The organism is Gordonibacter massiliensis (ex Traore et al. 2017) (assembly GCF_019731765.1).
Taxonomy (GTDB): domain Bacteria; phylum Actinomycetota; class Coriobacteriia; order Coriobacteriales; family Eggerthellaceae; genus Gordonibacter; species Gordonibacter massiliensis.
The window spans coordinates 56,705-172,047 of sequence record NZ_JAASIO010000003.1 but is presented as its reverse complement, the minus strand read 5'-3'; the positions used below and the strand labels follow the sequence as shown (position 1 = coordinate 172,047).

Annotated in this window: 82 protein-coding genes (1 of these 82 cut by a window edge); 57 read left to right on the top strand and 25 right to left on the bottom strand. The window is 64.9% G+C overall.

The window, feature by feature from the left end; all coding sequences use genetic code 11:
- The 5 genes from HCH03_RS05840 to HCH03_RS05820 all read left to right on the top strand — a co-directional run.
- Positions 1–17 carry the end of a sulfite exporter TauE/SafE family protein gene (locus tag HCH03_RS05840; protein WP_080143911.1) on the top strand. It extends 697 nt beyond the left edge of the window, so only the last 17 of its 714 coding nucleotides appear in the window; the start codon falls outside the window, past its left edge; it ends in the stop codon at positions 15–17.
- Between the two features lie 350 nt (positions 18–367).
- Entirely contained in the window at positions 368–838 is a 471-nt protein-coding gene (locus tag HCH03_RS05835) for a MarR family winged helix-turn-helix transcriptional regulator (protein ID WP_221688731.1), read from the top strand.
- Positions 839–1,034: 196 nt separating this feature from the next.
- A complete protein-coding gene (locus tag HCH03_RS05830) occupies positions 1,035–1,475 on the top strand; it encodes a universal stress protein (RefSeq protein ID WP_221688730.1) in 441 nt (146 codons plus the stop codon).
- Positions 1,476–1,634: 159 nt separating this feature from the next.
- Positions 1,635–3,401 (top strand): sensor domain-containing protein, encoded by a 1,767-nt coding sequence (locus HCH03_RS05825; RefSeq protein WP_221688729.1) that lies wholly within the window; start codon positions 1,635–1,637, stop codon positions 3,399–3,401.
- A gap of 207 nt (positions 3,402–3,608) precedes the next feature.
- Complete coding sequence (locus tag HCH03_RS05820) at positions 3,609–4,790, top strand: pyridoxal phosphate-dependent aminotransferase (RefSeq protein ID WP_221688728.1); 1,182 nt, start codon at positions 3,609–3,611, stop codon at positions 4,788–4,790.
- A 306-nt stretch (positions 4,791–5,096) separates the two neighbouring features.
- On the opposite strand, the gene HCH03_RS05815 is transcribed toward HCH03_RS05820, so the two are convergent.
- From HCH03_RS05815 to HCH03_RS05805, 3 genes are read right to left on the bottom strand one after another with little or no spacing between them, the layout of a single operon-like run.
- Positions 5,097–6,383, bottom strand: a complete 1,287-nt coding sequence (locus HCH03_RS05815; protein ID WP_221688727.1) for a 4Fe-4S binding protein — start codon at positions 6,381–6,383, stop codon at positions 5,097–5,099.
- A 25-nt stretch (positions 6,384–6,408) separates the two neighbouring features.
- Positions 6,409–7,446, bottom strand: a complete 1,038-nt coding sequence (locus tag HCH03_RS05810) for a threonine aldolase family protein (protein ID WP_221688726.1) — start codon at positions 7,444–7,446, stop codon at positions 6,409–6,411.
- Positions 7,447–7,460: 14 nt separating this feature from the next.
- The gene (locus HCH03_RS05805) at positions 7,461–9,011 is read right to left on the bottom strand and encodes a helix-turn-helix transcriptional regulator (RefSeq protein WP_221688725.1); all 1,551 of its coding nucleotides are present in this window, start codon (positions 9,009–9,011) and stop codon (positions 7,461–7,463) included.
- 147 nt (positions 9,012–9,158) lie between these two features.
- Here HCH03_RS05805 and HCH03_RS05800 point away from each other — a divergent pair, with 147 nt between their 5' ends.
- Together HCH03_RS05800 and HCH03_RS05795 are read left to right on the top strand one after the other, a co-directional pair.
- Complete coding sequence (locus HCH03_RS05800) at positions 9,159–10,187, top strand: hypothetical protein (RefSeq protein ID WP_221688724.1); 1,029 nt, start codon at positions 9,159–9,161, stop codon at positions 10,185–10,187.
- Between the two features lie 46 nt (positions 10,188–10,233).
- On the top strand, positions 10,234–10,827 hold the full coding sequence (locus HCH03_RS05795) for an iron-sulfur cluster assembly scaffold protein (protein WP_185904444.1): 594 nt from the start codon (positions 10,234–10,236) through the stop codon (positions 10,825–10,827).
- Between the two features lie 343 nt (positions 10,828–11,170).
- Here HCH03_RS05795 and HCH03_RS05790 read toward each other — a convergent pair whose 3' ends face one another.
- Positions 11,171–13,300: an aldehyde ferredoxin oxidoreductase gene (locus tag HCH03_RS05790; RefSeq protein WP_185904445.1), complete on the bottom strand. Its 2,130-nt coding sequence runs from the start codon at positions 13,298–13,300 to the stop codon at positions 11,171–11,173.
- Positions 13,301–13,696: 396 nt separating this feature from the next.
- Between HCH03_RS05790 and HCH03_RS05785 the strand changes: the two genes are divergently transcribed.
- The 6 genes from HCH03_RS05785 (at position 13,697) to HCH03_RS05760 (ending at position 20,477) form a co-directional block, all read left to right on the top strand.
- Positions 13,697–14,455, top strand: a complete 759-nt coding sequence (locus tag HCH03_RS05785) for a ferredoxin-like protein (RefSeq protein WP_080143896.1) — start codon at positions 13,697–13,699, stop codon at positions 14,453–14,455.
- A 73-nt stretch (positions 14,456–14,528) separates the two neighbouring features.
- A complete protein-coding gene (locus HCH03_RS05780; RefSeq protein ID WP_246599722.1) occupies positions 14,529–15,209 on the top strand; it encodes a molecular chaperone TorD family protein in 681 nt (226 codons plus the stop codon).
- 50 nt (positions 15,210–15,259) lie between these two features.
- The gene (locus HCH03_RS05775; RefSeq protein WP_221688723.1) at positions 15,260–17,461 is read left to right on the top strand and encodes a molybdopterin-containing oxidoreductase family protein; all 2,202 of its coding nucleotides are present in this window, start codon (positions 15,260–15,262) and stop codon (positions 17,459–17,461) included.
- The gene (locus HCH03_RS05770; RefSeq protein WP_185904447.1) at positions 17,461–18,003 is read left to right on the top strand and encodes a 4Fe-4S dicluster domain-containing protein; all 543 of its coding nucleotides are present in this window, start codon (positions 17,461–17,463) and stop codon (positions 18,001–18,003) included. The genes HCH03_RS05775 and HCH03_RS05770 overlap by 1 nt, the downstream gene beginning before the upstream one ends.
- A gap of 6 nt (positions 18,004–18,009) precedes the next feature.
- Positions 18,010–18,903, top strand: a complete 894-nt coding sequence (gene nrfD, locus HCH03_RS05765) for an NrfD/PsrC family molybdoenzyme membrane anchor subunit (RefSeq protein WP_185904448.1) — start codon at positions 18,010–18,012, stop codon at positions 18,901–18,903.
- Between the two features lie 611 nt (positions 18,904–19,514).
- The gene (locus HCH03_RS05760; protein ID WP_246599721.1) at positions 19,515–20,477 is read left to right on the top strand and encodes an endonuclease domain-containing protein; all 963 of its coding nucleotides are present in this window, start codon (positions 19,515–19,517) and stop codon (positions 20,475–20,477) included.
- A 278-nt stretch (positions 20,478–20,755) separates the two neighbouring features.
- Here HCH03_RS05760 and HCH03_RS05755 read toward each other — a convergent pair whose 3' ends face one another.
- Positions 20,756–25,894, bottom strand: coding sequence for an InlB B-repeat-containing protein (locus HCH03_RS05755; RefSeq protein WP_221688722.1), 5,139 nt, complete (start codon positions 25,892–25,894; stop codon positions 20,756–20,758).
- 188 nt (positions 25,895–26,082) lie between these two features.
- On the opposite strand from HCH03_RS05755, the gene HCH03_RS05750 reads away from it, so the two are divergent.
- The 3 genes from HCH03_RS05750 to HCH03_RS05740 all read left to right on the top strand — a co-directional run bounded on the left by HCH03_RS05750 (position 26,083) and on the right by HCH03_RS05740 (position 30,766).
- On the top strand, positions 26,083–28,689 hold the full coding sequence (locus HCH03_RS05750; RefSeq protein WP_221688721.1) for a LuxR C-terminal-related transcriptional regulator: 2,607 nt from the start codon (positions 26,083–26,085) through the stop codon (positions 28,687–28,689).
- Positions 28,690–28,769: 80 nt separating this feature from the next.
- A complete protein-coding gene (dapB, locus tag HCH03_RS05745) occupies positions 28,770–29,570 on the top strand; it encodes a 4-hydroxy-tetrahydrodipicolinate reductase (protein WP_221688720.1) in 801 nt (266 codons plus the stop codon).
- Between the two features lie 185 nt (positions 29,571–29,755).
- A complete protein-coding gene (locus tag HCH03_RS05740; RefSeq protein ID WP_221688719.1) occupies positions 29,756–30,766 on the top strand; it encodes a DmsC/YnfH family molybdoenzyme membrane anchor subunit in 1,011 nt (336 codons plus the stop codon).
- 40 nt (positions 30,767–30,806) lie between these two features.
- Here the strand turns inward: HCH03_RS05740 and HCH03_RS05735 are convergent, their stop codons facing one another.
- The gene (locus HCH03_RS05735; protein ID WP_438821623.1) at positions 30,807–32,483 is read right to left on the bottom strand and encodes a helix-turn-helix transcriptional regulator; all 1,677 of its coding nucleotides are present in this window, start codon (positions 32,481–32,483) and stop codon (positions 30,807–30,809) included.
- 277 nt (positions 32,484–32,760) lie between these two features.
- On the opposite strand from HCH03_RS05735, the gene HCH03_RS05730 reads away from it, so the two are divergent.
- From HCH03_RS05730 to HCH03_RS05705, 6 genes are all read left to right on the top strand, one after another.
- Positions 32,761–33,375 (top strand): 4Fe-4S dicluster domain-containing protein, encoded by a 615-nt coding sequence (locus HCH03_RS05730; protein WP_221688717.1) that lies wholly within the window; start codon positions 32,761–32,763, stop codon positions 33,373–33,375.
- Positions 33,376–33,677: 302 nt separating this feature from the next.
- Entirely contained in the window at positions 33,678–36,092 is a 2,415-nt protein-coding gene (locus HCH03_RS05725; RefSeq protein WP_221688716.1) for a DMSO/selenate family reductase complex A subunit, read from the top strand.
- 26 nt (positions 36,093–36,118) lie between these two features.
- Complete coding sequence (locus HCH03_RS05720) at positions 36,119–36,739, top strand: 4Fe-4S dicluster domain-containing protein (protein ID WP_221688715.1); 621 nt, start codon at positions 36,119–36,121, stop codon at positions 36,737–36,739.
- 1 nt (position 36,740) lies between these two features.
- A complete protein-coding gene (locus HCH03_RS05715; RefSeq protein WP_221688714.1) occupies positions 36,741–37,604 on the top strand; it encodes a dimethyl sulfoxide reductase anchor subunit family protein in 864 nt (287 codons plus the stop codon).
- Positions 37,605–37,702: 98 nt separating this feature from the next.
- The gene (gene dmsD / locus HCH03_RS05710; RefSeq protein ID WP_221688713.1) at positions 37,703–38,347 is read left to right on the top strand and encodes a Tat proofreading chaperone DmsD; all 645 of its coding nucleotides are present in this window, start codon (positions 37,703–37,705) and stop codon (positions 38,345–38,347) included.
- 7 nt (positions 38,348–38,354) lie between these two features.
- Positions 38,355–39,242 carry a dimethyl sulfoxide reductase anchor subunit family protein gene (locus tag HCH03_RS05705; protein ID WP_221688712.1) on the top strand — a complete coding sequence of 296 codons (888 nt, stop codon included), beginning with the start codon at positions 38,355–38,357 and terminating at the stop codon, positions 39,240–39,242.
- A gap of 50 nt (positions 39,243–39,292) precedes the next feature.
- Here the strand turns inward: HCH03_RS05705 and HCH03_RS05700 are convergent, their stop codons facing one another.
- Entirely contained in the window at positions 39,293–43,543 is a 4,251-nt protein-coding gene (locus HCH03_RS05700; RefSeq protein WP_221688711.1) for an EAL domain-containing protein, read from the bottom strand.
- Positions 43,544–43,581: 38 nt separating this feature from the next.
- Entirely contained in the window at positions 43,582–45,411 is a 1,830-nt protein-coding gene (locus HCH03_RS05695; RefSeq protein ID WP_221688710.1) for a putative bifunctional diguanylate cyclase/phosphodiesterase, read from the bottom strand.
- Between the two features lie 140 nt (positions 45,412–45,551).
- Between HCH03_RS05695 and HCH03_RS05690 the strand changes: the two genes are divergently transcribed.
- Complete coding sequence (locus tag HCH03_RS05690) at positions 45,552–46,841, top strand: L-cysteine desulfidase family protein (protein ID WP_221688709.1); 1,290 nt, start codon at positions 45,552–45,554, stop codon at positions 46,839–46,841.
- Between the two features lie 511 nt (positions 46,842–47,352).
- On the opposite strand, the gene HCH03_RS05685 is transcribed toward HCH03_RS05690, so the two are convergent.
- Both HCH03_RS05685 and HCH03_RS05680 read right to left on the bottom strand, forming a co-directional pair.
- Positions 47,353–48,606 (bottom strand): putative ABC transporter permease, encoded by a 1,254-nt coding sequence (locus tag HCH03_RS05685; RefSeq protein WP_221688708.1) that lies wholly within the window; start codon positions 48,604–48,606, stop codon positions 47,353–47,355.
- Positions 48,607–48,745: 139 nt separating this feature from the next.
- A complete protein-coding gene (locus HCH03_RS05680) occupies positions 48,746–48,940 on the bottom strand; it encodes a hypothetical protein (protein WP_185904463.1) in 195 nt (64 codons plus the stop codon).
- 316 nt (positions 48,941–49,256) lie between these two features.
- On the opposite strand from HCH03_RS05680, the gene HCH03_RS05675 reads away from it, so the two are divergent.
- Positions 49,257–50,276 carry a hypothetical protein gene (locus HCH03_RS05675; RefSeq protein WP_221688707.1) on the top strand — a complete coding sequence of 340 codons (1,020 nt, stop codon included), beginning with the start codon at positions 49,257–49,259 and terminating at the stop codon, positions 50,274–50,276.
- 307 nt (positions 50,277–50,583) lie between these two features.
- Here the strand turns inward: HCH03_RS05675 and HCH03_RS05670 are convergent, their stop codons facing one another.
- Positions 50,584–51,378: a 4Fe-4S dicluster domain-containing protein gene (locus HCH03_RS05670; RefSeq protein WP_185904465.1), complete on the bottom strand. Its 795-nt coding sequence runs from the start codon at positions 51,376–51,378 to the stop codon at positions 50,584–50,586.
- Between the two features lie 260 nt (positions 51,379–51,638).
- Between HCH03_RS05670 and HCH03_RS05665 the strand changes: the two genes are divergently transcribed.
- Together HCH03_RS05665 and HCH03_RS05660 are read left to right on the top strand one after the other, a co-directional pair.
- Positions 51,639–52,319: a DNA-3-methyladenine glycosylase family protein gene (locus tag HCH03_RS05665; RefSeq protein ID WP_221688706.1), complete on the top strand. Its 681-nt coding sequence runs from the start codon at positions 51,639–51,641 to the stop codon at positions 52,317–52,319.
- Between the two features lie 889 nt (positions 52,320–53,208).
- A complete protein-coding gene (locus HCH03_RS05660) occupies positions 53,209–54,003 on the top strand; it encodes a ZIP family metal transporter (protein ID WP_080143870.1) in 795 nt (264 codons plus the stop codon).
- A gap of 210 nt (positions 54,004–54,213) precedes the next feature.
- Here HCH03_RS05660 and HCH03_RS05655 read toward each other — a convergent pair whose 3' ends face one another.
- Complete coding sequence (locus HCH03_RS05655) at positions 54,214–54,378, bottom strand: hypothetical protein (protein ID WP_221688705.1); 165 nt, start codon at positions 54,376–54,378, stop codon at positions 54,214–54,216.
- 350 nt (positions 54,379–54,728) lie between these two features.
- On the opposite strand from HCH03_RS05655, the gene HCH03_RS05650 reads away from it, so the two are divergent.
- Positions 54,729–55,904 (top strand): iron-containing alcohol dehydrogenase, encoded by a 1,176-nt coding sequence (locus HCH03_RS05650; RefSeq protein ID WP_221688704.1) that lies wholly within the window; start codon positions 54,729–54,731, stop codon positions 55,902–55,904.
- Between the two features lie 361 nt (positions 55,905–56,265).
- Here HCH03_RS05650 and HCH03_RS05645 read toward each other — a convergent pair whose 3' ends face one another.
- From HCH03_RS05645 to HCH03_RS05620, 6 genes are all read right to left on the bottom strand, one after another.
- Positions 56,266–56,955, bottom strand: a complete 690-nt coding sequence (locus HCH03_RS05645; protein WP_080143868.1) for an LrgB family protein — start codon at positions 56,953–56,955, stop codon at positions 56,266–56,268.
- 3 nt (positions 56,956–56,958) lie between these two features.
- A complete protein-coding gene (locus HCH03_RS05640) occupies positions 56,959–57,462 on the bottom strand; it encodes a CidA/LrgA family protein (RefSeq protein ID WP_368041263.1) in 504 nt (167 codons plus the stop codon).
- A gap of 250 nt (positions 57,463–57,712) precedes the next feature.
- The gene (locus HCH03_RS05635) at positions 57,713–58,084 is read right to left on the bottom strand and encodes a phage holin family protein (protein ID WP_080143866.1); all 372 of its coding nucleotides are present in this window, start codon (positions 58,082–58,084) and stop codon (positions 57,713–57,715) included.
- Positions 58,085–58,158: 74 nt separating this feature from the next.
- On the bottom strand, positions 58,159–60,402 hold the full coding sequence (locus tag HCH03_RS05630) for a bifunctional metallophosphatase/5'-nucleotidase (protein ID WP_221688703.1): 2,244 nt from the start codon (positions 60,400–60,402) through the stop codon (positions 58,159–58,161).
- A gap of 179 nt (positions 60,403–60,581) precedes the next feature.
- Complete coding sequence (locus HCH03_RS05625) at positions 60,582–62,048, bottom strand: basic amino acid/polyamine antiporter (protein ID WP_246599719.1); 1,467 nt, start codon at positions 62,046–62,048, stop codon at positions 60,582–60,584.
- Between the two features lie 323 nt (positions 62,049–62,371).
- Positions 62,372–63,148 carry a dimethylarginine dimethylaminohydrolase family protein gene (locus tag HCH03_RS05620; protein ID WP_185904470.1) on the bottom strand — a complete coding sequence of 259 codons (777 nt, stop codon included), beginning with the start codon at positions 63,146–63,148 and terminating at the stop codon, positions 62,372–62,374.
- Between the two features lie 363 nt (positions 63,149–63,511).
- Here HCH03_RS05620 and HCH03_RS05615 point away from each other — a divergent pair, with 363 nt between their 5' ends.
- The 13 genes from HCH03_RS05615 (at position 63,512) to HCH03_RS05555 (ending at position 84,909) form a co-directional block, all read left to right on the top strand.
- On the top strand, positions 63,512–64,162 hold the full coding sequence (locus HCH03_RS05615; protein WP_080143862.1) for a GntR family transcriptional regulator: 651 nt from the start codon (positions 63,512–63,514) through the stop codon (positions 64,160–64,162).
- Positions 64,140–65,450 (top strand): 23S rRNA (uracil(1939)-C(5))-methyltransferase RlmD, encoded by a 1,311-nt coding sequence (gene rlmD, locus HCH03_RS05610; protein ID WP_221688702.1) that lies wholly within the window; start codon positions 64,140–64,142, stop codon positions 65,448–65,450. The genes HCH03_RS05615 and rlmD overlap by 23 nt, the downstream gene beginning before the upstream one ends.
- A 2-nt stretch (positions 65,451–65,452) precedes the next feature.
- Positions 65,453–68,059, top strand: a complete 2,607-nt coding sequence (locus tag HCH03_RS05605) for a bifunctional diguanylate cyclase/phosphodiesterase (RefSeq protein ID WP_221688701.1) — start codon at positions 65,453–65,455, stop codon at positions 68,057–68,059.
- Positions 68,060–68,139: 80 nt separating this feature from the next.
- Positions 68,140–69,078, top strand: coding sequence for a cysteine synthase A (gene cysK / locus HCH03_RS05600; RefSeq protein WP_246599715.1), 939 nt, complete (start codon positions 68,140–68,142; stop codon positions 69,076–69,078).
- Between the two features lie 757 nt (positions 69,079–69,835).
- Entirely contained in the window at positions 69,836–70,954 is a 1,119-nt protein-coding gene (gene tilS / locus HCH03_RS05595) for a tRNA lysidine(34) synthetase TilS (protein ID WP_221688700.1), read from the top strand.
- Between the two features lie 209 nt (positions 70,955–71,163).
- On the top strand, positions 71,164–71,856 hold the full coding sequence (locus HCH03_RS05590; RefSeq protein ID WP_221688699.1) for a Maf family protein: 693 nt from the start codon (positions 71,164–71,166) through the stop codon (positions 71,854–71,856).
- A 250-nt stretch (positions 71,857–72,106) separates the two neighbouring features.
- Positions 72,107–72,652, top strand: a complete 546-nt coding sequence (hpt, locus tag HCH03_RS05585; RefSeq protein WP_221688698.1) for a hypoxanthine phosphoribosyltransferase — start codon at positions 72,107–72,109, stop codon at positions 72,650–72,652.
- Positions 72,653–72,796: 144 nt separating this feature from the next.
- The gene (gene ftsH, locus HCH03_RS05580; RefSeq protein ID WP_221688697.1) at positions 72,797–75,145 is read left to right on the top strand and encodes an ATP-dependent zinc metalloprotease FtsH; all 2,349 of its coding nucleotides are present in this window, start codon (positions 72,797–72,799) and stop codon (positions 75,143–75,145) included.
- Positions 75,146–76,453, top strand: a complete 1,308-nt coding sequence (folP, locus tag HCH03_RS05575; protein WP_221688696.1) for a dihydropteroate synthase — start codon at positions 75,146–75,148, stop codon at positions 76,451–76,453.
- Entirely contained in the window at positions 76,450–77,265 is an 816-nt protein-coding gene (locus HCH03_RS05570) for a biotin--[acetyl-CoA-carboxylase] ligase (RefSeq protein WP_221688695.1), read from the top strand. Before folP ends, HCH03_RS05570 begins: the two co-directional genes overlap by 4 nt.
- A 575-nt stretch (positions 77,266–77,840) precedes the next feature.
- Positions 77,841–79,358: an MATE family efflux transporter gene (locus HCH03_RS05565; protein ID WP_185904480.1), complete on the top strand. Its 1,518-nt coding sequence runs from the start codon at positions 77,841–77,843 to the stop codon at positions 79,356–79,358.
- 171 nt (positions 79,359–79,529) lie between these two features.
- Complete coding sequence (locus HCH03_RS05560; RefSeq protein ID WP_221688694.1) at positions 79,530–80,162, top strand: biotin transporter BioY; 633 nt, start codon at positions 79,530–79,532, stop codon at positions 80,160–80,162.
- 163 nt (positions 80,163–80,325) lie between these two features.
- Positions 80,326–84,909 carry an Ig-like domain-containing protein gene (locus HCH03_RS05555; protein ID WP_221688693.1) on the top strand — a complete coding sequence of 1,528 codons (4,584 nt, stop codon included), beginning with the start codon at positions 80,326–80,328 and terminating at the stop codon, positions 84,907–84,909.
- Positions 84,910–85,008: 99 nt separating this feature from the next.
- Here the strand turns inward: HCH03_RS05555 and HCH03_RS05550 are convergent, their stop codons facing one another.
- The gene (locus tag HCH03_RS05550; RefSeq protein ID WP_221688692.1) at positions 85,009–86,118 is read right to left on the bottom strand and encodes a beta-ketoacyl-ACP synthase 3; all 1,110 of its coding nucleotides are present in this window, start codon (positions 86,116–86,118) and stop codon (positions 85,009–85,011) included.
- 712 nt (positions 86,119–86,830) lie between these two features.
- Positions 86,831–87,532 (bottom strand): Crp/Fnr family transcriptional regulator, encoded by a 702-nt coding sequence (locus HCH03_RS05545; RefSeq protein WP_221688691.1) that lies wholly within the window; start codon positions 87,530–87,532, stop codon positions 86,831–86,833.
- A 174-nt stretch (positions 87,533–87,706) separates the two neighbouring features.
- Between HCH03_RS05545 and HCH03_RS16770 the strand changes: the two genes are divergently transcribed.
- The 5 genes from HCH03_RS16770 (at position 87,707) to HCH03_RS05520 (ending at position 94,543) form a co-directional block, all read left to right on the top strand.
- Entirely contained in the window at positions 87,707–89,836 is a 2,130-nt protein-coding gene (locus tag HCH03_RS16770) for an AAA family ATPase (protein ID WP_221688690.1), read from the top strand.
- 72 nt (positions 89,837–89,908) lie between these two features.
- A complete protein-coding gene (locus HCH03_RS05535; RefSeq protein ID WP_221688689.1) occupies positions 89,909–90,784 on the top strand; it encodes a DUF7192 family protein in 876 nt (291 codons plus the stop codon).
- Positions 90,785–90,978: 194 nt separating this feature from the next.
- On the top strand, positions 90,979–93,219 hold the full coding sequence (locus HCH03_RS05530; protein ID WP_221688688.1) for a molybdopterin-dependent oxidoreductase: 2,241 nt from the start codon (positions 90,979–90,981) through the stop codon (positions 93,217–93,219).
- 2 nt (positions 93,220–93,221) lie between these two features.
- Positions 93,222–93,560: an oxidoreductase gene (locus HCH03_RS05525; RefSeq protein ID WP_221688687.1), complete on the top strand. Its 339-nt coding sequence runs from the start codon at positions 93,222–93,224 to the stop codon at positions 93,558–93,560.
- Positions 93,561–93,835: 275 nt separating this feature from the next.
- Positions 93,836–94,543, top strand: coding sequence for a hypothetical protein (locus HCH03_RS05520; RefSeq protein WP_221688686.1), 708 nt, complete (start codon positions 93,836–93,838; stop codon positions 94,541–94,543).
- Positions 94,544–94,892: 349 nt separating this feature from the next.
- On the opposite strand, the gene HCH03_RS05515 is transcribed toward HCH03_RS05520, so the two are convergent.
- Both HCH03_RS05515 and HCH03_RS05510 read right to left on the bottom strand, forming a co-directional pair.
- The gene (locus tag HCH03_RS05515; RefSeq protein ID WP_221688685.1) at positions 94,893–95,558 is read right to left on the bottom strand and encodes a haloacid dehalogenase type II; all 666 of its coding nucleotides are present in this window, start codon (positions 95,556–95,558) and stop codon (positions 94,893–94,895) included.
- Between the two features lie 159 nt (positions 95,559–95,717).
- Positions 95,718–97,148: an SLC13 family permease gene (locus HCH03_RS05510; protein ID WP_221688684.1), complete on the bottom strand. Its 1,431-nt coding sequence runs from the start codon at positions 97,146–97,148 to the stop codon at positions 95,718–95,720.
- A 388-nt stretch (positions 97,149–97,536) separates the two neighbouring features.
- On the opposite strand from HCH03_RS05510, the gene HCH03_RS05505 reads away from it, so the two are divergent.
- Together HCH03_RS05505 and HCH03_RS05500 are read left to right on the top strand one after the other, a co-directional pair.
- Positions 97,537–99,003 carry an SLC13 family permease gene (locus HCH03_RS05505; RefSeq protein WP_221688683.1) on the top strand — a complete coding sequence of 489 codons (1,467 nt, stop codon included), beginning with the start codon at positions 97,537–97,539 and terminating at the stop codon, positions 99,001–99,003.
- A 125-nt stretch (positions 99,004–99,128) separates the two neighbouring features.
- Positions 99,129–99,647 carry a hypothetical protein gene (locus HCH03_RS05500; protein ID WP_221688682.1) on the top strand — a complete coding sequence of 173 codons (519 nt, stop codon included), beginning with the start codon at positions 99,129–99,131 and terminating at the stop codon, positions 99,645–99,647.
- Positions 99,648–99,654: 7 nt separating this feature from the next.
- On the opposite strand, the gene HCH03_RS05495 is transcribed toward HCH03_RS05500, so the two are convergent.
- The 3 genes from HCH03_RS05495 to HCH03_RS05485 all read right to left on the bottom strand — a co-directional run bounded on the left by HCH03_RS05495 (position 99,655) and on the right by HCH03_RS05485 (position 102,868).
- Positions 99,655–101,055 (bottom strand): helix-turn-helix transcriptional regulator, encoded by a 1,401-nt coding sequence (locus HCH03_RS05495; protein WP_221688681.1) that lies wholly within the window; start codon positions 101,053–101,055, stop codon positions 99,655–99,657.
- An 89-nt stretch (positions 101,056–101,144) separates the two neighbouring features.
- Positions 101,145–102,062: a sensor histidine kinase gene (locus HCH03_RS05490; RefSeq protein WP_185904705.1), complete on the bottom strand. Its 918-nt coding sequence runs from the start codon at positions 102,060–102,062 to the stop codon at positions 101,145–101,147.
- Positions 102,063–102,172: 110 nt separating this feature from the next.
- On the bottom strand, positions 102,173–102,868 hold the full coding sequence (locus HCH03_RS05485; RefSeq protein WP_080143833.1) for a response regulator transcription factor: 696 nt from the start codon (positions 102,866–102,868) through the stop codon (positions 102,173–102,175).
- Between the two features lie 125 nt (positions 102,869–102,993).
- Here HCH03_RS05485 and HCH03_RS05480 point away from each other — a divergent pair, with 125 nt between their 5' ends.
- The 10 genes from HCH03_RS05480 to HCH03_RS05435 all read left to right on the top strand — a co-directional run bounded on the left by HCH03_RS05480 (position 102,994) and on the right by HCH03_RS05435 (position 115,258).
- On the top strand, positions 102,994–103,773 hold the full coding sequence (locus HCH03_RS05480; RefSeq protein ID WP_221688680.1) for a type III pantothenate kinase: 780 nt from the start codon (positions 102,994–102,996) through the stop codon (positions 103,771–103,773).
- A 500-nt stretch (positions 103,774–104,273) separates the two neighbouring features.
- Positions 104,274–105,962 (top strand): formate--tetrahydrofolate ligase, encoded by a 1,689-nt coding sequence (locus tag HCH03_RS05475; RefSeq protein WP_221688679.1) that lies wholly within the window; start codon positions 104,274–104,276, stop codon positions 105,960–105,962.
- A gap of 359 nt (positions 105,963–106,321) precedes the next feature.
- On the top strand, positions 106,322–106,933 hold the full coding sequence (locus tag HCH03_RS05470) for a cyclodeaminase/cyclohydrolase family protein (protein WP_080143828.1): 612 nt from the start codon (positions 106,322–106,324) through the stop codon (positions 106,931–106,933).
- 217 nt (positions 106,934–107,150) lie between these two features.
- The gene (locus tag HCH03_RS05465) at positions 107,151–108,023 is read left to right on the top strand and encodes a bifunctional 5,10-methylenetetrahydrofolate dehydrogenase/5,10-methenyltetrahydrofolate cyclohydrolase (protein ID WP_221688678.1); all 873 of its coding nucleotides are present in this window, start codon (positions 107,151–107,153) and stop codon (positions 108,021–108,023) included.
- 1 nt (position 108,024) lies between these two features.
- Positions 108,025–108,678 (top strand): 4Fe-4S dicluster domain-containing protein, encoded by a 654-nt coding sequence (locus HCH03_RS05460; protein WP_221688677.1) that lies wholly within the window; start codon positions 108,025–108,027, stop codon positions 108,676–108,678.
- A 4-nt stretch (positions 108,679–108,682) separates the two neighbouring features.
- Entirely contained in the window at positions 108,683–111,163 is a 2,481-nt protein-coding gene (fdhF, locus tag HCH03_RS05455) for a formate dehydrogenase subunit alpha (protein ID WP_221688676.1), read from the top strand.
- Entirely contained in the window at positions 111,160–111,876 is a 717-nt protein-coding gene (locus tag HCH03_RS05450) for a 4Fe-4S dicluster domain-containing protein (protein ID WP_221688675.1), read from the top strand. The genes fdhF and HCH03_RS05450 overlap by 4 nt, the downstream gene beginning before the upstream one ends.
- On the top strand, positions 111,873–112,439 hold the full coding sequence (locus HCH03_RS05445) for a 4Fe-4S dicluster domain-containing protein (protein WP_221688674.1): 567 nt from the start codon (positions 111,873–111,875) through the stop codon (positions 112,437–112,439). Before HCH03_RS05450 ends, HCH03_RS05445 begins: the two co-directional genes overlap by 4 nt.
- Before the next feature lie 158 nt (positions 112,440–112,597).
- On the top strand, positions 112,598–114,907 hold the full coding sequence (locus tag HCH03_RS05440) for a molybdopterin-containing oxidoreductase family protein (RefSeq protein ID WP_246599712.1): 2,310 nt from the start codon (positions 112,598–112,600) through the stop codon (positions 114,905–114,907).
- 12 nt (positions 114,908–114,919) lie between these two features.
- Positions 114,920–115,258 (top strand): 4Fe-4S dicluster domain-containing protein, encoded by a 339-nt coding sequence (locus tag HCH03_RS05435; RefSeq protein WP_221688673.1) that lies wholly within the window; start codon positions 114,920–114,922, stop codon positions 115,256–115,258.
- The last annotated feature ends 85 nt before the right edge of the window (positions 115,259–115,343 follow it).

The window sequence follows — 115,343 nt, the reverse complement described above, 5'->3', positions numbered from 1 at the left end:
TGTTGGTCACCAGTTGATCGCTTCGTGGGGCCCGGGGGAGGGGCGGCAGGCGGGGCCTGCTGCTCGGGCAGTCCTGAGCTCGCACGAACAGTCCACTGGACTGTTCGGCTTGTGCGGAACTCGCATCAGGCCCCGCCTGCCGCCCCTCCCCCGGGCGGCGAGCGCCACGTGGTTGGGGTGAGGGGGAAGGTCGAAGTGAGGATAATTCAAATTGGGAATTATCCATGGATAATATAGTTATGCATAATGATCTGGTTAAATGATTATCTTTGAACGTTTTGTGGATAATAGGTCACTTCGCATAAACAAGACTATAGTAGCAACGTCAACTATGAGAGAGATAGAGAAACGAAAGAAGGAACCCCTCATGACCGAAGCAACCAAGACCCTTGCGCAGCTGAAGAAGGCCAGCAAGCTCACCCGCCTCTCGTTCCACAAGAACGGCCCCAAGAGCTACAAGCGCGGCCAGGGCGCCCTGCTCAACGCCCTGCTGGAGAACGACGGCACCACGCAGCGCGAGCTCGTGAAGACCATGGGCATGGACCGCAGCGACCTCAAGGGCATCGTGAAGAAGGCCGAGCGCAACGGCTACGTGACCATCGAGGACCACGACGCGAAGCACACCTACGCCGTGAAGCTGACCGACGAGGGTCGCAAAGTGGCCGAGAAGCGCGTCAAGGCCAACGACAAGACGGCCGAGGACATCCTGGATTGCCTGTCCGTCGACGAGGTGGCCCAGCTGAACGCCCTCACCGAGAAGCTCATCCTGTCCTGCAAGGACAAGGGCATCAACGGCAAGAAAAAGGGTCGCAAGGCTCACAGCTGCCACTGCTGCTAGCTTCTGCTCGAGCGAAAGCGTGCGAAGGAGGTCGGTGCGAATCGCATCGGCCTCCTTTTCTATACCGGTACGGATGCGCCTGCGGCTGTTTGGGCGGCCTGCGGGCTGCTTCCGTGACCGAAACGATGGCGGCGCAAGTCGCGATTGCGCGAGAGAACCGCTACAATGGAGCGAAAGGCGAGGCAAGGAGCATCCCATGGCGCAGTACCAACGCATCTTCGCAGCACTCGACGGCGCGTCCACGCAGAAGGCGGTGGCCCAGCGGGCCGTCGCGCTTGCGGTCGACAACGGGGCGCAGCTCCTGTTCGGCCACGTGATCGACTCCGTTCCCAACGAGGCGAACGGCGCCGACTACGACGCGCTGTGCACAGAGGGCCTGGCGCGCATCGAGGAGGAACTCGCCGACGAGTTGCGGGAAGCGCGCAGCAGCGCCTCGATTCCGTCCGTGAACGTGCAGGTGCGCGCCGGCCGCGTGGCCGAAACGTTGGCCGAGCAGCTGGTGGAGCCGTTTTCTCCCGACTTGATCGTATGCGGAGAGCGGGGCCTCTCGAACATCAAATACGTGTTCGTGGGAAGCGTGTCCACGTACCTTATCAGGAACATGCGCTGCGACGTGCTCGTGGTGAAGCAAGGGTAAGGCTTCGGTTTCGCCGCCCGGCTCCATCTTTGTTGAAGGGTTTGCCGCGAGGTGGTTTCGCGAAGCGAAAAAGCGTAAAATGGCACGTTATCTCAGGCGACGCTTGCGCATGGGCACCGTGCAGCGAACGCAGAAACCCGCGTGAAAGAGAAGTCCTCAATGGCGAACACCTTCGATTCCCAGGAAACGCAATTCGTGAGCGAAGAGGATAGCGTGTTGGCCGACACGCTTCGCTTGAGCGTAAGCAAGCACAAGATCGACGACCATTTCACGCTCGTTTGGGCGAACAAATACTACTACCAGTTCATCGGCTATCCGAAAGAGGAGTACGAGGCCCGGTTTCACAACCGCCCCGACCTGTACTTCGAGGACAACCCCGAGGACTTCGCCGTCATCGTCGAACACGTGATGGAGGCGCTTGAGAAGAACACCGGAGGTTACGAGTGCATCGCCGGCTTGAACGCCAAAGGCGGCAAGCACAAGTGGGTCAAGTTCGCCTCGACGTTTCTGGACGAGTACGTGGACGGTTACCAGCTGTCGTACACGACGATGGTGGACGTGACCGACCTCATCGAGGCGCAGCAGCAGCTCGACGAGCAGAAGCGGGCTCTGCAGAAGGCCAACGAGGAGCTCGAACGGCTCGCGTTCGTCGATCCCGTGACGGAAGGGTACAATCAAACGCGCTTCGACATCACGGCGCGTCGCGTCATCGATTCCGCCGAGCCCGGCACGTACGCGCTCGTGTCCCTCGACCTTAAGAAGTTCAAGCTCTTGAACGAGATCCAAGGCAAGGAAAGCGGAGATCGGGTGCTGCGCTACGTCTACGAACGCCTGGGCGATCACCTCGACGGCGAGGAATGCGTGGCGCGCATCAGCGCCGATGCCTTCAACCTGCTCATGCGCGAAGGGAACAAGGATGACATGCTCGCGCGCATCGACAACATGGTGCAGGACATAAACGGGTTCAACGTCGATGCCGAACGACCCTATTACCTGTCGTTCACGGTGGGCGTGTACCCCATTGTGGACACGGACTTGTCTTTGACCATCATGCGCGATCGCGCGAACGTCGCCCGCAACTCCGGGAAGGAGGCGCCCAACACGCGCCACTTCACCTGCACTTTCTACAGCGACGTCGACCGACGGAACCTGCTCACAGAGCAGGATATGGAAAACCGCATGCACGGCGCCCTCGAACGTGGCGAATTCGTGGCGTACTTCCAACCCAAGCAGCGGCTTTCCGATGGGGCGATCGGCGGCGCCGAGGCGCTCGTGCGCTGGATCGATCCCGTGCGCGGTTTGGTGCCGCCCGACGATTTCGTGCCGTTCTTCGAACGCAACGGCTTCATCATCAATGTGGATTTGTGCGTGTTCGAGCAGGTGTGCGAGCTGTTGAAATCGTGGCTCGACCAGGGGAAGGAGCCGGTGCCCATCTCGGTGAACATGTCGCGAGCGCATTTGCGGGAGCACGACTTCCTCGCACCGTACGAGGAGATTCGCGAACGATACGGCGTGCCCGCCGCGCTCATCGAATTCGAGCTGACCGAGACGTTGGTGTTCGGCGACCCCGAGACGTTCATGGGAGTCATCGACTCGATGCATGCGCGCGGCTACCGCTGTTCGCTCGACGACTTCGGCAGCGGTTACTCGTCGCTCAACGTGCTGAAAGACGTGGACATCGACACGATGAAGCTCGACCGCGCGTTCTTCTCGGCGGGCGACGCTACCGGGCAGCGCGAATGGGACGTGGTCGAATCGGTGGTGGCCTTGGCGAAAAAGCTCGACTTGGACACGGTGGCCGAAGGCGTGGAGGTGTCCGGTCAAGCCGTTCGCCTGCGCGGCATGGATTGCGACATGCTGCAGGGATACGTGTTCTCGCGGCCCGTCCCCGTGGCCGAATTCGAGAAGATGCTGTTCGGCGAATAGGTTCTACGGTTCGCAGCTCGTCTGCTCGCGGCGGTGAGGCAGCGCGTTTTGCGGTCCTCTCGCGTCGCCATGTGGTATAGGCGCTTGAGCGGACCAGCGGAAACGCCTCCTCGGCCGTCTTTTGCAACCGCAAGCCTTTCGAGGGCTTCGCGTTGTGCTACCCTGTTCCTCATCTAAATCAGGCGGCAAGACGAGGACGTGGTGTACATGGTGAACGAGAGGATGTACGGGCTGGGAGCCGAGCCGAGCGCGATTCGCGAGCTGTTCGCGTACGGCATGGCGCGCAAGGCGGAGATCGGCGACGAGAACGTGTTCGACTTCAGCATCGGCAACCCCAGCGTGCCTGCACCCGAGGCCGTGAAGCAGGCCGTGCTCGAGCTTATGGAGGAGCCTCCCTGCGACCTGCACGGCTACACGCCGGCCGCCGGTGCGCCCAGCGTGCGCCAAACCGTGGCCGATCATATCCGCCACCGCTTCGGCGTGCCGGCGTCGCCCGATCAGGTGTACTTGACGGCGGGTGCCGCGGCGGGCCTGGCTATTTCCATTTCGGCCATCACGAAGCCGGGGGACGAGGTTATCGTCATCGCACCGTACTTCCCTGAATACAAGGTGTGGATCGACACGGCCGCGTGCGCGTGCGTGGAGGTGCCGGCCCACGTGCCCGACTTCCAGCTGGATATCGACGCGTTAGACGCCGCCATCGGCCCGAAGACGAGCGCCGTCATCATCAACTCGCCGAACAATCCGGTGGGTGCCGTGTACGCACGCGAGAACCTTGGGGCGTTCGCCGCCCTGCTCGAGCGCAAGGAGGCCGAGCTCGGTCGCAAGATCTACGTCATCAGCGACGAGCCGTACCGCGAGATCACCTACGGCGCCGAAGTGCCCTACGTGCCGTGCGTGTGGCCGCGCACCATCGTGTGCTACTCGTATTCGAAGTCGCTTTCCCTGCCGGGCGAGCGCATCGGCTACATCTACGTGTCCGACCTGATGGACGACGCGCGCGAGGTGTCCACGGCAGTGGCCGGCGCAGGCCGCGCGCTCGGGTTCATCTGCGCGCCGGTGCTGTTCCAACGCGTGATCGAGCGCTGCATCGACGAGCCGTCCGACGTGGCGTCCTACGCCGCCAACCGCACGCTGCTCACCGAGGGCCTGGGGACGCTCGGCTACGAGTTCGTAGAGCCCGATGGCGCGTTCTACCTGTGGGTGCGCGCACTGGAGGACGACGCCCAGGCGTTCAGCGACCGCGCGAAGGCGCACGAGCTGCTGCTCGTGCCGTCCGACAGCTTCGGCGTGGGCGGCTGGGTGCGCGTGAGCTACTGCATTTCCCGCGAAACCATCGAGCGGTCGATGCCCGCGTTCAAAGCGCTTATGGAGGAGTACCGGGGATAAGCGCGCCTGGTCCGGTCGTCTTTTGCAGGACACGACCACTCCCGTAGGGGCGATCTCCAGATCGCCCGGCGCGATGCATCCGAAGAAGAGATACGAAGCGGCGAGCGCACCGTGCGCTCGCCGCTTCGAATTCACTCCGCTGTTTATGCAAATCCTAAAGTCAATGTTATGAAATACATAAACTGTATAAGATGCTGATCGAGAAAGCATGGAGCAGACGAAGACGTTTGCCAAGGGTTTCCTTATGTCTAGCCCGCCCATCAGACAACGTCCTCATGGGATGCGCGGACGGGTCCTGCCCCGCCCCTACGGTGCAACGGTGGTTTGCCGGCGTTCGGGAAGCACGCGGCGCTTGGGGATGGCTATCTCGATGGGGTCGAGGGCGAACAGTTCGCCGACGGTGAGCGTTTCATCGCGGACGAGGGCGCCGTAGCGGCACGTGTCCTCGCACACGCCGCAGTCGCGGCAACGGGAAGGGTCGAACTCCAGCAGCGTGCGGCCGCCGGGGAGGCGCCCGGCCTTGCGCAGTGCCTCGGTGGGGCAGAACAGGGCGCATTGGGCGCAGCCGGAGCAGTGGTCGACGTCGACGCTCACGCGCGGCGCGAGCGCTCGGGGAACCACGGTGCCGTCGTCGGGCAGGCCGGCGGCGTGCAGGTCGTCGAGCAGCTGCCAGCGTCGCGCATCTGGTTCGGGCGAGGTGTCGGCGTGCGCCGACGCGCCGGCCAACGACTCCAGCTGCTTGGCAGCTTCGGCTTTGGCGGCGTCGACGAGCGAGGTGCCCGCCTGGGCGATCAGGTTGCGGCGTGACAGTTCGCCGGCGGCGTCGGCGTCGGGGTTTGCCTCCAACGGTGCGAGGGCGTCTTCGCCCGTTGCCTCGATAACGATGTCGAGCCCCCAGTTGCCGCAGATGCGTTGCGCTTGGGCAGCCGCCTCGGGCACGCGTGCGGCGGCGGTTGTCAACGCGCACGCCGCGCAGGCTTCCAAGGGGAGGACGATGCGCTCGGCGCCGTTGCACGCCATATGCACCAGAAGGGGCGCGTCGACCCATCCGAGGCAGGGGAGCACGACGGTTCGATCCCTGTCGAGGCGACGCGTTTGCGCCCAACGCTCGCAGACGAGGCCCGCCGTCGCGGGAGCGGGGCCTTCGACGACGGGTGCGTTTTCACCTGCTGCGCCGTCTTCGCGGTTTTGCCACGTTGCCGTGTCCTGAGGCGCGTTATCGAGAGCCTGTTCGGCCGCCCGCTCCGCTGCATGTGCGGCCGTCGAGGCCGCGCGCGCGAACAGCGCCTCGTCATCGAGCGGAGGCAGGGGCAGCAGCGCGTTCGTGGGGCAGGCGGTCACACAGGCGCCGCAGCGCACGCAGGCTTCGTTGTCGATGCGCGGCCCGGCCTCACCGGTCGGGTTCACCGACTCGTACGGCTGCGCGCCTTCGGCGACGAGCGGCGTCACGGCCAGCGCATCGACGGGGCATGCGTCGGCGCAGGCCGTGCAGCGCGCCGAGGCGTCGCGCGCCGTCAGGCACCGTGGAGCGTGCAGCAGGGCGACGGGCGGTCGCTCGGCTGCACGCAGGGCTCTGTCGATAAGGTCGGGCATCGCGGCCGCCTTCGGTTCGGGGCGCTTACAGCAGCGCCAGCAGCTCGTCCACGGTTTCCGGCCGGGTGGCCCAGCTGGTGGCGAAGCGCACCACGGTGCGGCCGTCGGGCGTGCGCTCCCAGAAGCCGAACGACGCATGCCGCGCCAGGCGCTCCTTGGTGGCGTCGTCCAGCACCACGAACTGCTGGTTCGTGGGCGAGTCGATATGCAGGTCGTAGCCCTTCGCGCGGAAGCCCTCGGCGATGCGCTGCGCCAGGTCGACGGCATGACGGCCGACACGCTCGTAGCGCAGATGGCCGTTCTCCTGCTCGAACAGCACGTCGAACTGCAGGCCCAGGAAGCGCCCCTTCGCCAGCAGCGCCCCGCGTTTCTTCATGAGCGTGAAGAAGTGGTCGTCCAGCCCCGGCTTCGTGAACACCACGGCCTCGCCGCAGAACGCGCCCACCTTCGTGCCGCCGATGTAGAACGCGTCGCACAAGCGCGCGATGTCGGGCAGCGTGACGTCGGTTCCCACGGCGGCCAGGCCGTAGCCCAGGCGCGCGCCGTCCATGAACAGGCGCATGCCGAAGTCGCGGCACACCTGCGAGAGCGCTTCCAGCTCGGCCAGCGAGTACACGGTGCCGTACTCGGTGGGATGCGAGATGTACACCGCGCCCGGCGCCACGATGTGCTCGCGGTTCTCGTCGCCCCAGTACGCCTCGCACAGTTCCCGCACCTCGTCGGCGTCCAGCTTGCCGTCGTGCTGCGGCAGCGGCAGGGTCTTGCGCCCGCACGCCTCCACGGCGCCGGCCTCGTGCGCGGTGATGTGGCCGGTCGTGGCCGACACGATGCCCTCCCACGGTCGCAGGATCTGGTCGGCCACGGCGGCGTTGGCCTGCGTGCCGCCCACGAGGAAGTACACGGCGGCCTCAGGGCAGGCGCATGTCGCGCGGATGCGGTCGCGCGCGGCCTCGCACACCTCGTCGGTGCCGTAGCCGCTCGTCTGGTCGAGGTTCGTGGCCGCCAGCCGCTCGATGATGGCCGGATGCGCGCCCTCCATATAGTCGGAATCGAAGTGAAGCACGTTGGTTCCCCGTTCTACGATGTGTACTGCTGCATATAGTCTAGGATTTCCTGGCGGGAGTGCAAGCCGGTCTTCGCGTAGATGCGCTTGATGTGCGCATGGGCGGTGCCCGGGGTGATGTAGAGCTCCTCGGCCACGCGCTTCTGCGTGTATCCCAGCGCGTAAAGCGCCAGCACCTCCATCTCGCGCTCCGACAGCAGGAACTGCTTGCCCATCTCCTCGGCGTTGTGCTGCATGGACGCTTGCCGCATGTCGGCCAGGCTCTCGTGCTCGTCGAGGCCCATGATCTTCACCAGCACGCTTTCCTGCCGCGCCGCCTGGTCTTCGTGCTCTCGGGCCTCGCGCCGCGCGATGTTGAGGAATTGCACGAGAACGACCTGGGTCGACACGACGATGAGGGCGCCCATCATCGCGTTCATGAGCACGTCGTTCGCCGACACGTTGTAGAACTCCATGAGCGCCACGCGCGCGACGGCGCGGCAGCCCAGCCACACGAGCCAGCCGGCGATGGCGTAGTAGTACGGATCGCGCCACCCGTAGCTCATGAACGCGATGATGATGTACCAGGTGAACGCCACCATGAGAGCGTTGAGGGTCGTGGTGAACACGGCGCCGATGTCCAGCATGTCGGGGAAGGCGGCGTAGGCGATGAGCGCGAGACAGGCCAAAAGCTCCATGACGATGAAGATGCCCACGGTGAGGACGCGCTGGCGCTTGCCCAGCACGAGCGCGATGATGGCTCCGCTGATGCCCACCGTGAGCAAGCCGTAAGCCGCGCGCGTGACGGGGGCGAACGCGATGGCCTGCCCGTCGGGGTAGCCGCGCAAAAGGCCGATGACGATGGACAAGAAGCCTATGCCGATGGCCGTGGCCGCCAAGAACTGCTTGCTTTGGATCATGGTTTTCGTGAAACCGAAGTAGTCGCTCGACTGGGACGCGGAGACGATGTCGTGCGGCTGCGTGCGATGGCGCGCCCACAGCATGCACGGATACTGGACCAGCACGAGCGCCGCCGCCACGAAGTTGCCTGCGGCGCAGGGCAGCAGCGAGCACAGGTATATCTCCACCTCGCTGAGGATAAGCGCGGAAAACACGAACACGGCCGCCACGATGGTCCCTGTTCCGCGGGCGCGGCGCAGCCAATAGTATATGGTGACGGAGGACACGAGCGTGCACAGCGAGCTCAAGGCGAACTGCAGAGCGGGGTCGCCGTTGCCCGTCAGGTCGAGCGCTGCCAAGCCGGCTAACGTCAAAGCTTCCAGGGCTATTCCGACGCGCATGATGAGGTTCGTGGCGCGCTTCTTGATGGTCACCTTGCCCACGGTGATGATGACGAAGAACACGGCGAGCACGCAGAGGGCCACCAGCATGGCACCGTCCGTGAAGATGCCCTCGTCGGTGCTGTTGTAGCTGCCGTAGCTGGCGACGATGAGGCCGGCTCTGCCGAACCCAAGGCCCACCACGAGCGGCCAGAGCAGGCGGAAGCTGCTTGAAACCGTGGTCGGGGCGAGCTGCTCGTCGCGGTCGTTGCCCTCCGGCTGGTTGCCCGTGGCTTGTGCGCTCAAGCGCCCTCCCTTTCCCTGATAGACATCGACGTCGCGATGGGGCGCGGCTCCGCTTTCGCCTCGATTTATCCTGAAAGAGGGGATGCCGGGCGCGCTCCGAGGGCCATCATACCATATGGACTCAACGGCTCGATAAAGGAGCAAAACATGGCTGATGAAGAAGCTCAGCGAATTCGCGAAGAGGTTATTCGCGCGCTCGCCGAGGAAGAGGCGAAGGGGAGCGGATGCGCCGATTCGTCCGACGACGCCGAGCCCGTTCGGGCGTCTGCAGGGCAGGGCTCCGGAGCGTCGCTTCCCGACGATGCCGACAAGGCGGACGAAGTTCAGGGCGATCGCGAAGCCGCTTTCGATGCGGGCTCCCTTGAACCTGCGCCCGGCACCGATGAGCTCACCGAACAAGAGTTGCTTGCCGTGATCTTCGAAGACGTGCGCGCGCAGTCCGCCGCAGGGCGGTTGGTGGAACCGTCGAGATGGGCGGAAGCCGGCCTGGTGCCCGAAGGCCAGACGGCCGAGGAATGGGAGATGTTCGTGTACGAGTACCTCGAGGAGCGCGCGGCCGAGCGGGCGGGGCGGGAGGCCCTTGAGACGGCGCCCGTCGTGCGCACCGCCACGCGGGCGGTGGGCGTGCCCCGCATGCTTCGACCCGAAGAACCCGAGGAGGTCGCAGCGCTCGAAGAGCCGGCGGTGCCCGACGCGTTCGTCGAGGCCGAAGCGCCCGGCGAGCCGAGGCTTGCCGAGGCCGGGTCGACGGACGACTCTGCCGTGCCGGACGCCGCGCCTGCGGAGCCGCCGTGCGACGACATCGTGGCGCTGGTGGGCAGGCACAGCTACTACCTGTACTCGTCCGAGCGCATGACGGACGCCTACGCGCGCTGGTCGTTTTTGGCGAGCGAAGACGATCGGGTGCTCACGTTCGTCGAGTGCGTGCGCGACGAATCGAAGAAATATCCTCGTCCGATGGAGGCCGCCTCGCTTTCCAACGAGCCCTTCGGCCTGTCGCGCGAGGAGATCGACGAGCTGTGGCAAACGGTTCGAGAAAGCGGGGCGTACCCCGACCTCGACACCGTCACGGCCTCGAATGGCGACGTGTACTATTTCTCGACCGAGTACCTGACACCCGCGTACGCGGCATCGCTCGCGGAGTGGAACTCCGTCGAGCGCGGCATGTTCCTGTAGCGAAACTGGCGTAGTCGAAGTAATTCTTTTAGAGGGAGGATTTTTCGTGGAAGACGAGGCGCGCAACGTATACCGCGAGGTGAAGGACCGCCATGTGCTGCGCACGGCGGACGTGTACCAAACCGAGATAGAAGACGGCGTCGCGGGGTACTCCGACACGCTGCTGGCCGTGGTGGCGAACTTCCGCAACGGCGGGGCACCCGAAGGGTTCAACGCCCAGAGCATGGTGGGCAAGTCGAAGCGCGGCGAGGTGGCGCTGCGCCTGTTCGCCGTGGTCGATCCCGACACCGAGACGTTCGTGCGTGCGGGATTCAAAACGCGCGGATGCCTGGCCGTGACCGGCTGCGCGAGCGTGGTGTGCTCGCTGCTCGAGGGCAGAACGTTCGAGGAGGCGCTGGCCATCACCACCGACGACGTGAAGCGCGCCCTAGACGGCGTGCCGGCCGACAAGTCGTACACGCTCCACTTCGCCGTCGAGGCCGTCCGCGCCCTCGTGGGAGATTATCTCGTGCACCAGGGTGCCACGCTCCAAGAGCTCGACGCCCGAGTGCCCTGCGACGCGATGAGCGTGCCCTGCGCCCTGTGCGAGCACTGCTCCCTCCGCTCCACCCGCATCGACCTGAGACTGGCTGAAGCGTAGGGCCGCCTTGCCGCTCCGAGCGCCGGTCGCAGCGTAGGATCGTCCTGTCATCTGTGCGCAGCGCTACAGCGCAAGGTCGCCCCTTGTCATCCTGGGCGGAGCGCCGCAGGCGCGCAGTCGAAGGATCTTCGGTAACGGGAACTTCCTTTGTCGAAGATCCTTCGACTCCGGCGCTACGCGCCTGCGCTCAGGATGACAAGTAGGAGCAACCATGGGAAAGCCCCCGGTATCGGGGGCTTTCCCATGCGGGCGGCCTCGTAAGGAGAGGGGAAGGTGGGCCGTCCGCGTTCGATGGAGGAGCGGTGCCGCAGAGGGGGACGGCGGCACCGCGGGGTCGATGGTGCTACGGCAGCAGGCCCAAGCCGTCGAGCTCTTCCTTGACGTCGGCCATGCCGTACTGATCGAGGCAGGCGGCCGTGGGGCAGCCCTTCTCGTGATCCCAGCCGAACGTGTCGTAGAGCATGCCGAGCGCGGTTTGGAAGTCGTTGCGCTCCATTTTGATGGTGCCCTCCGTGAACGGCTGCTTGTCGGGATCGGCGTTGAACGTCCAGGCGCACATGGTGTCGTGGACATTGCGCATGTCGTTCTCGCCCATGGTGCCGTCGGCCTTCGTCATGCCGCGCACGGTGTTGGCGCGCTGCAGCGTCATGATCTTGGCGCCGGCCTGGTACAGGTCGTCGGTGGTCACGTCCTCGCCGGTGACGGCCTTGAAGAACTTGGCCTCCAGGTCGAGGTCGCCGCGGTAGTTGCGGGCCTTCGTGGGGCTCATGGTCATCGGCCACGTCCAGTTGCACAGTGTGAGGGAGTCGTGCAGCACGTCGGTGACGATGCTCCACCAGGCGAAGTTCGCTTTGTGCTCGTTCATGGGCGTGTAGTTCTTGTCCGGGTCGATGGCGTCCTCGCCGCCCCACACCTCGGCGGCGATTTCCTTCTTAAGCTCGATGGGAAGGCCGCAGCCCTGGAAGTTCACGGCGGAGTGGATCATGTCGTCGCGGTTGAACATCATGTTGTACAGGCCGCCCACCTGCCCGAAGCACTCGATGGAGTGGTGCACGGGCCAGCCGCGGTAGTTGATCAGCTGGCTGGGCTGCTGATCGAACCACTCCTTGTCGTCCCAGCGCTCGGTCCAGTGGTAGGGGCCGTAGGCCAGGTGCGCGATCTCGGAGTCGTTGCGGGCGATGTCGTGCAGCAGCTCCACCATGATGGTGGGGTCGTCGTTGTAGATGCGGTTCCAGTCGTACTTGGCCTTCTCCTCTTCGGGCAGCACGCGGTCGAACACGCCCGCCTTGATGCAGTGGGCCAGATCGCGCCACAGCTGCGCGTAGTTGCACCACAGGCCCAGCTCGTCGATGGTCGTGCCGATGAGCGTGTTCCACACGATGCCCGACTCGCTGTCTTCCTTGATGTCGGTTTTCAGGATGCCGTTCATGTACTTGAACGGGAAGTTGGCCGCGCAGGTGTTGCCCGACGTGGTCTTGCCGCCCAGCTCGCCCGTGCGCTCGGTGCGCAGGTCGGAGTAGCAGTGGATGGGGCAGCCGTGGCAACCGTCCATCTTGATGGTGTACTTCTCGGCCACCTCGCCCAGGTCGTACACCGACTTCATGCAGCGGTAGCCCACCGTGTTCAGCTCGCCGGGCTTCGGCTCGCCCACGTCGATGGGGCCGTCTTCGGCCATGCCCCACGTCAGGCCGCTGCGGGCGGACCAACGCGAGCCCTTGTCGTAGAACTCGGCCCATTCCTGCTGCGTCTGCGGCACCACGTGGTTGTTGTTGGAGCCGATGACCTCGCGCAGCATGTAGTCGGACAGGTCGGCCACGGCCTGCGGGTCCTTCACGTGCACGCTGCCGTTGCCCTGCACCACGATGGCCTTGACCTTCTTCGAGCCCATGACCGAGCCCGTGCCGGCGCCGGCGGAGTGGTTGCGCGCGTTGATGATGCACGCGTAGGGAAGCAGGTTCTCGCCGGCGGGGCCGATGGTGGCCACGCACGCCTCGTTGCCTTCCTTGCGGTTGAGTATCTCGGTGGCTTCGCGGGTGCCCAGGCCCCACACGAAACCGGCGTCCTTGATCTCCACCTTGTCGTCGACGATGTTCAGGTACACCGGCTTGCTGGACGCGCCCTCCAGCACGATGGCGTCCCAGCCGGCGAGCTTGATCTTGGCGCCGATCATGCCGCCGCAGTGCGCGTCGACGACCAGATGGTCTTTCGTGAACGTGGACAGCGAGCAGATGGTGGTGCGTCCCGCCAAGGGCACGCCCGAAGCCGTCAGCGGACCGACGGCGAAGATGACCTTGTTCTCCGGGGAGAACGGGTCGGTGCCGGCGGGCACTTCGTCGTACATGATCTTGTTCGCGAGGCCCATGCCGCCGATGTATTCTTTGTAGGGGTCGGTCGGTTGCGTCGTGATCGAGCCCGTGCTCAGATTGACGCGGAGGATCTTACCGGCCCATCCGTACGATGTTTCGTCAGCCATGTTGCATCTCCAAATCTAGGGGAAAAGGATTCGTGGTTCGTGTTGTGTGGGAACCGACGGACGCGATGCGAGCGCTGACAACAATCGTCAAGCGGCAGTATGCACGACCTGGGAGACAGGGGCATACCCTCTTTGGGGGTAATTCCGCAAAATCGCCGATCAGGTTACAGAACTCCCTCAAAGAGGGTAGGGCGGGCGCGGGCGGGCGCGCATACTTCGAGGCGTTGTGTGGCACCGCGAAATCGGAGGCGAGTCCGAGCGCAGCCACCCCGCGGCGAGCAACCGCCCGCGCGAAGCGCAGGCGGGGCAGACGAGAGAAGCCAGGCACGTCGGCGCGGGGTCGGCATCAGGGAAACGACACTCACGAAATGCAAGTGAGGGAGGGAGCACCAGGCTATGTCAGATTCCAATCTGCACCAGAACACCTCCGAGAACCAGGACGTTCAGGAGAGCGCGCCTGCGACGACCGGAACCACGGGCGCCGAAGGCGTTACGGGCGAGGGGGAGCACAAGAGCAAAACGTTCACGCGGCGCAGCGTGCTGGCCATGGCGGGCTGCGGCGTTGCCGGCCTCGTGGTCGGCGGCGTGCTGGCGTCGTGGGGCGTGACGTCGAAGTCCATCGCCTCGGGACGCATCGAGATCCGCACCACGCCCACGAAGATGATCGTGACCGACCGCGCCCGCTGCTCGGGCTGCCAGCGCTGCGAGATGATGTGCACGCTGAAGAACGACGGCCGCGTGAGCCAGCATATCGCCCGCGTGCGCGTGTGGCCGAACTACAACTTCGGCGCGGGTGCCGACACCAAGGACGGCATCTACGACAACTGCGAGTTCACCGTCGAGCACTGCAAGCAGTGCGAGGATCCGGCCTGCATGAACTACTGCCCGGTCCATGCCATCTACGCCGACGAGAAGTCCGGCGCGCGCAAGGTGGACGCCGAGCGCTGCATCGGCTGCGGCATGTGCAGCCAGGCGTGCCCGTGGAACATGCCGCGCGTGGACAGCGAGACCGGCGTCTCCACGAAGTGCATCTCGTGCGGCCGCTGCGCCGAGCAGTGCCCGAACGGCGCCATCAAGTTCATCGACTGGGAGGACATCGCGCAGAAAGTCATCGACCAGGGCGTCGTGAGGACGACGACCCTCGTGCAGGCGTGATAGTTCCGGATACGATCCCGACGCCCGGCGCTTGCCGCGCCGGGGCGATAAGAAACGGGAAGGAGGGAGAGCGATGATGGAAGACGAGGCCGTGTTCTCGGTGCTCGCGCAGTGCTTCGGCCCGGTCGACGAGGCCGCATGGAGCCAGCTGACGAAGGGCCCGCTGTGGTCGGACTTCCTCGACGGAGCCCGCCGCGTCATGCAGGCGGACGAGCTGGGAGCGCAGGAGGCTCCGCTCGCACGGGCGCGCAGGCGCTGCCCGCTGCAGGAGTTCCTCTCGTCGGGCGAGGTGAACGCCCTGTTCACGCCGCCGACGTATGCCGAGAAGCAGGCTTTCGCCGCCCGCCACTTCGCAGGCGGCCTCCCCGAGTCCGCCCTGCCGGTGGAGTCGCTCTATCGCACGTGGTCCACCGGGGCCGCGCCCGCACCGTTCTCGCAACAGCAGGGATTGTATCTGGGGGATTCGGCGCACTACCTGCGCGAGCTCGTGCAGCGATTCGGTATGGAGGTGCCGCCTGCGTTCGCGGCGTGCCCCGACCATCTGGCGCTCGAGCTCGATCTGGTGGCCGTGATGCTGCGATCCGGCATGCGGGAGGAGGCCCGGCAGTTCCTGGCGGAACGCTTCGCCTGGCTCACCGCGTACCGCATGCGGTTGCTGACGCTCGACGACGACGCCCGTTTCTACATCGGGCTCGTGGACGTGATCGTCGCCATCCGCGCGCAGCTGACCATGGCCGATGCGGCAATCGCATGAACGCCGACAACGAGAGATATCACGTGCATGCATATAGAGAGGAAACAGCTATGTCAGAAAACGCTATAACCAGGCGAAGCTTCCTGGCTGGCAGCGCTGGGGCGGTTGCGCTCACGGCGGCGGCCGGTTTCATGAGCTTCGACGCTTGGGAACAGGCGCATGCTGATGACGCGTCGGGAGGCGGCGAGACGAAGACCGTCCACACGCTGTGCAACGCCTGCTCGAGCAAGTGCGGCTTCACGGCCTACGTGGTCAACGGACGCTTGACGAAGCTCATCGGCGACGCCGACCACCCCTACGCCAAAGGCAAGATCTGCGCGCGCGGCTTCGGCTACTCGCAGATCGCCTATTCCGAGGATCGCCTGACCGATCCGCTGAAGAAGAACGACCAGGGCAAGTTCGAGGCCATCTCGTGGGATCAGGCCTGCCGCGAGATCGCCGAGAAGGTGAAGGCCATCATCGACGACAAGGGCCCGCAGGCGCTCGCCATGGTGCAGGATCCGCGCCCCAGCGGCAAGTACTACACGAAGCGTTTCATGAACGCGCTGGGCTCGGCGAACGTGTACACGCACGGCGCCGCCTGCAACCTGTCCAAGGAAAGCGGCATGACGCAGGCCATCGGCACGGGCAGCTACTCGTCCGACGTGGCGAACGCGAAAATGACCATGTTCATCGGGCGCAGCTACGCCGACGCCATCCGCCCCAGCTCCGTGGCCGCCTTGCAGAAGGCGCACGAGAAGGGCTCGCACATCGTGCTGGTGGACCCGCGCTGCAACAACAGCCGCGTGTTCGCCGACGAGTGGGTGCCCATCAACCCCGGCACCGACCTGGCGCTTGTGCTGGCCATGAGCAACGTGCTGGTGACGCGCGGCCTGTACGACAAGGAGTTCGTGGCCGCCAACGCCGTGGGCTTCGACGAGTGGGCCGCCGCGTTGCCGGAATACACACCCGAATGGGCCGAGAAGATCACGGGCATCCCCGCCGCCACCATCAGCCGCCTGGCCGTCGAGTTCGCCGACGCCGCCCCTGCAGCATCCATCGAGCCCAGCTGGCGCGGCGCGTTCGGCTGCTCGTACGCGAACTCGGGCGAGACGGCGCGCGCCATCTGCCTGTTCAACACGCTGCTGGGCTGCTGGAACCAGAAGGGCGGCGCCCTGTTCACGCCGAGCGTGTCGGCCGGCAAGCTGGCCGACGAGCGCTTCGTCGACCCGAAGAAGCCCGAAGGCAAGCTGCTGGGCTCGGCCGAGTACCCGCTGGCGCTGTCCAGCATGGGCACGAACCTGTTCGCGGCCGAGCAAGCCAAGGAAGGCAACGTCAAGGGCATGTTCTTCTACAACTCGAACATGGCCGCCGGCTACTCCAACACGGCGTATCTGGCCGACGCGCTGTCCAACCTGGACCTGTGTGTCGTCGTGGACGTGCAGATGTCCGAAACCGCCATGCTCGCCGACTACGTGCTGCCTGACACGAGCTACCTGGAGCGCTTGGAGCTGCCCGAGTTCATCGGCGGCAAGGTGCCGTGCGTGGCGCTGCGCGACCAGGTGCTCGAGAAGATCCACCCCAACACGAAACCGGTCGACGAGATCTTCGCCGAGCTGGCGGAGGCGTGCGGCGTGGGCGAGCACTTCCGCTTCTCGGTGGACGAGCTGGCCGACGCGCAGCTGCAGACGGTGGGCCTGTCGCTCGACACGCTCAAGCAGACGGGCACGGCGCACTTCCCCGAAAAGGAGTTCGCCTACGGCACGGCGCCCAAGTTCAAGACGCCCACCGAGAAAGTGCAGTTCACGAGCGAGGCGTGCGAGAAGGCGGGGCTGTCGCCCTATCCGGTGTGGGTGGAGCCTTCCACCATGCCCATGGGCGACGAGCTGCGCCTCATCGGCGGCAAGCAAGCCATCCACAGCCACACGCAGACCGCGAACATCGAAGACCTCATGCAGATAACGAAGGACTACGACCTCACCCGCGTGTGGCTCAACGCCGACGTGGCGAAGCGCTTGGGGATCGAGGACGGCGACGAGGTGGAGGTGTCGAACCCTCAGCACACCGGCCGCGTGCGCGCGAAGGTGACGCAGCGCATGAACCCCACGGCGCTGTACATGCCGAGCCACTACGGCTGCTCCTCGCCCGACCAGCACACCGCCTACGAGGTGGGCTTGCGCCAGATGGACTTCGTGCCGTTCCACATGGAGCCGGCCTACGGAGGCGCGTGCACGCAGGAAGCGGTCGTGACCGTTAAGAAGGTAGGTGCGTAATGGCTCGCTACGGAATGCTCATCAACACCAAGAAATGCATCGGCTGCTATGCGTGCCGCGTGGCCTGCCAGCGCCAGAACGACCTTTTGCCCGAGCAGGACTTCATCCGCTACGAGGAGCACGAGACGGGCACGTACCCGAACGTGTCCATCGAAACGGTGCCGCTGCAGTGCATGCACTGCGAGGACGCCCCCTGCGTGGCCGTGTGCCCCACGGGCGCGGCTTACATCGGCGCCGACGGCATCGTGGGCGTGGACGAGGGGCGCTGCATTGGCTGCAAGTACTGCATGGCCGCCTGCCCCTACCAGGTGCGCGTGCACAACGAGAAGACGGGCACGGTGGACAAGTGCCGCTTCTGCACCGTGTCGGCCGAGACGAGCGGCACGAAGATGTGCTCGTGCGTGGAGGCGTGCCTGACCAACGCCCGCATCTTCGGCGACCTGGACGACCCTGAAAGCGACATCTCGAAGGAGATCGCGGCGACGAACGCCCAGCCCATCGCGGGCGACCTGACCAAATCCAAAGTATTCTACGTGAGGTGATGAGCGATGTCATTCGAACCTATCTGGGGCGCCATCATCGCATGGTACCTGTTCCTCGCCGGCTTGGGCGGCGGCGCGTTCATCACGTCCGCTTTCTTGGGCTGGCGCCATCCCGAGGCCGTGAACATGCGCAAGGTGGGGCACCTCATCGCGCCCATCGTGGTCATCATCGGCCTGTGCCTGCTCATGTTCGACGCCGAGGGCGGCCTGCACAACCCGCTGCGCTTCGCGTTGTTGCTGACGAACTTCGGTTCCGTCATGACGTGGGGCGTCGTGTTCCTGGGCGGCTTCACCATCGTGGCCATCGTCGTGGTCGTTCTGGACTTCCTGAAGAAGTCCGTGCCGGTGTGGCTTGACATCGTGGGCGTGCTGTTCGCGGTGTGCGTAGCCGTGTACACCGGTGCGCTGTTGGGCGTGTGCAAGACGTTCCCGCTGTGGAACAACGCGCTGCTGCCCATCCTGTTTCTGGTGTCGGCCGTGTCGGCCGGCATGGCCAGCGTGCTGCTGGTGGCCGTGGTGCGCCACGCGGACGAATTCAACCGCGTGGGCGTGCTGAAGAAGTTCCACTTCTGCCTGCCCATCATCGAGCTCGTGCTGGTGGCCTCGCTCATGTTCATCACCAGCTTCAACTCCGTGGCGGGCTGGAACTCGGTCATGAGCCTGCTGGTGGGCCAGTACGCCCCGCTGTTCTGGATCGGGCTGGTGGCCATCGGCCTGGTGCTGCCCACGGCGCTGGAGACGTGGCTTTTGTTCTTCAGCCCGAAGGAGTTCGAGGAGAGCCGCAAGGCCCACTGGATCAGCTTCGGCTCCGACGCCGGCGTGCTGGTGGGCGGCTTCCTGCTGCGCTTCCTGGTGGTCGTGGCCGCGCTGCCCGTGACCATCACGGTGCCCATGATGTAGGGGCCGGCAAGCAGGGTTCGGCTTTTACGAGGCGGCGTCCTGCGGGGTGCCGCCTCGAGGCGGTGCTTGCGCAGAGGCGCTGCTTTCGCAGGGCGCTGCCCTTCTGCAGGCGCATGCGAGCGGGCTCTGCTTCTTGAGAGGGCCCGCATGCAAAGGGGACCTCGCTTTGAAGAGCCTCCCATTTCTTGGACAACAGGAAATGGGAGGTTTTTTGCATGGTTGGAGATTTTGGGCTCAGATGCGACTCTTCTGTGTGGGCCAGGGCGACGGAGATATTCGCTGGCGGTCCCCGTGCTCACTGGCGATCGCCGCGAGTTTTCCTTCGAGAAAGGGGTCGCTTCTCCTTATCCGGCAAAAATCTTGCGGGTTCAGGTGTTTCTGCTGCGAAAAGGCGTTTGTGAACGATTCGTCGGCTCTTTTTATATATGATCAATAGTATAATTAAATAAAAGCCCAGGTGAGTAACCTGCGTTTTTGACTATTCTTCAAATAGATCATTCACAAACGCCTTTTCGAAGCAGAAAAGGAGCTATGCGCGAGTTTTTTTCAGTTAGGCGCGCTATTCTGAGCGCTATGCAGGGTGGATGCGTCGATGCGGCAAGGGGGTTCGTGTGGAACCGGTGCTGAGTCATGAATCTGCATTGGAATACTGGCGGTCGGTTCGGGTAGGGTCGCGGCATTTCCGTCAAGTTGCGCATGCTCGAAAACTGCTCGCGGTGCCGCCGAAGGCCGATGAGCTGGCAGAACCCGGCCCCTGGTGGCTCACGCGGCCCTTGCACGTAATGGTGGCGGATGCCGCTGTTCGCAGGACATCCGAAGATGTGACGAGCCATGTTTGGTCGGGTCCTTTGCCGAAAGGCTCGGTGCTCGACACGGAGAACGGATTCTACGTCAGCTCGCCGGAGCTTTGCTTTCTGCAGATGGCGGAAAGGGCGAGCTTGATCGAGCTGATCGAAGATGGTTTCGAACTTTGCGGAACGTACGACGTTTCGACGGGGGAGCTGCGCTCTTGTGCGCCGTTGACCACGGTTGCGAGGCTGGAGTCTTTCGCGTCGAAGGCTGCGGGCGCCCATGGGCGGAGCAAGGCGCTGCGGGCGCTGCGCTATGTCGTTGACGGTTCGGCCTCGCCTCGGGAGACCGTTCTGACCACGTTGCTGTGCCTGCCGTACCGGCTTGGCGGCTACGGGTTCGCGCCGCCCTGTCTCAACTACCGCATCGACGTGGGAGCCCATGCGCGGAAGATGGCCTCCAAGCAATTCTACCGCTGTGACTTGTACTGGCCCGAAGCGAAACTCGCTATCGAGTACGACAGCGATGCGGAGCATCTGGGATCTCGCAACGCGGCGAACGACTCTTCGCGCCGCAACGCCTTGGACGCGCTGGGCGTCGACGTGCTCTCGGTGACCACGCTGCAGATTGCGAGCCGCGTCGAAGTGGAGAAGATCGCGAACCATATAGGCAAGCGCCTTGGTAAAAGGGTGCAGTACAAGGAGCCGTCGTTTTCCGTGGCCAACCTCAAGTTAAGAACGGAGCTGCTGCGCCGCCTTGAGCCAGGGGTGAAGGTTTCGGCGTGAGGCCCGAGAGCGGGGGGCGGAGCTCGCAAGCGTCATGAGCATCGAACTCGCGACATTGCGTCAGCGTGGATATGGTGCCGAGGCTGAGGACTGTCGGAACAGGTGACAGGGGAGATACAGCTTCTAAAAATATCTAAGAAGATACGGTGCAAACTTCTAAAAAAATTTTGAAGTTGTATGCGGCGCACCCAAACCCGTCGGGCCCCGCTACGCAGGGCCCGACAGGCGGGGCGGCGATTTTCATGCGGCCTTGCCGGGTTGGTGCGAATCGGCGCGTTCTACGAGCGCCGACGGTGGGCGGCGGTGCCGGCGGCGACGAGGGCTAACAGCAGCAGAGACGCCAAGGTAACGATGACGGGCAACGTCGCGTCTCCCGTGGACACCAGGGCGGTCCCGTTGCCGTTGCCGCCGGTAGGCGTCGTGGGGTTGACTTCCGGTCCCGGTCCCGGTTCCGGCTGGGGGTTCGGGTTCGGGTAGTCGGCCCGTCCGTACAGCACCACGCTGCCGGTGCTGCCTTTGGGTATGGTGGCTGCGGCCTTGGTGGAGAACAACGAGTCGGCGTACCAGGCGCTCGTGCCCGCTATGGCGCCCTCGAACAGGGGCGCTTGGATGGTCACCTCGTCCTCTACGGTGTAGGAGTGCGGGTTGTCCTTCGGGTTGGTGCCTTCAAAGGCGGAATAATAGATGGGGTATTCGATGATTGACCACTTCGCGTGCAGTTCGAGGTCGTGGGTGAGACCGCGGGGGATATAGGTGGTGGGTTCGGTGGCCACCGTGCCGCTATCATCCACCTCATACCAGCCTTCGAACGCATAGCCAAGCCTCGTCGGGTCTTTGAGCGTGACGGTGGCGCTATCGTTGGTGAGCACTGCGGGGTTGCCGGGGTCGGTACCGCCGTCCAAGTCGTAGGTAATGTTGTATTCGTCTTGGAGCCACTTGCCGTGCAGCGTGGTGGTTTCGCCCGGCGTGAGCGGCGCGAAGGGGAAGGACAGCGGCGTGGTGAAGTCGGCGTCGAGGTACCAGCCGTCGAACCGGGCCCCCACCATCTGCGGCGTGAGGTCGGGCAGCTTCGTGTTCTTCGTTACCGCCACCTTGTATGCACCGTCGTTGGACGTTGCATCCTGTTCGTCTAGACCGGGCAGCACGCCGTCCGTGTCGAGGGCGAGATAGTGGGCCTTGCGGTCGAGTTCGACCGTGCCGTAGTTGATGATGAACCGCGCGCTTGCTCCTGTCCAGAACTGTTCGCCTTGCTGGTCGGGCCCGAAGGATAGCTCAATCTGATAGACCGTCGGCCCAACGCCGCCCCAGTGCTCGGCGTCTGCCGCGTCAAATTTCCACGTTGCCGTAGACTTATTCTTATCATAAACAACCCCATAGCCAAGATGCTTTTGTGCCCTAGTCAACTCGGTGTCATCAGGGTGGGCTTTGTAGTAGACCCAAGCGGTTAAAGTGCCATTGGGATACGGAAGATCCCTGCCGGCGGAACCCGTCACCCGGATTTTCAGCTCGCCCGTCGTCCCGTCCTTCAAGAAGATTTCGTCGCCATGTATGGATGCGGGCGTGCCATCGTCTTGCTCGAACGAGAGAAGCTCGATGTTCGGCACGACGAGATCTGCGGCGCTTGTATTGGCGTTCGATGGCGTGACGTTTGCGTCGTTACTTGATGGTGAAGCGTTGGCGCCATCGTCCGATGGTGCAGCGTTCGTGTCGTTGTTCGACGGAGTGGCATTTGCGTTTGCGTCATCGTTCGATGATAGAGCGTTTGGTGCGTCGGCACCCGATGGCGCGGCGGTTGCATTGTCGTCCGATGATGGAGCGCTTGCATCATCGGACGATGGTGCCGCGTTAGCGTCGTCATTCGACAGGGCAGTTGTCTGGGTGTCCAGTATGATCTGGGCCGGCGTGGAACTGGTTGAGGGCACGTCAACACCCTCGGGCGTCTGGTCGGATACTTCGACGTAGTACAAGGTGTTGATGTCGTCTTGCGTTACGTTGGAAATGGTGAGCGTGGACTTGGTTGCTTTCGGTATAGGTTTCCACTCGTCATAATAGAGGCTATCGGCCATATTGAGACGATACCACTGATAGTCGAGCTTTGAGCCGCGCTGTGATTCGGCTTCCACGCTGAACGTGGCCGTGCCGCCTAGGGGAACTGAGACGCCCTTGGGCTGCGTGGTGATTTTAGGAGCATTGGCACTGAGGGTAGACCCGGTCAACTCCCGGCCAAACGCGCTCGGATTAGTTTTATTCATATCGTCGTACGCCTGGAAGCGGATACTCTGCGATTGTCCCGCCGATAGACCGCTGGTGCTGAACATGTTCGTTTGACCGCCCACCACGTTGTCGCTGGGTACCGTCCAACCGGTTCCGTTCGATTTAGGCAGGGCGATGCCGTAAGCGCCGTTCTTGCCGACGGGGCGCGTGGTGTCGTTGCTCCACGCCCACACGATCTCGTCCTCCGACGTGCTGTAGGCAACCGGGTAGCGCGGCAGGCTCTTGGGGGCTTTGTTCGCATCGATGCCGTCTACCAGGTAGCCCACCACGTAGGGCTGGTTCGCTTGTTTGGTGCGCCATACGGCCATCTGCACGCGGTGCTCGTAGTTCTTGTAGGCATCGTCGTTGGGTAGCTGCGGCAGCTGGGTGCTGAACGTCTGCCCCTTGGTCTTGGAGTCGATATGGTTCGCACTCCTCCCCACCGAGAAATCGAGACCACCTTGTAGGTTGGCGTTCATCTTCACGACGAGCGAGGTTTCAGCATTTATACCGAGCGAAAAACCGCCGTTCATCGCGATGTCGAACCCGGTTTCCTTATCGGATTTGTCGTTGATGGTGACCGATGCTCCTATGGACGCGTCGCCTGTCGTCTGTACGGGGACAAAGTCGCTCGTTTCCATGAGGTCGTCCTGCACGACGTTCGGTATCTGTTCTTTCGTCTGGTCGTAGGTGGTTGGGTCGCCGGAAACATGGCTGAACAGCTGATCCTTGTCGAGGGGCTGAATGTCGTTGCTGGCATGACGGGTGGCTGCCTTGTTGTACTCGTCAAGCGGCATGATGTTCATAACGGAATCGTAGGTGTTGACAATTTTTTGGGTGCTGGTGCAGCCGCCCATCGTGTCGCCGACGTGTATGATTTTACCGCCATTCGGCACATTTGCGTTATACAGGTCGCAGTACTCCTGATTTGCCGTGAATTCAGGTATCCACACCTCGTACTCGTATACCACCGTCGGCGTCGCAGAGCACACCACCATATCGCGCCCTGCGTTTTCTGAGTAGTTGAGTTCCTGCGTCACCTCATGCTCGTTGTAGAAGTTTTGCATCAATTCACCCGCAAGGCCGAAATCAAAGCCTCCTCCCGCCGTGATTCCAGACCCTAAGAACCCTACGCCGAACATCGCCTCGACCGAAAGACTAAAGTTGGCTCCCACTCTCCAGTTCACGCCCTCGCCCGATGCGGTGCCCATGGACATGCCGAACGAGGTGGTTCCCACGTTGTAACCGTCCGTACCCACCAACTCTCCCCAGTAGGGCACGCTTCCCAGCACGGCGATGGGCTCTGGCGCGCTCCACCCATACGATTTGGATTTCAGCTTGAACTTGTACGCGTTGTTGGTGTTGGCCTCCACGCCGCACAGGGCAAGGAAGGTGCCGTCGTCGTGGCTTGTCCGGTTATGGAGAAACTCAAGGTCGGTGTCGAATTGCTTCAACTTGGTTCCTACCTGCTTGCCCTCCTGGTACACCCAGCGCACGTCGTACGAGACGGTTTCGTTATGCCCCGAACCCTCGGTGCCAGCCTGCACGATAAGCTGTTCTGTGCCGGCGGCATTCTTTGCGAAGTTGCCGCTGACGGCCTTTTTGATGAAGATATTGGACCCGCTTAAGTCTGTCATATGGAACTGCTCGCTGAAGTCGCCTCCTTTGAAGAGGTCCGCTTCGCCGCCCGCTGCCGTTGAACTGGATGAGAGCAGGAATACGTAGCCTTCCAAAAACAGCGCGTTGTTCTGTTCCCGCAGGTACTTTCCCGATGCCAGTGCGGCAGGTTCGCACATGATGTTGTTCACGTCGATGTCGCTTATGGCATCGACCTTTTTGGGGGAATCCCAGACGTTCTGGTACTTGTAATCCCCTTTGTCATTCTTGTCGTACGTGATCATCTGCACGAGGTTCGTGCTGGAATCCATGGTGCCCAAGGGGTCGTTTTTGCTGTATGAATTGTAATGGCCGGCCATGACGAGTTCGTGCACGCCGTTGTCGTTGAGGTCGGTGGCAAGGGCGGAAACGAAGCGCATCCGGTACGAACCGAAATGGGGATCGTATTTGAACACTTCGCGCATGGCGTCCGTTTGGCCGTTGGAGAACTTCGAGAATATGCGCATGACCGAGCTTTGGTCGGCATTGCCGATGCCGTTGCTTTTGGTGCGGGGCAGGCACGCGTTGATGACTAAGTCGTCGTACCCATCGTGGGGAAACGTGGTCAGATTGAGGATGGGCATGCGCCAGTCTTCGAAGTCCGGGCGGCCGAACGCGGACCAGTTGAGGTCCTTCAATTGGATTTCCTGGGTCTTCTTGAGCTCGGATGTGCCGTCGTACTTGTAGATGGTGATGCGCGGGAACAACAACTCGGGCACGTAGACCGCCAGCTGGGCGTCTCCCGAGCCGTCGAAGTTGCCGCTGGCCATGGCCGTCAGGCCGAGCGAGCCGTGTTGATCGATGCCATCCATCGGCTGGAAGTGATCCCAATAGCCCAAGGTGGAATAGGCTTTTGCCAGCAACTCGGTTTTGCCGTCGGTGAAGCGCTCGAGCCGGATCTCCTGCGAGCTGACGCGCTCGTCCGTATTGAACTGCCGCATGTAGGTTCCCGTGTAGAGGTTGTCGATGGCCACCAGGTTCTCGTCGCCGTAGGGCACCGCGCACGCGTCGCTGGTGTCGTATTGGAAGAACCTCCAGTCGGAAGCGTCTATGTCCGACGTGCCTCCATAGGTGTTGCTCAGCATGCCGTCGAGTGACAGGTCGGATGTTTCCAAGCTGTCCACGCTGTCGGCGACGGCAAACAGCCCCTTGTTCTTGTGTTTGTCATCGCGATTCATATAGCTAACGTAGAGGTTCTGGGGCTCGTAGCTTTCGAAGCCTGCCAGGGGGTCGTCGCTCGTGTCGCTATTGAAGTCCGTCGGCGTCTGGGAGATGTCCAGGCCGAAGTCTTGGTAGGCGGCATCGTCGAAGTAGTTCAGCGCCTCCGAAGTGTCGTTGGCGGTGGGCGCAGCGGCCGCATCGGTATCGGCGCCCTGCGCTGCGGTGTCGTCATCGGCCCAGGCGCGCGCCGTGGAGGCCAGGCCTCCCGTGAGGCCGAGCGACACCGCCAGCACCAAGGCCATGACCAAGTTGAACGAGGTGCGCGCTGCGTGCTGTATCGTGCTCATATAAACCTCCTCGCGTAAGCTTCCGACGGCCTCGCCGCTGGGGCCTGGCGGCCTTGGGCAACAACGCACCGACGGAAAGCATATCCGCTTGCTTAAGTATAGGGTCATCGGACGAAAAGAAACATCATCCAGTATGAGGTTTTCGCGCTATACTTCCCGATAAACGAATTGCAGAAAGGGCAGGTGGCATGGCGAAGATGCGCGGCAAGGCGCACGGCGAGCCGGAGGGTGCGAAGGAGCCGGACGTTTCGGCCGACCTGCTGCTGAGCGAGAAGTTCGCGCCGGCGTCGCTGCCCGACGTGTGCGCTCCGCGGCTGCGCGTGGTGGACGCCATCAACCGCGCTGCGCGAATCCGGTTCGTCTACATCGGAGCGCCGGCGGGCAGCGGCAAGACGGTGTCGGCGCTGCTGTGGCTTCGCAAGGTGAGGCAGCCCGCCGTGTGGATCGGCCTCGACCGCTACGACGACGTGCCCTCGGTGTTTTACAAGCAGCTGGCAACCGGCCTGTACTCGGTGCAGCCCGGCAACGAGGCCATGCGCGCCGTGCTGGAGGATCCGGCGTTCTCGTCGTCCCCGGTCGAGCACGCCATCAGCCTCGTGTCCGAAATGTGGCCGTTGGACAAACGGCATGTGCTGGTGTTCGACGATATGCACTTCATCAACAATCGCGAGATAGCGAAGTCGCTTTCCGACGTGCTCAGGCGCCTGCCCGGCGCGTTCACGGTGCTGTTGCTCTCACGAGCCGATCTGACGGAAGAGTGGCGCGCTGTGAGCGCGGCCGGCAAGCTTGCGGCGCTGGGCGCGGAGGATCTGCGGTTCGGCGAGGACGAGATTCGCGAGTACTTCAAGGAGCTGGGCCTGTCCCTCGCGCCCGACGAGGTGCGGCTCGTGCACGTGGCTACGGACGGCTGGGCCATCGGCGTGGCGGCGCTGTCGAAGTCGGGCCAGGTGAAGGCAGGCAGCAGCCGCTTTTTGTTCGAGAGCTACTTCGACGAGCAGGTGTGGAGCACGTGGGACGACGACCTGCGCGCGTTCTGCTTGGCCACGAGCGTGGCCGGCGAGTTCGACCCCGAGCTGGCGGCCGTGCTGAGCGGACGCGGCGACGCGGGCGAGGTAATGGACCAGCTCGCGCGCACCAACACGTTCCTCACCCGGTTGCACGGGGACACGTTCCGCTACCACCACCTGTTCCGCGACTATCTGGTGCGCAAGTCCGAGGACGCGGGTGTCGACCGCACGGCGCTGTGCAAGCGGGCGGCGGAGCACTTCCGCAAGAAGCGCGACTACATGCGGGCGTTGCGGTTCTGGTTGGAAAGCGGCGACTTCAGCGGCATGGACACCTACCTGCTGTTGTTCCTGTTCGAGAGCAACCCCGGTTCGGTGGCCGATTACGCCGATTTCCTGCGCACGCTCGACATCGAGAAGATTCCCGACGACGCGTACCGGGTGTGCCCTCCGCTGCACATCCTGGCGCTGTGGTACGCCTACCTCACCGGTCGCTGCGAGATGTTCGAGCGCCATATGGACGAACTGTACCGAGCCCTGCCGCGCATCGCGCTGTTCGACTCGCGTTTCGTGGAGTCGTCCATCCTGTCGTACAGCATCGACCACCGCACGAGCGTTTTGGATAAGGCGCGCAAGTTCTCGAAGTTCAGCCGCTTCGTCAAGCACTTCACGCCGAAGGGCCTGGCCACCACCCTCACGTCGTTCACGCATAACCTGCCGTACCCGCACCGCAGCAACCTGGACTACTCGTGCATCGCACTTGAGGAAGGCGGCATGGATCTGCTCGGTCGCACGTTCTCGGTGCTGCTGGGGGCGGAATGGGGGTACATCTACCCACTCATCCCGGCATGCTTCGCCTACGAGCGCGACGACATGGAAACCGCGTTGGCCGGCTTCGAGGACGCCTGGCGTGCGGTGGTGCCCGAGAACCGCGACGACGGACGCATCTGCATCGCCGTGATGCACCATGCGACGCTGTGGCAGCAGAACCGCGACGCCGAGGCCGCCGCCGAGCTTGCCGCGTTCCGTGCATTCGTGGAAGTGCAGGCGCCGTACTTCCTGCCGAACCTGAAGGCCTACGAGACGAAGCTCGCGCTGTTCGACGCCGATGCGAAGGCGGCACGCTCCTGGCTGGACGAGTACTTCGTCACCGAGGTGGACCGCATCGAGCTGGTGCGCGTGTTCCAGCATTTCACCACGGTGCGGGCCCGCCTCGCGCTCGGCCAGACGGATGATGCCGAGCGCTTGCTCGACGACCTGCTAGAGTTCGGGCGCGCGTTCAACCGGCCGCTCGACCGCGGCGAGGCGGGCGCGCTCAAGGCTGCGCTTCTGTGGGCGACGGGCCGGAGGGGCGAGGCGGTGGACGTGCTCGCGACCGCGCTCGAAGAGCTTGCGCCCTACGGGTTCTACCGCGTGGTGGCCGACGAGGGCGCTTCGGTGGAGCCGGTGCTGAAAAGCCTGGCTGCCCGCATGGTGCGCGCCGATTACGAAGGCCCGCTCGAACGCGCTTTCGTGCAGGAGGCGCTGCTGGCCGCGCACGATCGCGCGGGACGTTTCCGCGGCGTGACGGCGAACCTCGGTGCGAGCGACAAGCCCGTGAAGCTGTCCCGGCAGCAAAAGCTCGTGCTCGAGCTGCTGGCCCAGGGCCTGCGCGCCCCCGAGATAGCCGAGCGAGCCGGGCTCACGGTTCCCACGGTGAAAAGCCACCTGTCCGCCGCCTACCGCAAGCTCGACGCGCACACCGCCGAAGACGCCGTGTTGCGCGCCCGCAAGTTGGGGCTGATAGGGTAGGGCCGTCCCGGCGTATACTGGCTGGGAAAGGCGGTCCGCTTCCCTGGGAGACAGGGGGAGCTTCGAGACGGGAGCGAGCTATGAAGATCGTCGTTGTGGGATGCCACGGTCAGATGGGCAAGCCCATCAGCCGGTTCGTCGACGCGCGCCCCGGCATGGAGCTGGTGGGCGGCGTGGGTCCCGCCGGGCGCGACTATATCGGCAAAGACCTCGGGCAGGTCGTCGGTTTGGGGCGCGACCTCGGCGTCCCCGTCGTCGACGACCTCGAGTCCGTTATCGACGAGTGCGACGCGCTCATCGACGTGTCCAGCGTGGAACAGTGCCTCGAGACGCTCGATCTCGCCGTTGCGCACGGGAAGGCCCTCGTCACGGCCAGCACCGGGTTCACGCCCGAACAGTTCGCGCGCTTCGAGGAGGCGGGGAACCATATCCCCGTCATCTTCAAATGCAACACGTCGAAGATGGTCAACGTGATGCTGAAGCTGGTGGAAACGGCGGCGCGGGCGCTTGCGGACGAGTGCGATATCGAGATCATCGACCAACACGATCGCGACAAGCTGGACGCGCCCAGCGGCACGGCCGTCATCATCGGCAACATGATCGCCGAGCTGAAAGGCACGACCCTCGACGAGCTGGCCGAGTACGGGCGCGTCGGGCACGGTTCGCGCAAACCGGGCGGCGTGGGCTTCCATTCGCTGCGCGCCGGCGACATCACCAGCGACCATAAAGTGTATTTCGGGGGCATGGGCGAGCGCTTGGAGATAACCCACTACGCGTACAGCGACGATTGCTTCGCGCGCGGGGCTGTGGACTGCGCCGCGTTCCTCGAAGGCAAGCCCGCCGGCGTGTACCGCATCCAAGAGGTGTTCGGGCTCGCGTAGCCGGCCGCCCCGCCGCATCGTTGCATCGGCGCCCGCGTCGCACGCGTCGGCTCCGCATCGGGGCGGCAACGCTTTATCGAACACGGAACCAACCTCGAAGGCAACGGTCGGGGAGCGCCTAAGATAGCCGCGAATCTAAAACGGTGTTCGAAGGAGCCCTCGCGCTTCAAGGAGGTTGATGTCCCATGGATCTCGCGTACCTGCAACTGCCGCTCGTGTTCTTCACGGCGGCCGCGCCCATGTCATCGGGCGCTTTCATCGGGTTGGCCATCGCGTTCGCCACGACGCGCTTCTCGGCCGAGGAGTTGGGCCGCATCGATCGATGGACGCTGCTGCCGCTCGCCATTTTGGCGGCGAGCTTCGTAGCGGTGCTCGCGTTCTCCTTCGCGCCGCAGAGCGCCCTGCTGGCTATCCAAGGCGTCGGGCTGGGCTCCTTGGGGTTCGTCGCCGTCATGGCGGTGCTCTTCGCGGTGGCCGCGCTCGTGTACTGGGTGGTGGCGATGGTCGGCAAGCTGGCCGACGGCGTGCGCAAGGTGTACGTGGGCTTCCTGGGCGTGCTGGCGGTGGTGCTCTCCGTGGCGATAGGGGTGGCGTACTCCCTGTCCGACGTTTCCACGTGGGCCTCGCCCGTCGTTCCGCTCGGATTCGCCGGATACTGCGTGGTGGGCGGCGTGCCGCTGGGCATGTTCGTCGTCGCGGCGGCCCGCGCGTTGCCGACGGCGCGCGCCACGCGCTTCGGCTCGATCGCGCTCATCTCGGCGTTCGTCGGTGCGGTGGTGTCCATCTTCGCGGTGACGGTGCTGATGATGAACGCGCAGGCGACGGCCGCGGCCGTGCTTCCGGGCGTCGATTTCCTGCCGGGCGCATGGGTGTACCTGGTGGTTTCCATCGTCGGTTTCGTGGCCGTGCTCGCCTGCATGCGCGGCTCGCTGGGCGGCGGGCGCTCGAGCGCGCCGCTGGGCAGCACCGCAGGGGCTTCGGCCATGCCGTGGAACAGCTTCGACGACGCGCCGGTCGGCGACCCTGCCCGCACCGACACCGTGCGCACCGACGCCGCGCACGTCCGGGATACGGCCAGCGCCGGCGAGTCGACCGCCGCGACCGCTTCGTCCGTGGGCCTGCTCGCCCTGGGCAACGTGGCCGTGCTCGTGGCCTTGGTGGCTGCGCGCGTGCTGTTCTACGCGCTGCAGATATAACCGCCCGCGCCCTGGTGCGCGGTAGCGCCGAAGGAGCTGCTCAGTCTTCCAAATCGCTCGGGTCGAACGAGTCTATGAGATCGAGCAGCTCTTGCTTTTTGTGGATGTCGAGCTTCGCGTAGATGCGCTTGGAGTGGGTGCGGATGGTGTTCTCGGACACCACGAGATCCTCGGCTATGCGGGCCACGGTGTTGCCGCGGGCGATAAGCTCCATGACCTCGGTCTCGCGTGCGCTCAAGCGGTAGTGCTGGCGCAGCAGCTCGGCTTGCTTCGATATGCGGTCTTGGTACACGGGCGCGCCCGCGCCCGCGCGTCCTCGCGCGTCGACGTACGTCGGCCGCTTCGCTGCGGCGCCGTCGGCAGGCGCGGCGGGCGCGTGGCCTTGCGGTGCGCTCTTGCGGCTTTGCGCGACGCGCGCGTTCTCGTCCGCAGCCGCCCCGCCCGACGGGGGCTGCGCCTGCGCGGCGCCTTTCGCCTTGACGTCGCGGCCCACGGGTCGCAGCGCCACGAGCTCGATGCTCTCGGCGTCGCTGGCGCGCCCGAGCACTTTGCGGAAGCCTCCCTGGCCCACGAAGTACATGAGGCCCAGCAGGTACACGGCCACCAGCGCCACCACGGCCAGCGGCTCGATGCCCGTGATCATGATCTGCTCGGCGAACGAGCCGCCGATGAACCCCACGTCGTGCAACGCGTACACCACGCCGCCGAAGAACCCGTAGATGAACACGGGGTTGATGCCGCGGTCGCGCGACGCCTGCGCGCACTGCATCATCATGAGCATGATGGCAACGCTGTACACGGCGTACAGGATGGCCGCCAGCCATTGGGCGTACGCGGTCACCAGAAACGGCAGCAGCAGAAACGACGTGATGACGAACGGGAACACCACGCGGTAGGCGCCCGCCACGTTCAGGCGCAGGTTCTTGTACTGCCACAGCACCAGCACCGTTATGGCCGCCACGAGCGCGCCGGCCATGGACATCACGTTCACCAGCGCGCCCACCTGGGGCTCGCCAATGGCCAGCGACCTCATGACGCCGGTGCAGAAACCCAGGGCGCCCACGCAGAACGCGCTGCGCCAGTAGTCGCGGATGACGTTGCGGTACACGTGCGGGTGGTCGCGCGGCACGTCTTCGAACATGGGCTGGTCGCGGTCGATCTCCCGACTTTTCAACACGATGGCCAAACCGAACAGCGGAAGGAACACGGCGGGGATCAAATACGCCGTCACCGCTTGCGGAATGAGGTACAGCGCGAAGTACATGACGGCGCCCCAAGCCGTTCCCACGATAAGGTCGCGGCTGCCGCGATCGGCGTCGAAGCTGGAGAACAGGCGCTGCCACAGCATGAAGAACCCGGCCGACCCCAGCCCCAGCAGGCCGCCTCCCGCTACGACGAGCGGCAGCGAGAACGCGTCGAAGTAGATGGCGGCTATGAGGCAGCACCAGCCCAGGAAGTACGGCGCGCTGGCAAGCATGACCATGAAGCGCCGCGTGGGGCCGGGAAAGAAGTACACGCCGAGGGCGCTGGCGAAGTAGCTGAGCGAGAACACGAGCGACTGGGCGAGGAAGAACCAGAACACGATCTCGGGCGTTTGGAATTCCAACGGCAGGAACGGGAACACGCCTCCCCACACGCCGGCGGCGTTGATGGCCAGAAACAGCGCGTAGCCGAGCGACGCCACGTTCGGTTTCAGGATATGTAGGAGGCTTGCGATGGTCACGGATGGTCCTTGATCGCCTACGGCCGGTGCAAGCGTGAAGTATAACCCAGTTGCCCGCCCTCCAGGCGCGCGGGGGCGAACGGTAACGAAGAGCGATCGAGTTTCCGCGCCGTTGCGTCGAAAACGGCGTCGTTTCTCGTTGTGGAAGCGCTTTTGCGGCTCAACGACGCGGCAACGACGCGGCCACAGAATACCGCGAATATACTTGACCTCGTTTGTTGTCGTTGCGTTTGACGATACCATGTTGCAAGGCTGGCGAAAGGACAAGAGCGTGCAGTACGGTTTCTACTTCGACGCACTCAAGTGCACCGGTTGCGAGGCGTGCGTCGACGCATGCTGCCAACGGTGCGGAACTTCGCGAAGCGAAGCGTGCCGCACGGTCACGCGCTACGAGGGCGGCGTGTGGGAGGAGGCCGCCGACGGCACCTGCTCGACCACGTTGTTCACCTATTTCCTCTCGCTCAGCTGCCACCACTGCAGCGCGCCGCCGTGCGTGGACGCGTGCCCCTCCCACGCCAAGCTCAAAAACGCGGCCACGGGCATCGTGACCGCGGACGCCTCGAAGTGCATCGGATGCGGGGCGTGCGCCTCGGCCTGTCCCTACGAGGCGCCGAAGCACGATCCCGTCCGTCGCCGGACGCACGTGTGCGACGCCTGCGCCGACGCGTTCGGGTCGCATCCCGAACCGGCGTGCGTGTCGGCCTGCTCCGAGCACGCGCTCGCTTTCGACGACATCGACCGGCTGCGCGCCGCGCATGGAAGCCTGGCTTCCGTCCCGCCGCTTCCCGCGCCCGATCTGACGCAGCCCAATCTGGTGCTCAACATGGCTCCCGTTATGCTGAGCTCGTTCATGAAAAGAGCGGCCGTGTCGGGTGCCGCGCGCTGACGATGCACGGCCGGCAAACCGCTTGAGGCAAGGGGGAGGCTCGTTCCGATCGCGGGCGGACGGGCGGCCTCGATGGGGCATCGAGGGTGGATCCTTCGCTTCGCAGGGTGAGTAACCCTCTGATGATCTGCTGAAACTCAAAGTTACCACATTTTATGTGACACGCGGCTTCGCGGTTAACGGTAAGGTGGGCCTCGTTATCGAACCTTCGCCGTCTCGGTGCGAACCGATGAGGGGGCGAGGCGAGGCGCTCGGCGCGGGAGGCGCGGGGCGTGCGAGAAGACGAAAGAAGGGGGAGTGTCATGTCAGACATCATGCCGAGTCTGAGCCGCCGAACGTTCGTGAAAACGACCGGTGCGCTCGGTGCGCTGGCAGCCGTCGGCGGCAGCGTGGCCGCTGCGGACTCGCTCTTCGGAGCCGGTGTGCCCGAAGCGCATGCCGCGTCCGAAGAGAAGATCACCTGGGGCCACTGCGCCATCAACTGCCCGGGACGCTGCAGCCTGAAGTTCCATGTGCAGGATGACGAGGTGGTGTGGGTGGACACCTACACCAGCAAGGACGCGGGCTTCGACGACCCGCAGCCGCGCGCCTGCCTGCGCGGCCGCAGCTATCGCCGCTGGCTCGCCAGCCCCGACCGCATCAACTACCCCATGAAGCGCGTGGGCAAGCGCGGCGAGGGCAAGTACGAGCAGATCAGCTGGGACGAGGCCATCGACTTGGCGACCACGAAGCTGAAAGAGGTCATCGACCAGTACGGCAACGAGGCCGTGTACATTCCGTACGCAACCGGCGTTTCCGCCTCGACGGCCCGCCCGTTCAACCGTTTGCTGAGCTTGGTGGGCGGCTATCTGAACTTCTACAACAGCTATTCCACGGCGCAGATCTCCTGCATCACGCCGTACATGTACGGCTCCAAGCAGTCGAGCGGCTCCACGCTGTCCGCCGCCGAAGACGCCGAGCTCATCCTCATCTTCGGATCGAGCCCGATCGAGACGCGTCAGGGCGGTGCCGTGTCCCACTACGACTGGGCGCATCTTCGCGAGAAGACGAAGGGCAAGATCTACGTCATCGACTACCGCATGAACGACTCCATTTTGGGCCACTCCGAGCAGTGGCTGCCCATCAACCCGGGCACCGACGCCGCCCTGGTGGCCGGCATCGCCCACTACCTCATCAAGCACGACATGGTGGACCTGGACTTCCTGCACACCTATTGCGTGGGCTACGACGAGGAGAGCATGCCCGAGGCTTATAGGGGTAAGAACATGTCCTACCGCGCCTACATCATGGGCGAAGGCTACGACAAGGTGGAGAAAACGCCGGAATGGGCCGCCAAGATCACCGGCATCCCGGCCGAGCGCATCGAGAGCCTGGCCGAGGAGATCGGCACGACGAAGCCCCTCTACGTGAACCAGGGCTGGGGCCCGCAGCGTCGCAGCAACGGCGAGTGGACGGCATGGGCCATCATGGCGCTGCCCTGCCTCGTTGGGCAGATCGGCCTGCCCGGCACGAACAACGGCACGCGCGAAGGCTCGAACTCCATCTCGTTGGAGAGCATGCCGAAGGGCACGAACCCGGTGAAGGCCTCCATCCCGTGCTTCCTTTTCACCGATGCGATCGATCACGGCCCCGAAATGACTTCCAAGAACGCTGGCGTCAAGGGCGTCGATAAGCTCAGCGTGGGCATCAAGTACATGATCAACTACGCCGGCAACTGCCTGACGAACCAGCACTCCGAGATCAACAAGGCGCACGACGTCCTGGCCGACGAGAGCAAGTGCGAGTTCATTTTGGGCATCGACACGGTTATGTGCGATTCCATGAAGTACTCCGACGTCATCCTGCCCGACCTGTTCCGTTTCGAGCAGTTGTCGCAAATCGGCACAGGCGGCGACAACGCCTACATGATCAGCGGCCAGCCGTGCACGACGCCCAAGTTCGAGCGCAAGACCGCGTACGAGATGGCGAGCCTCATGGCCGAAAAGCTAGGCGTAGCCGACGAGTTCACCGAGGGCAAGACCGAGGAAGAGTGGATCAAGGAGCTCTACGAGAAGTCGCGTGAGAAGGACGAGAAGCTTCCTGCTTACGAGGAGGCTATGGAGCAGGGCGTCTACGTGCGTCCCGGCAAGGCCAAGATATCCATGGAGAAGTTCCGCAAGGATCCTGTGGGAAGCGCACTTGACACCCCGTCCGGCAAGATCGAGATATTCTCCGAGAAGGTGCTGAAGTTCACGGAGGGCTGGGAGCTTGCCGAGGACGATACCATTTCTGGTTTGGATACGATTCCGCCAATTCCCGTCTACCTGCCCGAGTGGTACGGCGTGGAGAACACGACCGATGAGTATCCGCTGGCGCTGTCCGGCTTCCACTATCGCGGCCGCACGCACTCCTCCTGGGGCGGTGTCGAGTTGCTCAAGGAAGTCAACCCGCAGGAGGCCTGGATCAACCCGGTCGACGCGGAGCCGCGCAAGATCGCCCAGGGCGACAAGGTGCGCGTGAAGAACGAGTTCGGCGAGATCGAGCTCTTGGCAAAGGTCACGCCCCGCGTCGTTCCCGGCACGGTGGCGGTGTCCCAGGGCGCGTGGCACGACGCCGATATGGCGGGCGACCGCGTGGACAAGGGCGGCAGCATCAACACGCTCACCACCCAGCGTCCCTCGCCCCTGTCGAAGGGCAACCCGCAGCATACGAACATCTGCGAAGTCGTGAAGGCTTAAGCGGCGAGGAAAGGAGAGGATAGATCATGACGCACTATGCATTTTCTTTCGACGGCACTCGCTGCACCGGTTGCAAAACCTGCGAGATGGCCTGCAAAGACTACAAGGATCTTGATCTGGGCGTGGCGTATCGCAAAGTGTACGAGGTGACGAGCGGCGAGTCGAAGAAGGACGCCAACGGCTGCTTCACCAGCACGTGCACGAGCTACCCGCTGTCCATGTCGTGCAACCACTGCGACGACCCGGCGTGCACGAAGGTGTGCCCGACCGGCGCCATGCACAAGGATGCCGAGACGGGGCTGGTCTCCGTCGACGCCGACAAGTGCGTGGGCTGCGGCTACTGCCACATGGCCTGCCCGTACAACGCGCCGAAGGTCGACCGCGAGAAAGGCCACTCCGTGAAGTGCGACGGCTGCGCCGAGCGCGTGGCGGCCGGTGAGAAGCCGGTGTGCGTGGAGGCCTGCCCGGCCCGTGCACTCGATTTCGGCCCGGTCGAGGAGATGTCCAAGATGGGCGAGCGCGGCAACATCGCGCCCTTGCCCGAACCCACCTACACGAACCCGAACCTGTACATCAAGCCCTCGGCCGACGCGAAGCCCGCGGGCAGCGCCGATGGCAAGGTCGTCAACCCCCTGGAGGTGATGTAGCATGGAGGCCGCATTCGCCGAACTGCCTCTGGCGCTGTTCACGACTCTGGCCCCGATGGGCGCCGGCGCGTTCGTCGCGCTCGCCCTGGCCTTCCTCACCACGAAGTTCTCCGACGAGCAGGTGAAGAAGATCGACCGCATGACCATCATCCCGCTCGTCGTGGTGCTGGTGGGCTTCGTCGCCTCGTTCTTCCACCTGGCCTCTCCGATGCACGCTCCGTTCGTGTTCGCCGGCATCGGGTCTTCGCCGCTGTCGAACGAGATCCTCGTGGGCTCCATCTTCGTGGTTCTGGCCTTGGTGTACGTCATCGTGGCGCTGACCGGCAAGCTGAACGGCGGGGCGCGCAAGGGCTTCGTCTCCGTCGTGGCGCTGGCGGCCGTGGTGTTCGCCTGCTTCACCGGCATGGCGTACATGATGGATACCATCGCCTCCTGGAACTCGCCGCTCACCATCGTGCAGCTGCTGGGCTTCGCCCTCGTGGGCGGCATGCCGCTCGGCACGCTGGTGCTGGGCTTGGCCGGGTCGCTGACCGACGCGCTCAAGGGCTCTTACAAGATGGCCGCCCTCGTGGTCGTCGTGGTGGGCGCGCTCCTGGCCATCGTGGGCTTCTGCGTGCAGGTGATGGGCGTGGGCTCTTTGGAGAACGCGCTCGTGTCCGGTGCCGACCTCGTGGCGGACGTCACCATCTACCTCGCGGTCGCCGTGGCCTGCTTCGTGCTGGCGGCGGCGGGCACCGTGGCGGCGCTCATGGGCAAAAGCCCGGTGGGAATGGCCGGCTTCGGCGCGGTCATGGCCGTCATCGGCATCTTCGTGGCACGTCTCGTGTTCTATGCCGTGCAGCTGTCGGTGGGCCTGAGCTTCTAGCTTCGAGCTCCTGACAGATCGACCGTGAAGCAGCAGGGTACGCTACAATGGCAGCGTACCCTGCTTTGTTTGAAGCGCGCGAAAAGAGAGGGAATGATATGGACGACAACAAGGACGCGGTGCTCGAAGGCGTCGTGTTCGTGGGCGAGACGCTCGGGCCGCTGTTCCTGAACGATCCGAAGACGGGCGACGCGGGCGCGGCGTTTCAGGCGCTGGCGGAACTCGACGTGGACGCGGCCGCAGTGGAGTGGCCGTTCGTGGACGACGAGGAGGCCGCGCGCGATCTGGGGCTCATGAAGGAGGGTCTGGCGAAGGGCGCCGAGGACGACGACCTGGTATGGGAGTACCGCCGCCTGTTCATCGGGCCCGCGCCGAAGCCGGCGCCGCCGTGGGGCTCGGTGTACACCGACCGCGAGTGCGTCGTGTTCGGCCAGACCACGCTCGAGCTGCGCGCTTGGATGCGCGAGCAGGGCATCGAGCGGCTCGTGGACGACAAGACGCCCGAGGACCACATCGGCCTCATGCTCGTGCTCATGGCGTGGATTGCCGGCAACCGCCCCGAAGCGTTGGACGAGTACCTGAGCCTGCACCTGCTCACGTGGTCGTCTCATTTCCTGGACCAGCTGGCCGGTGTCGCGGACCAACCGTTCTACGAGGGGCTCGCGCGCTTGGCGCAGGCCAGCTTGGAGGGCATCCAGGCACAGCTTGCGCTCGACGTGACCTACCCGCGGTTCTACCGCTAGGCTGCCCGTGCTGTCGGGGGTGAACACCGCATTCGGCGAGATCACGCTCGTCTTGTTCACGACGCTCGCGCCGTCGGGCGTCGTCGCGTTCATCCTCATGGGCCTGCCGCTTCTGCGCGGCAACCTGCCTGCCGACGTCAGGCGGCGCATCAACCAGTTCCTCAGCATTCCGCTCGTCACGTCCATGGTGGGGCTGGTGGCCTCGGCCACTCACCTGGGCAATCCGGCGAACGCCCTGTACGTGTTCTTGGGCGTGGGCCGCAGCCCGCTGTCCACCGAGGTGTTCTGCGCCGTGGTGTTCCTGGCGCTGGCGGGGGTGTACTGGCTCTACTCGTTCTCGCAGCAACCGCGCACAGGCTTGCAGCGCGGGTGGATGGCGTTGGCCATGGTGGCGGGCGTCGTGTTCATCACGTCGGTGGCGTTCGCGTACGCGGCCGAGACCATCGTGTCGTGGTACACGGTGTACGTGCCGCTGAACCTGTGGCTCAACGCGCTGGTGGGCGGGCCCTTGCTCGCCGTGGTGGGTTTGCGCGCGGCGCGCTACCGGCCGGTGGAGGGACGGTTCGGGCGCGTGCTCGTGGCGCTGTCCGCGGCGGCGCTGGCGGCGAACCTCGTGTCGTTCGGGCTGCAGAGCGCCGCCCTGCCCCGCATCGAGAACTCGTTCGTGTCGGCGGCCGACCTCGTGCCGTACTACGGCCTGATGATCGCGGTGTTCGGTGCGCTCGCGCTCGCGGGCGTCGGCGTGGACGCCCAGGTTCTCTGCGCGCGCGGCGAGAAAGCCCGCTCGCTGACGGTCGGCCGTGCCGTGACGGCCGGTGCGCTCGCGCTGGCTGGGATCTTCGTCATGCGCTTCGCCTTCTACATGATGCACATGACGGTGGGTTTGGGCGTGTAGCCGCCGCAGACGCCGCCGGTTTGACGTTCGGGTCGACCCCCCTGCTCGCCTTAGCTGCCCTCGTAGAAGCGGAAGTGCGCTTTGCCGTCCGACTTCGCGCAGTACAGGGCCTCGTCGGCGCGCTCGTACACCTCGGTGAACCGGGAGCCGTGGCCCGGCACCAGCGCGATGCCGGCCGACGCGGACAGCTCGATGGACGTGCCGCACTGCACCTGCGTCCGCCACGGCGTGTCGCAGAGCGTGCCCACCCGGCGCGAAAGGCTGCTGCGGCTGATATCGTCGCAGTACACGATGAACTCGTCGCCGCCCCAGCGGCAGACCAGGTCGTTCTTGCGGAAGGCGCCTTTCAGATGCCGTCCGATGCCCGACAGCACCACGTCGCCCGCCAAATGCCCGTACTCGTCGTTCACCTGCTTGAAGTCGTCCAGATCGACGATGATGAGCGCTCCCGACGTGCCCTTGCGCAGGGTCTCCTCCAGGGCGCTCGGCAGCAATGTGGAAGCGGTTTGCCGGTTCATGAGTCCGGTGAGCGCATCGTGCGCGGCCTTGTCCTCCAGCTCCAGCTCGCGGCGCTTGCGCTCGTCGATGTCGGACACCGAGATATGGGCGAACACGCTTCCGCCGTCCTCGAGGCGTATCAGACGGTAGCTCAGCTCCATCCACCGCTCGCCCTGTTCGCTCGACTGGCGGTATTCGAGGGAGCCGAACCGGTTGCCCTTTTCGAACTGCGCGAGCATGGCGCCGAAGCTCAGGAAGGAGGCGACGGCGGACGCGTCCTTCTGCGAGCGGACGATCTCGCCGATGCGGTCTTCGGGCGTTATGCCCGACCAGTCTTCCAAGACGATGCCCGTTGCCTTGCGCCATGCCTTGCGATCGGCCTCGCTGAGGAAGCTTTTCGTGCTCAGGTTGACGTACCAGTGCTCCACCGCCTTGCCTTTCAGCATCTCGAGCAGCCTGCTGCTGGTGGCGGAGGGGTGGGAGGCGGGCTGGTCGAGCCTCGACTCCTCCATGTAGCCTATGACGCGCGCGGGCTTGCCGCTGGGATCGAGCACGGCTTCGCAGGTGACGCGCAGCTTCATGAGCTCGTCATCGTCGGTTTGCACCTCGATGTCGCGCACGACGTTGCGGCCCCACTGCACCTCGCGCGCCATGCGCTTGAGGATGCGCCCCACGTCGTCGGGCAGCGCCTCGGCGCCGGCGGCGTCCTTCGACGCGGCGCTCGGAGCGTCGGCCTGGGCCAGCAGCGACGCGATCCCGTTCGACGAAAGGTTCTGGAACGTGATGGAGTCGTGCTCGATGTCGTATATCCACGCGTTCAGGTTGGCGCGGCGGATGATGCGGTAGAGTATCTCGTCCTCCACCGCCAGCTGCTTCTGCATGCTCACGGTGTTGTCGATGTCTATGCACACGCTGGCGATGGCCAGGCGGTTGTTCTTCGTGCGGACGATGCGGCCATGGTCGGCCACCCAGAACCAGGTTCCGTCCTTGCGGGGCATGCGGTACTGGGTGGTGTACTCGAGCCCTTCGTAGTACTCGGGGCCGATGTCCTTCACCACCTGGGGCATATCGTCGGGGTGGATGGAGTTGGCCACCATCCCGTCTATCGCCTCGACGAACTCCTCCGACGTGTCGTAGCCCGCCATGCGGGCGACCTCCTCGTTGGCGAACAGCAAGGGGAAGCCGTCTTCGCAGTACCCGCCGATGAGTCCGCCGGGCACGTTCTGCATGAACACCTGCGCGGCCGCCTGGCGGTTCTCGGTGGTCATGTCGTCCAGGCTCTTCTCGGCGAAGGGCAGGCCCAGCACGTTGCTGAGCGCCGATTGGGACGAGCGCAGCTCCTCTTCCTGCTCCTTCTGCTCGGTCACGTCGGCCAGCGAGGCGAAGAATATGTTGCGGCTCTGCTCGCGCCTGAGGAAGAACGCCTTCATGCGCAGCCACATGAGGTCGCCGTTGAGGCGGTAGCGGCGGAACGTTCCCTCGGCGCCCGACACGGGATGCTGCTCGGCCTGGGCGAACAGATCCATGACGATGGGCAGGTCGTCGGGGTGCACCTGCTTGGATATGTGGCTTTGCCGCTCCCTCAAGTCGACGGAGTTGCAGCCGGTGACCCGGTAGTACGCGTTGTTGACCTGCAGCAGCTCGAAATGATCGGGGTAGGCGGCGTACACGGCCATGCCGCCGATGAGGTTGTCGACGATGGTGCGGCTGGTCTCGTCCTCGTTCAGCAGGGCGCTCATGTCTATCAGCTCCATCAGGGGGCTGAGCACGCCGCGGTAGTCGACGGCGTCGTCGTTGCTGATAAGGGCCTCGAGCTTCGAGGTGTCCATGGGGCGATGGAAATAGTAGCCCTGGGCGTAGTCGCAGCCGATATCCTGCAGGAAGTCAACCTGCTCCTTCGTCTCGGCACCCTCGGCGATGATGCGCAGGTCCATGAGGCGCGCCATGGACACCACGGCTTCGAGGATGCTCTCGCTGCGCTGGGCGTCGCTCTCGCGGGTCAGGAATCCCATGTCTATCTTGAGGATGTCGACGGTGATGTCCTTCAGCATGTTGAGCGACGAGTACCCGCTGCCGAAGTCGTCCATGAGGATGGTGAAGCCGAGCTTTTTCAGCTCGCCCACGGCCTCGGCCATCTTCTCGTCCTCGGCGTAGGCGCTCTCGGTTATCTCCAGCTCCAGCAGATGATGGTCCAAACCGTAGTTCTGCACCAGGCTCTCGAGCGTATCCACCACGTCGATGGCGTAGAGGTCGGCCCGCGATATGTTCACCGACACGGGTATGGGACGCTTGCCGCGGTCGATCCACGAACGCAGGTGCCGGCAGGCTTCGTCCCACACGTACAGGTCCAGGCTTGCGATGAACCCGTTGCGCTCGAGCACGGGGATGAAGTCGCCCGGCATGACCAGGCCGCGTTCCGGGTGCTGCCAACGCACGAGGGCCTCCAAACCCACGATGCGGCCCGTGCGGGTGTTGCACTGGGGCTGCCAGTACAGCACGAACTCGTGGCTCCTCAGCGCCTGCTGCACCTCGAGCAGCGTTTTGGTCTCGCTTTCCAGCTCTTCGGACATGGCGTTCTCGTACCAGGCCGCGCGATGCGCGAAAGACCCCTTTACCGAGGCCATGGCCAGCATGGCGTGGTCGCAGGCGGTGCTCACCGACCCGTTCGCGCGATCGATGGAGCTGATGCCTATGGCGGGGCGGAAGCCTATCGTGTCCTCGGAGTCGAACGGCGGAAGCTTGAACTGCTCCTCGATGTTCTCGCTGGTGACGATGCCGCAGGGCAGCACGAGGGTGAAGTCGTCGCCTCCCAGATACCCCGCCACGCCATCGAAGCGCTGGGCGATGGCGGAGAGCCGGTCGGCTATGGCGCGCAGTATGTTGTCGCCCGCTTCCCGGCCGTGCCATTCGTTGAACAGCTTGAAGTGCTCGATGTCCAAGTAGACGGCCTCGTAGTTCTGGTCGGGGTGGGCCGCCAGCAGCTCGGCCGCCTTCTCGTACAGCGTCGAGGCGTTGTAAAGGCCCGTGAGCTGGTCGCGCTCCCTCAAGCGCTGTATCTGCGCGGTCTCGGCGCGTTCCTTGCGGCTTTTTACTTCGGCGTCGATGTCGGAGATGAAGCACATGACCACGGATTCGCCGTTCTCGCCGCGTTTGACGGGAACGACGGTTTGGGCTGCCCATCCCCAGCCGCCGGCGCACAAGCGCTTGCGAAACTCTCCGCGCAGGGCGCCGCCAGCCTGCTCGAGGCGGGCGGTCAAGGTGGCGAAGTCCCAGAATTCGAGGAAGCGGTCGCGGTCTTCGGGGTTGATCATGTTGTTCAGCACGTCCTCGAACATGGTGCTGAGCTTCCCCTCGAGCGCCGGCATGACGTACTTGTCGGGGTCGGTGTACAGCACTTTGTAGGAGTCGTTCGTCATGTTGATTTCGAACAGCTCGTCGTAGGACGACGGCTCGCTGAGCGAGGCGAACAGGCTGCGGCTCTGGTCGGTGATGGGCCTTCCCGAGAACAGCACGCAGGGGCCGCGGTCGAACCAGTCGGTTTCGAGGCAGGTGATCTCGTACCACAGGTCGCGCCGCGCGCTGAAGATGACCGTTTGGGTGGCGGCGTCGTGCTCGTGGCCGTGCCACGGGCAGTCCTTGCACGGCTCGCTCGCGCCGCGGAACGATTCGTAGCACAGCGCGCCTATCTGGCCTGCAGGAAACACGCGGTGGGCCGCCTTGTCCATGTACACGACGCGGTAGTCGCGGTCTATGACGTAGGTATGGCGGTGCATCGAAGGGTTGTTCGAAACGTCGCTGCTCATGCACCTGCTCCTATCTGCATCGAAGGTTTAGCGTGGATTCAGAGGCTCTCGGAACCGCTGTCCGGAATATCGTAAAGCTTGCGGAACTCGCGTTCCGGCAAGGGCTTGGAGAACACGAACCCTTGGGCGATAGGGCAGCCCAGCTCGCGCAGCATGGCGATCTGGCCCTCGGTTTCCACGCCTTCGCAAACGATGGTCAGCCCCAGGTCGCGCGCCATGTCGATCACGCCCTTGAGCACCGAGCGCGAGCGTTCGGCGTCCGTGTTCTCGGCCAGGAAGCCCCGGTCGATCTTCAGCACGTCGATGGGAAGCTTGCGCAGCAGGTTGAGCGACGAGTAGCCGGTGCCGAAGTCGTCCATGGCCAAGCGGAACCCCAGGGCCTTGAGCATCTCGAGTTTGGCGATGACCGCGTCTTCGTCCATGACGAACGCGCTCTCGGTGATCTCGATCTCGATGGCTTCGTGGGGAACGCCGGCCCCGTCCACCACGCGCAGGAGGCGTTCGACGAAGCCGTCCCGCAGGATGGTGACGCGGGAGAAGTTCACGGACACGACAAGCGCCTCGCCCGAGGAGGCGGGGGTCATCGGGTAGCTTTGGCAGACGCGCTTGAGCATGTAGAAGTCCAGCTGGACGATGAAGCCGTTCTTCTCGAACAGGGGGATGAACGAATTGGGCGGCAGGAAGCCCAATTCGGGCGATTCCCAACGCACGAGCGCCTCCGCGCCTGCGAGCGAGCCGTTCGCCAGGCGGTTCTTCGGCTGCAGGTACAGCGCGAACTCGCGGTTCGCCAGCGCGTGGTCCTCGTGCCGCTCGATGCGGTTCTTGAGGTCGACGGCGTCGCGGAACGCTTGGTCGTAGCGCGCTATGCCCCCTTCGGCGGGCGCCTCCTTCATCACGGCGATGGCGTCGCTCACGAGAAGCGGAATGCTGTCGCTGGCCTGTTCGACCTCGCGCACGCCGCAGCCGAGCGAAAGCACGCCGTTGAAATGCAGGTCGGGAGCGGAGCGCAGCTTCTCCTCCAGGTGCTCGTACAGCTTCTCGATGCGCTGGGGCTCGTTGCGCAAGAGCAGCACGAAGTGGTCCGCGTTGCCGTGGGCGGCCACTTCGTCGCGCTTGCACGCGTTGTCCAGCAGGCGCGCCAGCGTGATGATGAGCCGGTCGCCGGCATCGTAGCCGTAGGTTTCGTTGATGTAGCGGAAGTTCGAGATGTTCGTGTACGCCACGAGGTACGTGCCTCCGGCGGAGCCGGACACGAGCTGCTGCGCCTGCTCCTCGAAGGCGAGCATGTTCTTGCGCTTGGTGAGCGTATCGGTGAAGTAGGCCGTTTTGAGCTTTGAGATGCGATCGTTGCGCATGAAAAGCATGATGGTCGCGGCGGCCAGGAACAGCACGGTGCAGATGGCGCCCATCCACAGAAAGTCGTGCTCGGCGCGCTGCTGGGCGGATAGCACCATCTCGTCGGCGAGGGTGAAGTGCGTCTCGCTCAGTTCGAGAAGACGGCTCACCGACCCCTCGCCGCGATCGAGGGCGTCGATCTCGTCCTCGATGAGCTTCCACTGGTTGGACACGGCCGTAAGCTTGTCCATGAACTCGTGGGTTTCGGGCCCTTTGTACGGGCGGTTCTGCTCGTTGGCGGTCAGCTTTTCCAGAAGCGAGGACACGCGTTGCTCGGTGGACGGGGCCGACTTGCCGGCCACTTCCATCTTCACCACCCGCTGCGTGCCGCCGCGCACGACGCCCGAGTCGTTGATGATGCCGGCGAAGTCGCGCACCTGCGACAGCGTGAAGATAAGGATGGCGGCACCCAGCACCCAGAAGGCGATGACGACGAGCCCCTTACCCCATGTGCCCCGCTTGCGCAAGCTCATCTCCTTGTTTTCGCTGGCTGAGCGCTATGGTTCCCTATTATAGCCTCGGCTTTCATGGTTGCCGGTGGCAATTTGCGCGAGGGGCGCCGCCATCGTCCGCGTGCTATCATGGGGTTACGGATTTGCGAGGAAGGCGGAGCATGGATCGGACCGACGAGCGCTACGGCGCCTATGTTTCCATATTGGAGGAAGAGCTCATCGCCGCTATGGGCTGCACCGAGCCCATAGCCATCGCTTTGGCGGCGGCGCGTGCGCGCGAGTTGCTGGGCGCCGAGCCCGCCCGCGTGCACGTTGAGGCGAGCGGCAGCATCATCAAGAACGCGAAAAGCGTGGTCGTGCCGCATACGGGGGGCCTCAAGGGCATCGAGGCGGCCGCGGCAGCCGGCATCGTGGCCGGGAAGCCCGAGCGCAAGCTGGAGGTGATAGCCGAGGTGGGGCCTGACGAGGTGCGCGCCATCGCGGGCTATCTTGAGCGCGTGCCCATCGAGGTGGCGCGCACGGACGACGCGGTGGACTTCGACGTGGTCGTGCGGGTGTCCGACGCCTCCGACGCCCGCACGGCGCTCGTGCGCATAGCCGACTACCACACGAACATCGTGCGCGAAGAGCTTGACGGCGAAGTGCTGCACGAGGCGCCCCTGGCCTCCGAGGCCGGCACCGCCGAGGGGCTTACGGATCGCAGCGTGCTCGACATGGCCGGCATCTGGGACTTCGCCATGACCGTCGACTTGGAGGACGTGCGGGAGCTGCTCGATAGGCAGATCGCCTGCAACGGCGCCGTGGCCGAGGAGGGTCTGGCGGGCGACTGGGGCGCGAACATCGGCAGCGTGATGCTGGGCGCCTACGGCGACGACGTGAAGGTGCGCGCCTGCGCGATGGCCGCGGCGGCGTCCGACGCGCGCATGAGCGGCTGCGAGCTGCCCGTGGTCATCAACTCCGGCAGCGGCAACCAGGGCATCACCGTGTCGGTGCCGCTCATCGTGTACGCGCGGGAGCTGGGGTCGTCCGACGAGCGGCTGCGCCGCGCGCTCGTGCTGTCCAACCTGGTGGCCATCCATCAGAAGACGGGCATCGGGCGCCTGTCGGCGTTCTGCGGCGCGGTGTGCGCGGGCGCGGCGGCGGGTGCCGGCATCGCGTATTTGGACGGCGGCGGCTACAAGGACGCCTGCCACGCCGTGGTGAACGCGCTCTCCATCGTGGCCGGCATGGTGTGCGACGGCGCGAAGCCCTCGTGCGCCGGCAAGATCGCGTTCTCGGTGAACGCGGGCATCTTAGGCTACGTCATGTACCGTGACGGCCAGCAGTTCTACGGCGGCGACGGCATCGTGAAGAAGGGCGTGGAGAACACCATCGACAGCATCGCCCGCCTCGGCCGCGACGGCATGCGCGCCACGAACGACGAGATCATCCGCATCATGCTGGGCTCGTAGGAAGCCGGAGAGGCAAGGAACGGAATTTGCCGGCTCCAGGCTGTCATCCTGAGCGGAGGCGGCGCGAGCCGCCGGAGTCGAAGGATCCCGTGCGGCGACAGCAGGAGGCGCCTTCGGCTGACGCCGCGCGGGTGTGCAAGGGACAAATCTTCGAGCGATATTTCCCTGCAACGGCAACTTTTCCGCAACGGTAATCTTCCTGTGGCTCCGTAGGGGCGCTCTCTAGAGCGCCCGTTCGCGCGAAGCGCGAAAACGCGGCCCATGGTTGTTTTTCCGGCTTCGCCGGAACGGGCGCTCTGGAGAGCGCCCCTACGGAGGTTCACGGACATGCGGCCTCTTCCCTTGCCGGATGCGCGACCTCCTATTGAGCAAATTTGCTCAATAGGAGCGCAAATTTGCTCAATAGGCGAGTACGTTCGATTAATAGGAGGTATACGACCTCGCCGACGCGCCCTTCCTCACCGTGCGCCGGCGTCCCTTTTGCCCGGCGCACGGAGCCCCTTCTTTCCCCCTAGTTCGCGCGGGTGGCGCGGTCGGGGTCGATGCTCATGCTTTGGAAGCGTTCCTTCATGAAGTCGTTGTCGTAGTGCTCGTTGCAGAACTCCGCGATGGCGCTGTCGGGGGCTTTCCCCGCCTCGCGGCCGTACCAGCAGTCGAGCGCCACCAGCGTCATCACGCCGTCGGCTATCATGAGCACGGCGGCCACGGTGGTGAGGGCGTAGCGCCAGTTCCACGGTATGAGGTTCACCAGCTTCAGCATCCACGGCAGGCACAGCTTGATCCACACCACGCCCAAGATACCCCACATGGCCATGAACATGCCGTTCGTGCGCCCGTCGATGGACAGGAACGTGCCCGTGTAATCCCAGGCCACGATGCCGAACGCGTACTGCATGAACCAACTCACCGCGTACTCGAACGCCCCGCCGATAACGGCGCTCACCAGGAAGATGAGGATGACGTTCTTGTCGTGGAAGCGGTTGAGCGCCATGGTCATGAGCACGGCACCGAACCCGTAGATGGGGGAGAACGGCCCGTACAGCATGCCCGCGCGGTCCTCGTAATGCCCGGGATCCACCACGAGCACGTGGTAGACCGACTCGATGACCAGGCCCAGCACGCAGCACACCACGAATATCCAGAAGATGTTGAAGAAGTTGAGCGCGATGTAGCCCTTGCCCGTCTCGTCGCGCCCGAGCGTTCCGTCCTCGGCGTCCTCGCGCACCTCCATGTCGCGCAGCTTGCGCTGCAGCTCGCGCTCTTCGGAAAGCGACGGGTCAAGGTAGCTGGTCAGCACCACGAGGAACACGAGGAAGGCGGCGAAGAAGATCACCGTGCCGTCCAGGCCGAACAGCATGATGTCGCACAGGATGCCGGCCACCATGAAGCCGGTGAGCGCTTCGGCGGTTTGGGCGGCGTGGCGGCGCTTGTCGCGCAACAGGCGGATGCCGAACACGACGAACATGACGGTGAGCACGGCCAAGATGGCCAGCAGTGCGAAGAACAGCACGGTGGAGGCCGTGGAGTCGCCGGCGAACTCGCCTTCGCGGAAGGCGAACACCATAACCACGATCACGAACCCGATCATGGGCAGGATGGCGACGCCCGCGACGATGCACAGGATGGCGAACACTTTGAGCGGCAGGGGTATCTTGCGCTTCAAGGCCGAGGCCGCTTCGTTCTCCTTGGCCGTCAGCGCCTCTATCTCGCTTTCGAGCTTCTCATCCGCTTGGGCGTCGTGCTGCGCGTCGCGGTGGTTCCGCATGGGTCGGCCCCTCTCCTGCCCGGTGCCCGCGCCCCTCGGCGCAGACCGTGTTCAGTTGCAGGCACCCACGATACCACAAGCCGCCCTATCGGAACGTTTCGAACGTATGTTGTCACCTGCACCGCGAAAACGGAGCCGCTCAGCGCCCGTACGGGTCCCATCCGCCGGGAGGAGCAACCTTCTCGGCTTGGACCACGGCAGACGCGTATTGGATGCGCGCAACGAGATCGTGTTCCGTCACCGACACGTCTTCGTAGCCGCTTTGGGCGCGGAAGAGGGCGTAGACGGTCTCTTCAAGTTTTTCGATGGTTGCGGTTGTCTCGCGGTCGTGCATAGGTGATCCCTCGGTCCTCGCCGATACCCCAGGGGGCGTCGGCGCGTCGTGTGCTGGAGATTCCAGTATAACCGAAACGTAATGTGAGGAATACATCAAGACGCTTATAGCGGTCGGACGGCGGCGGGTCGTCGAGCACGGGTTGGCGGAAGCAGGGCCCGCGTCGGTTTGCCTTCCGGTGATAGGAGCGCAACGGTTGCGTCACGCCCGTCGCACGGCGGCCGAGGGGGCGGCGGGCGAGACGATAATGCTGCGGATACGAACCTATCCGCGGGCGCCGTTGCCGCTGCGCTCGCGAGCGAGGAAAGGAACCGCCATGCCTGCATCGATCCATCCCGAGTTGAAACTGAATATCGTGCTCGACGAAGAAAGCTTCCAAGGCGACGCCGACGCCGAGATCGAGCGCCGCTTCACGGTTGTGGCCCCCACCGAGGTGCGCCGCGCCGAGAAGGGGTCGCAGCGTGCGAACGTCATCGAGTTCGACGTGGGCGTGAACGCGGTGGACGACCAGGACGACCCGCTGTGGGAAGGGGCGCTCACCACCTGGCTTGACGAGGAGTTCGCGGAAACGTCGGCCCTGGTGGCGCGCGAGAACGACGCACGCCGCAACAACGGCGAGTGCGCGCTGCCGTTCACGTGGGCGGAAGTGCGGTTCGGCACGGGCCCGGCCATCGCCGTGCGCATGGTGGAGTCGGCCATTCCGGCGGCCGCCGCAGGCTACGTGGGAAGGGCCCGCACCCTGCTGCGGGAGGGAGCGCTGGGTGCCGACCCCATAGCGGCCATCCGCATTCCCGCGTGCGCGAGCATCGCCGCGCAGCGCGAGGACGCCGGCAGCGCGCCCGCCGAAGGTGTCGTGGGCGCGAAGGCGGCCGAACGCGCGATCGGCCGGGAAGAGCGCGGCTCGTCCTCGGCGTCCGACGTCATAGCCGCTGTGACGGAGGCCGCCGGCATCGACGACGAGGCGCAGGGCGGTTGGGCCGCAGCCGATCCCGACGCCGAGAACGCTTGGGAAGGCTCGGCGCGCGAGACCGAGCAGCCCACCCGTGCCGAGCTCGACGACGCCCTGGCCGAGGCCGAAGCGGCCCTGCGCCGCGGCGACGACCCGACCGACGCGACGAACGGCGATCGCGACGGGGCGGCCGATGCCGGGAGCGTTTCGGAGGGCGCGCCGACGAGCGGCGATGCCGGGGCGGAAGTCGACACGTCGGGCGAAGACTGCGCGCTTAGCTCCGAAGACGTGCCGGATTCGCTCGACTACCGCATTTGGAACGTGGCCTACGTCGACGGCACGTCGGTGCGCTTCGACTCGGTGCTGGGCGAGGCGATTCTGGATTAATGAGAGCGTCGTTGCCTCGTAGGGGCGGCCTGTTGGCCGCCCGGGGAGGCGACCGCGTGGTCGGAACGAGCATGGGGCTGTATCAAAAGTTGTCAAAGCGCTCGTTCGCGTTGACCATTCCGAAGGTTAAGGGCGCTGCCCTTGCCGCTCGACAAGCAACGCTTCCGCGGGTAGACGGCAAGGGCAGAGCCCTTGCCCTGCACGATAAGCGAAAACGACGCTTTTGATACAGCCGCATCGATTTCCTTTGCCCGGTGCGAAGGGTTGCGGATGCCGGTCCGCCGCACCCCTTCGCCTCGTCCGTTTGCTACAGGAACAGCTCGGGCTCCTTGCGCGCCATGCAGTTGCCTTCCAGCATGGCCACGATGGCTGCGGCCTGTTCGCCTTCGAAGCGCTTGGCGCCTTCGGGGCAGCCTTTGACGCAGGCGTTGCACTGCAGGCAGCCCGCTTCCACCTGCGTAGGATCGTCGGCGTCGATGATGCCCATGGGGCAGAGCTTCACGCATATGCCGCAGGACGTGCAGGCGTCCGTCGTGACAGGGCGCACGTCGGCGTCGGGCATGCCGTCGCGATAGGGGCGATTGCCCTTGATGGCCGGCGTCTCGCTCGCTCCCTGCTCGATGAGAGAGGCCACGTCGTGGCCGAACTGGGCGGCCACGGCCAGGTCGTCGGCATCGGGGCGGCCGGCGCCCACGCGCGGGGCCATGGAGTGCTCGCCGATGAACGCGCCGGCGGCGATGACCTTGAAGCCGCGTTCGTTCAGCAGGTCGGCGGCTTCCAGAAGCGCGTCGTCGTAGTCGCGGTTGCCGTACACGCCCACCACCACGGCCTTCGCGCCGTCGCCTTCGAACTGGTCGATGCAGTCCATGAGCACGGTGGGAACGCGCCCGCCGTACACGGGGAAAGCGAACAGGAACACGTCGCCCGCCTGGCCGCCGGCACGCACGGGGCGGCTGTTCGGCTTCGTCAGATTGATGGAGATGCTGGTGAGGTCGCGGTCGGCCGCGATGGCGTCGGCGACGGCGTAGGCGATGGTCTGGGTGGCCTTCGTCGGGCTGAAATACACGTTGTAGATGGAGTTCCGCACCGGATGGTCTTTCATGGTTTCCCCCTTTTCCGTGAACGTCGGCGCGCGCGAGGCCCGCCATTTTGCTGAGTCGATGGTACCCCTTTCGGTTGCGTCTGGCTACGGTCGGCTTGTTCCGCAGCGAGGATGTTGCCGACCGCTCGGCGACCACATGCGGTTACGTGCGAGCGCGCGAACGTCGATTTCCTGTGCGTCGACTCGCACCTTGTGTTCGGGTGCCCACCCCGCAGCGGTGCGGCTATACTGGATGGAGAGGCCACGGCGGAAGGACACCGATGGGAGAGCCGCAGTATTTCCCCTACGACGAGCAGGCGATAGCCCACCTGAAGGCGCGCGACGCGCGCCTGTCCGAGGCCATCGACATCATCGGCCCCGTTCGCCGCGAGGTGACGCCGGACTTGTTCGCGTCGCTCGTGAACTGCATCGTGGGCCAGCAGATATCCACGAAGGCGCAGGTCACGATCTGGAAGCGTATGACCGATACGTTCGGCGACGTCACGCCTGAGGTCATCGCCGCCTGTTCAGACGACGAGCTGCAGCGGTTCGGGCTGTCGTTTCGGAAGGTGGGCTATATCAAAGGCAGCGCCGAGCGCGTGCTGTCGGGCGAGCTGGATTTGGAGGGTTTGGCCGATCTGCCCGACGACGAGGTGTGCCATCGACTCTCGGCGCTTCCGGGCATCGGCGTGTGGACGGCCGAGATGCTCATGACGTTCTCGATGCAGCGGCCCGACATCATGAGCTACGGCGACCTGGCCATCCAGCGCGGCTTGCGCATGCTGCATCACCATCGCCGCATCACGCCCCAGCTGTTTGCGAAGTACCGGCGCCGCTACGCGCCGTACGGTTCCGTGGCGAGCCTTTATCTGTGGGAGATCGCGGGTGGCGCCGTCCCCGGCCTGCGGGACTGGGCGCCGAAGAATGCGAAGGGCTCTCGAAGCACGCGAAAGAAGGGATGAGCGCGGTTTTCGAAGGGCGTGGGAGGTTAAACGTACTGTTGACGACGGTAACGGTTTCGTTGCTCACGTGCACAAAAGGGGCAAAAGGGGTTCAGTTTGCTTGGCAAAGGGCCTATAATCCACCATGTCCGACAGTAGAGAACAAAACCGCAATGATAAACGAAAAGACTATCTTCGCCAAGTTACAGTCTCGTGATATTGCGTAGCCGCTCTGCGGCAGGGCTTGTGGGTGAACTAAGGATACGCCAAGCACGCTGTCGGCATTCCTTTCGATGAGGCCGGGGCATCCCCCCGGCCTCATTGCGTGCTGGGGCGGTGCACTCTAAAGTAGGGGCGATAGGCCGAGAAGCGCGTTCGGGGACAAAATCGGGACTTATGGTTGATCTTGCGTGCGCAGGGACAGGGCGTTGCGGCAAAAAGCCTGATGGCGGGAAGCGGCTCTCTCGTTTCTCGCGGTCGGATCGACCAGGGCTATGATTTTTGTCCATGACTTCTATGGTTATAAAAAAGCGATTGAAATCGGGCGCTTCGCGGTCGTCCTGTAGGGGAGGGGCCTGACCCGCCCGCTCGAGCTGCGAAGCTGCGTATTGTCGAACGGACAGCCCGGGCCCGCCTCTGCGAAGGGCGTTCTTCGGTGGGTTTCGATGCGGACGTCCCTTCGCGCGCTTGCGCCGTGCACCATGAAAGGCGCCCCCGACCTTCCGGGCTGCCCGTGCGTATCGGCGCCCTGCAACCTCGGCGCGTGCAGAGCGGCTCGGTAACGCCGACCGAATAAGGGCGGATGAACCGAACGAAAAGGCTTACACTTTGAGCTTCAGTAAAGATGACGTGCCGGCTGCCCCCTTCTTGAGGTGCGGTCGGCGACGAGCGATACGATAGGAGGGCGCACATGCAAACCGCGCTTCTCTGGGCCGCGGCGGGCACCGGGTTCACGTTCTTGATGACGACGCTGGGTTCGGCGTCGGTGTTTCTGTTCCGCAAGCGCAACAGCATGGCCATTCAACGGGCGTTTCTGGGGTTCGCGGCGGGCGTTATGATAGCCGCGTCGGTGTGGTCGCTGCTCATCCCCGCCATCGAGCGGGCCGAGGAGGCGGGCCAGGTTGGCTGGATACCCGCGGCGGGCGGGTTCGTGATAGGCGTGGTGTTCCTCATGGTGCTGCACCAGCTGCTGCCGCATCTGCATCCGGGCGAGAAGGATCCCGAAGGGCTGCCCAGCAAGTGGGATCGCCCCACGTTGCTGTTCACGGCGGTCACGCTGCACAACATCCCCGAGGGCATGAGCGTGGGCCTGCTGTTCGCCATCGCGTCCCAGAACGGGGGCGATCCGGCCATGTTCGGCATGGCGGTGGCGCTGGCCATAGGCATCGGCATCCAGAACATCCCCGAGGGCGCGGCCGTGGCGCTGCCTATGCTGCAGGAGGGCATGAGCTCGCCGAAGGCGTTCGCGCTGGGAACGCTGTCGGGCTTGGCCGAGCCGGTGTTCGGCATCTTGGTGGTGCTGTTCGCAGGGCTCATCTCGCCGTACATGCCGTGGATGCTGGCGTTCTCGGCCGGCGCCATGATGTACGTGGTGGTGGAGGAGCTCATTCCCGAGGCGCACCTGGGCGAGCACTCCAACGTGGGCACGCTCGGCGTTATGGCGGGGTTCTTGGTCATGATGATTCTGGACGTGGCTTTGGGGTAATTGGTTCTTTTCGACCTGCGGGGCGGGGACGATGAGGGTGCTGTCTTGCCTCGGCCATCCCCGGTAACGCGAAGGCTGCATGAAAGGGTACATGTCCGAAATAAGTGGCACTTAGCGGTTACGTTTGAGAGGTGAGTTTGCTATAATGCAGGCGAGCTGCAGGGAGCGGTAACTCCCCACGGCACTCGGGTCGTCTCGGCGGTTCGGATGTTATGCGCTGTGCCCCGGTTCGTCTTCGTCAGACGACCGGGGCTTATCTATCGACACGAGCTTCAGCAGAAGCTCGGCCGCCCCGAGCAGCACGCCCAACAACGCAACGTGCAGCCCGAGAACCTGCAAGATCGCTCCGGTAAGGGCAAGCAGCGTATCATCCATAGAGGGTCACCCCCCTTCCAAAATCGGAAATGGGTGTGAGGGGTGTCGGTCCTCTCCGCCTGGACGAATCCGTGCGTCTATCCTACCTCCGCAACCTTGCACGCCGACCGTAATCCAACCGTCGCCCGGCCGCGCGGATCTTGCGCGATCCTTGCCTGTTCGCCGCCTCGACCTTGCGCGGATTCCGCGCGCCAGCCGCCTCGACCTTCCGCGCTCGCCGCCTGTTTCCAACACGGTTCCAACCGATTGCCGACATCGGCCTCTTTCGGCAGGCGCGCATCGTGCGAGCGCGGGGGAGCGGTATACTGGATGACCAACGGAAACGGCTTTTGCGGAAAGGACTGGCTGCCATGGAGAACTTCGAGTTCGTATCGCCGACGCATTTCGTGTTCGGGCGCGGGGCGGAAGAGCAGGTTGGCGAGAAACTGGCCGAGCGCGGGGCGCGCAAGGCGCTCATCCACTACGGCGGCCAAAGCGCGGTGAAAAGCGGGCTCGTCGACCGCGTGAAGGCGGCGCTCGACGAGGCGGGCATCGAGCACGTGGAGCTGGGCGGCGTGCGGCCGAACCCGGAGATCGGCTTGGCGCGCGAGGGCATCGCGCTCTGCAAGGAGCACGGCGTCGACTGGGTGCTCGCCGTGGGCGGCGGATCGGTGATCGACTCGGCGAAGGCAATCGCCGTGGGCGCGCACTACGACGGCGACGTGTGGGACTTCTTCGAGACGAAGCGGCTCACCGACGACGTGCTGCCCATCGCCGTGGTGCTCACCATACCGGCCGCCGGCAGCGAGGCGTCGAAGAACACCGTGGTGAGCAACGACGAGCTGCAGCTGAAGACGGGCTACGCGAACAACGCGCAGCGCCCGAAGCTGGCGTTCATGAACCCCGAGCTCACGTTCACGCTGCCGGAGTACCAGACGGCCGCCGGCCTCACCGACATGTTCTGCCACCTGCTGGAGCGCTTCTTCGACGACGTGGGCGCCGTGCCCGTCACGGACAACCTGTGCCTATCGCTCATGAAGACGGTGCGCGCCGAGGCGCCGCGCGTCATGGTGGAGCCCGACAACTACGACGCCCGCGCGAACGTCATGTGGGCGGGTATGCTGTGCCACCAGGGCCTTGCCGGCGTCGGCCGTCACGAAGACTGGGCCACGCACGGTTTGGAGCACGAGCTGAGCGCGCTGAACCCGGCTATCACGCACGGCGCCGGTCTGGCCGTGATGTTCCCGGCGTGGATGGAGTACGTGTACGCCGAGAACCCGGCGCGCTTCGCCTTCTACGGCCGCGAGGTGTTCGGCCTGGCACCCACGGGCGACCTCGAGGCCGACGCGCTTTCGGCCATCGACGAGACGCGCGGCTTCTTCGCCTCGCTCGGCATGCCCGTGACGCTCGACGAGTTGGACGTGCGTGAAGAGGACATTGAGAAGCTCATCCCCACGCTCAAGGAGAACAAGGGCGAGCCCTTCGGCAGCTTCATGAAGCTCACCATGGACGACGCGCGCGAGATCTACCGCATTGCGCTGGCCTAACGGCCAGCGCAATCGCCGACGCTGCGAGGCCCCCTCGCACCCGATCTTCGCACGATCCCGCGGACTCGCGTACCAAAGTACGCGTCGCCCGCGCGATCCCGCGAATCTCGGGCACGAGGGGGCCTCTCGCTGACTTACTACGCCAACCTGCGCGGTCGTTATGCGGCCTGCGGCCGCATGGGGCGGGTCGCTTCGCTTCCGCGCGGTCCACCTGAGAGCTCGTTATGCGGCCTGCGGCCGCATGGCAGGCTTCGCTGCGCTGGCCTGCCGGGTTGACCTGCGAGCTCGTTTTCGCGCTTCGCGCGAACGGGCGCTCTGGAGAGCGCCCCTACGGGCCGTCTGCGCGCGTGCGGGCTCTGCGCTACAGAAAGCAGCTCGCCACGATGACGATGGCGGTGGTGAGCAGGCCGGACACGGCTATCGACACGCCGCTCATGGCGCCTTCCAGCTCGCCCATCTCGAGCGCCTTCGTCGTGCCCACGGCATGGGCGCAGGTGCCGATGGCCACGCCTTTCGCCACGCCGTCGCGCACGCGGAACAGGCGCGCCATCATCGGCGCGGTGATGGCGCCCAGGATGCCCGTGACGATGACGGCGGCCACGGTGATGGACGTGATGCCGCCCACTTGCTGCGACACGGCGATGGCGATGGGCGTGGTCACCGACTTCGGGATGAACGACAGCGCGAGCGCATCGTCCAGCCCCAGTAGCTTGCATAGCGCGTAAGCGCTGGTCATCGACACGATCGAGCCCATAAGGCACCCGGCGAAGATGGGCACGAAGTGGGTTTTGAGCATCTGGCGCTGCTGGTACACCGAATACGCCAGCGCCACGGTGGCGGGACCCAGCAGAAACGAGATCACCTGCACGCTCTGCTCGTAGGACTCCAGCGGGATGCGCAGCGCGCTCAGGGCGGCGATGATGCACGCAACCGTGACCAGCAGCGGATTGAGCAGCGGCGACTTCACCTTCTCGTACAGCAGCACCGACAGCTTGAACGCGGCGAACGACACGAGCGTGCCGAACGCCAGCGTGAGGACGATCGAGAGCATGCCCTATCCCTCCTCGTCGGCCGTCGCGGGCTCCACGCCGGCCGCGCCCCGACGCGCCATGAGGCGCGACACGGCGACGACCGTGTACGACGTGGCCAAGAACACCAGCACCGTCGTGACCGCGCACACGAGCGCGAACTTCAGCACGTTGCCCTCCAAAAGCGAGAAGCACCCCATGATGGCCACGCCGGCGGGAATGAAGAACAGCGACATGTTGTCCAAAAGGCAGGTGCAGGCGCGTCCGACGTGCTTCCCTTTGAGCAGGCCCGTTCCCAACAGCACGAGCAGCAGCACCATGCCCACGATGTTGCCCGGCAGCGAGATGGGCAGCACCGCGGCCAGCGCGCAGCCGGCCGCGTACACGGCCACGACGACGGCGAGCTGCACGAGCAGGATGCCCGCGCGCTTGCCCGCATGCACCGCCCTTTTCCGTTTCGAAGTCGAAGGTTCGGCGGGCGCGGGCATGCGCTCCTCGCCCCCGCAGACGGGCTCGGTCGATTGTTCCACGATGGGTTTTCCTTACCTGTTTGGCGGATCGAAGGCGGCCGGGCGCTCGCGCAGGGTGCCCGGCCGCCTTCGATCGAGGCGTTTTTCTCGCGTTCCATTGTAAGGCGGAACGCACGCTGCGCCATGGAGGTTTTCTGGAGATACGCGAACGGCCCCGCTGCAACCGCGGCGCGATGAGCGTCGGGTGCGGCGGGGCCGCTGAAGCCCGTCTGCCGGCGAAGGGCCGGCGGACGCGAAAACCGAGGGTCCTTTAATCCTTGTTGCCCACCAGCGCGTTCATGAGACCCGACACGATGCTGATGACGATGGACGCCACGAAGGCGCTGCCGAACGTGGCGATGTCGATGCCCACTTGGAAGATGCCGTTGGCCAGCCATGCGGCCACGTAGAGCATGAGCGTGTTCACCACTAGGTAGAAGATACCCAGCGTGATGACGGTGATAGGCAGGCTCAGCAGCTGCATGAGGGGTTTCACGCTGATGTTGATGAGCGAGAGGATCAAGCCGTAGAGGGCGATGGCCGCCCATGCCTCCGTGCCGCCCACGATGTCGATGCCCGGCACGATCCACACGGCGACGCCGAAGGCGATGGCGGTCACGAGCCAGCGGATGATGAATTTCACGGACGCGCTCCTTTCACGAGTCACGCCACTATACCATTTCGAGGCGAAACGTCCTAGGCTCGGTCAGGCGATCGTTACCCGCGCACGCCCTGCTTCCGCTTCTCGCCGCGTCGCGCAATGCGTGCCGCTCCCAGCGCGCAGGCCAATGCGGAGAGCGCGACAGCCGAGGCGGTTGCCGACGCGGTCGTGGCGTCGTCTCCGGTTTTGGCGAGGACGTCCCCGCCGGTGGCGCCCCCGCCGGTCGAGTCGGGGCCGTTCTTGACGACGATGCGCCCTTGCCCGTTCGGGTTGGCGTACGCGGCGCCGATCGCGCCGTTCAAGTCGTTCGTGATGAAGTCGATGAGCGCTTCGTTGTCCAATCCGAGCAAGGTCACGACATCGCTCTTGAGCATGGTCATGCCGTCGCCTCCCTGTTCAAGGTAGTAGGTGTGCGATGCGACGCGGTACGTCTTGCTCACGTCGAGCGGACGTCCGCCCACGGTCACGTTCTGCACGCGGTACGGGCCGTCCACGCGCACGAAGTTGCTGGTGGCGTCCGTGACGACCGAAGAGGGGATGTCGGTGCGGATGGTGTAGCTTATGCCCGATACCTGCAGGAACCCGCCCAGCGGGTCGGGGTACATGCGGGCGCCCATCTCCAGCGCATCGAGCAGATCCTGGCCGCGCACCTCGGCCACGCACAGCTGGTTGTTGTAGGGTTGCACGTCGATGAGGTTTCCGTAGGTCACGTCGCCCGCTTCGACGTCGGCGCGGATGCCCCCGCCGTTCACGAAGGCGGCGTCGACCTGCAGGCCGCCGCGCACGGCGGACGCGTAGTAGGCGTCCGCCACGAAATCGCCCAGGTTGGTTTCCTGCGCGCGCACGGCCCACTGCTTGTCGGGGTAGAGCGCCATCAGGCGGTAGTCCGACGTGCCTATCTTCTTGTCGGTTATCGCCTTGATCTTCGCGTCGAGCTCGTTGACGTATTCCAGCATGTCCGGGTCTTGTTTGGGCCATGAGTCCACGAGCTTTCCTTCGATGCTGCCGGTTGCGGTCGGCGCCTGCTCGTTGGAGGCCGTTTCGAGGACGTTCGCGCCTGCTTCGGACGCCGGTGCGGCGAGGCTGTTGGAAGCGGCGCCGGGCTCGGTTGCGCCGGGCGATGCGTCCCCGGTGTTCTCGCCGGTTGCGGCGGTGCTTTCCGGCCCGAGATCCTTTGCGCCTTGATCGGGGGCGCGTCCCTCATCGGTCGAATCGGGTTTGTCCGCGCTGTCGACGTGCGCATCGTCTGCGGCGGGGCGCACGTCGCCGTCCGCCGCGCGCATTCCGCCCACGTCGGTTTCCGCCGCGTCGTCGGCGTTCGCATCGCTGCCCAGTTCGGTGCCGTCGACCGCGTTCACGGCGGCGGCCGAGACGGCGCTCGTCGCAGGGTCGATGGTCAGCACGCCTATGTTCACGAGCTGCGTGCCGGTTTGCGCCAGGGGCACGTCCTTGCCGTCCTTGTTCTTCACGACCTGCTCGTACGCTTCGTGCGAGTGGCCGTCGATGAACGCGTCGATGCCCTGCGTGTTCGCCACCACCGTGTCGCTGCGCCAGCGTTCGGTGATGCCCTTCTGGCCCAGGTGCCCGATGGCCACCACGTAGTCGGCACCGGCGGCGCGCGCGGCGTCCACCGCGTTCTGCACGGCGGCGTAGAGCGCCTCGCCGGTCTCGTCTTGGCAGAACCCGTAGACGAAGTTGCCGTCTTGGTCCTTGAAGCTGGCGGGCGACGACTTCGTCAGCGTCTCGGGCGTGCAGATGCCCACGTAGGCCACCTCGACCTGGTTCGCACCGGTGCCGTATGTTCTGGTGAGGTAGCTGGGGAACACCGTCTTGCCCGTGCGAAGGTCCATGAAGTTGCAGGATATGTATTCCGCGTTCGCCCTGCCCACGAGCTTGTTGAACTGGTCCATGCCGTAGTCGAACTCGTGGTTGCCGGGGACGGCGATGTCGTAACCGGCTTGGTTCATGATGTCGATGAGGTACTCGCCCTTCGTGAGCGTGCCCATGGCCCTGCCCTGCACGGCGTCGCCCGCGTCCACGAGCGCCACGTTGTCGTTTCCGTACGTGCTCTTGGCGTCCTTCACGTAGGAAACCAGGCTCGCGTACCCCAGGTTCCCGTTCTTGGCGTCCTGGTCCACGGCGCAGTGCACGTCGTTGGTGTGCACGATGACGATGGGGGAGGGCGATCCTGCGTTCGCACCGTCGTCCGCATAAGCGCCGACGGGAACGCCGACCAGCGATGCCGCCAGGCTGAACGCGGCGAGTACGGCGAAGAACCTGCGGGTCATGTTTCTGCTCATGGGCGACCTTCGTTTCGGGAGCCGGGCCGTTCGCGCCGCGCCCCTCGCAGGGGCGGCCGCAGCGCGAACGCTGATGCCGCCCATTATACGATGGATGCCCCGGCGACGCGCCCCTCTTCCGCAACCGTTACCCGTTGCCGTTGCGAACGAACGGGAAAGCGGCATGGACGCCCGTCTCCTTAGAACACCGAGATGGTTCCCGTGGCCATGAGCGCGATGGACAATATCATGACGGCCACGATGACGGCGGCGATGATCTTGTCGGCCACATGGGGCAGTATCGGCTCGCCGCGTCCCTTCTGACCCACGACGTACACGATGATGCCCGGCGCGAACAGGATCGTGGTTATCATGATGCCCACAATTCCCGCCGCCCACACCAGGAACACCGTGTAGACGAAGCCGACAGTGCCCAAGACGCGCGCCTTCACAGCCTGATCGGGTTGCAGCGATTCGCGTTTCCAGGCGATCTTCATGTAGTACGCGGCCGAGCACACGTAGGGGATGAGGATGGTGGACACGGCGCATGCGTAGAAGAACTGGTACGTGGACGACGAGAACACCGACACGATGAGGAACAGCTGCGTGATGCCCGCCGAGATGAGCACGGTGACGATGGGCGCGCCGTTTTTGTTCGTGCGCGCGAACGCTTTGGGGAACACGCCTTGGCGGGCGGCCTCGAACGGCGTCTCGGCGGCGATGATCACGTAGCCCAGCATGGCGCCCAGAAGCGACAGCACCACGCCCAGGTTCACGATGCCCGCGCCCACGGGCCCGATGGCGTGTTCCAGGATGCCGGCCATGGACGGCGTGGCCAGCGCGGCCATCTGGGCGCGGGGCATGATGCCCATGCTCTCGATGGAGATGATCAGGTACAGCACGAACACGGCGGCGAAGCCGATGACGGTGGCGCGGCCCACGTCGCGTGCGTACTTCGCGCGGCCCGAGATGACCACGGCGCCCTCGATGCCGGTGAACACCCACACGAGCGCGATCATGGTGGACACCACCTGGGTCATGAAGTCGGGGCCTCCCGCCTCGCCCCAGAAGTTCTCCATGAAGATGGAGGGATCGAACTTGCCCAACAGCGCGATGGACAGCACGAACAGCGCGAGCGGCACCAGCTTCGCGATGGTCACCACCACGTTGATGCCGGCCGCCTCCTTCACGCCGCGGGCCACCAGCACCACGAGCACCCACAGGAAGATGGACGCGCACACGCACGACAGCAGGTTGTTGCCGCTCTCGAACGGGTGGAAGAAGTACCCGAGCGCCGAAAACAGCAGGATGGCGAACGACACGTTGGACAGGCAGGCGGAGATCCAGTAACCCCACGCCGAGTTGAACCCCACGTACTTGGTGAACCCGGCGGCCGCGTACGCGTAGATGCCGCCGGTGAGGTCGGGCCGGGCCTGGGACAGCCCGTTGAAGCACATCATGAGCGAAAACACGCCGACAAAGCAGATGGCCCAGCTCACCAGCACGGCGCCGGTGTTGGCGCCGCCGGCCGCCATGTCGCCGGCCAGGGCGAAGATGCCGCCGCAGATGCTCGCGGTGATCACCATCATGGTGAGGCGGAACAGGCTCAGGCCGTTCGGGTCGATGATCATGCCCTTGTCGGCGCTTTTCGAGACAGCACGAGACATGGCCCCTCCTTTCAAGGGGTTGCAGGATGTGCGGACGCAGAGCACGAAGGGTGCGAGCGTCGGAAAACGAAACGGCGCGCCGGGCAAGAGCCGCAGCGCGCCGTATGCGGCGATGGAATGGTGAGCGAGCGGAGTTCCCAGCCCGTCTGAGCGAGCCGAACTCCCAACCTGTCATCCTGAGCGAGCGGAGCGAGTCGAAGGATCCCGTGCGGCGTTAGCCGTGAGGCTTCCTGCTGTCGCCGCGCGGGATCCTTCGACTCCGCGCCTGGCGGCGCTCCGCTCAGGATGACAGGGTAGCAGCTTGGGCAGGGATGACAGAAGAGTTAGAAGCGGAGGCTCAGGCAGCTCAGGCCGCCGTCGAGCTTGCGGTACTCGGACGTGTCGACGGTCAGCGTCTCGTAGCCGGCGTCCTGCACGGCCTTGAGCACGGTGGGGTAGCCCTCGGGCACGATGACGGTGCCGTTCACCCAGATGCAGTTCGCGGCGTACGCCTCGTCCTCGGGGATCTCGATACGGTTGTACTGCTCGAAGTCGGGCTTCGTCACGAACTCGCCGGACACCAGCATGTTGCCGTCCTCCAGGTAGTTCACGCCCGTCTTCAGGTGCAGCACCTTCTCCAGCTTCACTTCGGAACCCTCGAGGCCCCAACCTTCCAGGATCTCGCAGAACTGGCGGATGCCCTCGGCGTTCGTGCGGGCGGACTGGCCCACGTAGAAGTGGTCGCCCACCATCATGACGTCGCCGCCGTCGAGCGTGCCGGGGCTCTCGATGTGCTTCACGTGCTCGTCGTCGAAGAACTGGCGCACGGCCGGCTCGATCTCGTCCTTCTCGCCGTTGCGGCTCGCGGCGCCCGGGTTCGTGATGATGGCGCCGCAGCGCGTGATGACCGCGGGATCCTCGACGAAGCAGGAGTCGGGGAACTGCTCGAGGGCGGGCAGGACGGTCACTTCGACGCCGCACTCCTTGAGGGCCGCGATGTAGTCGTCATGCTGCTTGAGAGCTTTCTCGTAATCGGGCTTGCCGAGTTCGGGCGCGGAGGTGATGCCCTCGACCATGGACTTGGCGGGGCGGCGGACGATGACGTTGGAGAACTTGGTCATAAGGCGATCCTTTCGTTGGAGGAGGAGCTCGTGGCTCGCTATGTCGCATATTGTATTCTGTATATTGTATACAATCAAGAGGAAACGGGAAGTTTTTCCAAATCGTGTAATAACAATAGGGCGGGTGCGGGTTGGTGACGGAACCCTGCGGTTGCGTGCGATCTCGCGCCTTACGCGTGTCGCTGCGGCATCGGCTTTCCGAAATGCCTACCGTGCCCCTCTGATAATGCCTTCCGCGGCACCCCGTCGCCGCACCGGCGCTCGTCGCGATACCCGCTGCGGTCGAGAGGCGCCCTCCTCGGACAGCGCAGGAGGCGATATGGTATATTGGTATACACGGAAACAGCTTGACAGGCGGACAGCATGACGAACGAGTTCCGGTCGCTCAAAGACCACGTGTACGACTACATCGCCGACCTCATCGACGGGGGCACGCTGGGCGACGACCATAAAATCAGCGAGCAGCAGATATGCGATGCGCTGGGCGTGAGCCGCACGCCGGTGCGCGAGGCGCTCATCCAGCTGGCCGCCGACGGCTATCTGGAGAACGTGCCGCGCAAGGGCTTCTACGTGAAGCGCGTGACGGAAGACAGCGCGCGCGAGATCGTGGAGGTCATAGCGCCCCTCGACGGCCGCGCGGCGCTGCTGGCCGTGGACGAGATGACCGACGACGACATCGCGCAGCTGCAGTTCCTGCACGGCTCCATGCAGCTCGCCATCGACAAGGGCCTGTACAAGAAGTACGACGACCTGCAGCGCGACTTCCACAACTGCTACGTGGAGAAGTGCGGCAACTCGCGCCTCATCGAGTTCGTCCACCAGCTCAACCGCTACTTCATGAAGCGCGAGTACGCCAACGTGGACGCCGCCGACCTCGACGCGCTGCTGCGCAAGGCCAACGACGAGCATGCCGAGATCGTGCGGCTGTTCGAGCAACGCGACGGTGCCGCGCTGCAACGCTATATCCGCGACGTGCACTGGAGCAGCGACAATGCGAAATTCCTCGTCTGGTAAGAAGCCCGACAACCGCGGCATCGACGGTGCGTCCACCTGCCCCCATGCCCAAGCGTGCGGCGCCTGCCAGCACGTGAACGAGCCCTATGCGGCTCAGCTCGCGCGCAAGGACGCGCGCGTGGCCGAGCTGTTCGGCGGCATCGACGGCGCCGAGCTGCGCCCCATCCTGGGCATGGACGATCCCTATCGTTACCGCAACAAAGTGGTCTCGCCCTACGCGCCGGGCAAGAAGCTTGCCGCCGCGGCACCCTCCGGCAAGGCTGCGAAGGGCAAGGGCTCCCGCGGCGACCGCGCCCGCGACGCGCGCGACCGCCGCGCGGCGGGCCGCCCGCGCCACGAGATACTCTGCGGCATGTACGCCGCCCATTCGCACCGCATCGTGCCCACCGACGAGTGCCTCGTGGAGAACGAGGAGGCCAAGCGCGTGATCCTGGCCATCCGCTCCCTCATGCCCCGCTTCGGCATGGAGCCCTACCGCGAGGACGCGGGCAGCGGGTTTCTGCGCCATGCGGTGGTGCGCGTGGGGCACACGAGCGGCGAGATGCTGGTCACGCTCGTGACGAACGGCCGGGAGTTCCCCGGTTCGCGCGCGTTCTGCCGCGAGCTCGTGAAGCGCTGCCCGGGCGTCACCACCATCGTGCAGAACGTGAACGAGCGCCAAACGAACGTGATCTTGGGCGAGCGCGAGCAGACGCTGTACGGCCCCGGCTTCATACTGGACCAGCTGTGCGGCTTGAGCTTCCGCATCTCGTCGCAGTCGTTCTACCAGGTGAACGCCGTGCAGACCGAGGTGCTGTACCGCCAGGCCGTGGAGCTGGCGGGTTTCACCGGCACCGAGCGCGCGGTGGACGCGTACTGCGGCACGGGCACCATCGGGCTCGTGGCCGCCAAACACGGCGCGGCGCAGGTCACGGGCGTGGACTCAGTGGCGTCGGCCGTCCGCGACGCGCGCGAGAACGCCCGGCACAACGGCGTGGAGAACGCGCGGTTCGTCGTGGACGACGCGGGCGCCTTCATGCGCAAGACGGCCGCCGAGGGGGAGCGGCCCGACGTGGTGCTCATGGACCCGCCCCGCGCCGGTTCGAGCGAGGAGTTCCTGGAATCGCTGGCGGCGTGCGCGCCCATGCGCGTGGTGTACATCTCCTGCAACCCGGAGACGCAGGCGCGCGACGTGCGGCACCTTGAGCGCCGCGGCTACCGCTTGCGGGTGCTGCAGCCGGTGGACATGTTCCCGCATACGGACCATATCGAAACGATCGCGCTTCTGCAGCGCGAGGGAGGGCGGTAGCCATGGACGAGAACGCGGAAAACGGCGCCGAACGCGCGGCGGCTTCGGACAACGTGCGGGCCGACGCCTACCGATTCGTGCTGGACACCGTGCTCGACGGCATGCGCGCGAACGTGTACGCGACCGATCCCGTCACCGACGAGATCCTGTACATGAACCGCACCATGCGGGAGGATTACGGGCTCGACCGGCCCGAAGGCGCCCTGTGCTGGCAGCTGCTGCAGCGCAACCTGGACCGTCGCTGCCCGTTCTGCCCGGTGGACAAGCTCAAGGCGTGCGGAGAGCCGGGCCGCGTGATCGAATGGGAGGAGACCAGCTCGAAAACGGGACGCGTGTACCGCAACAGCGACAGCCTCATCCGCTGGGTCGACGGCTCGCTCGCGCACCTCCAGCAGTCCGTGGACATCACGGACGTGAAGACGGCCGGCATCGACGAACTCACCGAGCTGCTCTCCCGCCGCATCGGCAAGGGCAGGCTGCAAGCGCGACTCAATCGCGCGGGCGACGAAGGCGACGTGTTCTGCGTGTGCCTGTTCGATATCAACCGCCTCAAGGAGATCAACGACACGTTCGGCCATGCCGAGGGCGACGTGGTGCTGCGCGCGGCCGCCGACGCGGTGCGCGGCCAGCTTTCGGGCGACGAGTTCGCCTTCCGCCTCTCGGGCGACGAGTTCGTGTGCGTGGTGGAGGGCGACGCCGCGGAGGCGCGCGGCAAGATGGAGCGCGCCGACGACCAGCTCTCGCATCGCGTGAAGAGCGATTTGCGGGAAACGGGCTTCTGCTTCGGCATCGTGGAAGTGCATCCCAGCGACAGGGTCGAGATCAACGACGTGCTCACGTTGGCCGACGAGCGCATGTACGAGCAGAAGCGGCGCCTGCACATCGGGCGCAGCGTGGCGCGGGCCGAAGAGGCCCTTGCGCGCCATGCCGCCCTGGCCGAGGAGGACGTGCGCGCGTTCGAGTTCGACAAGGACCTCCTGTACGACGCGCTGGTGGGCAGCACGGACGACTACCTGTACGTGTGCAACATGAAGACGGGCGTGTTCTGCTACCCGCAGCCCATGGTGGAGGAGTTCGGCCTGCCCTCGCAGGTGGTGGCCGACGCGGCCGCCGTGTGGGGCTCGCACGTGCACCCCGACGATTACCAGGCGTTCATGGAGTCGAACCAGGACATCGTCGACGGGCGGGCGATGCGCCACTGCGTGGAGTACCGCGCGCGCAACCGCGTGGGCGAGTGGGTGTGGCTGCGCTGCCGGGGCACGGTGGTGCCGGACGCGAACGGCGAGCCCTGCCTGTTCGCGGGCTTCATCGCCAACCTCGAGAAGAAGAACGAGGTGGACCCCCTCACCGGGTTGTTCAACAAGTTCGAGTTCGAGGACGCGGTGCGCCGCGCCTTGGAGACGCACGCCGACGAGCGCCTGGGCCTCATGGTGCTGGGCATCGACGACCTGCGCCATATCAACGACCGGTACGACCGGGGGTTCGGCGACGACGTCATACGCATCATCGCCCATCGCATCCAGAGCGCCCTCGTGGGACGCGCCCACGTGTACCGGCTGGACGGCGACGAGTTCGCCGTCGTGGCGCGCGGCGACGACGCCGCCTCCCTTCCCGACGTCTACCAAGCGCTGCACCAGGCGTTCCGACGCCAGCAAACGCACGAGGGCAAGAAGTTCTACTGCACGCTCTCGGCGGGATGCGCGCAGTATCCCGACGATGCGGAAACCTACGAGGACCTGGTGAAATTCGCGAACTACGCCCTCGAGTACGCCAAGAGCCACGGCAAGAAGCGGCGCGTGCCGTTCTCGCCGAGCATACTGGCCGAGCGCTCGCGCACGCTGGAGCTGGTGGAGCGTCTGCGCGACAGCATCGAGCACGATTTCAAGGGCTTCCGCCTGGTGTTCCAGCCGCAGGTGCACGCCGCCGACGGCAGCGTCATCGGCGCCGAGGCGCTGGCGCGCTGGAGCTGCGACGCCTGCGGCGAGGTGCCGCCGCTGGAGTTCATACCGCTTTTGGAGGAAAGCGGGCTCATCGTGCCGTTCGGCGCCTGGGTGCTGTACCGCGCCATGGAGACGGCTACGCAGTGGCGGGCGTACGATCCCGATTTCGTCATGAGCGTGAACCTGTCGTACCGCCAGCTGGACGAGGTGAAGCTCGTGCCCAGCATCGCCGAGGCGCTGTCGCTGACGGGCCTGCCTCCTGCGAACCTCGTGGTGGAGATGACGGAAAGCTGCTTCGCCAGCAGCGAAGAGGCGGCGCAGCGGCTGTTCGCCGGCGTGCGCGCGCTGGGGGTGCGCGTGGCCATGGACGACTTCGGCACCGGCTATGCGGCGCTGGGCATGCTCAAGCAGTCGCCGGCCGACATCGTGAAGATCGACCGCACGTTCGTGCGCGACATCCAGGACAGCACGTTCGACGCGACGTTCATCCGCTTCGTGGTGGAGCTGTGCCACGACGTGGGCATCCGCGTGTGCTTGGAGGGCGTCGAGGTGCCCGAGGAGTACGAGGCTGTGAGCGGCATGGGCTTGGATAGCATCCAGGGCTTCCTGTTCGGCCGTCCCTGCCCGCCCGAGGAGTTCGAGCAGAGGTTCCTGGCTAAAACCTTGTGAAATAGTGCGGCCGAAAGCTTGCCATTTCACGAAGGCGTGCTACTATAGGAAAAAACCTACTGAAACGCTAGGAGATTGAAATGGCAGATCAAGTATCGCAGATCATCGGCGAGACGCCGCTCGTGCGGCTGGACGCGCTCTCTCAGGACGTGGGCGCCGACGTGTACGCGAAATACGAGGCCGCCAACCCCGGTGCCTCCATCAAGGACCGTGCCGCGAAGAGCATGATCGACCGCGCCGAGGAGCGCGGCGAGATCGCGCCGGGCCGCACGGTGCTCGTGGAGCCCACGAGCGGCAACACCGGCGTGGCCATCGCCATGATCGGCGCCGCGCGCGGCTACGACGTGATCATCGCCATGCCCGAGTCCATGAGCCGCGAGCGCCGCGCCCTCATGGCGGCCTACGGCGCGAAGCTCGAGCTCACGCCGGCGGCCGCGGGCATGGCCGGCGCCGTGGCGCGCGCCGAGGAGATCGCGCGCGACACGCCGGGCGCGTGGGTCGTGGGGCAGTTCACGAACCCCGACAACCCCCGCGCGCACGAGGAGACCACCGGTCCCGAGATCGTGCGCCAGCTGGGCGGATTCCCCGCCTACGTGGTGGCCGGCGCCGGCACGGGCGGCACCATCTCGGGCGTTGCCCACTACCTGCGCGCCCAAGGCGCGCCCACGAAGTTCTACGCGGTCGAGCCGACGGAAAGCCCGCTTGTCTCGCAGGCGCTGGCCGGCGAGGAGCTCGCGCCCGCGTCCCACGGCATCCAGGGCATCGGGGCGAACTTCATCCCCGCCACGCTCGATTTGGACGTGCTCGACGGCGCGCTGTCCGTGCCGACGTCTGCCGCGCTGTCCGCTGCGCGCGACCTCGCCTCGCGGGAGGGCCTGCTCGTGGGCATATCCTCGGGGGCGAACGCCGCCGCCGTGCGCAAGCTGGTGGCCGAGCATCCCGAGGCGCGCGGCACGACCATCGTGACGTTCGCCGTGGACACGGGCGAGCGCTACCTGTCCACCCCGCTGTTCGAGTAGTAGGTCGGGATTGCCTGCTTGTCCGTGCGCTCGCTTTCTTCGCGCACCCACTCGCCCGAGCAGGGGGTGCGCCAAAAGCGCCGTTGCGCTCGCCTCGTAGGGCAAGGGCTCTGCCCTTGCCGCCCGACAGGGGGTGCCTCCGCAGGTTGATGGCAAGGGCAGCGCCGTTGCCCTACGAGACAGCCTCGGAGGGGCGCGTTTTCCAACTTTTGACACAGTCCCGTTCAGCAAGAAACGCTTTCGCGGGTCGAGCGGGCGGGGCACGCCCCGCCCCTACGGCGCGTTTGCCGAAAACGCGCGTTTCGGCGGCTTCCGATACCTCTCCCTGCGATCTTTGGCTGTCTTCGCACGCTTTTCCGTCGGCGTTCCGCATCGCTCGTGCATGGTCAAGGCGGTTTCCTGAGCAGAAATGGCAGTAGGGTACGGGGTGCGGCTCGCATGTCGGTACGACGAGTCGCGTTTTCCCAGTTCGCGATTTTCGACCACCATGATGCATCGCCGGGGCCGCCCTCGGACTGCCTCCGAAGGCGTTTGGCGCAGTGAAATCCGTACACAACGGGCAAATCTGCTCAGAAATCGGCCATCCGCTTGCATTCGGCGAATCGCGGCCGGCCGCCGGCGCCCCCTGCCGGCATCACTCGGTTGCTCCGCAATCCACTCGCGCCTTCCTCCGGCGGTTCGGTTTCGCGGCGGTGGCGTATAATCGCGGGAAAGCGCGGTTACGCTTGCCGCGTGCGAAACTCGCGAAAGGAAGACCATGTCCGCAACCTCCGTCATCGACCGCATGAGGGACGCCCTCGCCGAACGGGCGCTGGGAGGTCCGGACACGCCGGCGTTGCTCATGGTGTCGGGCGGTTCGGACTCCACGGCGCTCGCCTACCTGGCTGCCGAACTGCACGAGGCCGGAGACTTGGGGCAGCTGGCCATGCTGCATGTGAACCACCAGCTGCGGGGCGAGGATGCCGACGCCGACGCGCGCTTCGTCGCGCAGCTGGCCGAACTGCTGGGCGTTCCGCTGTTCTCCTGCGAGATCGACATCGCCCGCGAGGCCGCGCGCACCGGCGAGAACGTGGAGGCCGTGGCAAGGCGCGAGCGCTACCTGGCAGCGAACGAGGCGCTCGAAAGCCTGTGCCTCCACACGGCCGCGCCGCTCGCCGACGGGCGCATCGTCACGGCGCACACGGCCGACGACCGCGTGGAGAGCTTCTACATGCGCTCTATCGTGGGCACGGGGCCGGGCGGCTTCCGCGCCATGCGCTACCGCAACGGCCCCGTGGTCCGGCCGCTGTTGGACGTGAGCCGCGATGACCTGCGCTCCTATCTGGTGAAACGCGAGCGGGCGGGCGAGCCGGTGGCCGTGGACACGGAGGGGAACCTCTGGCGCGAGGACGCGACGAACGCCCACACCGACCGCTTCCGCGCCTACGTGCGCCACGAGATCGTGCCGCGTGCCAAAGAGCGCAATCCGCAGCTGCTCGACGTGCTGTGCCGCACCATGAACCTCGTCGCCGACGAGGACGATATGCTGGAAGCGCAGGCCGAGGTCCTGGTGGAGCGCCAGGCATCGTGGCTGGAGCAAGCCGAGGCCCTGGGCGTCGACCACGGTGCGGGTTGCGTGCTGGCGCCTGCGCTGGGCGCCGAGCCGCGTGCGATGCAGCGCCGCGCGGTCGTGCGCGTGCTGGGCCTCGTGCTGGGCTCGGAAGCGCGGGTGGAAACCGCCTCGGTGGAGGCCGTGCTCGCCGCCTATGATGCCAGCGGCGCCCCGCGCGGCGGCTATGTGGCCAACATCCAGGGAGATCTGGCCGTCAGCGCCAACAAGCACGGCGTGCGCATCGAGCCCATGGCCGCCTTCCGCGCCCGCCGCAAGAGGGACTAGCGACTTAGAGTCAAACGCCTTCGTCCGGTATGACGGGGTGGGAGCACCTTCGGCGTGCGCTCAGGATAATGGGGCGCGAACGACTCTGGACTGCATTCGGAGTGGCGGGGACGAGCGGCAGTCATCGTCTGCGTCGGCCGAATGCCCGCTGCGCGCCGCAAGCGGAGATCGCGGCGCGGGGTGCGTCGGGTTGCGCTACAATACCGGGCATGGAAAACGAACAGAACACCAACGGGACGGCCGCGTCGAACGCGCAGGCCGCCGACGCGCAGGAACAACCCGCCATCGACCTCATCCTGGCCAGCGGCTCGCCGCGACGCAAGCAGCTGCTCGAGGACGCGGGCGTGGCCTTCGCCGTACGCGCGTCCGACGTCGACGAGGCGCTCGACGCCGACCTTTTGGCCGACCCGCCCGAGGCTGCCAAGAAGCTCGCCGAGCGCAAGGCGGGCGCCGTGGTGCAGGAGGTGCTGTCCGAGAACTACCTGGGCATCGCCGCCGTGCTGGGCGCCGACACCATGGTCGTGCTCGACGGCGAGATATTCGGCAAGCCGGCGAGCATCTCCGACGCCAAACGCATGCTGCGCCGCCTGTCGGGGCGCACGCACGAGGTGCTCACGGCCGTGTCGGTGTGGATGGTCGCCGCGCCTGAGGTGGAGCAGATCTCCGTGGGCTTCCGCACGTTCGTCGATCGCGCCGCCGTGACGTTCCGCGACCTCACCGACGAGGAGATCACCGCCTACCTGAAGCTGGGCGAGTCGTTCGACAAGGCGGGCGCGTACGCCATCCAAGGCGCCGGAGCCGACTTCGTCGACCGCGTCGAGGGCGCGATGGACACGGTCATCGGCCTGCCCGTCGGGCGTTTGAAAGAAGACTTCCCCGACCTGATGGCCCCCATAGCATAGCGCCCGCAAGGCGGCTCGATGCTCCGGCCCGCCTCTCCAGTGCTCGTTTTCTCCAGCCTATACGCCCTGTTCCCACGCCAAATGTAAAAATCGTGGCCCTTCGCCCGGCGTTACCGTCTCGTCGCCTTTTACGAGGGGTGCAATGGTACACTAACCGCATTCAAGGTAAGCGTGACGCCGCAGCTCACCTACCGTGCAGCGCGCGGTGCGTGAGGTGGCGGAGCGCGGATGCGACGAAGGATGCAGGCTTGTGCATAGCGACATAGCGGAGGTACTGTTCACCGAAGACGAGATCGCCGAGCGCGTGAGCGAGATCGGCCGCGCCATCACGCGCGATTACGCCCATACCGCGGACGAGGACGGCATCGTGCTCATCTCCGTGCTGCGCGGGGCGGCCATCTTCATGGCGGACTTGGCCCGCAAGATCGAGCTGCCGGTGGAGATGGACTACATGGCCATCTCGTCGTACGGCAACGGGGCGAAGAGCTCCGGCGTCGTGCGCATCCTGAAGGACCTCACATCCGAGATCGAAGGACGCCACGTCATCGTGGCCGAGGACATCCTCGACTCCGGCCTCACCTTGACGTACTTGCTGAAAAACCTGGCGTCGCGCCATCCCGCCTCGGTGGAGGTGGCCACGCTGCTGCGCAAGCAGACGCGCGCTCAGGCGAAGATCGACTGCAAATACATCGGGTTCGAATGCCCCGACGAGTTCATCGTCGGCTATGGGCTGGACTTCGCGGAGCGCTACCGCAACCTGCCCTACATCGGCATTTTGAAGCCGGAGGTTTACTAACGACGTTTCTGCGGCGGACGGAAAGGCGCTCCAGACGGTGCCTTCCGTCCGCAGGCAGGCGAGCGGCAGCGGCTCGAACGGCGGTGGGTGAGAACCCCTCGCCTGAAGCCGCGGTCGGCCGTTCGGGAAGGAAAGTCAGGCTCTATGGCACAGGACAACAAAAACAAAAAGCCGCAGTTCCAGCAGCCGAGTCCGAGGACGACCATCATATCGGTCCTCCTGTTCATGGTCGTGGCCTTCTTCGTGGGCCAGCAGTTCATGAACATGTCGGCCAGCGGAACCCCCACCGACGGTCTGATCACGTCTGAGTTCGTGCAGGCCGTGGAGCAGGATCGCGTGACGAAGGTCGTGTACGACGCCGGTGGGCACACGGTTTCCGGCTCGTACTTCCCGGCCGTCACGGCGGGCTCGACGGGCGCCGACGCGTTCAACGAGGCCATCCAGGCGCTCAACGCGCGCATGGCCACGCTCAAGAACCCCGACACGGGCAAGGCGCTCGGCGGCGTGGGCACGTCCGACGTGGGCGCGGCCACGCTGGGCACCGAGCACAACTTCACGTCCACCTACGTGGGCCAGGACTCGCTCGGCGAGCTCATGGCCGCACACCCGAACATCCCCTACCAGGTGAACCTGCCCTCCGGCTTCGTAGACATCCTCATCACGCTGCTGCCCATCATCGCCATCGGCGCGCTGCTGTTCTTCTTCTTCAACTCCATGCAGAAGGCGAACAACTCGCAGATGTCGTTCGGCAAGGCCAAGACGAAGAAGTCCATCGAGGAGCGCCCCGACGTGAAGTTCTCCGACGTGGCCGGCGTGGACGAGGCCGTGGAGGAGATGCAGGAGATCAAAGACTTCCTGGCGAACCCCGCGAAGTACCAGTCCATGGGCGCGAAGATCCCGCGCGGCTGTTTGCTGGTGGGCCCTCCGGGCACCGGCAAGACGCTGCTGGCGCGCGCCGTGGCCGGCGAGGCGGGCGTGCCGTTCTTCAGCATTTCGGGCTCCGACTTCGTGGAGATGTTCGTGGGCGTGGGCGCCAGCCGCGTGCGCGACCTGTTCCAGCAGGCTAAGGACGCCAGCCCGGCCATCATCTTCATCGACGAGATCGACGCCGTGGGCCGCCAGCGCGGCACGGGCCTCGGCGGCGGCCACGACGAGCGCGAGCAGACGCTGAACCAGCTGCTCGTGGAGATGGACGGCTTCGAGTCCAACGATTCGGTGGTGCTCATCGCCGCCACGAACCGCGCCGACGTTCTCGACCCGGCGCTGCTGCGTCCCGGCCGCTTCGACCGCCAGATCGTGGTGGACGCGCCCGATGTGAAGGGCCGCGAGAAGATCCTTCAGGTGCACTCGAAGGACAAGCCCATCGGCAGCGACGTCGACTTGGCGAAGGTGGCCAAGCTCACGCCCGGCTTCACGGGCGCCGACCTGGCCAACCTCATGAACGAATCGGCGCTGCTCACGGCGCGCCGCGGCAAGAAGATCATCACGCAGCGCGAGGTGTCCGAGTCCATGGAGCGCGTCATCGCCGGCCCGGAGCGCAAGGGCCGCGTGCTGGACGAGCAGACGAAGCACACCATCGCCTACCACGAGAGCGGCCACGCCCTGGTGGGGCACACGCTGCCGCATGCCGACCCGGTGCACAAGATCTCGATCATCTCGCGCGGCCGCGCGCTCGGCTATACGCTGTCCATCCCCAAGGAGGACAAGGTGCTCAACTCGCTCGGCGAAATGCGCGACGAGCTGGCCGTGTTCATGGGCGGCCGCGTGGCCGAGGAGATCTTCTGCGACGACATCACCACGGGCGCTTCGAACGACCTCGAGCGCGCCACGAAGATGGCCCGCGCCATCGTCACGCAGTACGGCATGAGCGCCGAGCTGGGCACGCAGGTGTTCGGCCAGCCCAACCACGAGGTGTTCCTGGGCCGCGACTACGGTAACACGCAGGACTACTCCGAGGAGACAGCCAAGCGCATCGACGACGAGGTGGCCCGCATCATGAAGGACGCGCACGACCGCGCCTACGAGATACTGGTCGCCCACCGCGAGCAGATGGACCTCATGGCCAGCGTGCTGCTGGAGCGCGAGACCGTGGAAGGCGAGGCGTGCCTGGCGCTGCTCGACAACACGTGGGACGAGTACCTGAAGCACGAAGGCGAGATCAACGCCCGCAAGGAGGCCGAAGAGGCCGCCGCCCGCGCCCGCGATGCGAAGCTGGCCGATCCGAACTGGAAAGAGGAGCCGGTGGAGCCGGGCGATCAGAACCCGAACCCGCCGTTCCGCGAGCCCGCCGAGGAAGACCGCGTCGACGGCATTCCCGCCCCGGGCGCTTCGACGCCCTCCGCGCCTACCGGCGAGCAGCGCGCCGAAGGATCGAACGATTTCCTGGGCGAGCTCGAGAAGGGCTTCCGCGAGATGATGGGCGACGGCACGGGTGCGCAGGACGGCAAGCCGGCCGACCGCAAGGACGACAAGAAAGGCGACGGAGAGAAGTAGATGATCTGGCGCTGCGCTTCGTTTGAGTTCGACACCAAGATGCCCATCGTCATGGGCATCTTGAACGTTACCCCCGATTCCTTCTCCGACGGCGGCGAGCATGAAGGGCTCGAAGCCGCGATCGCCCATGCCGAGCGCATGGTGGAGGAGGGCGCCGCCATCGTGGACGTGGGCGGCGAGTCAACCCGTCCGGGCGCCGCGCCCGTGAGCGTGGAGGAGGAGCTGGGCCGGGTGCTGCCGGTGATCCGCGCGCTGGTCGAGCGCGGCATATGTGTGAGCATCGACACGCGTCACGCCGAGGTGGCCCGCGCCGCTTATGCGGCGGGGGCGTCCATCGTGAACGACGTGTCCGGCTTCCGCGACCCGGCCATGGTGGAGGTGGCGCGCGGCTGCGACGCGGGTCTCGTGGTCATGCACATGCTGGGCGACCCGGCCACCATGCAGGACGATCCCGTGTACGACGACGTGGTGAACGACGTGCGCGACTACCTGCGCGACCGCGCGGCTGCGCTGGAGGAGGCGGGCATCGCGCGGGGCCGCATCTGCATCGATCCCGGTCCCGGCTTCGGCAAGACGCCGAAGCAGACCATCGAGCTCGTGCGCAACTTCCAGGAGTTCGCGCGGCTGGGCTACCCCGTGATGGCGGCGCTCTCGCGCAAGAGCTACATCGGCTACGCCTACCGTATCGACGAACCGGCCGCGCGCGACCACGCGTCCGCCGCCGAGGCGCTCATGGCCTGCGAACTGGGGGCGAACGTGGTGCGCACGCACAACGTGGCCGAGACGGTGAAGGCGCTGGCCGACCTGCGCCCCTACGTGCTGCTGGGCCTGGGCTGCAACGTGCCGCTCGTGGCCGAGCCGGGCGAGGAGCGCGAAGGCAAGATCGCGCTGCTGAACCAAGCCGTGACCGAGCTGTGCGCGCTGCCCGACTCGCAGATCATCGACATCTCCGGCTTCTACGAGAGCGAGCCGGCCTACTATCTGGACCAGGACACGTTCGTAAACGCCGTCGCGCTGCTGCGCACCGGCTTGGCGCCCAAGGAGCTCTTGGGCTACCTGCACGCCATCGAGAACAGCCTGGGCCGCGTGCGCGAGATCGAGAACGGCCCGCGCACCTGCGACTTGGACATCATCGACTACCAGCTCTATGTGACGGACAACGACCTGCTCACGCTGCCGCACCCGCGCGCCCTCGAGCGCGACTTCGTGGTGCAGCCGCTGCTGGAGCTGCTGCCGAACCACGTGCTAGCCGACGGCACCCCCGTGACCGCGGACCAGGTGACGGTGGGGAAGGCGACACGGCTGTGAGCGAGCCGCTCGCGTTCCGCGTGCGCATGCTCGACGAGACAACCTCGACGAACGACGAAGTGAAGCGCGCGCTCGAGGCCGGCGAGCCCGAGGGCTTGGCTGTACGCGCCCTGCAACAGACGGGCGGCTATGGACGGCAGGGTCGCGCGTGGGCGAGTCCCGAAGGCGGCTTGTATATGTCCTTGCTGCTGCGACCCCGGGTAGATGCTGCCGTGCTGCCCACCCTTAGCCTCGTGACCGGCTTGGCCGTGCGCCGCGCCGCCGCTGTGCTGCTGCCCGTCGACGCCGGGGAGACCGTGCTGGTGAAATGGCCGAACGACTTGGTGGTTCCGGCGGTCTGCCGGCCGCCGGAACCGGCCGACGCTGCGGCCGCCCAACCTGCGGGGGGCGCTGCTTTTCGCAAGCTGTGCGGCATCTCGTTAGAGGCGCATGCGGGCGGGGTGTGCGTGGGCATCGGCGTGAACGTGGTGCCGCCAGCTGCGAGCGACGATGCGAGGGTGGGCGGCAAGAACGTTCCCGTCTACCTTTCCGAACTGGGCTTCCAAGGCGGTATCGACGACGTGGCCGACGCTGTGCTGCAGGCTTACGCGCCGCTGTACCGCGCGTGGCTGTCCGAAGGCTTTGCTCCGCTTGTCGAAGAGTACGCTGCGCACGCCAGCCTCACCGGACGCAGTGTGCGCATGGTGAACCGATCCGGAGAGCCGGTCGCCCAAGGGGTCGTTGCCTCAGTGGACGAGTTCGGTCGCTTGGTCCTGTGCGCGCTTGACGGCGTTCTCGTGCCGGTTGCCTCCGGCGAGGTCCATCTGGTGTAAGGCTCGCTCGAAATCGAAAAAATCTGCGTCAACGAGCTTTTCTGCTAAAAAACGGCGTTTGTGAACGATTGTTCGAGCCTTTTTATATATTAGTAAAATTATCATTAAATAAAAGCCCAGATAAATTACTTGTAAGCCTAACTATCCTTATAATAGATCATTCACAAACGCCATTTTTTAGCAGAAAACGGCTTTGGGATAGAATTTTGAGCTCTCGGGTCGGCAACGGCCGGGGCGGGTCTGCTAGCAACCCCGCAGGATCCTTCTCGTTGTAGTCTCTTGAAAAGCAGGATCAAAAGAAAATGGCCCTACGAAGGCGGGTCTAAACAGTAATGAAGGGGAGGGGCGCTCGCTCGTTACGTTTCGGACAAGGAACATATTGCGCTTTTCAGCCTGCAATCGATTCGGGAACCGCGTCCCTTCGCACGCTTTTTCTGCCGCCTAGCGCTTGAATCAGTCCATTGGCGGCGATTCGCTATGGTCGGTTTGTGTATCCGCTCGCAAGGTGTTCTCCTAAGTATGTGCGCGCGAGTAAAATATCTCGTTCCGCAAAAATGAGAAAGGCACCTCGAGACATGGCAGCAGCTGCAGCGACGAAGGCGAAACTCCCCCTCGACCTCAACGAAGAAAGCACGGGCGCGCCGCTCGGCAAAGACCCGAAGAACCCCGAGCGCGACAGCAAGGTCAGCCGCATGGGCACGGCGTCCATCCCGCGGCTCATCACGGAGTTCGCCATTCCCGCCATCCTGGGCATGGTGGTGAACGGCGCTTACAACGTGGTCGACTCCATCTTTCTTGGACAGGCCATGGGCGAGATCGGCCTGTCCGCCGCCACGGTGGCCAACCCCATCATGATCGTGTTCATGGCCATATCCATGCTCATCGGCAACGGCGGCAACGCGCTTGCGGCCTTGCGCCTAGGCGAGGGGCGGCGCGTGGACGCCGAGATCAGCCTGGGCAACACGGTGCTGCTGAGCGTGGTGGTGTCAGCTATCGTGGGCATCGCGGCGCTGAACCCGGCCGTCATCGACAGCCTGCTCACGCTTTCGAGCGCCACCGACGACGTGCGACCCTATGCGCATGCGTTCCTGCAGATCATCTGCTTCGGCTTCATCTTCCAGTGCATCGGCATGGGCGTGAACAACTTCATCCGCACGGCCGGCGCGCCCAACCGTGCGCTCGTCACCATGCTCATAGGCCTGGTGGTGTCGCTGGTGTTCAACTACCTGTTCGTCCTTCGGTTCGGCTGGGGCGTGGAGGGCAGCGCGCTGGCCACCATCATCGGCCAAGGCGCTTCGTGCGTGTCGGTGCTGTGGTACTTCATCTTCACGAAGAAGGTGCCGCTCAAGCTGCATTTCCGCTATATGACCCCGCATCTCAAGGTCATCGGCACCATCCTGTCGCTCGGGTTCGCCAGCTTTGCCGTGCAGGCGGGTATGGCGGTGGTGAACTTCGTCATCAACAGCATGCTCGTGAAATACGGCGCGCTCAGCCCCATCGGGGCCGACGACGCGCTCGCGTCCATCGGCGTGGTGCAGCGCATCGCCATGTTCACCGTGCTGCCGCTCGTGGGCGTGGCCGTGGCCATCCAGCCGCTGCTGGGCTTCAACTACGGCGCGAAGCTCATCGACCGCGTGCGCAAGACGCTGTGGTGCGGCATCGCCGGCGCCACGGTGCTCGGTACGGTCATGTGGGCCGTCGTGCACCTGTTCCCCGAGGCCATTGTGGGGGTGTTCGGTATCACGCACCCGGGTCTCGTTGACTTCACGGTGTTCGCGCTCAAGGTGCAGCTGTTCATGCTGCCGTTCGTGGGCTTCCAAATCGTGGGTTCGAACTACTTCCAGGCCACGGGGCAGCCGCTCAAGTCCATCGTGCTGTCGCTCACGCGCCAGATACTGTTCCTCGTGCCGCTGCTGTTCGCGCTGCCTGAGGTGCTGCCGCAGATCATGTCGCAGTTCACCGGGCTCGACGCGCTGTACTTCGCCACGCCGCTCGCGGACTTCCTGTCCATCTTCACCACCGTCATCTTCATCATCGTGGAAATGCGCCGCCTGAAGAAGCTCGAGCGCGGCGAGATCGAGGCGAAGTTCTAGCCTCGCACCTTCCCACAACCGGAGTTAACCTGCGAAGGCAGCCGGCGAGCCGCCTTCGCGTTGTCACCCTCTGCGGTCTTCTCGGGAGACGCGGCGCCGTGCCATGCGCTAGGCTGGTGAACGACAAGCAAAAGCGTATCGGCGCATGCGTCCGAGAAGGAGATTCGAACCATGGAACAGGCAAAGGAGATGGGGGGCGCGTCGCGCGTCCGCACGCGTTCGGTGGCGTTCGTGGGGCTGTCCATCGCGCTCATGGCGGTGTCGGCGTGGGTATCGGTGCCGTTCGGGCCGGTGCCGTTCACGCTGCAAACGTTCGTGATGGTGTTCGCGCTGCTGGTGTTGACGCCGGGCGAATGTCTTGCGGCTATCGGAGGGTATTTGGTCATCGGCGCCGTGGGGCTGCCCGTGTTCTCGTCCATGCGCGGCGGCATAGGCGTGCTGGCCGGGCCGACGGGCGGTTTTCTGTGGGGATTCTTGCTGGGGGCCATCGTGGCGCTGGCGTTCCTGCGCCTTGTGGATGCTCGGTTACGGCGCGGCGCGGCAGCCGAGAGTGGACCGGGCGACGGCATTGCGAAAGGCGGCAGGGGAAAACGTCGCGCGCTTGCCGTCGACGTCGTGGCTGGTTTCTTGTTTCTGCTGGTGATGTACGTGTGCGGCTGGGTTCAGCTCATGGGCGTGGCAGGGCTCGGGCCCGAGGCCGCGTTCGCCACGGCGGTCGCGCCGTTCCTCGTCGTCGACGGCGTGAAGCTGGTCGCCGGCGTGCTCACCGCCCGGGCCGTGCGGAAGGCTTTGCCGGGACGGTAAACTGTCCGAATCCCAGGATCGGCGAAGCGGCCTCTTTGGCAAAACATAGCAATGTTGCTCAATCCCCTTTGTGCGACGGCGTAGCCTATACTCAATAAAATCTGTGTTTGTACAGGTGAAAGCTGTAAGCGAGTGGGCTGGCAGGGTCCAACAGGGAGTGACTATGGGCACATGTGAAGCAATCGGGCGGTTAAGCGAAGGTACGCTGCACGCAAAAATTATCCGAATGGCGATGGCTGCCATATTGGCCTTTGCGCTCGTGCCGGCTATCTCGGCTGAACAGGCGTTCGCCTCTGAGCCGAAGTTTATCGGAACCGTGTACTATCCCGTCGCTTACGACGAGAACGGCTACCCGCTCTACAACGAAGATGGAACTGTTCAACGCGGCAACCCCTACGTGACGCTTAGAAACGTGGAGAACGCTTCGGGAACGCTGGTGGTGCCGGCGAAATTCGATGTGGTCGAACGCGCCGAGGACGGCACTGAAACCATCCACGAGAGCGTGACGCCGGCAAGCATCAGCATCGGCGGAAGCGATTCGCTTGTCGGCGGCATGGGCGAGGACAACTGGAAGAACGACGCGATTACTTCCATCGATCTAACTCAGTGCCTCGCGGTTAAGACGGTGAGTTTTTCCAGGCTGCCTAAAGTGGAATCCGTGAATATGGGCGGCTTGCCTGAGCTTGCCAATATTTCCTATGACAGATGCAAAGCGTTGAGTTCAGTCAATACAGATAACTGCGCGAAGCTGTCGTCACTTACCATAATGAACTGCGGCGCATTGGAAATCCCCGACTTTTCCCTGCCGCAATGGAAGGGTCTGATGCAGTTTCAAGCCAGAAGCCAGTTTGGCTTCGATGCGTTCGATGCCTCGAAGTTATCCGAATTGAATTACCTGTCGTTTTCCGATACCGACCTATCGGCCATTGACGTTTCCCAATGCTCGAAGCTCAAGAGCTTGAGCTTGTCCGGCAACCAATTGACTGAGCTCGATGCGGCGAGCATCCCGGAGAGTGTCGACTATTTCAACTGCCAATACAACCGTATCAACGATACCGATGCGCTCGTTGCTCGTTTTGGGAAAAGCGCTGTGCTGCCCCAAGGCGACAGCGGTTTGTCGTCGAGCGTGCAGGTGTTCAATCCGTTGGATTACCAAGGATCGATGCTGCCCGGAGAGAGTCGCGAATACGGTCTTTCGAGCTGCTATCATCCTTCAAGCGAAGAATCCTCGAACTATTGGAAGGAGGATGCCAATGCGCGCGGTGCGGCATCAAACTTCACGGCGACTTCGAGCGATCCTTCGATTGCTTCAGTGAAAATCACCGAAGAGTACGGATATCCCACACTGAACCTTGCTACATTAAAGGCTGGCACGACAAAACTAACCGTCAGGTATTCGTTTGAAGGGGATTATGGAACCTATGCGGGAGAGCAGACGGTCGACTTCGTTGTGGCGGCAAGTGACAATCCCGTTGTTGCTGTGAGCTGCGATGTTGAATCGGTCGAAGTGCCTCTTCCTGGCAGTTGCGCTATTTGCGGCGAAACGCATCAGTCTTACGGCACAAGGGTGCCTATTGAGACAACGACGGAGGATCCGGGTCGTCCCCAAGCAGGCTCAAGCTCTATCGAGGTGAAATCATCCGACGAATCGATAGTGGCGGGCTCGCTGGGTATTGACATAATGGGTGAAACGGTTACCCGAACGGCGCTTCTCATTCCCAAGGGCCTCGGATCCGCAACGGTTACCGTAAGGGGAGTGGACTATATTGACGGAGAGCCAGTTTACACCGACCCTGCGACTTTTCAGGTGGAAGTGGTGGAGTTGCCGAACCCGACGCTAAACGTGCTCGAAGCCATCACGGTGTTTCCCACGGAATATTCCGAGGGGGGCTACTCCAACTCCAATACAGTCGTATCGCCTTATGGCAGCATCGCTTCTTATGTTGAAAACGACGCTCTTAGTTCTGTCACCGGAGTGCATGGCAACGGGTTCACTTATGGCTACCCAATAGTTTCCGCTGAATGCCAGGACGTGTATAGCGCTACAAGCGACAACGAAGATATCGTTTCAGTTGTGCGCGATTCGCAAAGAAACCAGCTCATGCTCCAATACAAGGCGGCGGGGACGGCGCATGTGACGGTGGAAGATGTTTGGGGCAACAAGGGAACGTGCACGGTGACGGTGATGGACAGGATGGGGGAAGTCGAGAAACTTTCCCTTTCGCGAACCGAAATCACCATCAAACAAGGGGAAGCTTTCGACCTGTCGAAGTTGGTCGAGGGCATGGACAAGCTTGATCCTTATCTTGCCGGCATTGGTGGGCTGTTGGTGTTCAAAAGCAGTAACGGTTACATTGCTCCCATAAAATGGAATCTCGACGGCAATCTCGATGATAGCTTGCCTCATTACGTATCTCAGATCTACGGTCGCAACGTGGGGGATGCTACCGTTTCCGCCAACGTGTTAACCGGTGGCGATATGGGCGGCTCCATTGAGTACATCGACCAATGGGGCGTAACGCAGTTCGACGAACTGACCGTGCACGTAGTTCCCGCTGACGCGCCAACAGGCAATCCGGCGACGGCGGTGGAGGTTACAGGCGATTCCGACTCGGTTGAGCTGGGCTCCACATTGCAGCTTTCGGCGGCGGTCACGCCGGCCGACGCCGACGATGCGGACACGCTCAAGTGGGTTTCCTCCGACGCGTCGGTCGCCACCGTCGATGCGTCCGGCAAAGTGACTCCCATCGCGCTCGGCAAGGCAACCATAACGGCCACCGTCGGTTCGGTGTCCGACACGTTCGAGGTGACCGTAGTCGAGAAGAGCGTTCCTGCTACCGATGTGACCATATCGGCCGCCGACGGCGCGATGAAGGTCGGCGACACGCAACAGCTGACGGCCACGGTCGTGCCGACCGACTCCACCGACGAGGTGGTGTGGTCGTCCTCCGACGAGGACGTTCTCGCGGTCGACCAATCCGGTCTGGTGACGGCGGTGGGCAACGGCGAGGCATCCATCCAGGTCGTGGCGGGTGTTGCGAACGACGAGACGCAAGCCATCACGGTAACCACGCCCGTCACGGGCGTTTCGCTGGACGCCGCCGAGCTCGAGCTGTACGTGGGTGCGGATGCGTCGAAGCTGACGGCGACGGTCGCTCCTACCACGGCCTCCAACAAGGCGGTGACGTGGAAATCATCCAACGTGGGGGCGGCTGCGGTAGATGCCGACGGCAACGTGTCGCCGGTGGCGGCGGGCACGGCCACCGTCACCGCCACGACGGTCGACGGCGGCTACACGGCGTCGTGCGAGGTGACGGTGAAGCAGCACGCGGAGGGCGTCGCGCTTGACAAGCACGAGCTCACGCTCACCGGTGCCGAGTCCTCGGCGCTGAAAGCGACGGTCGCGCCCGATAACGCCACGAACAAGGACGTGACGTGGGCATCGTCGGACGAGTCGGTCGCGACGGTGGCCGCCGATGGCGTCGTGACGTCGGTGGGCAAGGGTGCGGCCACGATCACGGTCACGACGTTGGACGGCGACTTCTCCGACACCTGCGCGGTAACCGTGAAGAACCCTGCGATTACGCTCGGCAGGGTCGAGCCTTCTCCGCTCAATCTCGTCAAAGGCGAAACGGCTGACGTTACGGTGTCGCCAGCCGGTGCCTTGCCCGGCGAGGTGGATGACCTTGGCGCCATCGTGTGGTCTTCGAGCAACGAGGCGGTTGTCAAGGTGTCCGACGGCACGGTGACGGCCGTGTCCACGGGTACTACGAAGATAAAGGCCGAGGTGCACTTGGGGGAAACTGAGATGGGGGACACCTGGCTCGCTTCTACCGGCACCGTTTATGTGACGAATCCGGTTAAGAGCGTGTCGATCTCCGAGACGTCCAAGACGGCTACGGTGGGTGACGGCGCGTTCACGCTGAAGGCGACGGTCGACCCGGCCGACGCCGACGATCCCGACGTCACCTGGATCTCGACTAACCCAGCCGTGGTGACGGTCGACGCGGACGGCAACGTGGCCATCAAAGCGGCCGGCTCGGCGAGTATCGTCGCTTCAGCCGGTGGTAAGTCCGCCGCCTGCGCGCTCACGGTGAAGGCGATGGAGATGGCCAAGACGCCTGCCGGTTCAGGCTTTTCCGCCAGCGTGGCCGCCACAGACTCCGCGACGGTCGAAGTGCTCAAGAAGCATGCGGAAGAGGGCCTCAACCTGGCGGTGCAGGCCATCGCCGAGCTGACCGCCCCCGCCAAGGCGGCTGTGGAGAAGCTTGCGGCCGACGGTGCGGTGGTGGCTGAGACGTTCGACATCCACTTCGCCAAGGACAACGGCGAGGAGATCGTGCTGTCCGCCGGCGAGGACGGCGCGGTGACGCTCACCGTGAAGATGGCCCTCACTGACTCCATGCGCGCGCTGCTCGGGCAGGGCATGGATCTGCAGGTGCACTACGTGGGCGAGGACGGCACGGTGGAGGACAAGCAGACATGGGTGGAAGGTGACTACCTCTGCTTCGTCACCGAGCACTTCAGCGACTACGTGGTGACGGGTGTGCCCTCGAAGGACGAGGGCGAGCAGGGTTCGGGCGGCCAGGGCTCGGATGACCAGAAGCCCGCTGCGCTCCCTGCCGGTGGGAACGGGTCGGCGCTCGCCTCCACGGGTGACCCGGTGGGCGCTACGGCACTCGTGCTCGGTATGCTTGCCTGCTTGGCGGCTGGTACCGTGGCGTGGATGCGGCGCAAAGCTCGGTAGCTCAGCAATAGTTTTGTGCAAAACGAAAGGGCGGCGCATGATGCGTCGCCCTTTCTGCATTATTGGAACCCTCAGTTTATTGACCGAACGAGCCCTTTTCTACGCCTCGTACACCACGGCGCCCGAGGTGAAGCCGCCGCCGAAGGCCACGAGCACCACCTTGTCGCCGCGCTTGATGCGGCCGGAGGCATAGGCTTCGGCCAGCGCCATAGGCAGGCTGGCGGCCGAGGTGTTGCCCGCATGCGCGATGGACAGTTGGAACAGATCCATGGGACGGTCGAGCTTCTTGGCGGCGTACTTGATGATTCGCTCGTTGGCCTGGTGGGGGACGATGCACGCCACCTCGTCGAGCGAAACGTCGGCGCGCTCGAGCGCGCGGTTCACGGCTTCGGTCATGGCCTCGGCGGCGAACTTGAACACTTTCTGGCCGTTCATGTAGATGGTCTGGCGCGGTCGGCCGGCTTCCACGGCCTCGAGCACGTCGAGCTCCTCGGCGATACGGGAGGCGGCCGCGTCGTGCGTGGTGACGCCGGGCGCGACGCCGTTCGCGTCGAAGGGCTGGGGCGCGTCGTACGCCGAAGGACAGGAGAGGGCGTTCGTCACGTCGTCCTCGTTCACGATGAAGCTGCTCAGGATGCCCGGGCGCTCGTCGCTCCATTCGAGTACGGCCGCGCCCGCGCCGTCGCCGAACAGCACGCACGTGTTGCGATCGGCCCAGTTCGTCAAGTGGGTCAGGCGTTCGGATCCCACTACGAGCGCGCGGCGCACGGGGTTGCGTCCGGCGGCCCCCGGCGCGCCGGGGGCGGAGGCGGCCATCATGGTTTCGGCCACGGTTAGGCTGTAGACGAAGCCCGTGCAGGCGGCGTTCAAGTCGAAGGCGATGGCGTTCTCGAGGCCCAAGCGCCGGCGCAGCAGCCCCGCCATGGAAGGAACCACCATGTCCGGCGTGATGGTGGCGAACACCACCAGGTCGATTTCGCCCGCCTCGAAGCGCCGCTCGGCGAAGCCGCCGTCGGCCCAGCCCAGAGCTTCGCGCGCGGCCGCTTCGGCCAGATCGGCGTTCGACTCGGCAACGGCGACGTGCCGGCTTTCGATGCCGGTACGCGTCCTGATCCATTCGTCGTTCGTGTCAACGAGCGCCTTCAGGTCGTCGTTTTGCACCTCGAGCGCCGGAACCGCCTTGCCGAATCCCACCAATGCACTGCCCACAATGATCTCCTGCCTTCAGCCGTCTCGAACGCGCGGCGCGGTACCGGAAGCGGCTACGGCGGTGCGCGATGGATGGCGAAATACTTCGATAATCAAACTAATTCGATTATAGCACGCAGTGTGAAGAGGGGAGGAACCCCAAGCGATGTCCACAAAGCGCCCTTCGCTCGCCGGCTGCCCGCTTTGTTGGGTTTGCCGCCGCCGAGGCACCCCCCGCCGAGGCTTCCCTCTTGTCCAAGTAACCCACTGCTGCTTTTGATCGAAACGGTTCGTCTTGCGTTCGCGCAAAGAGGTCGCGTCGCACAAAAATCACCGATGTCCCCGCATGAACAGGGTCGAAAACGACTTTGCAACCCGCTGGCATCCAGCTACGCTGCCCTTTCCCCAGCTCGTGAAAAGAGAAAGCCACTGAGAGGCGAAGCGTATGCGGGGACATCGGTGATTTTTGTGCGACAAGGACCTTCGCTCTATGTCAAGCCACCATTGACATGCACCCGGCCGGGTTGTCATCCTGAGCGGAGGCGGCGAAAGCCGCCGGAGTCGAAGGATCCCGCGCGGCGACAGCTGAAGGTGCCTCCGGCTGTCGCCGCGCGGGATCCTTCGACTCGCTCCGCTCGCTCAGGATGACAATGCGTCGGCTTGCGTAGTGTCAACGGTGGTTTAGCACAGAGGACCTTCGTGCTGAATCGTTTTGAAAGCGGCGACGAAGCGGCTAGACGATCAGCCCCTTGGGATCGCGCACGAGGTAGGAGCCGTCGCGCTTGTCCACGACGCCTTCGTCGGCCAAGTTGCGCACGGCGGTGTTCACGGTTACGCGGTTGGCGCCCAGCATGTCGCCGATCATCTGCTGGGTAAGCTTGAACGTGATACGGTACCAGTCGTCGCCCAATGGCTCGTCGCAGTCCTTCGCGAATCCCAGCAGCATGAGGTACACGCGCATGCGCACGTCGTAGCGCTCCGTCTCGCGCAGCCGCTCGTTTGCCGAGAAGAACTTATGCGCGAGCGAGCAGATAACCAGGTCGAACACGTCGCCGTCGGCCATCATGGCCGCCTTCATGCGCTCGCGGCCGATGCGCACGAGCGTCGTGCGCTCCAAGGCGGTGAACACCGTGTCGGATGGAAGCCCCGAGAGCGCGTTCGACTCCAAGAACAGGCTGCCGCGCAAAAAGAAGGCTCCATGCTGGGGCGATCCGGCGGGCGCGGGGTTCGAGGACCCCACCATGCCGTCGAGCACCAGGTAGCAGAAGCGCGCATCGCGTTCGGCGTGCAACTGCTCGCCCCGCTCGAGCACCACCTCGTCGCCTAGGCCCACCAGGCGTTCCCAATGGGGCTCCATCACGTAGGCCCGGTAGGGGAAGTCGGACGGCAGCTCCACTCCGTCGAGCGAAAACGCCTCGTTGCTGATGTTCGGCATGTTTTTCCCTCCCGATCGTGGAAGCTCGGCGGCCAGCCCGCGCATCGTTTTTCGCGTACCCCATGGGAACCCAGTATAGAGCAGCCGCGATTTCCTTTACAGTCAAAAATATAACTTAAGTTACAAAATATGATATACTATGGCGATCGAACCGCCGAGAGAATCGAGGGTGTCGTGAGGGAGACGTTCATTGCCTACGTGGGCAGCGACGTGGACGAAAAAGCCATTGAACAGGCGCTCGTCGAGGCGAACCGCAACTATGACTGCACCGTGAAGGTGCTCGCCGTGCCGGCTGCGGCAGCGCCCGGCGCCGACGGGGCAGCCGCCATGCCCGGCGCTGACAAAACGGCCAGCGGCGCGCGCGACGACGATCCGGCGGCTGTCGCCGCGTCCGCGCATCGATCGGAGGCTCCCGCTGCGGCCGCTCGCGCGTCGACCGCTTCCGCCGCAGCCGCCTGCGGGACGGCTGCTCGCGAAGCGGCAGCACGCACCGCAGGCGGCAAGGATCCAGCGTGCGACGCCAAGGCCGTGTTCGGGAAGATCGTGCTGGACTCCTACGCGAAGAACTGCCGCGACCCCGAGGTGGGCTCGGGCGTCCTGGCCGTGGGCGGCTACGACCTGGAGCTGCTGCACGACACCGCCCGGCGCTTGGCGGGCGGGCGGTACGACCCGCATGATCGCGACGCCGACCAGCGCGTCGTGCGCGACGCGTTCGCGGACTTCGACACCGACGCGTTCAACCTGTTGGCGAAGGCCATGCCGTTCTCAGCGGCGTTCTTCGACGTCGAACGCGGTCGGCTGGTGGCTGCGCGCGGAGTGGATTCGGGCGAGCAGGAGAACTACGGCAACCTGTTCTACGGCGCCACGCCGGGCGGCGGCCTCATGTTCTCGAACGACGAGGCCGTGCTGCGCGGTTTCTGCGCCGATGCGCTGCCGGTGAAGCCGTTCACGTACTTCGACAGCGGAGCATGCTGCGGGGAGTTGCCGGAGAGCGAGGGGAGCGGCGGCGTTGCGGGTTCGGTTGACCTGGCGGGCGGCCAGCAAGCCGCCTCTGTGGGTATCTTTCCGGTCAGGCACGAAGGGAGGGCACGGACGCGCGGGCTTCCCTCCTTGGCGACCGGCACCTTCGCCGCGTTCCGCACGCCGACGCCGCGCGCGGCCGACGATGCGGGCATCCGGTCGAACTACGCCAACGCCCGCGACATCATCGCGCTGGTGAACGGCATCGTGGAGCAGGCGGCCGACGAGACGCTGGCTTCCACGATGGATCGCGCCTTCGCCGACTACTTCGCCGGCTGCGAACCGGGCGAGCGCGTGGCCTCGTTCGTGGACGCCACGTTGGAAGACGTCGTGCGCTCGCATTTGGCGCAGGCGGTGTCCGACCAGATGGAGAAGCTGAATCTGGAACGCGCCGTGGCCGACGAGTTCGACGCGAAGTGCCGAGCCATGTTGGAAAGCTATCTCGCGCACAACGCGACTCCGCAGGTGAACGTGGTGAACCTGGGCGGCGTCGAGCTGGCGCGCACGGGCTGCGCCTACTACCACGAGAAGTACGAGCAGGTGCTCGCGCAGGTGCAGCTGGACGAGCCCGTGATGCTGGTGGGGCCGGCCGGATCGGGCAAGAACTTCGCCGTGTCGCAGATCGCCGAGGGCTTGGGCCTGCCCATGTACTACACGAACAACGCTTCCAACGAGTTCAAGCTCACCGGTTTCATCGACGCGGGCGGCACGTACCGCGACACCGAGTTCTACAAGGCGTTCAAAAACGGCGGCGTGTTCTTCCTCGACGAGATAGACAACTCCGATCCGGCCGCGCTCATCGTCATCAACTCGGCGCTGGCGAACGGCTACATGGCCTTTCCGCACGAGACCATTCGCCGCCATCCCGACTTCCGCTGCGTGGCGGCGGCCAACACCTGGGGCAAGGGCAGCAACCTGCTCTACGTGGGCCGCAACGTGCTGGACGGGGCCACGCTCGACCGGTTCGACCTGGTGTTCTTCGATTACGATCGCCGGCTCGAGCGTGCGCTGTACCCCGCAGACGACCTGCTGGCGTTCATGTGGGCGTTCCGCGACGCCGTGGATGCGTGCCGCATCCCGCATATCGTGTCCACGCGCGCCATCGGCAAGTGCTACAAGAAGGAGCTCGCGGGCATCGACCGCGAGACCATCCTGCGCACGAACGTGATCCGCAGCCTGTCGCAGGACGACCTCAACGTGGTCATCGGCGCCATGAAGGGGGAAGGCGCAAGCGAACACAACCCATACTACGCCCAGATCACCGCCATGCGCGTGGAAAAATAACGGGAGCGGCGCAGGGCGGGCTGGCGAAGCGGTCCACCCGGAACGAGGCGTTGGAAAGGAAGGGAAGGCTTCATGTTCCGCACGTACCGTCACGGCGATAAGCGGGTGATGCACTTCACGTTCGCCTCGCTCGACGAATTCCTCACCTACGTGCAGCAGGCGGAAACCGCGCCCGCGTTCGCCACGGTGGAGACGTCGCTGCAGGAGACGTCCGAAGACGACCAGTTCATGATGACGCGCTCGTTCGACGAGGCCGTGAAGATATGCCGCTTCGGCGATCACGACGGCTTCGACGAGCTCATGCACCTGGTGGGCGAGGTGCGCCGCGCGCTGGATCTGCCGCTGGAGTCGCAGCGCACGTTCCACGACTACGTGGGCTTCGCGCCCGACGTGAAGGCGTATTTGGAGGGCAGCCCGCTTTCCATGGTGAACATGCCCCCGCGCAAGAAGCGGCGTGTGGCCCTCTACCTGAACACGTCGTGCGACGGCAGCACGCGCCGCGCGCTCATCATGCACCGCGGAGCCGTGGCGCTCGCGGCGGCCGAGGCCATCGAACTCGTGGGGTTCTCCGTGGACCTGCACGTGTTCGAGATGTCGGAGAACGATTGCGACGTGCACGTGAGCGAGTTTTTGCTCAAGGATCCCGACGAGCGCGTGAACCCGCAGAAGCTGTACTTCCCGCTCTGCCACCCTTCGTGGGTGCGCCGTTTGAACTTCCGCCTCATCGAGACCACGCCCGGCATCGGCGGGCACTGGACGGGCACGTACGGCTATCCGGCCGAGGTGCCGCTCGTGCGCGACGTGCTGGGCTTGGGCGCGGACGCCATCGTGTTCCCCTCGGCGAAGGACGCGCGCATCGAGGGCGAGAACGTCGTGGAAGACGCCCGCCGCATCTTCGCGCTCATCAACCCGCTGCTGCCCGAGCGCGCCCAGCTGAAGCTGCGATAGGGAAGGAGCCGACCGCCCAACAACCACGTCGCACGGCATACTGCCGTGGGTAGTATGCCGCCCTTCCTGCCTCATCAATCCCATATTCTGACGCCCGCCGCGCGATTTCACGTCCCGGCGGCGATTCGCCGCCCCGTCTCGCACGGCATGCTGTGCCCAGTGCTATTCGACGAGAGAACCAAGGAGGGCGAAGCATGGAGAAATCAGAGGGCATCACCATCCCGCATGAGAAGCCGTGGCAGTACCAAGAGGGCGAGTACACGGTGACGCGCGGCAGCGCGTGGTCGGGGCCGGGGTGCCACCTGGGGTGCGGCGTGCTGCTGTACACCGACAAGGAGGGAAAGCTCGTCAAGGTCGAGGGCGACCCCGAGAACCCGATGACCGAGGGCCGTTTGTGCGTGCGCTGCCTGGACATGCCCGAGATCGTGAACCATAAGGACCGCCTCACGTACCCGATGAAGCGCGCCCGCGAAGACCGCGGCAAGAACAAGTGGGAGCGTGTGAGCTGGGACGAGGCGTACGACATCGTCGAGCGCGAGTTCAACGCCATCAAGGAGAAGTACGGTGCCGAATCGGTGGTGTTCATCCACGGCACCGGCCGCGACATCGCGCCGTGGCAGTCGCGCCTGTGCTGGTCGTTCGGCAGCCCGAACTACGGCAACGTGCTCTCGGGCAACGCGTGCTACCTGCCGCGCGTGGCCGGCATGGCCGCCACGACGGGCTCGTTCTGGATCGCCGACGTGGCCCAGCACTTCACGGACCGCTACGACCACCCCGGCTGGACCATGCCCGAGGTCATGTTCGTATGGGGCAACAACCCCATCATCGCGAACTCGGACGGCTTCTTCGGCCATTGGGTCATCGACCTCATGAAGCGCGGCATGAAGACCGTGGTCATCGACCCGCGCGTGACGTTTTTGGCGGCGAAGGCCGACCTGCACCTGCCCATCCGCCCCGGCACCGACGCGGCGCTGGCGCTGGGCATGCTCAACGTCATCATCAACGAGGAGATCTACGATCACGAGTTCGTGGACTGCTGGTGCTACGGCTTCGACGAGCTGAAGGAGCGCGTGCAGGAGTACCCGGCCGACCGCGTGGCCGAGATCACCTGGATCCCCGAGGACAAGATCGTGCGCGCTGCCCGCATGCTGGCCGCGGCGAAGCCGGCCACGTTGCAGTGGGGCCTGGCCATCGACATGACGCGCGAGGCGATTCCCGCCGGCCAGGCCATCGCGGCGCTGTTCCAGATCACCGGCAACATCGACTGCCCGGGCGGCTTGGTGCCTCCGGCGGAGATCATGGCGTACTCCGGCGGCTGGGGCCGCGACCTGCTGCCTGAGGAGCAGGAGCCGAAGCGCCTGGGTCTCGACCGCTACCGCCTGCTGCAGATGGGCTTCAAGCAGTCCTCGCCCGACGTGCTCATCGAGACCATGGAGACGGGCGTGCCCTACGAGATCCACGGCGCGCACTTCCAGACCACGAACGGCCTGGCCTGCATGGCCGCCGACCCGCAGCGCGTGTACAAGGCGTTCGGCAAGTGCGACTTCATCGTGTCGGTGGACCTGTTCATGACGCCCACCATCATGGCGCTGGCCGACGTGGTGCTGCCCGCGGCCACGTTCCCCGAGCGCAACGGCATCCGCGTGGGCGACGGCCCGCAGCGCGGCGAGGTCATCAACAAGGTCACGCAGATCGGCGAGTGCAAGTCCGACATGCAGATCAACCTGGAGCTGGGCAAGCGCTTCAACCCCGAGGCCTGGCCGTGGGAGACGCCCGAGGAGATGTTCACCGAGCTGCTGAAGCCCACCGGCTACTCGTGGGAGGAGCTGCGCGAGGAAGCGCCCGTGTACCTGCCGGTCGAGTACTACAAGTACAGATGCGGCAAGATGCGCGAGGACGGCAAGCCCGGCTTCCAGACGGCCACCGGCCGCATCGAGCTGTGGTCGACGTTCTACAACGCGGCCGAGCTCGATCCGCTGCCGTACTTCGAGGAGCCCGACCCCGGTCCCGGCTCCACGCCCGAGCTGTTCGCGCAGTATCCGCTGGTGCTGACCACGGGCGCGCGCAACTGGAATTACTTCCACTCCGAGCATCGCCAGATCGAGCGTTTGCGCAAGATGCATCCCGACCCCATCGTGCAGGTGCATCCCGATAAGCTGGCCGAACTGGGCATGGAGGACGGCGAGTGGGTGTGGATCGAGAACCAGAACGGCCGCGCCAAGATCAAGATCGAATCGACGCCCATCCTCACCGACCCGCGCATCGTGGCCTGCGACCACGCGTGGTGGAAGCCGGAGAGCGACCCGGAGAAGTTCTTCGACGTGTTCGAGTACAACATCAACAACCTTATGGTGTACAGCCCCGGCAAGAGCGGGTTCGGTTCCAACTACAAGACGAGCATCTGCAAGCTCTACAAGCTAGAGGACGGTGAGTAACGATGGCCCAGTACGGAATCTTGGTGGACTACGAATGGTGCACCGGCTGCCATTCGTGCGAGTTCGCATGCCAGATGGAGCACGGCTACCCGGTGGGGCAGACGGGCATCCTCGTGAACGAGATAGGTCCGTGGAAGATCGACGAGGACGTGTGGCAGCTGGCCTACATGCCCGTGCCCACCGACCAATGCGACCTGTGCGCCGCGCGCCGGGAGCTGGGCAAGGTGCCCACCTGCGTGCAGCACTGCCAGGCGAAATGCCTCGAGTACGGCCCGCTGGAGGAGTTGAACGCCAAATTGGCCGCCAAGGCGAAGCAGGCGGTGTTCGCCCTGGGCGAGTAGGGGGAAGGTCCCGTGCGCCGGCCGGAAGCGCGTTCGCGCTTCCGGCCGTCTCGCTATTCGCAGAGATGTATCGCATGTGGTTGGAACGGGGCGCTGTCGGTAGCTGTTCCGTAGGGCAAGGGCTCTGCCCTTGCCGTCGACCTGGGAGAACGCAGCTGGTAGTGCGGCAAGAGCAGAGCCCTTGCCCTACGGAAAGCATTCTGGCGATGCTTGGGGGACAGCCCCTGCGCATCCACGTTCAGGGTGCGGCCGTTTTTCGGAGGAAAGGAACGTTCATGGACACCATCGTGCTGCTGATCGCGGTTGTCGTCGGCCTCGTGGCGTTGGAACTGCTGGGCATGCGCGCGTACCGTCGCCATCGGGCGCGCAAGGCGGCGGCCTTCACGCGGGAGAACGTGGGCGCGGTGTACGACGATTTGCAGGCCGCACGCGCCCATTGCTTGGCGGAGAAGCGCGCCTACGGGATGCTGGCCGACGCCGCCCGCGCCGGAGGTCGCGCACAGGACGGTGCCGTGCTGGATGCGCTGGCCGACGGCGAGCGGGCCCATTTGGCCGCGATCGAGGATTTCCGCGGGCCGTTGCACGCCGAAAGCGTGGATCCCGCGTCGCGCCCGCCTTTGCCGACAAGTCTCGACGACGCCCTGCGCGAGGTGGCCGTGCGCGCCGACGCTTGGAGCACGGGGCCTTGCCGCGACGCCGCCGCACGCGCCCGCGTGCACGGCCACCGCGACATCGCAAGGCTCTACCGCCAGCTGCAGGAAGTGGAGCAGGCGGCCGCGTGCCTCTGCCTCGACCTGGCCGAGGGCGCCCGTCCGGCCGAGCCCCTTTCGCGCTGCCCTTCCTGCGGCCTCATCGTGGCCGGTCGTCGCCCTGCCTTTTGCACCGTGTGTACGAAGCCCGGTTTCGAGTTCGAGGACGTCGAGGTTTCTGCCACGGCTGCTGCCGACGAAGCAGCGAGGCCCGTTTCAGGGAGCGCCGCATAGAAAGCGCCTCAATGTTAAACCCACCGTTGACATTCCGCGAGCCAGCGCGTTGTCATCCTGAGCGGAGGCCGAAGGCCGGAGTCGAAGGATCCCGTGCGGCGGCAGCTGAGGCGTCTCCGGCTGTCGCCGCACGGGATCCTTCGACTCCGGCGGCTCGCGCCGCCTCCGCTCAGGATGACAACGCGGCTGGGTGCATGACAACGGTGGTTTAGCATAGAGGAAAGCGAGTTCCCGGCAAAGTCGTCGAGTATGCTCGACAACATGCCGGGAAACCATGCGAAACGTCGACTATGATCGATAATTTCGACTAATGAAATCGCTTTGTAGCCATGTGACGCCGCGAACGCTGTTATATCCCTTCCACCTGCTCCGCCAGCTCCAGCAGGTTGCCCGCCACGTAGTCCGCGCGCACGCCCAGCTCCTCCGGGGGCAGGTTGCGGCGGTTCAGCCAGCCGACGGTGAAGCCGAACGCCTTGGCGCCGGCCACGTCCCATCCGTTCGAGGACACGAACAGCAGATGCTCCCGCGCGATGCCCAGGTGGTCGACGGCCAGCTGGTACACCTCCGGCCGCGTCTTGAACAGCCCCACCTCGTCGGCGCTCAAGCAGGCGTCCAAATGCTCGTCCAGCCCCGTGCGCGCCACAAGGGGCTCGATCATCCCTAGGTTGCCGTTCGTGAGGATGGCCTTCTTGCGCGCGCCGAACCACGCCATGGCCTCGATGACCTCGGGGTACATCTCCAACTCCAGGTAAGAGGCCATGAGGGGCTCGATCTTTCCCTCGTCGGCCGGCAACCCCAGTTCGGCCAGCGTGTAGCGCAGCGCGTCCTCGGTCACGTGCCAGAAGTCGACGTAGCGCCCCATGAGCGTGCGCAGCCACGAGTACTCCAGCTGCTTCTGCCGCCACAGCCGGCTGATGCCCGCTCCGCTGCCGGGGTATTCCTCGTCGCACTTCCGCTCCACCGAGTACACGTCGTACAGCGTGCCGTACGCGTCGAACGCGATACCCTCTATCATGTCCGTTCCCCTTTCCCCTGACTTCCCCTGACGCGGCCGCCACCGCTGCGGCCCGCATCCATTGTGCGCCGAATCCGATGGCTCATCAAGCGCGAAAAAGACCCGCACCGAAACGATGCGGGCCTTGCAGGCGAACAAACCGCGTTGCGCTGCCGAGAATCAGTACCCCACCATGCTCACGAGCGGAGCTAGGATGGTGGCGTGGAGGATCATCATGGCGATGGTCGGCGCGATGCCGGCCTTGAAGAACTCGCCCATCTTCCACTGGTTGTGCTTGAACGTCATCATGTTGTTGCTGTCCACGCCCAACAGGAACGTCGTGTTGGCGTTGAACGCGATGATGATGGCGAACACGGCGGCCGACACGCCCATGCCCGGACCCATGGCCGCAAGCGGAATGAGGCTGATGGCGATGAGCGCCGGGCCAACCGGGATGATGAGGCGCATGAGCGGCAGTGCCACGGCGGTGGCGGCGATCACGGCGAAGGCCGACACGGCCATCTTGCCCACGGTGGCGCCGAACAGCCAGCTGGCCGCGCCCTGCTCCTTGATGCCGCCCGCGATGGACTGCACGCAGCCGATGAGCAGCACGATGGCCCACTGCACGCTGGCGATGTACTCTTTCCACGTGAGCACGTCGATACCCGGCAGGAAGAACAGCGCCAGGCCCGCGACGGCGATGGCTGTGGCGTCCCAGCCCGTCCAGTTGCTGGCGATCCAGCACACGATCATGAGCGCGAGGATGGCGAGCACCTTCTTGTCGAACATATCGAGCTTGCCCACCGACGCGCCCGACTTCTCGATGGCGAGCATGGTCTCCTCGGAAATGCGGTCCGTCTTGAAGATGAGCGTGACGGACAGCCAGCACACCACCAGCAAAATGATGGCGATGGGCGCGCAGATGATGACCCAGTCGAGGAACGAGATGGTGAAGCCCGCGTTCGCGCCCAGCATGTTCAGCGTCATGATGTTCAGCGCCGAGCCCGCCGGCGTGATCATGCCGCCCATGCACGAGGCGTAGGCGATGCCGATCATGAGCGCCTTGCCCAGGTTGGCGGCGTGCTTCGCGGTGCCGTTCTTCTGCTCGACCTCGATGATGCTGGACATGGCGATGCCCGCGAACAGGGCCGTGCAGGGCAGGTTCGACACGAACGCCGAGATCACGGCCGTTGCCACCATGAACATGAGCACCGTGAGCTTCGCGTTGCCCTTCGTGATGTGCATGAGCGTGAACACGATCTTCGTCGGAATCTTCGTCTTCAGCAGCGCCGACGTGATGCCGAACGACGCCAGGATGAAGAAGATGACGTTGCTGATGAAGTTCGCCCAGACGCCCGGTGTGCCGTTGTACGGGAAGATGCCGAATCCCGGCATGAGGCACATGAGCGCCAGGCCCGAGATGGCCATGGGCACGGGTTCCGTCACCCAGAGCACGATGCCGGACACCATGAGCGCGATGGCCATCTTGCCCGCGTAGGACAGCCCTTCCGGCGTGGGAAGGAAGTGCGCTATCACGATGATGGCGATGGCGACGCCGATAAGCGCTAACCGCTTGCCGAGCGACGTGCCTTGTTGCTTGTTGTCGGACATGAGAATAATCAACCCCCTTGCTTTCCAGTAGGATCCTTGTTCGATCGGAGCTTCGGTCGATCCCCCTTCCTCGATTCCCTGTGCGCGAGCAGCGCGCCTTAGCCGAATGCTCGCGTTCAACTATCCGCCAGCACGCGGGGACGCGAATCGAGTGCCCGTTGCTAAAAGCGCGCGCTCCTATCGAAAAATCCGTATGAAAGGCCCTTTCGAACGGGGTCATACGCTCGGTAGTATGGCGTTCCTGCGCTTTCGCTTCACCTGTCCGATTCGCGCTCGCGGCGTTCACGATATGGTGGGCGCCCAAGCGGGGAGGGGCGGCGAACGCTGCGTGCCGTACATGGCTCGGCGTCGCCTCAACAACCGAAATTGCTTGCAGGGGGTGGTCGCAATGAACGCAGCAGGGAACAACGATGCACGGTGCGGCAATCGGAGCGAGGGCCGTGCCGAACGCGGAAGCGGCGGCGCGTCTTTAGCCAAACGGGCGCTTTGCGTGGCGGTGGCCGTGGTGCTGGTCGCGGCGGCGTGGTTGGGTCCGACGCCCGAGGGGCTTACCGAGGCGGGCAAGATGTCGCTCGCGCTCATGGTGGCGGGCATTTTCCTGTGGGTGACCGAGCCGGTGCCCGTGGCCATAGCGGGCCTCGTCACGATGGTGCTCATGCCGGTGTTCGGCGTTCTGGAGTTCAACGGCGGCGTGTGGAGCGGGTTCATCAGCAGCGTCATCTTCTTCATCTTGGCGTCGTTCGGCATCACGGCGGCGCTGTTGAAGACGAAGCTGCCCACGAAGATCGTGTTCGCGCTCATGCGGCTGACGAAAGGCAACGCGCGGGCCACGGTGTTTGCGTTCATGCTGTCGGCCGCCGTGCTGTCGTTCTTCATCTCCGACCTGCCGTGCACGGCTCTGTTCTCCGGCATCGCGGTGTCGAGCATCCTGAAGATCGAGGGATGCGAGCCCGGCAAGTCCAACCTGGGGCGGGCGCTCATGATCGGCATCACCTACGCGTCGGTGGTGGGCGGGCAGTCCATCCCGTCGGGAAGCGCCATGAACATCATGGCCATGAACGTGCTTTCCGCCAATACCGGCATCACCATCTCGTTTCTCGATTGGACGGCCATCTGCATGCCCATCGCGCTCGTGCTGCTGGTGGTGTGCTGGCTGTCGGTGACGCTCGTGTTCCGCCCGGAACCCATCTCGGCGACCACCATGGCCCGCATCGAGGAAAAAGGGCGCGCGGTGGGCAAGCTGGAGGCGCTCGATTGGAAGGTGCTCGGCATCATGGGCGTGACGTTCGCGCTGTGGATCGCCAGCAACTGGACCGGGTGGGACGCCACGGCCATCGCGGTGCTGTGCCTCGTGCTGTTCTTCCTGCCGGGACTCGACGTGCTCACGTGGCGCGAGTACACGGCGTCGGTGTCGTGGAACATCGTGCTGCTCATCGGTTGCGTGCAGTCGCTGTCGGGCGGCGTGAAGGAGCAGGGGGCGGCCAGCTGGCTGTTCGGCTCCACGGTGGGCAAGCTCGCCGTGAGCGGCGCGGCCATCGTGGGCGCCACGGCGGCGCTGCTGCCGCTGCTGCGGCTGGTCATTCCCGTGGGGCCGGCGTTCATCGCCATCTGCCTCATCCCGCTGGCTTCGATGTCGGCGGCGTTCGGCGTGAGCCCCGTCGTGTTCACGGTCATCGTGGCGGTGAACGCGTCCACGACGTTCCTCATGGGCGTGGACAGCAACAATATGCTGTCGTTCCGGCACGGGTACTGGAAGATGGTCGATTTCTTCAAGGCGGGCGTGCTGCCCACCGCCGCCATGATGGCGCTGCATGCCACCGTGCTCGCGCCGCTCGTGGCCGCGGTGGGATACTGAGCGCCGCGAGCTTCGCGCGCGACGGACTCTTTCTGCGCGTTTCCGCCGCCACATGCCATGGACAGCACGCCAGAAAGGTGGGACAATCGCCTGCGACGCCGCGTCCCTCCGAAGGAAGATGCCCGATGACGAAAAAACTTCTCGCGCTCCCCGTAATCGCCGCCTTGTGCCTCGCCCTGGCAGGTTGCGGGGGTCTGGCCAACTCGACGCAGGCCGCAGCCTATCCCGACGACAAGCTCATCGCCCAGCGAGGGGACACCTACACCGCCGTGCAGTGGACGGGCAACCCTCCCGACGAGATGAGCGTTGGCGAGTTCACCGGAACGAAGGCCTGGCTGCGCCTCTCCGTCCCCGAAGGTGGCGGAGAGCTTGCCATCGACTACGACCAAGCCGTCACCGCGGGCGACTTCAAAACCGTGCTCGCGAAGTACGACGAACGCGTGGAGGTTGTCTGCGAGGGAACGGATGCCGGAGCGCGAACCTTCGCCCTCGAGCCGGGCGACTACGCCGTGAAGGCCGTGGGCCTCAAGGCCGCCGCGCGCCTCGCCACCCAGATCAGGGCCTCGGAGGGCGTAACCGCCATGCTTCCGGGCGACGCGCTCGACGGCGACGAGCCCGTGACCTTGGAGCCGCTGGCCGCCTGAGCAGGTTCTACTGGTACACGATCTCCGTGGAGTCCACGATGCTGATGAGCTCCTGCTGCGAGTTGATGCCCATCTTCTGGTAGATATGGTACACGTGCGTTTTGGCCGTGTACGCCGAGATGTTCAGCTCGTCGGCGATGAACTGGGCGTTGCGGCCCTTCGCCAGGTAGTACAGGATCTCCTGCTCGCGGTTGGACAGCTTGTAGGTCTGCGCCGCCTGGTTGCAGCGCTGCTTGAAGTAGCCGCCCTCCACGATCTCGCCCTTCACGGTCTTGTCGGCGAACGTGTTGTCCTTGAAGGGCACGAAGGCCGCCAACAGCGCCAAGGCCAGCAGTAGGCCGAGCGCCAGGTAGGGGACGTAGGCGAACAGGTTCGGGTTCGTGTGCTCGATGATCATGCACGCGATCCAGCTCACGATCATGCCAACCGGAAGCACCAGCTGGCCGCGCGCTATGCGCCAAAACGGCGAGGGATGGCCGCTCGCAAAGCCCACGAGCGCGCTCATGTTCGAGAAATCCAGATACACGTACACGCCCACGATGAACAAACAGCACGCCAGCATGAGGTTCGGCCCGAGGAACGCAAGTCCGAGAAATCCCACCACCAACAGCAGCAGCGACAGCTTCTCGGCAGTGCCAAACGTCAGGTACCGCTTCACCAACACGCTCAATGCCAAATGCAGACCCGCTCCGCAGGCGATGGCTGCTGCGACGGCCAGCGGATTCACGGCGTCCAGGTTCGCGCACAGCAAGTACAGCGCGATGCCGAACAACGCGCCGAACACGGCCACGGTGAACCCGGTGAGCGGGAACAAACGCGTTTGCTCGAGCGGGGCCTCGGGCTCCTGCTCGCTGCCCACGATGTGGGTGCGCACGTAATGGAACACCGCGAGGGACGCCAGCGGTAGCAGCACGAGCGCCACGTCGCCGTAGGGCGGCCTCAGCTCGCACGCGAACAGGTAGAGCACGGCGCCCGCCAAGGCGCTGGCCGACAGATATGCTCCCACGTCCTTCTGCCAACCTACCATGAACACCTTGGGCCATAGCAGGAAGATGAGCGAGAACCCGCAACCGGCTAGAAACCATGCCACCGCGAACGCCGTCGTGGACACGGGCAGGTAGTGGGCCATGATATTGAACAGACCGAACGGCAGCGTGAGCAGTGCGGCCGCTCCGGGCAGCGGGTCGCGTTCCGTGCGGTTGAACAGGTTGCGCTTCGCGTACACCAGCAGCATGGCGGCCACCATGCCCACCAGAAACGCCAGCTTCAGGTACAGCGACGCCTCCTTGCCGGCATGCTCGGCCGGGTATGGGCTCAACAGTGCAAAGTAGAACCAAGCCCAGAAGCAGGCAAGGCCCGCGGAGGCCACAGGAAGCATGGTTCGCACGTGTGCTTTTTTAACCTTCATGTGGAGTCTTCCTCTTTGGTTTTTTCGGAATTGAGATTCCATTATAGACGAACGGTCCGCCGTTCGGCGATGCGCGATATCGCTTTCCGCTACGCCGTGTTGCTCGGGATCGACGGGATGGCCACGATGAAGCAGGCTCCTCCGTCGGGCAGGTTGATGGCTTCCACCGTACCGTCGTGCGCCTCGGCTATCGACTTCACGATGGCCAGCCCCAGCCCCGTGCCGCCCGTGCCGCGGCTGCGCGAGGCGTCGGTGCGGTAGAAGCGGTCGAAGAGCAGCTTGGGATCGACGTCGCCGAAGCCGGGGCCGTCGTCCTTCACGGCCAGGATGGAGTTGCCGCGCAGGCCGAACAGCTCGATCACGATGTGGCCGCCTGGGCTGATGAAGCGGCTCGCGTTCTCCACGAGGTTCGTCACCGCCTGCTTGAGGCGGTCGGGATTGCCCAGCACGTCGGGCGCCTCGCCCACGATCCTCGTGTTGGCCTCGCGGTCGCGCAGGATGGGCTCCAGCGCGTCGAGCACGCTGTGGGCCAGGGCGTTCAGGTTCACGCGCGACAGCTCGAAGGGGGTGTCGTCGTCCTCGATGCGCTGCAGCGCCAGCAGGTCGTTCGTCAAACGGCTCAGCCGCTCGGTCTCCACCACGATGATGGAGCAGAACTTGTCGTGCAGCTCGGGCGGCATGTCGGGATCGAGGAGCATCTCGGCGTTGCCGCGGATGGCGGTGAGGGGCGTGCGCAGCTCGTGGGCCACGTCGCTTACGAAGGCCGACTGGCGATGCTCTTTGAGTGCCAGGTCTATCTGCTGGGACCTTGTCTTCTCCACGAGCAGGTTGATGGTGAGGGCCAGTTCGTCCGCCTCGTGCAAGCGTCCGTCAGGGGCGATCGACACGTCGATGCCCGAGCGCACGGCCTGGGTTTTCTTGACCAGCACGTTGAGCGGTTCGGCAAGGAAGTGCCCGATGACCAAGCTGAGCACGAACGTGATCATGCCTGCGGGAATCAGAAGCAGAAACGCCCTCGGCGTGGTGCCGAGGGCGATGCAGCAAATGAACACGATGAAGGCGCCGGCGAGCAGCATGAGCAGCGTTGCCAGCAAAGAGAAGTATGTTTGCAGTCTTTTTATTGCTTGAACCTGTATCCGTATCCGCGAACCGTCTCCACCAGACCGGGATCGTACCCGGCACCCTCAATCTTATCACGGAGGCGTTTGATGTGGGTGTCGACGGTTTTGGTTTCCGTCAAGTATTCCCAGCCCCATGCGTCGCGCAGCAAGTCCTCGCGCGAAACCACTTTGCCGGCGTTCTTCATAAGGCTGGCGAGCAGCTCGAACTCGCGCGGCGTGAGGTCGATCTCGCCGTGCTCGCCCGACGCCGTGTGGGCGTCTTCGTCGAGCGTGATGCCGCTCGCCGTGATGGCGTGGCTCGCGCCGGGGAAGTCGCCGCCGGAACCGCGGCGCAGCAACGCGCGGACGCGCGCGATGAGCTCGCGCACGCCGAAGGGCTTCGCCAGGTAATCGTCGCCACCTATCTCCAGACCGACGACCTTGTCCAGCTCGGTGTCGCGCGCCGACAGGAACAGCACGGGCACGGTGGTCTTCGAGCGCAACCTGCGGCACAGCTCGTAACCGTCCATGCCGGGCAGCATGATGTCGAGCACGAACAGGTCGTAGGAGTTCTTCGTCGCCAAGGCCAGGGCTTCTTCGCCGTTGTCGACCACGTCGGTGTAGAATCCTTCCTTCTTCAAGGCGTAGCTCACGAATTCCGTGATGGAAGGTTCGTCATCGACGACGAGAATGCGGTTCGGTGTATCGTTCATGTGATACCTTTCTACGAGTGCGTAGTCAGATAGAGGCGGTTAGATGCCCGCTTGGTATAATAATCAATCGAAACTATATCCGTTTGCATCCGTTTCGCCTGCATTCGAGGGGGTTTGTCAAAAACATGTTACTTGCTATCGACGTGGGGAACACCCAAACCGTGGTTGGTGTGTATAACGGCTCGGTACTCGTTCACATGTGGCGCGTGGCTACCAACAAAAACCACACATCTGACGAATTGCGCGCGAAGGTCCTTCCGCTTCTCGTTTCCGAGGGAATCCAGCCCGCCGAGGTGCACGGCGCGGCGCTCGCCTCGGTGGTGCCTCAGCTCACGCAGGCCTGGCGCGCCGCGTTGGGCCGCATGCTGGGCGCCGACGTGCTCGTATGCACGGCCGCGTCCGCCGGTGCCCTGTTCCCCACGACGTACGCCAACCCTGCCGAGATCGGTGCCGACCGCGTGGCCGATGCCGTGGCCGCTCGAGAGCTCTACGGCGCCCCCGTGGTGGTGGTGGACTTCGGCACGGCCACGAACATCGAGGTCATCGACCGAGAGGGGCGGTTCATCGGCGGCGTTATCGCGCCGGGCGTGGACACGAGCGCCGCAGCCCTGTTCTCGCGCGCCACGCGCCTGGCCGCCATCGACCTGGTGGACCCGCACACGGCTATCGGCCGCAGCACCGAGGAGGCCATACAGGCCGGTATCGTATACGGCGAGGCCGACCGGGTGGACGGCTTGGTTCGGCGCATCTTCGCCCAGCTGGGCTACGAGGCTCCCGTGGTGGCCACGGGAGGGCTGGCCCCGCGCGTGGCCGAGCTGTCCGGCACCATCACCGCCATCAATCCCGAGCTGACCCTCGAGGGCCTGCGGCTGATCCACGAGGCGCAGAACGACGGAGCGGCGTAAGGCCATTGGGGAAACGAGGGCTGTTCTATGTTGAACCAGCATTGACATGCGCCCGACCGGGTTGTCATCCTGAGCATGCAACAGTCCACTGGGCTGCCGAACGCTCCGCTCGCTCAGGATGACGATGCGCTGGCTTGGGAATGTCAACAGTGGTTTAGTAGGGCTGTTTTCTGCTAAAAAATGTCGTTTGTGAACGAATTATCGGCGCATTTTAAATATTACTAATATGGTAATTTTATAAAATGCCTGATGAAGCCAATGCCGTTTTTATTATTCTCAATAAAGATCGTTCACAAACGTCATTTTTTAGCAGAAATCACCCATCAGCCACAAATACCAGCGGAAACCGGAAGCGTCTCTCCCGATTGCTGGCATTTGATGGCCCTTGCGGGAAAAAGGGTGGTCGCGGCGGGCAAAACCAGTAGAATGCAAGCAGACGTGAGAAGGGGGCGGGCGGCGGCTTTCCCCCTTTCGGAAGCCGACGAACGGGAGGGCCCGACGTGTTGAGCGACATCGAAATTGCCCAGGCGGTCGAACCGCAGCCTATCAGCGCCATCGCCGAGAAGGCGGGCGTGCCGGAATCGTATCTGGAGATGTACGGCACCAACAAGGCGAAGGTGGACTACAACTTGCTCAAGGACGTGGAGCACACGCCCGGCAAGCTCATCCTGGTCACGGCCATCAACCCCACGCCGGCCGGCGAGGGCAAGACCACCACGACGGTGGGCTTGGCCGACGCGCTGGCGAAGCAGGGCAAGAACGTGGTGGTGGCGCTGCGCGAGCCGTCGCTCGGCCCCGTGTTCGGCATCAAAGGCGGCGCGGCCGGCGGAGGGTACGCCCAGGTCATCCCCATGGAGGACATCAACCTGCACTTCACGGGCGACTTCCACGCCATCGGTGCGGCCAACAACCTGCTGGCGGCGCTGCTGGACGCGCACATCCACAACGGCAACGAGCTGGGCATCGACGTGCGCAAGATCACGTGGAAGCGCGTGGTGGACATGAACGACCGCCAGCTGCGCAACATCGTGGATGGCCTGGGCGGCAAGGCCCACGGCGTGCCGCGCGAAGACGGTTTCGACATCACGGTGGCTTCCGAGGTCATGGCCATCTTCTGCCTGGCCACCTCCATCACCGACCTCAAGGAGCGCCTCGGCCGCATCGTGGTGGGCTACACCTACGACGACAAGCCGGTCACGGCGCACGACCTGCACGCCGAAGGCGCCATGACGGCGCTGCTCAAAGACGCGCTCAAGCCGAACCTTGTGCAGACGCTCGAGGGCACGCCGGCGTTCGTGCATGGCGGCCCCTTCGCCAACATTGCGCACGGCTGCAACTCCATCATGGCCACGCGCATGGCCATGGCGCTGGGCGACTACTGCGTGACGGAGGCCGGATTCGGCGCCGACCTGGGCGCGGAGAAGTTCCTCGACATCAAGTGCCGTCTGGCCGGCCTGAAGCCCGACGCGGTGGTCGTGGTGGCCACGGTGCGCGCGCTCAAGAACCACGGCGGCGTGGCGAAGGCCGACCTCAACGAGGAGAACCTGGAGGCGCTGGAAGCGGGCCTGCCGAACCTGCTGCAGCACGTGGAGAACATCACGCAGGTGTATCATCTGCCGTGCGTGGTGGCCATCAACGCGTTCCCCACGGACACGCCGGCGGAGCTCAAGCTGGTGGAGGACAAGTGCCGCGAGCTGGGTGTGAACGTGGCCCTGTCCGAGGTGTGGGCGAAGGGCGGCGAGGGCGGCCAGGCGCTGGCAACCGAGGTGGTGCGCCTGTGCGACGAGGGCGACGCCGAGGGCCGCAACGCGAGCACGTTCGAGTTCTCCTACGACGACGACCTCTCGCTGGCCGAGAAGATCGGGACAATAGCCAAGCGCATCTACCACGCCGACGGCGTCGTGTTCGAACCGGCTGCGAAGAAGGAACTCGCGCAGCTCGAGTCGCTCGGCTTCGGCGGCATGCCCGTGTGCATGGCCAAGACCCAGTACTCGTTCAGCGACGACGCGTCGAAGCTGGGCGCGCCGCGCGGCTTCACGGTGACGGTGCGCCAGGTGAAGGTGTCCGCCGGTGCCGGCTTCGTGGTGGCGCTCACCGGTTCGATCATGACCATGCCGGGCCTGGGCAAGACCCCCGCCGCCTTCAAGATCGACGTCGACGAGACGGGGAAGATCTCAGGGTTGTTCTAAGCTCCGTCGGTCTGCCGGCCGCCGGAGTGGGTCGGCCGTTCCAAGGGCGGTGATGTTCGCAATGACGAACATCACCGCCCTTTTTGTCTGAAATAGGAGACGTTGCCAAGGCGATGCGAGAAGGGGAGCTCCCTTTCGTCGCTCCTCAGAAGCGAGACTCGTGCCGCGCGAAACCGCATTGCGCAGTGGTTTTCCGACTGCGCCGGAATGGGTAATATGTGCCCCGGGGGGGGGGTGCTCAACCCTGTTTTCAAGGGCATTAAGTTCGTGCGCGTTTCGCGGGTCGCTTGGCGCTTGCTGCGGCGGTGTCGTATCATGGCAGGCGATGACTCGATCGAACCGCGCAGAGAGGAACCGTGATGGATACGACTTTCATCGACGAGCTGGCCAGCGCCGCGCCCACGCCGGGCGGCGGCGGGGCGGCGGCTTACGCGGGGGCGCTGGCCTCGGCGCTCGCCTCCATGGTGGGGAACCTCACGGTGGGGAAGAAAACCTACGCGGCGGTCGAGGGCGAGGTGCAGGACGCGCTGGCGGCGCTCGCCGAGCTGCGAGGGCGTCTGCTCGACCTCATAAACGAGGACGCGCGCGCGTTCGAGCCCTTGGCGGCGGCCTACCGCATGCCGAAGGACACGCCGGAAGAGCTCGCCGCCAAGCAGGCGGCCGTGCAGGCGGCGCTCGGCGGAGCGTGCGAGGCGCCGCTCGCCATCATGCGCGCCTGCGCCGATGTGCTCGAACAGGCCGATTTCCTCGCGCGCAACGGCAGCAGGCTCGCGGTGTCCGATGCGGGGGCGGCGGCGACGCTGGCGTGCTCGGCCATCGTGGCGGCCAGCCTCAACGTGTACATCAACGTGGCGTCGCTCGAGGACGAGAACCTGGCTGCGCGGTTCCGCGACGAGGCAGACGAGCTCGTCGAGCGGGGTAATTCCCGCGCCGACGAAACGCTCGAGTACGTCATGGCGCACATAGGGTAAAATCGTCCTTTCGCAAGCACCTGAGGCAAGCACCTGAGATTGCATCGAAAAGCTCCGGAAGAGCGTGACGGTACTGATTGAATAGTAGGGCAAGGGCTCTGCCCTTGCCGCTCGACAGGCAGCGTTTTCGCAGGTTGCCGACAAGGACGGAGCCTCGTGCCCGCCGAAAGCGTCGCAAGAGGGCTTCCGATACGCCTCCATGGCGGGAAAGGCGCATATGGCTGAACAATTGAGGGGAAAGCTCGTGGTCGAGCGCATCGCCGCCGACCTCGCTCCGCGCATCGAGGCGCTCGGACGCGCCGACGTCGTGCCCACGCTTGCCATCGTGCGTATGGGCGAACGCCCCGACGACTTGTCCTACGAGCGCACGGCGAAGAAGCGCGCCGAGTCGCTCGGCATTGCCGTGCGGTCGGTCGTGCTCGAAGAATTCGCCCCGCAAGAGGCGCTCGAAGCGGCGTTGCACGAGGTGAACCACGATCCCTCCGTCCACGGTTGCCTGCTGTTCCGTCCGCTGCCGGCGTTCATCGACGACGCGCGCGCCTGCGAAGTGCTCGATCCGCGCAAGGACATCGACGGCATCACGCTCGCGTCGCTCGCGGCTGTGTTCACCGACGGGCACGCGGGCTTCCCACCGTCCACGGCCGCCGCGTGCATCGAGATGCTCGAGCACTACGGCGTGCCGCTCGAGGGCAGGCGCGTGGTGGTGGTGGGGCGCAGCCTGGTGGTGGGCAAGCCGGTGTCCATGATGCTGCTGCGCCGCAACGCCAGCGTCACCATCTGCCATTCGCGCTCGAACGACCTTGCGGGCATCTGCCGCGCGGCCGACGTCGTCATCTGCGCCACCGGGCGCGCCCGCGCGTTCGGCGCCGACTTCTTCTCGCCCGGCCAGACGGTGCTCGATGTGGGCATCAACTTCGACACGCACGGCAACCTGTGCGGCGACGTGGACTTCGACCAGGTGGAGCCCATCGTGGGTGCCATCACGCCCGTGCCGGGCGGCATCGGCACCGTCACCACGTCCATGACCATGGCCCATACCGTGGCGGCCGCCGAGCGCGCGCTCGCGGCGCGCGACGGGGAAGGGCGCTAGCGTGCGCGGAGCCTATCCCACCAGCCGCAAGCTTGTCATCGCTGATCCCGGCACGTGCATCGGCTGCAAAACCTGCATGGCCGCATGCCTCATGCGCCACGACGTGCCGAACGACGTGCCCGTTCCGCGCCTCACGCTCGTCACCACGCGCACGATATCCGCACCGGTGGGCTGCCACCACTGCGCCGAGGCCCCGTGCGCCGACGCATGCCCCACCGGGTGCCTCTACACCGACGACGAGCACGTGGGCGTGCACCCGGACAAGTGCATCGGCTGCCGCAACTGCGTGTTGGCCTGCCCCTACGGCGCGGTGGACATCGTCACCCGCCCCGCGCCCCCCGAGCCGGAAGCCGCGTCAGAACAGGTGCCCGCCACATGCGCCGCAGAGGAGGCCAAAGCTCCCAAACCCAGCGCGCGCGACCGCGCGAAGGCGAAGAAGCGGCGCCGCAAGCTGTCGACGGTCGTCAAGTGCGATCTGTGCGTCGACCACGCGGACGGCCCGGCATGCGTGGCCGCCTGCCCCACGAAGGCCCTGCGCCTCATTGATCCGCAGATGCTGGAGCGCGGCAAGCAGGCCAAGCGGAAAGCCGCCGCTCGCGCCGCGGCGGCCTACAGCACCATCGAGCTCAACGCAGACCTAGACGAGGGGGAGTAGCCTCATGGAGAAGCATATGGCGGTGTGCCCGTACTGCGGCGCCGGCTGCAAAATGAACCTGGTGGTGGAAAACGGCCTGGTCATCGAGGCGGAGGGCTTGGACGGCGTCACGAACGAGGGCGAGCTGTGCCTGAAGGGCCTCTACGGCTACGACTTCATCAACGACACGCGCATCCTCACCCCGCGCATCTACCACCCCATGATCCGCCGCCAGAAGGGCGCGCCGCTCGAGCGCGTGAGTTGGGACGAGGCGCTCGACTTCACCGCCTCCCGCCTGCGCGCCATCATCGAGGAGAGCGGGCCGGAGGCCGTCATGCTCACCGGCTCTTCGCGCGGCGCCGGCAACGAGGCGAACTTCGTCATGCAGAAGTTCACGCGCGCGTGCCTGGGCACGAACAACATCGACAACTGCGCGCGCACCTGCCACGCGGCCAGCGTCATCGGCCTCATGGAGTGCGTGGGGTCGGGCGCCATGAGCGTGAGCATCCCCGTGCTGGAGCGCACGGACTGCATCCTGCTCATCGGCTACAACCCGGCGGCCAGCCACCCCATCGTGGCGCGCCGCATCGTGAAGGCGAAGGAGCGCGGCGCCGACCTCATCGTGTGCGACCCGCGCGTCATCGAGTCCGCCCGCATCGCCGACCTCTACCTGCCGCTGGAGAACGGCTCGAACCTGGCGCTCGTGAACGCGCTGGCCTACACCATCATCGACGAGGACCTGGCCGATTGGGACTTCATCGACAACTGCACCGAGGGCTTCGACGCGTGGTGGGAAGTGGTGCAGGAGTACGCGCCCGAGGACGTGGCCGACGTCACGGGCCTCGCGCCCGAGCTCATTCGCCATGCCGCCCGCCGCTATGCCAAGGCCCCCTCGGCCGTGGTGGGCTGGGGCATGGGCGTGACCCAGCAAGCGCAGGGCGTGCAGACCGTGCGCGCCATCGCGGCGCTCGCGCTCATCACGGGACACATCGGCCGCCCGAACAGCGGCCTCGCTCCCGTGCGCGGGCAGAACAACGTGCAGGGCTCGTGCGACATGGGCATGTGGCCGAGCCTCTACCCCGGCTACCAGCGCGTGGACGACCCGGCCGTGCGCGCGAAGTTCGCCGCCGCGTGGGGCGTTCCCGAGGAGCGCCTGTCGCTCGAGGAGGGCTGGAAGCTCACCGACCTGCCGCACGGCGTGGCCGAGGGGAAGATCCGCGCGTTCTACAACTTCGGCGAGGACCCGCTGCAAACCGAGCCGGACACGGCGCAGATGCGGAAAACGCTGGAAGGGCTCGACCTGCTCATCAGCCAGGACATCTTCATGACGCAGACCACCGCGCTGGCCGACGTCGTGCTGCCCGCCACGTCGTGGGGCGAGCACGACGCCGTGTACACCGCGTCCGACCGCTCGTTCCAGCTCACCACCGCCGCGCTGCCGCCGAAGGGCGAGTGCCGCCACGACTGGGAGATATTCGCCGACCTGTCCACGCGCATGGGCTATCCGGTGCGCTATGAGAGCACGCGCGAGATATGGGACGAGGTGCGCTCGCTTTGCCCGCAGTTCGCCGGCGCCACCTATGAGAAGATGGCGGGGCTCGGCTTCGCCCAGTGGCCCATCTACGCCGAGGCGGGGGACGATCCCGACAACCACGGCACGCCCGAGCTGTACGCCGGCGGCGCGTTCACCACGCCCGACGTCAAGGGGCATCTGCAGGCGGCGCACTGGCGCCCGCCCACCGAGGAGCCCGACGAGCGCTACCCGCTCGTGCTGTGCACGGTGCGCGAGGTGGGGCACTACTCCTGCCGCTCGATGACTGGCAATTGCAAGGCGCTGGCCGCGCTGGCCGACGAGCCCGGCTACGTGAGCATGAGCCCGGCCGACGCCGAGGCGCGCGGCATCGAGGAGGAGGAGCTGGTGCAGGTGACGTCGCGCCGCGGGAAGATCGTCGCGCGCGCGGCCATCGACGAGCGCATCAACGACGGCGCCGTGTACATGACCTACCAATGGTGGGTGGGCAAGTGCAACGAGCTCACGCTGCACGCGGTGGACGGCGAGTCGGGCACCCCCGAGGACAAGTACAGCGCCTGCCAGGTGGAGGCCATCGCCGACCAACGCGGAGCCGAGGAGCGCATTGCGGAAGCATACGCCGAGCTCAAGTCCCGCCTAGCCGCTGAAGCCGACTGCCAGAACCCGCCCGAGCCCGAGGCGCTGGAATCAACAGCGGGCGCGGCCGATCACCCCCTTGCCACCCCGAGCGAAGTTGATGCGGCCGGTGCGGTGCCTGCCGCCATCCCGAGCAAGGGTGGCGCGGCCGACAGCCCTTCTGTCATCCTGAGCGAAGGCGGCGCAGCCGCCGTAGTCGAAGGATCCCGTGCGGCGACAGCGAACAACTCCTCGGATCCCGCCAACCCCGCCTCTCCGCCCGCCGCGTTCGCCCCGCATGAGGCCGAAGTCGCGGGCCGCGCGCTCTACGCGGACGGCGAAGAGGAGACGCTCGTATGAACCGCTTCGTCGTGTCCGACCCGTCGCGCTGTATCGGCTGCGGCGCGTGTCGGGTGACGTGCAGCGAAGCGCACCGCAAGCGCGCGCTGCGCCCGGCGTCGCGCATCTCGCTCGTGAAGACGCGAGACGTGTCGGCCGCGGTCACCTGCCACCAATGCGAGGGCGCCCCGTGTCTGTCAGTGTGTCCGGAAGGCGCCATCTCCCAAGAGGGCGACCGCTTGCAAGTGGACGAGGCCCGCTGCACGGGCTGTCTCTTGTGTGCGCTCGTCTGCCCGTTCGGCGCCGTGTACCCTTCGGCTCCTTCGACGGCGCACGTGAAGGCCGCGCCGTACAGCCGCGCGTCGTCGGCGCGCTCCGCGGGCCTGCTGCGCCAGAAGGAGACGGGCGCGTACACGAGCGTGGTGGTGTGCGACCTGTGCGCGAAGGCACCCGACGGCCCTCGCTGCATCGCCGCCTGCCCCACGAAGGCGTTGTCGCTGATGGACGAAGGCGCGCTCGGCCATCTGGCGCGCGAGCGCCGCATCGACGCCATCGAGAAGACGAGCATTGCCATGCAGGGCGCGACCGAGCTGCGCGAGCTGCTGGCGGCCGAGGCCGCTCTTGGAACGGGCGTGGTCCGCGATCGCGAAGATGCGCCCCGCGACGATGCGCAAGGGGAAGCGGCCTGCGGCGAGGCTTGCGCGCCCCGCGACAAGACGGAGGTGCTCCCATGAGCCCGCTGAAGCCGCGCGTGCCGAACCCCATCTCGCAGGGTGCGTCCCGCGCCGTCCGTCCGCATGGCGCGGCGGGCGGAAACGGCATCGGGGCGCCCGCCGTCCCGCAAGGCAAGCCGCATCACGACTTCGGCCGCTGCATCGCCTGTGCCGCTTGCGCGGTGGCCTGCGACACGAGTGCCATCCGCATTTTCGTGGACGAGGACGAGGGCATGCTCGTGTGGACGCTCGACCTCACCGACTGCACATGGTGCGGTCGGTGCGCTGCCGTGTGCCCCACGGGGGCCATGGGCCTGGTGGCCGACAGTGCCTGCCGCCCGGCCGCGTTTGCCGACGACCCCGAGCCCCCGAAGCGTTGCCTGTTCGCCTTGCGCGAGTGCGCCTCGTGCGGCCGCTACTACGCCACGAACAAAGAGGTGGAGTACGCCAGCTCCCTGCTCGAGCAGGAGGAAGGCAACGCCGACGCCGCCCGTGCCCTCGCCCTCACCGGCATCTGCCCCGACTGCAAGCGCACCCACGACGCCAAAGCCGCCGGACGCCGCGCCGGCATGAAGCGTGCATAACCCGTACTGTATTAGGTTTAATTTAGAATAATACAATCTGGATAAAACCCATTTCATACTCTCAGTGACCTGAGGGCTTTTCGATGCATGTCTCTATCCTTCGCCTCAGGCAGAAGGCATATGCCTTTGCGTGAAGAGCAACGGGAGAGGAGACGAAGATGGGCGAAATGAAGGAAACTGTTGGAACTGGCGGCGGTACCAGCAGCGCTGCGCCTGCGGTCGGTAGCGACCCGCGTCCGTGGACATGGGAAGAGGACGGCTACACCGTTATCCGGGGCAACGCGCGAACGGCTCCTGGCTGTCACAACAACTGCGGTGTGCTCATGTACGTCAAAGACGGCAAGCTGGAGAAAGTGGAGGGCGACCCCGAGAATCCGTACAATCAGGGGCGCCTGTGCAGCAGGTGCCTTGCCATGACGGACGTCGTGTACCACGAGGATCGTCTCATGCATCCTATGAAGCGTGCTCGCGAGGATCGCGGGAAAGAAGCTTTCGAGCAGATCAGCTGGGACGAGGCGTACGAGATCATCGAACGCGAGTTCAAGCGCATTTCGGATGAGTACGGCCCTTGGTCCATCATATTCGGACAGGGTACCGGTCGTGACATTCAGCAGATGAGCCGTCTTGCATTCTCTATGGGTTGCCCGAACGAGGGAGTACCGTACTTTTCAGGCAACTCGTGCTACCTGCCGCGCATATCGTCGATGGCCATTCTGTTGGGGAATGCGTCGGTAGCCGACTGCTCACAATTCTTGCCGAAGCGCTACGACGATCCTGAATATGTCGTTCCCGCGCTCATTATCATCTGGGGCTGCAATCCGTTGTGGGCAAACCCTGATGGCTTTTTTGGTCATTGGATCACCGATCTCATGAAACGTGGGAGCAAGATAGCCGTCATCGACCCGCAACTCACGTGGCTGGCCGCACGAGCTGGTAAAAACTGGCTGCGCGTGCGCCCGGGCGGAGATGGGGCGCTGGCCATGGCCATGCTCAAGACCATTCTCGACGAAGACCTGTACGATCACGATTTCTGCGACAAGTGGGTTTACGGCCTCGATGAGGTGAAGCAGCGTTGTGCCGAATACGATTACGATGAGCTTGCCGAGCGCTCATGGGTGCCACTCGACCAGATCAAGCGTCTGGCGCGCGAATATGCTGCTGCGAAACCTGCGGCCATCCATTGGGGCGTCGCGCTTGACCAGCAGACGGGCGGTCAGCAAGCGGCGCATACCATCACCAGTCTATGGACTATTACCGGCAACCTCGATGTGCCAGGCGGCAACGTTATCGGACAGTCGTGCTGGGGTATCGAGGCTAGTAATTGGACGGCTGGCTGGGGCTATCATGAACTTCTGACGGAGGAGCAGAAGGACCACCGACTCGGCGTGCACGAGTATCCCATGTACAGTGCTGGTTTTTTGAACCCGGCTCCCGGCACCTGCATGAAGGCGCTCGACCATGGCGACCCTTACGAGGTGCATGCCGTGTATTTGGCTACCAGCAACTTCTTAGCTTGCATGGGCAACCAGACGCAGAAACAGCTCGAGTGGTACAAGAAGCTCGACTTCATCGTGGTGGCCGACCTGTTTATGACGCCGACGATGATGGCGCTGGCCGACGTGGTTCTGCCAGTGTGCACATGGGCCGAGCGCATGGGTTTCGGCGGCATGCAGCCGTACTACCTAGGCTGCATAAACCCCGCCATCGATCCGCTCGGCGAAACGAAGTCCGACAACCAGATGTTCCTTGAACTGGGAAAACGAATCCAGCAGACCGAGGCTGGGTGGCCGTGGGACGATCTTGAGGAAATGAACGACGATATCCTCAAGGACGGTGGTTTCACATGGAAGGATCTGCGCGACAGCAGCTGGAAGTATCCCAAGTTCGAATATCGCAAATACGAGAAAGGCCTTCTCAGGCCCGATGGCCAGGTGGGTTTCAATACTCCGACCGGTCGTGCCGAGCTGTATTCGACGATCTTCCACCAAGTAGGCTGTGGCTTGGATCCGCTGCCAAGCTACGTCGAGCCCACCATGAGCCCCTATTCCATGCCTGAAGAAGCGAAGGAATATCCGCTGGTGCTCACCACCGGAGCACGCGTACCCGGCTTTTTCCATTCGGAGCACCGCCAGATAAAGAAGCTTCGCCGCCTGCATCCCGACCCTCTTGTCTATATTCATCCGCAAACGGCTGCCGCCTATGGCATCGAGGAAGGGGAGTGGATATGGATCGAGAACATGCACGGCAAGTGCAAGTACAAGACGTCTTTCAATGCGACGTACGACCCTCGAGTGCTGCAGGCCGAGCATGCCTGGTGGTTCCCCGAGCGCAAAGGGGAAGAGGAAGACGGTCTATTCGGTGTGTTCGAATCGAACTGCAACAATCTAGTGCCATTCGACACCGGCGTGTCCGGGTTTGGCGCTAATTACAAGTGCATGATTTGCAAAATATACAAGGACGAGGATTAAGGAGGGATCAACATGGCGTATGAGGGATTGCTGATCGACGTTGACTTCTGCACGGGTTGCCAGGCGTGCGTGCTGGCCTGCCAGCAGGAGCGCGGATACGATGAAACCGCGTTCGGCGTCCAGATAACGCAGGTGGGGCCCTATCAAATCGGGAATGATGAGTGGCAATACGATTTCGTTCCCCAATTCACGAAATGGTGCAATCGTTGCGCCGACCGCGTAGCGAAGGGCAAGCAGCCTGCCTGCGTGCAGATGTGCCAAGCCCAATGTCTCGAATACGGCGAAGTCAAAGACCTTGCCAAGCGGATGTTCCGGGAAAAACAGATCATCGTCGGCATCGTAGAGCGATAACCTCGGCTGCCGGAGGGCCCGTATCCGCTACCGACGAGCCCTCCGTCTTCCTGCATAGTTGCCTTCAAACCCCTCCTCCCTTTGT

Excerpts from the sequence above, each read along its gene's own strand:
- HCH03_RS05445 (WP_221688674.1), top strand. The coding sequence starts at position 111,873 with ATGAGCCCGCTGAAGCCGCGCGTGCCGAACCCCATCTCGCAGGGTGCG.
- HCH03_RS05535 (WP_221688689.1), top strand. The coding sequence starts at position 89,909 with ATGTTCCGCACGTACCGTCACGGCGATAAGCGGGTGATGCACTTCACG.
- HCH03_RS05435 (WP_221688673.1), top strand. The coding sequence starts at position 114,920 with ATGGCGTATGAGGGATTGCTGATCGACGTTGACTTCTGCACGGGTTGC.
- dapB (WP_221688720.1), top strand. The coding sequence starts at position 28,770 with ATGAAGATCGTCGTTGTGGGATGCCACGGTCAGATGGGCAAGCCCATC.
- nrfD (WP_185904448.1), top strand. The coding sequence starts at position 18,010 with ATGTCATTCGAACCTATCTGGGGCGCCATCATCGCATGGTACCTGTTC.
- HCH03_RS05770 (WP_185904447.1), top strand. The coding sequence starts at position 17,461 with ATGGCTCGCTACGGAATGCTCATCAACACCAAGAAATGCATCGGCTGC.
- HCH03_RS05700 (WP_221688711.1), bottom strand. The coding sequence starts at position 43,543 with ATGAGCAGCGACGTTTCGAACAACCCTTCGATGCACCGCCATACCTAC.
- HCH03_RS05675 (WP_221688707.1), top strand. The coding sequence starts at position 49,257 with ATGCCTGCATCGATCCATCCCGAGTTGAAACTGAATATCGTGCTCGAC.
- ftsH (WP_221688697.1), top strand. The coding sequence starts at position 72,797 with ATGGCACAGGACAACAAAAACAAAAAGCCGCAGTTCCAGCAGCCGAGT.
- HCH03_RS05650 (WP_221688704.1), top strand. The coding sequence starts at position 54,729 with ATGGAGAACTTCGAGTTCGTATCGCCGACGCATTTCGTGTTCGGGCGC.
- HCH03_RS05690 (WP_221688709.1), top strand. The coding sequence starts at position 45,552 with ATGGATCGGACCGACGAGCGCTACGGCGCCTATGTTTCCATATTGGAG.
- rlmD (WP_221688702.1), top strand. The coding sequence starts at position 64,140 with ATGCGAAATTCCTCGTCTGGTAAGAAGCCCGACAACCGCGGCATCGAC.
- HCH03_RS05645 (WP_080143868.1), bottom strand. The coding sequence starts at position 56,955 with ATGCTCTCGATCGTCCTCACGCTGGCGTTCGGCACGCTCGTGTCGTTC.
- HCH03_RS05515 (WP_221688685.1), bottom strand. The coding sequence starts at position 95,558 with ATGATAGAGGGTATCGCGTTCGACGCGTACGGCACGCTGTACGACGTG.
- HCH03_RS05790 (WP_185904445.1), bottom strand. The coding sequence starts at position 13,300 with ATGGCTGACGAAACATCGTACGGATGGGCCGGTAAGATCCTCCGCGTC.
- folP (WP_221688696.1), top strand. The coding sequence starts at position 75,146 with ATGATCTGGCGCTGCGCTTCGTTTGAGTTCGACACCAAGATGCCCATC.
- HCH03_RS05695 (WP_221688710.1), bottom strand. The coding sequence starts at position 45,411 with ATGAGCTTGCGCAAGCGGGGCACATGGGGTAAGGGGCTCGTCGTCATC.
- HCH03_RS05505 (WP_221688683.1), top strand. The coding sequence starts at position 97,537 with ATGAACGCAGCAGGGAACAACGATGCACGGTGCGGCAATCGGAGCGAG.
- HCH03_RS05590 (WP_221688699.1), top strand. The coding sequence starts at position 71,164 with ATGGAAAACGAACAGAACACCAACGGGACGGCCGCGTCGAACGCGCAG.
- HCH03_RS05545 (WP_221688691.1), bottom strand. The coding sequence starts at position 87,532 with ATGCCGAACATCAGCAACGAGGCGTTTTCGCTCGACGGAGTGGAGCTG.
- HCH03_RS05715 (WP_221688714.1), top strand. The coding sequence starts at position 36,741 with ATGGAGGCCGCATTCGCCGAACTGCCTCTGGCGCTGTTCACGACTCTG.
- HCH03_RS05450 (WP_221688675.1), top strand. The coding sequence starts at position 111,160 with ATGAACCGCTTCGTCGTGTCCGACCCGTCGCGCTGTATCGGCTGCGGC.
- HCH03_RS05835 (WP_221688731.1), top strand. The coding sequence starts at position 368 with ATGACCGAAGCAACCAAGACCCTTGCGCAGCTGAAGAAGGCCAGCAAG.
- HCH03_RS05725 (WP_221688716.1), top strand. The coding sequence starts at position 33,678 with ATGTCAGACATCATGCCGAGTCTGAGCCGCCGAACGTTCGTGAAAACG.
- HCH03_RS05525 (WP_221688687.1), top strand. The coding sequence starts at position 93,222 with ATGGCCCAGTACGGAATCTTGGTGGACTACGAATGGTGCACCGGCTGC.
- HCH03_RS05485 (WP_080143833.1), bottom strand. The coding sequence starts at position 102,868 with ATGAACGATACACCGAACCGCATTCTCGTCGTCGATGACGAACCTTCC.
- HCH03_RS05465 (WP_221688678.1), top strand. The coding sequence starts at position 107,151 with ATGGCTGAACAATTGAGGGGAAAGCTCGTGGTCGAGCGCATCGCCGCC.
- HCH03_RS05495 (WP_221688681.1), bottom strand. The coding sequence starts at position 101,055 with ATGAAGGTTAAAAAAGCACACGTGCGAACCATGCTTCCTGTGGCCTCC.
- HCH03_RS05720 (WP_221688715.1), top strand. The coding sequence starts at position 36,119 with ATGACGCACTATGCATTTTCTTTCGACGGCACTCGCTGCACCGGTTGC.
- HCH03_RS05775 (WP_221688723.1), top strand. The coding sequence starts at position 15,260 with ATGTCAGAAAACGCTATAACCAGGCGAAGCTTCCTGGCTGGCAGCGCT.
- HCH03_RS05480 (WP_221688680.1), top strand. The coding sequence starts at position 102,994 with ATGTTACTTGCTATCGACGTGGGGAACACCCAAACCGTGGTTGGTGTG.
- HCH03_RS05685 (WP_221688708.1), bottom strand. The coding sequence starts at position 48,606 with ATGCGGAACCACCGCGACGCGCAGCACGACGCCCAAGCGGATGAGAAG.
- HCH03_RS05750 (WP_221688721.1), top strand. The coding sequence starts at position 26,083 with ATGGCGAAGATGCGCGGCAAGGCGCACGGCGAGCCGGAGGGTGCGAAG.
- HCH03_RS05630 (WP_221688703.1), bottom strand. The coding sequence starts at position 60,402 with ATGAGCAGAAACATGACCCGCAGGTTCTTCGCCGTACTCGCCGCGTTC.
- HCH03_RS05780 (WP_246599722.1), top strand. The coding sequence starts at position 14,529 with ATGATGGAAGACGAGGCCGTGTTCTCGGTGCTCGCGCAGTGCTTCGGC.
- HCH03_RS05565 (WP_185904480.1), top strand. The coding sequence starts at position 77,841 with ATGGCAGCAGCTGCAGCGACGAAGGCGAAACTCCCCCTCGACCTCAAC.
- HCH03_RS05820 (WP_221688728.1), top strand. The coding sequence starts at position 3,609 with ATGGTGAACGAGAGGATGTACGGGCTGGGAGCCGAGCCGAGCGCGATT.
- HCH03_RS05510 (WP_221688684.1), bottom strand. The coding sequence starts at position 97,148 with ATGTCCGACAACAAGCAACAAGGCACGTCGCTCGGCAAGCGGTTAGCG.
- HCH03_RS05605 (WP_221688701.1), top strand. The coding sequence starts at position 65,453 with ATGGACGAGAACGCGGAAAACGGCGCCGAACGCGCGGCGGCTTCGGAC.
- HCH03_RS05555 (WP_221688693.1), top strand. The coding sequence starts at position 80,326 with ATGGGCACATGTGAAGCAATCGGGCGGTTAAGCGAAGGTACGCTGCAC.
- HCH03_RS05655 (WP_221688705.1), bottom strand. The coding sequence starts at position 54,378 with ATGGATGATACGCTGCTTGCCCTTACCGGAGCGATCTTGCAGGTTCTC.
- HCH03_RS05530 (WP_221688688.1), top strand. The coding sequence starts at position 90,979 with ATGGAGAAATCAGAGGGCATCACCATCCCGCATGAGAAGCCGTGGCAG.
- HCH03_RS05755 (WP_221688722.1), bottom strand. The coding sequence starts at position 25,894 with ATGAGCACGATACAGCACGCAGCGCGCACCTCGTTCAACTTGGTCATG.
- HCH03_RS05825 (WP_221688729.1), top strand. The coding sequence starts at position 1,635 with ATGGCGAACACCTTCGATTCCCAGGAAACGCAATTCGTGAGCGAAGAG.
- HCH03_RS05625 (WP_246599719.1), bottom strand. The coding sequence starts at position 62,048 with ATGTCTCGTGCTGTCTCGAAAAGCGCCGACAAGGGCATGATCATCGAC.
- HCH03_RS05785 (WP_080143896.1), top strand. The coding sequence starts at position 13,697 with ATGTCAGATTCCAATCTGCACCAGAACACCTCCGAGAACCAGGACGTT.
- HCH03_RS05500 (WP_221688682.1), top strand. The coding sequence starts at position 99,129 with ATGACGAAAAAACTTCTCGCGCTCCCCGTAATCGCCGCCTTGTGCCTC.
- fdhF (WP_221688676.1), top strand. The coding sequence starts at position 108,683 with ATGGAGAAGCATATGGCGGTGTGCCCGTACTGCGGCGCCGGCTGCAAA.
- cysK (WP_246599715.1), top strand. The coding sequence starts at position 68,140 with ATGGCAGATCAAGTATCGCAGATCATCGGCGAGACGCCGCTCGTGCGG.
- HCH03_RS05440 (WP_246599712.1), top strand. The coding sequence starts at position 112,598 with ATGGGCGAAATGAAGGAAACTGTTGGAACTGGCGGCGGTACCAGCAGC.
- HCH03_RS05520 (WP_221688686.1), top strand. The coding sequence starts at position 93,836 with ATGGACACCATCGTGCTGCTGATCGCGGTTGTCGTCGGCCTCGTGGCG.
- HCH03_RS05830 (WP_221688730.1), top strand. The coding sequence starts at position 1,035 with ATGGCGCAGTACCAACGCATCTTCGCAGCACTCGACGGCGCGTCCACG.
- HCH03_RS05615 (WP_080143862.1), top strand. The coding sequence starts at position 63,512 with ATGACGAACGAGTTCCGGTCGCTCAAAGACCACGTGTACGACTACATC.
- HCH03_RS05815 (WP_221688727.1), bottom strand. The coding sequence starts at position 6,383 with ATGCCCGACCTTATCGACAGAGCCCTGCGTGCAGCCGAGCGACCGCCC.
- tilS (WP_221688700.1), top strand. The coding sequence starts at position 69,836 with ATGTCCGCAACCTCCGTCATCGACCGCATGAGGGACGCCCTCGCCGAA.
- HCH03_RS05665 (WP_221688706.1), top strand. The coding sequence starts at position 51,639 with ATGGGAGAGCCGCAGTATTTCCCCTACGACGAGCAGGCGATAGCCCAC.
- HCH03_RS05670 (WP_185904465.1), bottom strand. The coding sequence starts at position 51,378 with ATGAAAGACCATCCGGTGCGGAACTCCATCTACAACGTGTATTTCAGC.
- HCH03_RS05740 (WP_221688719.1), top strand. The coding sequence starts at position 29,756 with ATGGATCTCGCGTACCTGCAACTGCCGCTCGTGTTCTTCACGGCGGCC.
- HCH03_RS05660 (WP_080143870.1), top strand. The coding sequence starts at position 53,209 with ATGCAAACCGCGCTTCTCTGGGCCGCGGCGGGCACCGGGTTCACGTTC.
- HCH03_RS05470 (WP_080143828.1), top strand. The coding sequence starts at position 106,322 with ATGGATACGACTTTCATCGACGAGCTGGCCAGCGCCGCGCCCACGCCG.
- HCH03_RS05620 (WP_185904470.1), bottom strand. The coding sequence starts at position 63,148 with ATGACCAAGTTCTCCAACGTCATCGTCCGCCGCCCCGCCAAGTCCATG.
- HCH03_RS05680 (WP_185904463.1), bottom strand. The coding sequence starts at position 48,940 with ATGCACGACCGCGAGACAACCGCAACCATCGAAAAACTTGAAGAGACC.
- HCH03_RS05800 (WP_221688724.1), top strand. The coding sequence starts at position 9,159 with ATGGCTGATGAAGAAGCTCAGCGAATTCGCGAAGAGGTTATTCGCGCG.
- dmsD (WP_221688713.1), top strand. The coding sequence starts at position 37,703 with ATGGACGACAACAAGGACGCGGTGCTCGAAGGCGTCGTGTTCGTGGGC.
- HCH03_RS05560 (WP_221688694.1), top strand. The coding sequence starts at position 79,530 with ATGGAACAGGCAAAGGAGATGGGGGGCGCGTCGCGCGTCCGCACGCGT.